General features: G+C 48.7%; 64 protein-coding genes, 3 tRNA genes, 1 pseudogene and 1 riboswitch. Of the genes and pseudogenes, 14 read left to right on the plus strand and 54 right to left on the minus strand.

From position 1 onward, the window contains the following. Window positions 1–120 precede the first annotated feature (120 nt). From IEW26_RS26640 to IEW26_RS26660, 5 genes are all read right to left on the minus strand, one after another. Complete coding sequence (locus IEW26_RS26640; RefSeq protein WP_308423574.1) at window positions 121–513, minus strand: MerR family transcriptional regulator; 393 nt, start codon at window positions 511–513, stop codon at window positions 121–123. A gap of 42 nt (window positions 514–555) precedes the next feature. Beyond that, window positions 556–2,043: an alpha/beta hydrolase family protein gene (locus tag IEW26_RS26645; RefSeq protein ID WP_188594595.1), complete on the minus strand. Its 1,488-nt coding sequence runs from the start codon at window positions 2,041–2,043 to the stop codon at window positions 556–558. 88 nt (window positions 2,044–2,131) lie between these two features. Next, complete coding sequence (locus IEW26_RS26650; protein WP_188594596.1) at window positions 2,132–2,581, minus strand: FixH family protein; 450 nt, start codon at window positions 2,579–2,581, stop codon at window positions 2,132–2,134. Between the two features lie 60 nt (window positions 2,582–2,641). Then, window positions 2,642–3,094, minus strand: coding sequence for a disulfide oxidoreductase (locus tag IEW26_RS26655; RefSeq protein ID WP_111272713.1), 453 nt, complete (start codon window positions 3,092–3,094; stop codon window positions 2,642–2,644). A 125-nt stretch (window positions 3,095–3,219) separates the two neighbouring features. Further along, on the minus strand, window positions 3,220–3,570 hold the full coding sequence (locus tag IEW26_RS26660) for a winged helix-turn-helix transcriptional regulator (RefSeq protein ID WP_188594597.1): 351 nt from the start codon (window positions 3,568–3,570) through the stop codon (window positions 3,220–3,222). Window positions 3,571–3,694: 124 nt separating this feature from the next. Here IEW26_RS26660 and IEW26_RS26665 point away from each other — a divergent pair, with 124 nt between their 5' ends. After that, window positions 3,695–4,324, plus strand: coding sequence for a nitroreductase family protein (locus IEW26_RS26665; protein ID WP_188594598.1), 630 nt, complete (start codon window positions 3,695–3,697; stop codon window positions 4,322–4,324). A 91-nt stretch (window positions 4,325–4,415) separates the two neighbouring features. On the opposite strand, the gene IEW26_RS26670 is transcribed toward IEW26_RS26665, so the two are convergent. Continuing rightward, window positions 4,416–6,056 (minus strand): copper amine oxidase N-terminal domain-containing protein, encoded by a 1,641-nt coding sequence (locus tag IEW26_RS26670; protein ID WP_188594636.1) that lies wholly within the window; start codon window positions 6,054–6,056, stop codon window positions 4,416–4,418. Window positions 6,057–6,465: 409 nt separating this feature from the next. Here IEW26_RS26670 and IEW26_RS26675 point away from each other — a divergent pair, with 409 nt between their 5' ends. Beyond that, the gene (locus IEW26_RS26675) at window positions 6,466–6,672 is read left to right on the plus strand and encodes a hypothetical protein (protein ID WP_145406641.1); all 207 of its coding nucleotides are present in this window, start codon (window positions 6,466–6,468) and stop codon (window positions 6,670–6,672) included. 17 nt (window positions 6,673–6,689) lie between these two features. On the opposite strand, the gene IEW26_RS26680 is transcribed toward IEW26_RS26675, so the two are convergent. Beyond that, window positions 6,690–7,562 carry a phosphotransferase gene (locus IEW26_RS26680; RefSeq protein WP_188594599.1) on the minus strand — a complete coding sequence of 291 codons (873 nt, stop codon included), beginning with the start codon at window positions 7,560–7,562 and terminating at the stop codon, window positions 6,690–6,692. 209 nt (window positions 7,563–7,771) lie between these two features. On the opposite strand from IEW26_RS26680, the gene IEW26_RS26685 reads away from it, so the two are divergent. Continuing rightward, the gene (locus tag IEW26_RS26685; RefSeq protein WP_188594600.1) at window positions 7,772–8,878 is read left to right on the plus strand and encodes a stalk domain-containing protein; all 1,107 of its coding nucleotides are present in this window, start codon (window positions 7,772–7,774) and stop codon (window positions 8,876–8,878) included. A 265-nt stretch (window positions 8,879–9,143) separates the two neighbouring features. Beyond that, entirely contained in the window at window positions 9,144–9,419 is a 276-nt protein-coding gene (locus IEW26_RS26690) for a WXG100 family type VII secretion target (protein WP_188594601.1), read from the plus strand. Between the two features lie 66 nt (window positions 9,420–9,485). On the opposite strand, the gene IEW26_RS26695 is transcribed toward IEW26_RS26690, so the two are convergent. From IEW26_RS26695 to IEW26_RS26720, 6 genes are all read right to left on the minus strand, one after another. After that, window positions 9,486–9,755, minus strand: coding sequence for a DUF4176 domain-containing protein (locus IEW26_RS26695; protein WP_229730058.1), 270 nt, complete (start codon window positions 9,753–9,755; stop codon window positions 9,486–9,488). Between the two features lie 55 nt (window positions 9,756–9,810). Next, window positions 9,811–10,536 carry a hypothetical protein gene (locus tag IEW26_RS26700; RefSeq protein WP_229730059.1) on the minus strand — a complete coding sequence of 242 codons (726 nt, stop codon included), beginning with the start codon at window positions 10,534–10,536 and terminating at the stop codon, window positions 9,811–9,813. Beyond that, a complete protein-coding gene (locus IEW26_RS30475; RefSeq protein ID WP_229730060.1) occupies window positions 10,537–11,499 on the minus strand; it encodes a hypothetical protein in 963 nt (320 codons plus the stop codon). A gap of 42 nt (window positions 11,500–11,541) precedes the next feature. Continuing rightward, window positions 11,542–12,432 carry a hypothetical protein gene (locus IEW26_RS26710; RefSeq protein ID WP_188594603.1) on the minus strand — a complete coding sequence of 297 codons (891 nt, stop codon included), beginning with the start codon at window positions 12,430–12,432 and terminating at the stop codon, window positions 11,542–11,544. 179 nt (window positions 12,433–12,611) lie between these two features. Continuing rightward, complete coding sequence (locus tag IEW26_RS26715) at window positions 12,612–13,619, minus strand: formylglycine-generating enzyme family protein (RefSeq protein WP_188594604.1); 1,008 nt, start codon at window positions 13,617–13,619, stop codon at window positions 12,612–12,614. Window positions 13,620–13,685: 66 nt separating this feature from the next. Further along, window positions 13,686–15,365, minus strand: coding sequence for a DUF6138 family protein (locus tag IEW26_RS26720; RefSeq protein WP_188594605.1), 1,680 nt, complete (start codon window positions 15,363–15,365; stop codon window positions 13,686–13,688). 475 nt (window positions 15,366–15,840) lie between these two features. On the opposite strand from IEW26_RS26720, the gene IEW26_RS26725 reads away from it, so the two are divergent. Further along, entirely contained in the window at window positions 15,841–16,122 is a 282-nt protein-coding gene (locus IEW26_RS26725) for a hypothetical protein (protein WP_229730061.1), read from the plus strand. On the opposite strand, the gene IEW26_RS26730 is transcribed toward IEW26_RS26725, so the two are convergent. The 6 genes from IEW26_RS26730 to IEW26_RS26750 form a co-directional block, all read right to left on the minus strand. Continuing rightward, window positions 16,094–16,285, minus strand: a complete 192-nt coding sequence (locus tag IEW26_RS26730) for a Spo0E family sporulation regulatory protein-aspartic acid phosphatase (RefSeq protein ID WP_373288584.1) — start codon at window positions 16,283–16,285, stop codon at window positions 16,094–16,096. The two genes, IEW26_RS26725 and IEW26_RS26730, sit on opposite strands and share 29 nt — an antisense overlap. 243 nt (window positions 16,286–16,528) lie before the next feature. Further along, entirely contained in the window at window positions 16,529–17,563 is a 1,035-nt protein-coding gene (locus tag IEW26_RS26735) for a hypothetical protein (protein WP_229730062.1), read from the minus strand. Window positions 17,564–17,630: 67 nt separating this feature from the next. Then, window positions 17,631–18,632, minus strand: coding sequence for a cysteine peptidase family C39 domain-containing protein (locus tag IEW26_RS26740; protein WP_229730063.1), 1,002 nt, complete (start codon window positions 18,630–18,632; stop codon window positions 17,631–17,633). Beyond that, window positions 18,622–19,536, minus strand: a complete 915-nt coding sequence (locus IEW26_RS26745; RefSeq protein WP_229730065.1) for a helix-turn-helix transcriptional regulator — start codon at window positions 19,534–19,536, stop codon at window positions 18,622–18,624. Before IEW26_RS26745 ends, IEW26_RS26740 begins: the two co-directional genes overlap by 11 nt. Window positions 19,537–19,673: 137 nt before the next feature. Further along, window positions 19,674–19,868 carry a hypothetical protein gene (locus tag IEW26_RS30480; RefSeq protein WP_111272697.1) on the minus strand — a complete coding sequence of 65 codons (195 nt, stop codon included), beginning with the start codon at window positions 19,866–19,868 and terminating at the stop codon, window positions 19,674–19,676. A gap of 179 nt (window positions 19,869–20,047) precedes the next feature. After that, window positions 20,048–20,374 carry an ArsR/SmtB family transcription factor gene (locus IEW26_RS26750; RefSeq protein WP_188594610.1) on the minus strand — a complete coding sequence of 109 codons (327 nt, stop codon included), beginning with the start codon at window positions 20,372–20,374 and terminating at the stop codon, window positions 20,048–20,050. Between the two features lie 203 nt (window positions 20,375–20,577). On the opposite strand from IEW26_RS26750, the gene IEW26_RS26755 reads away from it, so the two are divergent. Then, on the plus strand, window positions 20,578–21,948 hold the full coding sequence (locus IEW26_RS26755) for an MFS transporter (RefSeq protein ID WP_188594611.1): 1,371 nt from the start codon (window positions 20,578–20,580) through the stop codon (window positions 21,946–21,948). Window positions 21,949–22,407: 459 nt separating this feature from the next. Here the strand turns inward: IEW26_RS26755 and IEW26_RS26760 are convergent, their stop codons facing one another. The 4 genes from IEW26_RS26760 to IEW26_RS26775 form a co-directional block, all read right to left on the minus strand. After that, window positions 22,408–22,860, minus strand: a complete 453-nt coding sequence (locus tag IEW26_RS26760; protein WP_111272694.1) for a nuclear transport factor 2 family protein — start codon at window positions 22,858–22,860, stop codon at window positions 22,408–22,410. A 77-nt stretch (window positions 22,861–22,937) separates the two neighbouring features. Then, window positions 22,938–24,110, minus strand: a complete 1,173-nt coding sequence (locus IEW26_RS26765; protein WP_188594612.1) for an MFS transporter — start codon at window positions 24,108–24,110, stop codon at window positions 22,938–22,940. Between the two features lie 267 nt (window positions 24,111–24,377). Beyond that, window positions 24,378–24,785: an RrF2 family transcriptional regulator gene (locus IEW26_RS26770; protein WP_111272692.1), complete on the minus strand. Its 408-nt coding sequence runs from the start codon at window positions 24,783–24,785 to the stop codon at window positions 24,378–24,380. Window positions 24,786–24,991: 206 nt separating this feature from the next. Continuing rightward, window positions 24,992–25,831 (minus strand): AraC family transcriptional regulator, encoded by an 840-nt coding sequence (locus tag IEW26_RS26775; protein WP_188594613.1) that lies wholly within the window; start codon window positions 25,829–25,831, stop codon window positions 24,992–24,994. 117 nt (window positions 25,832–25,948) lie between these two features. Between IEW26_RS26775 and IEW26_RS26780 the strand changes: the two genes are divergently transcribed. Next, the gene (locus IEW26_RS26780) at window positions 25,949–26,953 is read left to right on the plus strand and encodes a Gfo/Idh/MocA family protein (protein ID WP_188594614.1); all 1,005 of its coding nucleotides are present in this window, start codon (window positions 25,949–25,951) and stop codon (window positions 26,951–26,953) included. Between the two features lie 69 nt (window positions 26,954–27,022). After that, a complete protein-coding gene (locus IEW26_RS26785; RefSeq protein WP_188594615.1) occupies window positions 27,023–27,973 on the plus strand; it encodes an aldo/keto reductase in 951 nt (316 codons plus the stop codon). An 80-nt stretch (window positions 27,974–28,053) separates the two neighbouring features. Here IEW26_RS26785 and IEW26_RS26790 read toward each other — a convergent pair whose 3' ends face one another. From IEW26_RS26790 to IEW26_RS26800, 3 genes are all read right to left on the minus strand, one after another. Further along, window positions 28,054–28,233 carry a hypothetical protein gene (locus IEW26_RS26790; protein ID WP_188594616.1) on the minus strand — a complete coding sequence of 60 codons (180 nt, stop codon included), beginning with the start codon at window positions 28,231–28,233 and terminating at the stop codon, window positions 28,054–28,056. Window positions 28,234–28,703: 470 nt separating this feature from the next. Next, window positions 28,704–29,726: a Gfo/Idh/MocA family protein gene (locus IEW26_RS26795; RefSeq protein WP_145406622.1), complete on the minus strand. Its 1,023-nt coding sequence runs from the start codon at window positions 29,724–29,726 to the stop codon at window positions 28,704–28,706. A gap of 97 nt (window positions 29,727–29,823) precedes the next feature. Then, window positions 29,824–30,600, minus strand: coding sequence for a sugar phosphate isomerase/epimerase family protein (locus IEW26_RS26800; protein WP_145334688.1), 777 nt, complete (start codon window positions 30,598–30,600; stop codon window positions 29,824–29,826). A gap of 225 nt (window positions 30,601–30,825) precedes the next feature. On the opposite strand from IEW26_RS26800, the gene IEW26_RS26805 reads away from it, so the two are divergent. Beyond that, on the plus strand, window positions 30,826–31,671 hold the full coding sequence (locus IEW26_RS26805) for an AraC family transcriptional regulator (RefSeq protein ID WP_268237081.1): 846 nt from the start codon (window positions 30,826–30,828) through the stop codon (window positions 31,669–31,671). Between the two features lie 108 nt (window positions 31,672–31,779). Here the strand turns inward: IEW26_RS26805 and IEW26_RS26810 are convergent, their stop codons facing one another. The 4 genes from IEW26_RS26810 to IEW26_RS26825 are packed head-to-tail and all read right to left on the minus strand — an operon-like array spanning window position 31,780 to window position 35,522. After that, a complete protein-coding gene (locus IEW26_RS26810; protein ID WP_188594617.1) occupies window positions 31,780–32,535 on the minus strand; it encodes an amino acid ABC transporter ATP-binding protein in 756 nt (251 codons plus the stop codon). Then, the gene (locus tag IEW26_RS26815; RefSeq protein ID WP_111272684.1) at window positions 32,535–33,290 is read right to left on the minus strand and encodes an amino acid ABC transporter permease; all 756 of its coding nucleotides are present in this window, start codon (window positions 33,288–33,290) and stop codon (window positions 32,535–32,537) included. The genes IEW26_RS26810 and IEW26_RS26815 overlap by 1 nt, the downstream gene beginning before the upstream one ends. 47 nt (window positions 33,291–33,337) lie before the next feature. After that, window positions 33,338–34,672: a CapA family protein gene (locus tag IEW26_RS26820; RefSeq protein WP_188594618.1), complete on the minus strand. Its 1,335-nt coding sequence runs from the start codon at window positions 34,670–34,672 to the stop codon at window positions 33,338–33,340. A 13-nt stretch (window positions 34,673–34,685) separates the two neighbouring features. After that, window positions 34,686–35,522, minus strand: a complete 837-nt coding sequence (locus IEW26_RS26825; RefSeq protein ID WP_111272682.1) for a transporter substrate-binding domain-containing protein — start codon at window positions 35,520–35,522, stop codon at window positions 34,686–34,688. A 519-nt stretch (window positions 35,523–36,041) separates the two neighbouring features. Between IEW26_RS26825 and IEW26_RS26830 the strand changes: the two genes are divergently transcribed. Genes IEW26_RS26830 through IEW26_RS26840 form a run of 3 tightly spaced genes read left to right on the plus strand, consistent with a single transcriptional unit; the run spans window position 36,042 to window position 38,752 of the window. After that, on the plus strand, window positions 36,042–36,296 hold the full coding sequence (locus tag IEW26_RS26830; RefSeq protein ID WP_188594619.1) for a hypothetical protein: 255 nt from the start codon (window positions 36,042–36,044) through the stop codon (window positions 36,294–36,296). Between the two features lie 36 nt (window positions 36,297–36,332). Then, window positions 36,333–37,538: a hypothetical protein gene (locus IEW26_RS26835; protein WP_188594620.1), complete on the plus strand. Its 1,206-nt coding sequence runs from the start codon at window positions 36,333–36,335 to the stop codon at window positions 37,536–37,538. Window positions 37,539–37,576: 38 nt separating this feature from the next. Further along, window positions 37,577–38,752, plus strand: a complete 1,176-nt coding sequence (locus IEW26_RS26840) for a PQQ-binding-like beta-propeller repeat protein (protein WP_188594621.1) — start codon at window positions 37,577–37,579, stop codon at window positions 38,750–38,752. A gap of 160 nt (window positions 38,753–38,912) precedes the next feature. On the opposite strand, the pseudogene mmuM reads toward IEW26_RS26840, so the two are convergent. The 7 genes and pseudogenes from mmuM to IEW26_RS26875 all read right to left on the minus strand — a co-directional run. Continuing rightward, window positions 38,913–39,965: pseudogene (gene mmuM / locus IEW26_RS26845) on the minus strand (homocysteine S-methyltransferase); the annotation flags it as partial. A gap of 31 nt (window positions 39,966–39,996) precedes the next feature. After that, the gene (mmuP, locus tag IEW26_RS26850) at window positions 39,997–41,382 is read right to left on the minus strand and encodes an S-methylmethionine permease (protein ID WP_188594622.1); all 1,386 of its coding nucleotides are present in this window, start codon (window positions 41,380–41,382) and stop codon (window positions 39,997–39,999) included. Between the two features lie 91 nt (window positions 41,383–41,473). Then, window positions 41,474–41,575: riboswitch (SAM riboswitch) on the minus strand. A gap of 108 nt (window positions 41,576–41,683) precedes the next feature. Beyond that, window positions 41,684–42,886: a Ger(x)C family spore germination protein gene (locus IEW26_RS26855; RefSeq protein ID WP_188594623.1), complete on the minus strand. Its 1,203-nt coding sequence runs from the start codon at window positions 42,884–42,886 to the stop codon at window positions 41,684–41,686. Then, complete coding sequence (locus tag IEW26_RS26860; protein WP_188594624.1) at window positions 42,883–43,983, minus strand: GerAB/ArcD/ProY family transporter; 1,101 nt, start codon at window positions 43,981–43,983, stop codon at window positions 42,883–42,885. The genes IEW26_RS26855 and IEW26_RS26860 overlap by 4 nt, the downstream gene beginning before the upstream one ends. Window positions 43,984–44,029: 46 nt before the next feature. Then, window positions 44,030–45,742: a spore germination protein gene (locus IEW26_RS26865; protein ID WP_188594625.1), complete on the minus strand. Its 1,713-nt coding sequence runs from the start codon at window positions 45,740–45,742 to the stop codon at window positions 44,030–44,032. Window positions 45,743–45,921: 179 nt separating this feature from the next. Next, on the minus strand, window positions 45,922–46,842 hold the full coding sequence (locus tag IEW26_RS26870; RefSeq protein ID WP_111272673.1) for a methyl-accepting chemotaxis protein: 921 nt from the start codon (window positions 46,840–46,842) through the stop codon (window positions 45,922–45,924). A gap of 394 nt (window positions 46,843–47,236) precedes the next feature. Beyond that, complete coding sequence (locus IEW26_RS26875) at window positions 47,237–47,680, minus strand: VOC family protein (RefSeq protein WP_188594626.1); 444 nt, start codon at window positions 47,678–47,680, stop codon at window positions 47,237–47,239. A gap of 96 nt (window positions 47,681–47,776) precedes the next feature. Between IEW26_RS26875 and IEW26_RS26880 the strand changes: the two genes are divergently transcribed. Continuing rightward, on the plus strand, window positions 47,777–48,712 hold the full coding sequence (locus IEW26_RS26880; protein ID WP_188594627.1) for a helix-turn-helix transcriptional regulator: 936 nt from the start codon (window positions 47,777–47,779) through the stop codon (window positions 48,710–48,712). Between the two features lie 132 nt (window positions 48,713–48,844). On the opposite strand, the gene IEW26_RS26885 is transcribed toward IEW26_RS26880, so the two are convergent. From IEW26_RS26885 to ppc, 14 genes are all read right to left on the minus strand, one after another. Further along, on the minus strand, window positions 48,845–67,807 hold the full coding sequence (locus IEW26_RS26885) for a non-ribosomal peptide synthetase (RefSeq protein WP_188594628.1): 18,963 nt from the start codon (window positions 67,805–67,807) through the stop codon (window positions 48,845–48,847). Window positions 67,808–67,899: 92 nt separating this feature from the next. Continuing rightward, window positions 67,900–69,633 carry an ABC transporter ATP-binding protein gene (locus tag IEW26_RS26890; RefSeq protein WP_188594629.1) on the minus strand — a complete coding sequence of 578 codons (1,734 nt, stop codon included), beginning with the start codon at window positions 69,631–69,633 and terminating at the stop codon, window positions 67,900–67,902. Next, window positions 69,630–71,456 carry an ABC transporter ATP-binding protein gene (locus IEW26_RS26895; protein WP_188594630.1) on the minus strand — a complete coding sequence of 609 codons (1,827 nt, stop codon included), beginning with the start codon at window positions 71,454–71,456 and terminating at the stop codon, window positions 69,630–69,632. Before IEW26_RS26895 ends, IEW26_RS26890 begins: the two co-directional genes overlap by 4 nt. Beyond that, a complete protein-coding gene (locus IEW26_RS26900; RefSeq protein ID WP_188594631.1) occupies window positions 71,446–74,757 on the minus strand; it encodes a non-ribosomal peptide synthetase in 3,312 nt (1,103 codons plus the stop codon). Before IEW26_RS26900 ends, IEW26_RS26895 begins: the two co-directional genes overlap by 11 nt. 174 nt (window positions 74,758–74,931) lie before the next feature. Next, entirely contained in the window at window positions 74,932–89,823 is a 14,892-nt protein-coding gene (locus IEW26_RS26905; RefSeq protein WP_188594632.1) for a non-ribosomal peptide synthetase, read from the minus strand. A gap of 496 nt (window positions 89,824–90,319) precedes the next feature. Then, window positions 90,320–91,603: a diaminobutyrate--2-oxoglutarate transaminase gene (gene ectB, locus IEW26_RS26910; protein WP_145406733.1), complete on the minus strand. Its 1,284-nt coding sequence runs from the start codon at window positions 91,601–91,603 to the stop codon at window positions 90,320–90,322. 406 nt (window positions 91,604–92,009) lie between these two features. Continuing rightward, window positions 92,010–93,842, minus strand: a complete 1,833-nt coding sequence (gene glmS / locus IEW26_RS26915) for a glutamine--fructose-6-phosphate transaminase (isomerizing) (RefSeq protein WP_111273609.1) — start codon at window positions 93,840–93,842, stop codon at window positions 92,010–92,012. 427 nt (window positions 93,843–94,269) lie between these two features. Continuing rightward, the gene (locus IEW26_RS26920) at window positions 94,270–94,422 is read right to left on the minus strand and encodes a hypothetical protein (RefSeq protein ID WP_186331813.1); all 153 of its coding nucleotides are present in this window, start codon (window positions 94,420–94,422) and stop codon (window positions 94,270–94,272) included. 179 nt (window positions 94,423–94,601) lie between these two features. Continuing rightward, window positions 94,602–95,942, minus strand: coding sequence for a phosphoglucosamine mutase (gene glmM, locus IEW26_RS26925; protein ID WP_188594633.1), 1,341 nt, complete (start codon window positions 95,940–95,942; stop codon window positions 94,602–94,604). A gap of 94 nt (window positions 95,943–96,036) precedes the next feature. After that, a complete protein-coding gene (locus IEW26_RS26930) occupies window positions 96,037–97,539 on the minus strand; it encodes a CdaR family protein (protein ID WP_188594634.1) in 1,503 nt (500 codons plus the stop codon). Continuing rightward, window positions 97,532–98,371 carry a diadenylate cyclase CdaA gene (gene cdaA, locus IEW26_RS26935; RefSeq protein WP_111273613.1) on the minus strand — a complete coding sequence of 280 codons (840 nt, stop codon included), beginning with the start codon at window positions 98,369–98,371 and terminating at the stop codon, window positions 97,532–97,534. The genes IEW26_RS26930 and cdaA overlap by 8 nt, the downstream gene beginning before the upstream one ends. A 291-nt stretch (window positions 98,372–98,662) precedes the next feature. Further along, entirely contained in the window at window positions 98,663–99,277 is a 615-nt protein-coding gene (locus IEW26_RS26940; RefSeq protein WP_111273614.1) for a zf-HC2 domain-containing protein, read from the minus strand. 136 nt (window positions 99,278–99,413) lie between these two features. Continuing rightward, window positions 99,414–99,980 carry an RNA polymerase sigma factor SigW gene (sigW, locus tag IEW26_RS26945; protein ID WP_110899668.1) on the minus strand — a complete coding sequence of 189 codons (567 nt, stop codon included), beginning with the start codon at window positions 99,978–99,980 and terminating at the stop codon, window positions 99,414–99,416. 247 nt (window positions 99,981–100,227) lie between these two features. Then, window positions 100,228–103,020, minus strand: a complete 2,793-nt coding sequence (gene ppc / locus IEW26_RS26950) for a phosphoenolpyruvate carboxylase (protein WP_188594635.1) — start codon at window positions 103,018–103,020, stop codon at window positions 100,228–100,230. Window positions 103,021–103,602: 582 nt separating this feature from the next. On the opposite strand from ppc, the gene IEW26_RS30485 reads away from it, so the two are divergent. Further along, a complete protein-coding gene (locus IEW26_RS30485) occupies window positions 103,603–103,962 on the plus strand; it encodes a WGxxGxxG family protein (protein WP_145406729.1) in 360 nt (119 codons plus the stop codon). Window positions 103,963–104,217: 255 nt separating this feature from the next. Here the strand turns inward: IEW26_RS30485 and IEW26_RS26960 are convergent. The 3 genes from IEW26_RS26960 to IEW26_RS26970 all read right to left on the minus strand — a co-directional run bounded on the left by IEW26_RS26960 (window position 104,218) and on the right by IEW26_RS26970 (window position 104,467). Continuing rightward, window positions 104,218–104,288 (minus strand) — tRNA-Gly (locus IEW26_RS26960). Between the two features lie 12 nt (window positions 104,289–104,300). Next, window positions 104,301–104,374 (minus strand) — tRNA-Pro (locus tag IEW26_RS26965). A gap of 16 nt (window positions 104,375–104,390) precedes the next feature. After that, window positions 104,391–104,467 (minus strand) — tRNA-Arg (locus IEW26_RS26970). Window positions 104,468–104,488 lie beyond the last annotated feature (21 nt).

Here is a 104,488-nt window from a genome sequence, read left to right on the forward strand (position 1 = left end):
GATTTCGCCATACGCAAGTATCCTAGCTACGCAGGGGCTTGGCCCCTCCTGCGACCGGACTTTCACCGGCTAGAAGATGCGTGCTTAGCTGGGCACGCTAAAATTGAAAAAGAGCCGTTATCACGGCTCTTTCCTGCTTACTCTGAACGATTGAATGTAACTGTCGATTTCCTCCTCGGGCGTATGCAGCAATGTGGCCAGATGCTGCTGCATCTCCTTCAGGTGGCCGATATGCTTCTCAATGTCGGCAATTCGTTCACGAACGAGTGCCTTGAGTGTTTCTTTCTCCATATGCTCATTGCTTAATAGCTCCAAGGTTTCCTGTATCTCTTTCAGTGAGTAGCCGAGCGTCTGTGCACCCTTGATAAATTTCACTTTAACCAGATAATCATCGGTGTACACCCGATAACCGTTAGCGGATCGATGCGGAGCGGGCAGTATGCCGCTGTCCTCATAATATCGAAGCGTTGCCATGCTTACCCCTGTTCTTTTGGCTAATTGGCCTCTTGTCATCGTGTCCACACCGATCTCCACCTTCCCGCAGACTTCATCTGCTTATTTGTTACGTATTTTCGTATACTCCTGATCATAAGCTGCTTCGGGAAATTTCTCTGAGCTTCCTTGCAGCAGTGGTTGTGCTTCCCCTTTCAGGTAACGGTCAAAAAAGGCGAGCGCGTAACTCCGCGTAATATCAATATTATGCTCCGCAGGCATGTTCTTGGCAAACAAACGCGGTGAGATCAAGGCGATATCGGTGAAGCTTTGATGGAAAAATCCGTCCACCGTCAGATAATAGGTATCATTCAGACTGCTCGTCATAACATGTTTCAGATCAGGCTCGAATTCGGGATAAAACACTTTATCTTTGGATGCAGCACTCGGATCGAAGCTTTTGGCCGTTTCACCAGACATAATATACATAAAAGGCTGTTTCAATGCTGTCTTGGAGACGGTGCCCCAGAATCCGCCTTCCAGACTGAGTCCGGCTTGCAAACGTTCATCCTGTGCGAGCGCTTCAGCTGTTGTTGCCCCGCCATAGGAATGGCCCATGATGCCTGTATGGTTCAGATCCAGCCTGCCCTCCAGCACATGATTAGGGTCCTTCACATTCCACTGTTCCAGAGTATCAAGCACAAAACGTGCATCCGCAGCACGAATACCCACGCCTTCCACGTTATACTGATACTGTTCCTCTGAAGTGGCAAATTCAGGTCCGGCCTCATAAGAAACCGCATGCCCGTCCGGGAAGGTTACACGAGCAGAGGTGTAAGGGTGATCCATGCCCACAACGATATAACCATGACTCACCAGCTCTTCAACCGCAGTCATGCTCTGGAAGCGGGCCGAACGCACACCGGGAGAGAACAAAACAACAGGATAAGAGCTTTGTGCATTGGACATCGCTGCCCCTTTCACCACATGTGTCGGAATCGTATCCAGGTAACTGAACACCTTGGGCGGGATGCCAAAAACGAGACTGATCGCTTCCCCCAGTTCAGCGGGGTAGGATTCGGGCTTTATGCCTTTTGCAGCTTCGGGATCGACAGGATACCATACGTTAATCATCAGCTCGCGCTTGTCTCCATTCTCAGGCGAGAGCGTCTCTTCACGAGATTCATCCACAAGCTGTTGTGAAAAGGTACCGATGGCGAATTGGCCCGTTGGCTCGGGCATTGTAAAAGCAGGAAAGTATCGGGTAAGCAGTCCTGAACCAACTCCCGAGAAGGCAGCTAGAATAAGGATTAATGCGCCGCGAAGCCACGTGCCTGCTCTTGATTTCTTCTTGTATGGTGCTGATGCTGTCCTTACGTTGCCGCGAACTGATTTCATCAGCTGAATGATTAACAGGATGAATAGTATGACCGCAACAATATAAGACGGCAGCAGCATCACCCGTAACGAATCACGGACAGCATGCAGCAAAAAAGCGATAATCAAAACGGAAAGCATACCTGTCGCCAGCTTCCGCCGTTTCGGATAGAACGGCAAGCCAAGAGCTGCGACTATCGTTACAAGCACGAAAACCCATTCGAATAATTTCATTATTTTTCCTCCAAACGTTGTTGATACAACAAGAATAAACCTTGAAGTATACTTCAAGGTCAAGGATTGAATTTAATCATTATAAATATTATTCGACGGTTACCTTCGCACGTGGCATGGTATGCATTGCACCTGAGGTTACATGTGCCTGAACAACATATTCCCCCGGCTCCTGAAACGTATATTTCACCTCGTACACACCATCGCCTATAGCACTCGCCTTCACCGCTCCGCGAGCTTCAAGCTCATCGGCATTCATCATACCTTGCTCAGCAGCAGGTGCTTCAGGCTCATTCTGTTCGTTCCATATCTGGAACTGTACCTGATCGGCATCATCTACAGGATTCTCTCCCTGAGTCAGCTTGATCTGTAAAGCAACTTCTTCATTTACCTTCACCTGATCCGGCATCAGGAGCTTTACTCGAATCATTTCCGGCATCTCTCCCGAAGCAGACTGCTCCGTGTAGGAGCACCCGGCCATGATAAACATCAGCACGAGTATGAGTAAAGGCGTAAACCAGCGAGCTTGTCCCTTCATCACCACAGTTCAGTTCCTTTCCGCGTATCCAGATTTAAGAAGAAGATTTCAACAGAAATTTTAAGCAGAACGTTTAGATGTTTTGCCAATCCCCCACAGCATTACAATAATGATAATAAATGCGATCAGAGCCAGCAGTGGAATGGTAATAAAACCAAACCAGTTCAAATAATCAGTGTAACAAGGTACCTTGCCGCAGGCCACCGCATTGCCTGTAGCCGAGAAAATACGCTGGATCGTTACATGATACAAGGATATACCCCCTCCGATAAAGCTGAGCGGAAGCACGTATTTGGCAATGCCCACGTCATCCTTGAAATACGCAATGCCGAGCAGGATCGTTAACGGATACATAAATATGCGCTGGAACCAGCACAAATCACATGGAAGAAAGCCTTTGATCTCACTTAAATAAAGACTTCCCAAGGTTGCAATTACAGACACGGCCCAGGCGATAAATAACCGGGTTTCTGCCCCTTTGGCGGGCTGCTCTGAATGGGATGCTGCACTCATGCCTCTGTCCTCCTCTTTCTTCGTTCATATTGGATTATCATACGTTATTCTGTGCATTCCACCTATGTATGCCCTCTATACGAGTCACTACACAGCAATTATATCAAATATTTGGAATTTGAGGATCACCCTTGATCACATTGGATACGTTTATCCCGTGGATTTCCGTTCATCTCTGCGTACCTGTTGCCCCAATCACACATCGTTTTTAATACGGGCACAAAGGACCGGCCCAGCTCTGTCAGGCTGTATTCGACTTTGGGAGGAATTTCGTTGAACACCTCTCTGGAAACCAATCCATCCTTCTCCAATTGCTTCAATTGCTCTGTCAGGACCTTCTGGGTAATGCCAGGTATTAATTCATAGAACTCTTTCGTTCTTACCGCGTTTTGACTCAGGAAGTACAAAATCAGGCACTTCCACTTCCCGCCAGCGATATCCATGAAAATATTAATTCCAGTATTATATTTCACCAACTTGCTTCTCCTCCTAATAGATACTTTCAGGTTGCTAGGCCACTTTAATGTGCGTTATTTTCTTCTCTGCTGCTGTCTACTATAATCCAAACAGACTCTAAATAACAACGATGGAGATGATCCCATGCATGTACAGGCCCTATTGGAAAAAAGACGTTCCGTTCGACATTTCGATCCAGATTACGCTTTGAACGAGGAGACGCTGAGTACACTGATCGCTTTGGCAAGTAAATCACCGAACGGGAATAATATTCAAGCCACTCGTTACCTTGTGATTGATGATCCCGAATTAAGAAATACATTGCTGCCTATCGCTTTTAATCAGCAGCAGGTTCTGGAGGCTTCTGCCTTAATCCTGATGCTGGGAGACTTCAAGGCGTTTGCAAAAAACAACATTACTTCTATTCTTCAAGAGGGCTTCCAGGCTGGCTTCTATGACGAATCAACCCGGGATTTTCTGACCGATGCCGCCATCCAGTATTATGCCTCCAAAACAGAGCAGGAGCTTGCGATTGAACTTACCCGTGATGTAAGTCTAGCAGCGATGTCATTTGTGCTGCTCGCCCAGGAGGCCGGATTACAAACCATTACGATGTCTGGGTATCATTCTGCAGAACTCAAATCGGCGTTGAATATTTCGGACAGGTATCTGGATGTCATGTTGATTGCGGTTGGCAAAGGCATCAAAGAGGGACATCAAACGGTACGTCATCCTGTTGAGAAGATTATGTATCACAATCATATCCCTGCCTGACTAACCTTGAAAAGAGCTGCCCCATGCGGGGCAGCTCTTTTCAAGGTTATTATTAAATATAAATATCGTTAAAAACGAGATTCTGCCCCGCTTACATGGCTTTGGTCAGCGTAATGGAACCATCCTTTTGAGACCATTTTACATTCCAGTCAAGCAGTTCAGCAATGAAACGCAGAGGAACCTGAGTACGTCCATCTTTGTTGACAAACACGGTGGAGCCTACGTTTTTCTTCATACCGTTCACTTCCATGACGGTGTTGTTCACCCAGAATACGAGGGTATCGTCACCAGCCATCACGGTAACCTGCTGTGCTTTTTTATCCCATTTCACCGTTGCACCAATGCCTTCGCTCAGGAAACGCAGCGGAATGTACGTTGTATTTTTCCACAGCACAGGTGTTGTATCCATGTTTGTTGTTTTATCATTAATTTTCAGCATTTTGCTGTTGAGCTTCATCCAAACGATAGTCATGTCTGGCGTTGGTGCTGGTGTAGGCGTTGTCGGTGCTGCTTCTTGGAACTTGTCATTAAACTGGGTCACGATGGCATTACCCAGCGCTTGACCTACACCAAACATCACTTTGAAGCCTTCACGATTCGTCGTGTAAGAAGCATCATAGTTGCCTGCCGCGTATTGATCCAGTACTTTTTGCACCTGGTTTTCATGTGTCGTCAGCGCCTGTTGTGCTGCTGTTTTAGGCAGGTTGCCTGCTGTTGCGGAATCCAGGAATGTTGCAAACTCCGTCGTAAATCCGTCGATCCGTTTTTGCACAGCTGCACGCGCGGTTGCGTCGTTATCTTTTACCGCTTTGACATAGTCACTTTGAGCGTTAACGTGGTTGGTCACCCAGATTTTTTCGAATGCATCTGCTCCTTCATTGCCGTAAATGGAAGCGATGGCTGCTTTGAAATCCGCTGTATTTCCGGCTTCTGCGGTAACAAGGGCATTCGATGCTGCTGTGTGTCCATCATACTGCTCCTGCATCTGCAACGCCGAAAGGGCAAAGTGCTCGGAAGCCAGATGGTTAAGTGCAGATCTCAGATCAGCTGCTTTCGTATCCGCTTTGGTGTTGTTGAATTTCTCAGGCATTTGTGTTGTGATTGCGGTGGAGAGGGCTTTACTTACGTCAAACATCTCCTTGAAGCCTTCACGATATGCCTTGTATGCATCGGTATAATCCCCGGCTACATACTCGTCAAATACTTTTTGTACCAGATCCTCATGCACTTTCAGTGCTTGTTTGGCTGCGTTTTTAGGTAATTTCCCCTCTGTAGCAGTGCTCAGAAACGTGGAGAATTCATCTACGAATCCGTTGATGTTATCCTGGGCCTGCTTGATGCCAGCCTGGTTGCCCATCTTGGTTGCTTTCACCAGATCATCAGTGTATTTGTTATGTGCACGGAAAATGCGTTCGAATTCTTTGGCACCTGCTTCACCATAGAGGGAAGCGATGGCTGGCTGCATATCCAGGGCATTTTGGTCGAGTGCTTTGTAAGCTGCATCTGCATCCTTTGCACCGTCATAAGCCTTTGCCATCGCAGTTACCGCAAGAGCAAAGTGCTCGGACAGCAAATGATCCAGGTTTGCTCTCAAGTCAGCGGCAGGTGTGTTCACGGATGCTTTCATCATCGTCATGGAAGTGGAGGTCTGAGGTGCAGCAGCAGCTCCCGCGATTCCCGGCATCAACAGGGACAAGCTAAGTACAGGTGCAATGAATGTTTTCATTTTCATCTTCATTGTGTTATTCACTCCTTGGGTTGGTTTTAAGTATTTTTTCCTTCCTTGTTGTTGTCTTCATGAGGTGTAACGCAGGGTTCGCGAATCTGGATCACTACGCAGGCAAAAAAAATTGCAGCTTCCCATAGCGAAAGCCGCAAACGCTTGATATATCTATGTTTTTAGCAGCAAGAAAAATTTAAAACAATAATCATCCGGAGGAAAAGAATTCAAAAAATCGGGGGTAACCGCTACTCTCCAGGTTATTCTGTCATCGGAGTGGACTGTGTAAAATCTTTAGTTCAACTTATATAGTTCAAGCAATGTAATTTCCTATATTTCTCAATAATAGCTTACATTGCGAGTAAACCTGAGATACAATAGAGGCAAACGCTTTCCATCGACTGGAAAAGGAGGTCAACTCATGACTTGGCTGCCTTATGCATTGATTATTGGCATCGCTTTATTTGGCGGAATTGCTACTCTGATCATCGGGAACTCCAAAGCCAATCGTGTCAGCAACCCTGAATATGATCGTCGCACACGGCAAAATCTCAGTAAACTTACATATGTATACGTCGGCGCCATCGTACTGGGCATAGGTGGATTTGTACTGTATTTGTACAATTGATCATGATTTACTGAATGCTAAAGTAATATCTCTTTGAATACGGCAACTCTTTGCATGCCTTGCTCAATGTGCTCCACCACCGGGGAGGTGACTCCCCTCTCCCTGATCCACGCCAGCCAGCCGCGCAGCATCCACAAGTGAATTTGTTCATACAGCCACTCGCTCATGAGTAGTCCTCCAGCCTCAGCATAACCTCTAATCACATCTTCCAACATTGATAAACAATCATTCTCCGTTGTCGTTGCAGGGATCATTGAGGTAAGCGCGGCAGCCATATCAAAATGCGGATCACCTCTTCTCACCTCTCCAAAATCGATTAAAAGTGTCTTTTGCTTCGTAAACAACATATTCCACACACCCAGATCACCATGAATCACGCCCTTATTTCTCACGGCGTACTCTGTACATTGCTGTACATGCCCCTCAAGTGAACAAATCATAGCTGACGAAGATCCCCTGACTTCATCACAGACTTGTGACCATAGAAGAGACAAAGCAAAACGATCCGGCTGGTCAACAATTTCAAGCTTGTGAGCAGCATGGTGGAAGCGAGCAAGCATTTTTCCAAATTCAACAAAATGGATCGTTGCCTGATCGTATGGTACCGTTTCTTCCACGTAGTACTGCAAGTTATATATTTCATCATTTAAATGAATATAGGACAACCCGTTCCGCGCAATCACCAATGCTGGAGAGATGTTTTGCAATGACATAACGTGATGAAGTCTCTCTTCGTTTACAGCCTGCTGCTCATTTCTTAGTTTACGCAAGACAAATCTACCTGCTGAGGACTCAACGCATTTTGCATCAGAGCTTGTCCCCTGTTTCATCACTACCAAGCGCTGTATTCTTCCGATATCATAAAACTCTTCAATAATGCGATACTCCATCTTATTTCCCTCCTTTTATTATGAGAATCAAACAAGATGCTTCTCCTGTAACCTTTACATAACAAATTTCCACCATCATGCAAAAATTGTTACACATGTTTACAAGTTGGAGATAATTCAGAATTATTCTGGATAAGTTCGAGGGGTAATATAAAGCCATAAGGAACAGTAAGACAATAAATAACCCCAACTTAAAGGAGAGATATAGGATGAAAAAAAACATGAAGAAATCCGTAGCTACAATGATGGTACTCGGTATGACCTTAACAGGAGCGGCTGGTGTGTTTGCTGGTACACAACTGGAGAAAATCTCGGCTTATCTCAATCATGGAATCAGCTTTAATGTAGATGGCACAGCCTACGCGCCGACTGACGGGAATGGTAAAAAACTTGCTCCTATTACGTACAATAACTCGACATATCTCCCGGTTCGAGCACTTGCTGATGCACTGCATGTGCCTGTAACGTACGATAGTGCCAATAAACAAGTTATTATTGGAGAAACGAACAGTAATCCAACTACGCTTACGAATATAACCTATACTACGGCGCAGAAGGAAGCGATTCAAAAGGCTTTTGCCCAATTCGATGGCTTTGAAACGGCTTATGCTCCGCAGCAGATGACCACAGGTGATACCTTCAAAAGCGCAGCCGCTGGCGGCGATGGTGTAAGCTTTATTTTCAACCATATGAAGGTCGATGTTACTCCAAGAGATTATTCGGACGGCTACACGGGCAAAGATATAAAACTGTCCAACGGCGTCAGCGCAAAATGGTATACACCAGGCGATACAGGCATGCTGACCTTCAAGCTGGATGATCGTTATGTTACTCTTAGCTCGCCAGATCATAAGCTGAGCCAAGCGCAGCTGCAGCAAGTGGCTGTCTCTGTGCAAAAAGTAAACAGCGGCAACGATCAAGGCATCACAGCCTACGAAAATGTAAACTACTCCAAACAGCAGCTGGACAATATCCGCAGCTCATTTGCCAAATTTGATGGCTTCACGACAGCTTATGCACCGCAGCATATGGTTGCCGGAGATGCATTCAAAGCTGTCGGAGCAGGCGGAGATGGTGTAAACTTTGTCTTTAACCGCATGAATGTTACTGTGTCTCCTAGAGACTACTCGTTCAGCTATGATGGCAAAACAGTAAAACTGCCTAACGGCGTATCTGCCAAATGGTACACGCCGGACAAAACCGACATGCTTACGTTCAAGCTGGATGATCGTTATGTCACGCTCAGCTCGCCAAATAACCAATTGACACATACCCAACTGGAGCAAATGGCAACTGCCGTGCAAAAAGTGAAATAATCATGATTTCTTCTGCATAAACTCATAAGCATCATCAGATCATAAACACCATAAGATCATAATTAGTAATAAAAACACATACAATTTCGGCTCTTCCGTTCTCCAGACTTGGAAGCCGATCTGGTATGTGTTTTGTCTTGTTTATAGGCCGTTTATGGTTCTTGAAAACGCGGCTTTAGTCCAGCTTCATTTTGCTTCAGAAGGGGTTATAATAGATGCAGTTATCCCGATCTTGCAAACTCGAACAGGAAGGAATGAGTTTACTATGAATCAGCGCATCGATCTGTCGCCGGAGGAGCTGCAGCAGCTTGCCGTTCAATTCAACAAAGCTTCGCAGAATGGACAAGACATCGTTAACCAACTCAAAACGATGATTGATCAATCCGAAGGTCAATGGGAAGGCACTCGGCAGCGTGATTTTCTGGAGCGCATGAATAACAGTATGACCACTGTGAGCAGTTATTTGCGAGGTTTAATGGAGACAGGCACGCAGCTGCAGCAGACTGCAACACGTTTCCGTGAAACGGATCAGTCACGTTAGTACTGATCCGTTTGTATCAAAAAATACCAGCAGCCGAGGCCAACTCAGAATTGACGTAATCGATTGTCACGCTCGCTCAAGTTCTGCTGCGAAAGCCTCTTCCTCTTCATCACTATACCCCTTGAAAATAACTTCCTCAATGTCTTCGTGGTTAAACACATAAGTGTAATCCGGATTAATGTATCCCTCCGGGTATGGACAGCCAATATAATCAAATTGCCGCGGAGGTTCTGTCATTAACATTTGCTTGCGTCCATAGATCACGAGCTTTTTGGTGCCCTCTTTTAAACGGATTACCGACCCGTTGGGCAGAAGTGCAGTTGTATTCTTTTGCAAACTGATCATCCTCCTTATATCTGGTGACCTGATGATAAAGTCTAATTATACTGTATTAAACCGACTCCAATTTGTTCATGGCTCGGCGAAGCCAGTAATATCGATGCAAATCCATAACAAAATGAAATACAACAAAAGCCAGCAGGATGTATACACACATCAGAACAACTGCCACGGTCTGCTGTGTAACAAAGGCAAGTGAAATGTTGGCCAGCAGGTATGCCCCTCCTGTAATCGCGGTTAAGGCAGCAACAGGCATACCGGTACTTTTGTCCCCTTTTTTACGCTGAGGCGGCTGCTTTAATTTTTGTAAACGAAACCTTACATATTGAGATAGGGCCAAGACATACGCTGCAAAAGATCCAATCGCATACCATGGCGTGGTCAGCTCCAGTGTCTCATAGGCGAACTTCTGTATAACCACCATAAAGGAAGCCGAGCACACAAGCCCGAATACACCTCTAAACAACACATAATTGAGCTGCAGCCTACGCGGGGCTGCAATCAGAGCAATGGCCCATAGATTCATAACTGCTAGCGGCGGCAGCAGCAGATATGCATAGAGAGGTTGAAACGGAACACTGAATATGGGAATCAGCAGAAATACATTGAGAAAAAACAGAACCAGCGTGCCTGCACTGAGTCTAATGCCATCGGCCGCATAGATCACAAGGTAATTTTCGAACGTTTCCCTTGGATACGACGTCCCATCATACATTACTGGACCAGCAGCCGTATTTCCCTTGTGCGCTGAAGGTTTGGATCGCTGTTTATTTGCCATCTACTTAAACCACCCCGCCACGGTAGACCAGGCTTTCTTCGCGCCATGTTTGATAACATCCTTCACCGAATCATCCTTTCCATCACCGTCCAGATCCATATCCAGCTTTATGCCTTCAGCAAGATATGTCAAGCCAACCGATACTCCAAAACCAACTGCACCGACAGCCAGCACAGGTGCTGCTGCCGGCATGAGAGCCGCAGTCAGAAGCGTCGCCCCTACAGTCGTTGCTCCGCCCACCACAACGTTTCCGATAATATCACCAGCAATCTTGTCCGTGCCTGCATTTTCACTGATATTTTCTTTGGTATCTGTAAACACATCAAGCCCCACACTGGCCCATCCCAGCTTGTCCTTCAACGCTGATTTGACTCCATAACCAGGCTTGAGCATGGCGGCAATTTCCTTCATCTGCGGAGTAGCTGTTCCGTTGGCAATTTTGGCCTCAATGTCACGTAAATAATGGATTTTATAGTCTCTTGGCCGGCCGTTCGGAGCCTTATTACCTCTGACTGCATCATGACTCTCACGAACCAGAACCCGAGGTGTGTTTCGATCCAGTTGAGCTTTGACCATATAACCGTTCTTCAATCGATATCCCAAACGAGCAACCGCCATAGCTGCGGTTAATGTACCTACTGTGCTGCCCAGTCCATCAAACGGAGCAAGAAAATTAATACCAGTCACCCCGAATTGACCACCAGTGTTATCCTCCTGCTCCATCGTCTGCCGGGTTGTTTTCACATAAGCTGCCAGCTGCTGCATACTTTGCCCTGCACTTTGAAAACGCTGCTGATGCGCCTGATACAGTCCAATGATCGTCTGCCTGTTACCCGATTGCCATGCGGCTCCTTGAAGCCCATGCTGCAGCATGCCATCAACCTGCTGCAGCTGTGCAGTGACTTGTTCAATCTGCTGGGCAAGTGAGTTCAGGTACTCTGCTTTCATAACAATCTTTGTCATATTCAATCCCCTTACCTTTTCGGACGTATATGTCTCTCCCGTTCAGCGCACATGGGGCAGAACGGATATGGAACGTGTAGTCAGCAGAAAGAGACTCTGAACCAGTTCTTCTTCTGTTACGATGAATGGGGTAAACAAGTTCTCTGTTTCCCCTTCAAGAAAGAGCCAGTTTCCACTCGCACTGCCGATAAAATAAATCACTTGTGATCTCTCATCTGTGCCCCGGGTATACACTTCAAATCTGCCGTGCCGCTCTAAAGCTGCTAAACTGCAGGACAAAGGCTGAACCCAGGTCTGATCCAAATGTTTATCTTCTTGAAGTATGAATTGCGTTTTTTCGGTTTTATCGGTCATTTCGTTTTTTTCAGTTACTCCGGCTGGTTCATTGCCAGTTTCCTCCGGGCTTATCTCCAATTCAAACAGACGGCGCAAGGTGTCGCCCCCGATGGACGTACGTGATCCCTCTTGTCCCGGATCAAGAACAGCTTCTTGAGGAGAATCATCAATATCCAGTCGGTTACCGAGAACTTGAAACATTTCCTGTATTGATAGAAAAGAAGTGAATACGGACTGATGATGCACAGGCTCCCATATCCATTCGACCAACTGATCACTTGATAAAAAACCATACGTTACGGATCTGCCCTGCTTCGTGTTGATTAACTCCAGACGCATTACTGCACTGCTCAGCTTGCATCCCATAAGAAGCCTATGTACTTGAGGTTCTATTGTAATTTCTTGATCGCTGACATCTACCACATGATCTTGAACAAGACCCTTGAGAAGCTGCGCGTACGAAGGTGCAGGCTCTCCATCCCGGCCTGCAGCATCATGCAGTTCTGAACGAAGTTGTCCTGCCTCTGGTATATTCAAAATTTCAAATAGAAACAACGTCTCCATACCGTTACACTGAAAGGATGTATATACTGACACGTGTATTCTCCTTTTTGAAAATGAAAGCCCATAGAAAGCACTCATTCTTTATTGTAAAAGGAACGAGGATGCTGCTCAATGTGTCCCCATTCCTGAAGTTAAGCCGCCAGGCCTGATTATATTTACCCAATTATAAATATAAAAGGCACAGCAAATATGCTGTCCCCTATTTTTTTGCTTTAGCCCACCATTACATCCGTCAAACGGATGACCCGGCGATAATAAAGGGCGTCCATCAGTTCCTCCCAGTCCAGCTCATCAACATTCTCGTCGCGAAAAAATACGGATGCTGCTGGCAAGAAGCCAAGCAAAGGACCTGTTCCACCGCAAACCAGCATGCCACCATCCCCGCCTTTTGGTATCACTTCACCCTCTGCATCCAGCGTAAGCTCATACTTATAGGGGTCTCCCTTAAACTGAATACCAAAAAAGTTAGGCAGCTCCAAGTCATATGAATTCGCTGCAGCAGGTTGGTCGTTGTGTTTGCCGAAATACCTCAATCTCATCGTATAATCAAAGCTGTCCCCCCAAGGGAATAACGTACGACAACCTCCTCCGTAGATATATTCCCACTCGTCTTCGGTCAGCAAACCAAACCCGGCCGCTGTTTCTTCCTTCACAACGTCCTCCAGCTCGATCCCTTCATTAAACCAAAAAATTTGGATATCTCCTTCACGATGTCGGACCAGCCGAAATTGCAAATGCAATTCATATTCATTCAACCCGGACTGCTTGAATTGCGCCAACGCCTCGGGGAAGTCATCATGCTCCTGAGCAAAAGCTTCTTCCTCGGTTACCTCAATCCAGCCTAGAGAGATCGTCTCACATTCTACAAGCATCGGCCCTATGGTGACTTCTCGCACGGGTGACATCTGGCTGGCCAGGAAGGCTTGCACGTCCTCTATCCCTTGGGTGTCGGCCGTTTCTTGAAAATCATCAGATGTTGCTTCATCCATTCCGTCCTGCCACTGTGCCCAGCCAAGGGTTACCCGATCACCCGGAACAAATACAAACCGCTCCTCTTCATGTGTAAACACCCCCGTCTCCGTCCGCTGTCCGAATCGTTCAAACGTCTCCAGTCCCTCATATTGCATCCCTTCAGGAAGCATAAGCTCAATACGTTTCATCCAATCCTGCTTATCCTGCGCGGACAGTCCTTGCCAGACGTTCCTCGTTAATGCTTCCATTCCAGCTCCACCTCTCCTTGTGACTCCATCTGGGTCCGTAAAACTTGCTCTAATTCAATTGAACGCTCACTTGCCCGCGGCCCGTGCCAACGCCAGCAGCAATTCCTTCCGTCTTCCGTCAGCCTTTCGAGCCAATGTGACCAGCTTCTCCAGCTTGCCAAAGATCGGATAAAGCACACGCTGTACTTCAAACGATTCCAGCTTCTGCACCTGCTCAAGCAGCAATGCCAGCTTCTCTTCGTGCTCGAACTCCGGCAGCACCTTCAGCTTCAAGCCATCGGTTGAACGGCGCAGACTATTGACCAGAACGGGCATGGAATGTGCGGTTACTCCGTATTTTTCAACAAACGCAGCGATAAACTTGTCCTGAATCATCTGATGCTCGTCATCCACCTGATCCATATAGTCGTTAATTAAAGGAAAATATTGCTCGTTCGAAAGCCCAAGTCCAAAGGCAGCATAACTACCAGGCATGCCGTTTTTCTCCCCTTCGGTGTCTGCATAGAACTCAAACTGCTGCATCGCTGCTCGTGTGTATGTTTCCAGAAGAGGATGCAGTTCAGGGTAGGTTAGAGCATTAGCGAAGAAACGATGTGTATCGGATTTGGCGAGCCCTTTGACTAGAAGATACTGTTTCGCCTTCGATTTCAGCTTAATATGATAGTTTTTTGGGAAACCCTGCTCCAGCAAACGAATAATAAAAACCAGTGCCTGCCGATATGCCTCAGGGCTCTCTTCACGAATCTGGATGGTGATCCGGGCAAAGACATCATTGGCCTGGCCCTCCACCTGCTTCGTCTGAACATAGGTATCTTCCGGTTGATATGCACCACTGCCTTCTGTTAACATGCGCTCCGCTCGTTCACTGCCCAGCTGCTTCGCCAGCTCCAGAAACTTGAGTCCCCGCGGCTTGCTGTAGCTGGGTTCAAAACGCAGAATCAGCACTGCGGCATATAACAGCAGTTCGATGGAATTCCGAGCTTCATCCTGAGCTGTATTCAGTCCGTGCAGCTGCTCTGCTCGCTTCAAAGTATATTCATTCTCGCGGTATGCCGAAGTCTGTACGTCGAAATACTGCGGCAGAAACTGCCGCTCTGCCCATAATGTCAAAGCATAAATGATCGTATGGCGGTGTTCTGCGAGTGCTTCCTTTCGTTCCCGGTTTAAAGTTTGAATCCGTTCATACTGTCTAATGATCCATGCCGCATCCAAAGCAGGATACAGCACTGGATCAAGCAGATGACTTGCCAAAAAGTGTGTTTCCAGAGGTTTGGTTGGATGAACGCCATTTTCCAGCTTTTGCTCTGTATACGTATGAATCCGATCCAGCAGCAGCTGTCTTTTCTCTTGATTGACATATTCCAGCAGTGTCAGCTTCAGCATGCCATCACTCGCAGGGAACTTGCCCCGAAAGATAAAGCGATAATCAATCAGCGGAGTATCCACCCATTCGGCCATTCTTTCCTGAACCACCTCAACCAGCCGCGGTTGAATTTCAGTGCGAACCATTTCCTCTGTAAAGCGAATGTTCTGCGTCAAAAAGGAGCCCTCGTCCCATCCCATATCCAGACTGTCCACAACGGTTCTTCCGGGCTTATATAAAAGAAAGATGTCATCGAATATGCCCATCTGCAGTGTCGTTCGTTTCAAGGTCTGTTGCAAATCTGTACGTTTTGCCTGTTCATCAAACCATTCATGAACTGCCTCAATCATCTCTTCCAGCGCTTGCTCCACCTTTGTCGTCATCTGTTCTCCTGCCTTTCCGTATGATGTACTGTATGTATTTTGTGCCGAGACACTACGATCGTTCTTCCTATATTCAAGCAAGTCTACATCTGACTATGTACAGATAAAATTATGCAGTAATGTTACATATCAACTCTTATTTTACATGCTTAAATACACATGCAACAATAAGTCTTACGCACGGTTGTTCCCTATCTTATTCTGGATTCTTATCTGTTCTTCTGGCGTAAAACCTCGGATGAATACAAAAAAACACCAAATTCGGCCGCTTACAGCCCCGTTTCGGTGTAAATATGAAACTCATATTGAACTTGTCCGACTTTCGTATGATTACATTCATACCAGGAGCCTTCTCTTTGAAAAAATTCATTCATACTATAAATTATTCAGCGTATATAATATACAACTCTTTCCAGTTGCCTTCTGTGGATATATACTAGGGATAAATGTAACATCGCAAGTAAAGGAGGATACAATGATGAAGTTGACAGAACTAGGTGTGTTAGTGCTTGAAGAAAAGGATATTGACTATATGTACTGCTACCGGGATCGAGATGGAATAAGGTTTGATGACTCATTTCTCTCTTTCTTAGAGTCTCAAAAAATAACACTGTCTGAAGGCGATGTCCGAACGATTCACTTTCAGTTTGACAAAGAAGAGATGCCGCTCTACGAAGAACGCGAACGACTTATCTCGGAGGTTCAGTCAGCCGTTCGTACACTTGACCCTAAATATGATGGTTCCTTTGTGAAATGAAGCCTCTGGCATCGTTATATTCATTAATTAGTTCATCCAGCACCATCGACTGACGGATGACTTCCGGATGCTGCAGATTCGTATATTGGTTTGCCATCTGGTAAAGTCTCTGCCTTGCGTTTTCGATACATTCCTGAAGGGTTTCCGGGTTCCGTACCATCATTCTGCCCCCATTCATTCCTTGAATTCACATCCAAAAAAGACCATCTATTATAATATTCGGAATGAATCAGGATTCAGATTACCTTTATTTCAAATTTTATATATTATTTTCATAAAAGCAACGTACCACAATACTGCGTTCGGAACATTGTGATACGCAAAAAGACACCAGATGGGCACATAGCCTTTCTGGTGTTTAACATGTCATTAAATGTACAGCTCTTCTGATGGAGTGTGCGTCGTTTTATCTGAGCCCAATATCCGTAAAACGGTTGTTGATCGTTTCGGGAAAAGCATGTTTAATCGCATCAATGGCAGCCTGTTCCGTATCCCCTGCGCTTCGAATGAGTTCACTAACTCGCAGTATACTTTCCGGTTCCCTTGCATCCCACGCCGCGGAATTATCCAGTACTTCAACAATAGATACATAGAGATCCGCAAGCCGTATGTATTGTACAATCACTTGATCCATATGCGGCGATAAATGTTCAAGCGCTCTGACATATGAGGAGATCTCCCCTCTTGTATAAGCATAATAGCGAAGCACCGCTGCCGCCTGATTGCTCTCATAGTTTCCAGACTGCAGCACATCCGCAACCGCGGTGTATGCGGCAGAACCGCAAGCGTAATCCTGCGCTGGCAGCATATAGTCATGCGTTTCCCATTTGAATACAGCCTGTATTAACGACTCCTTGCACACTTCCCACATATCGATGGATTGGTGAGCTTCCAACACTTGAAAATACCAATACGGTGAGTTATTCCGGCCGACTAAGGAATAGGGTAAACGAAGCACGTCAGGATCATCTCCTGTGCAAAAAAATAGGACTTCCTCGTCATCGTCGTATCCGACAACCACCACAAATTGATCGTGCCACAGCACCGCCCCGGTTCCCCGACCGATCGAATTTTTGATATTCTGTAATGCATGCTTCTGATAAAGAGGAAACGTCGGTTCAAAGGAAAATCCGGCGGCCTGACTGGCTGTCACTCCGATGAAATCGGCAGCAACAAAATTTTCTGCCATCCAGTTATACGCCGAGATGGATTCTCTCGTCAGACGACGATCGACCACGAAACGAAAAAGACTGGCTGTCATGCCTGCAATCATATAACGTGGGAGCTGTGTCCACTTTTTGTGTAACAAAATAGGGTATAACGTATCTGTATAGGTGCCTGTTGCGTATCGCCATTTAACGGTATTAAGATTAAACGAGGTACCATGGGACGGTCGTTGAATCAAATCAGCCAAATCAGTCAACAATCTCATTCTCTTCATTTTATGAGCCCCATTCCTGCATCCATTCTGCCTTCCTTTTCTTCATCGTACATCCCCATCCCCAGTTCTACCGTGCGGAATGTGTGCCCCAGCGGGGTACCGTAGATCGTTTACGATCGGCATACTGCGCTGATATGGTACGAAAAGAATCCACCGCCTGTTCTTCGAGTAATTTCGCATATCCAAGCCACTTTGCAAGTTCCTCATTGGCATCCTCCCGCAGCACAAGTCCATTTCCTTCCCTTACCAGAAAGGTTCTCATCTGCTGGATCCGTTCAGCAATCCGGTTATAACACAGCAATGCCTGCTCCAGTTCAGTCCATAAGCCGCGAACATCATGTAAATACATTCGAATCTCGGTACGCGATTGGCAGTAGGAATCCAGAAGGTAGGCTGCTCCTGAACCATCGTAATCTCCAGAGCGAAGTCCTTCAATCCAAACGTCATATGCCAGCCGTCCAGAAGCTATATTCTGATCAGGCAGCAAACGGTACGGAATATCCCAATCCTCAATGGCCAGTCGTAAAGATTCGAGCACCATTTCCTGCTCTGTAAGCTGCACCTGATCACCAAAAATCTGACAGTACCAGAAACCGGTGAAATTCAGACCGAAATTGTCATACAGTACAATGTGCGGCTCCTTGCTCCAGCCATCCTGCACATAAAAGACCCGATCTGCATCATCATATCCATAAATAACACCAAACTCGGGCATCCAGTAGATGACGCCTTTGCCTTCATCCAGACTGCGTCTGACCCAATTCACCGCATCCTGCTGATAATAAGCAAATGTCGGATGACGACTGCGTCCACCATCATATATTGTAAATAGGCCAAGATTGTCGATCCCGCCTTGATGAGCAACTCCCCACTGTCCGTAAGCCGTTACCGACATCGGTAATAATCTCTTATGAACGGACAATTTAAAGGCCATGCCAGTGTACCCTGCAAGCATATATTTTTCTCCTTGGAATTGACCTGAATACGTTAAAATGGCATGCAGGCTGTCCACAAATGACTTCGACTCCCGTGTCATCACCAGATGCTCCAGCATGTTCTCAGCCATCATGTTCTCCCCCGTCCTGTCCCCTGCTCACCCGCTCTGTAATTTCTTCTGCCCGCTTTAGAAGCTTGCGTCTAAGCCATTCGGGGGAGAGTAATTCCTCCCACTCCGCAGCGTACAGATGCTGCATGAATACGTCCGCATCGTAAAATTCAATCAAGCAGACCTGACCCTTTTGCTCCCGAATCCGGTACCCTTGCCACCGCTCCGATCGTTGCATTTCACGGAAACGAATCTCGGCCACAAACGGTTTTCGCACAGGCAATGCATCCTCCAAGCCGCTGATCCATGTATCCTGGTTGCATTCAAAGCGTTCGTCAAGCAGCGTCAGCTGCACGATGCTTTCCAGCCGAATCGGTGTCTGCTGCATCGGGTCTGTCTCATAACCAGCCACATAGTCTGCATTAAACTGGGCAGTCAGCTTCACTGGACAGAAGATCATCTGATGTTCCCCCTCATGATCCTTATAGTAGATATACACTTTACGTGCATCCGCTATAGCATGAGTCAACAATTCAAACCATTGAAGGTGTTTGGGCGATGCTGCAAACACCGGATACGGCTCTTTAGGCAGGTGCTCATCCATCGTAAAACGTTCCAATAAGTGTGCCACCCGTTTCACCGTATCCGCATGCTCATAGTCGTAATGCCGATATCGATGAGCCAGATATTTGAGAACTCCCTGCTCCTCATCCGTCATATATAAATGCGGCAAACGAAAGGTCTGATCCTCGTAACAGTACCCTCGATACTTGGCCACATACACCAATGGGGCTCCGAGGGTATTTAGCATATATTCAATATCACGCTGCGCCTGACGCCGAGATATCTCGAATTGTTGGGCCAGGCCACCGCTGTTCGGAAAACGCCCGCTGCGAATCTGTTCATCAAACCAATGAATCCGATGCATACTACTCAAGCGATTTCCCCCCTCTAATCATTCGAACGTTTATTCCTGTATTATAACAAAAGGCTATAGCCTGTTCCGAAGAACAGGCCATGACAGGTTATCCATATACATTTCCTAACGTATTTTGTCTTTCAGCGCTACACATTTGCCTCTGCCAGATCTACTCTGGACTGCACGGCTTTAGAGCATTTTTTACAAACCTTCAGACTCGTACCATCTGTTTTCGTTTGCGTATACAACAATTTGATCCGGGTACTCCTGCATATTGGACATGTTCCCCGTCCTCTGGACGGAAGACTCCACAGAACGCGACCTCTTTTCGTTTTAGCCAATGATTGTGAACCTCTTTTCAATAGGGTTTATGTGTTTTTGTTCACCATCATTATAGAGGCAGTGGGACGACACAGAATGTCGCATCAGGAGCAATCTTTTTTCAAGTCAATATGGAGTCATACATGAGCATCTATCCAAAAATAAAAAATGCCCCTTCTTCGTATCGAAGAAAGGACAATTATTCTGGCGATTCTGTGCTTGTCTGTGCTGCAGCTTGGAGAAGAGGTTGAAGCAGCCCTGGAAATCGTTCTTCCAGATCCTCAGACCGCAGTGTAATAAAATGCTGTGTACCCTGTACTCGGACTCGAATGACCCCCGCCTCACGTAAGGTACGGATATGGTGCGACATCGTTGATTTCACAACACGGGCATGAAAATGACTACATGGCTGCTCCCCGCTTCTGGCGGCTTCGGCCACTATCCCCAGCCGGGTTGGGTCACTGAGCGCATAAAGCACAGAAGAAATCTCGATATCCGCTACTTGTGGATGATGTAAAATTTTCATAAGGCAGTCTCCTTTTTAAGACTATGCATTGTATTCTAACATACATCCATGATATATTTCTAATGTTCGATACCAATCGAACTTATAAATTTCGCAAGCATCCCTTGTTGTGAAACATAGGGTCTGACATTATACACCATTTTGCAAATGTTACACACCGTTTCTGAAATGTTGCGAAATACACATCATGATAGGAGGTTTTTATGAACAACACGGCTACGGCAACTCCGATGGAACGGACTAGCATACAAGAAGGATTAATTGTGGCATTACTTGGTTTTACCGTAGTGCTCGTCGTAATGAACACGATGATGTTTAATCTGGCTCTGCCCAAAATTGCGGCTGACTTCAAGCTGACCTCTGTCGCTTCTTCCTGGATTGTTACGGGTTATTCCATCGTATTTGCGATTTCCTCGATTACGTTCTCCCGTTTATCCGATTTTGTGCCGATACGCACCCTGTTTATCACCGGGCTTACACTGCTCGGAGCCGCATCTGTCCTGGGTTTCTTCAGTGACCACTTCATTATTCTGCTCATTGCCCGTCTCGTTCAAGCCGCAGGCGCAGCATCTGTTCCGGGACTTGCGATTGTGCTGATTACCCGTTACATTCCGAATGACCGCCGGGGTAAATCAATGGCTGTTATCATGTCCGCCAGTTCGCTGGGTCTGGGACTAGGCCCGGTGCTTGGCGGCAGCATTACTCAGTTTCTGGGATGGCATGATCTGTTTATCGTCACTGGCTTAGCGCTATTTTTGATTCCTGTTTTTTATAAACTGTTACCGCGAGAGACGCCGCAAAAAGGGTCCTTTGACCTGCTTGGCGCAATTTTGCTGGCTATCGGTACAACCGGGATTTTGTTATTCCTGACTTCGCGTCAGGTCATCACACTCATTATTGGGGTAACCGCACTGCTGCTGTTCTGGTTCCGCATTCGCCGCGCAGCTGATCCGTTTGTGCAACCTGCACTCTTCAAAGACAAGAAATATATGATCCTCAGCTCGCTCGGTATTGTATCTTACATCAATAACTTCGCCACATTGTTCCTACTGCCGCAGGTTTTGGCGCATCTTTACGGACTGACACCCGCACAATCAGGACTTGTGATTTTCCCGGGGGCGCTCGTGTCGATGCTGCTGTCCAACCGCATCGGGCGCATGATTGACCGTCACGGCAACACGTTGCTGTTGAAATTCGCCCCTTGGCTGCTTCTTGCTGCTGCCGGACTGTTCGCTCTGTTTGCAGACCAAAGCATTTATGCCATCATGGCTGTATATATGCTGCTCAGCGTTGGTTTCTCTTCCTTGACGACCAGCGTATCCAACGAATTGTCAGGCAATCTGTCCATGGATCAGGTGGGCGCAGGTATGGGACTGTTCCAGCTCAGTCAATTTTTCAGCGGCGCTTTCAGCGTAGCCGTAACCGGGGTTGCCTTGACCGCGATGCAGAACATGCAGCTATCTTCGGCGTATAGCTTTATTTTCTGGGGCATGACTGCGGTTGGTCTCGCATCGGTTATCTTTTCGCAAATTTATCTGAGAATGCAGTCACAGAAACAACAAGCAGCCCGGTAAAAGTCAAGATTTGCAGCTCCAAGCGCACGTTGCTTTGCTGTATGACGTTGAGGGTCGATAACTCTATCCTGTCTCGTTCGAACCAGAACGTGGGGTTGAGCGTAGCGCCAGATGTGGCGCCGAACACAACAGTGGACGTAGCGTCGGACGTGGGGTTATACGTAGTGTCAGACGCAGCGCCGGATTTCGCAGCGGATGCGGCATGTACACTTTTCACTTTTACATCGGCGCTAACGATCAGGAGAAGCCTTATTAGACTCATTTTCAGTGAATTTTAACTCTAACGATTCCCAGAAGCGCTATTTCGTCAGAAACAGGACTCCGGGGGCAAAATTGGCATTATTTCGCGAAATAACTTCTCCTGAAATCGTTAGATTTAAGTACAACTCCGAAAGTGGGAAATAAGGCTCCCTGAAATCGTTAGAATTTTGCAGCTGTAGAGCGTGCGATGTTATTCAACTATTCAAACAGATCCAAGCGCAGACGTTTCAGGCTGGTATGCTGGATGCACCATTGTCCGTCAATTTTGACAAACGTCTCGTGGTAATGCCCGAATCCATGGAAGGATTTATTCTCATTGCCTTCCGGAAACGTCACCCAGTCCTCCATAGGCGAGATAACCTTCGCTTCTGTGTCCGATACAAATTCAACCTCTGCACTATGCACATGATGTACCGTTACCGCCGGATCTACGAGATCACGGAACACCTGCACAATCGTGTCACGACCAGTCAAAACAGGAATTGGATTGCCTTCCGTACTGAAATCAGCAACGGCATCGGGAGCAAACACGTCACCGAGTTCATCCCAAGCTTTCGTATCAATATAACGGCAGTAGCGTGCCTTCGTATTTCGAATTTGCTCCAGAGCCAGCAATTGCTCCAGTTCGGTCATCGTTGTTGTTAGACTCATACATATTTCCCTCCAAAGATGTTAGATTGCGATCAAGTATGTAGATAAAGGACCTTCCTTATTGTAGCATTCTGTCTTCATAAAAAACTAGAGACTTGCCGCTCCTGTCTGTTCTGCTCTTTACCCGGGGGAATCAGATATAAACCTAATGGGAGAAGTAATAACATCATAACAGCAAACACAATATAAGGCACGTTGGAGCCAATCGTATCGAATATATATCCCCCGACTGCAGCACCAACCATGCCTCCCAAATTGTTACTGATCGAGAATTTACCGAATGCATCTCCAATATGAGCTTGTGATGTTCCTTTAATGAATGCACCATCCAATGCATACTCCTGAGCAGTAGAAAAGAAGTCCATTGCCGTGCAGATAATCGCAAACAAAAGTAAACTTGGTGAAAAGGCCAGACCGAGTGCACCCATGCTGCATACAGCGATGGACACAAGAATCGTTCTTCGATATCCTCTCTGATCTCCCACCCTTCCCAATTTTTTACTCACAAAAGGAAAAATAATCATAGGCACAAGGAATACAACAGTGATAAGTTCGATGCTGGCACCGTGCACCTTCTGCATATATGGAATGAAAATGATACCCGATATAGCGGATACCATACTAAGGCATAAATTAAAACACCAGATTTTACGCTGCTCAATGGATAATTTGACTTTCCCCTTCTTTTCACTTGTTATCTCTTTATTGGGGATTTCAGGCGATTTCAACGTATAAATAAACCCGAGCAAAGAGGCTGACCCACAAATCAGAAACAACACACTCCAGCCATGGACAAATTCGTAACTGCTTAATACAAGATAACAGATTCCTACTCCCGCCAGACGACCAATCTGCTGCTTACTGCTGAAGGCTCCCATTTGTTGGCCTAACTTTTGATTACTGTCCGAGATGAGTCCGATTAATGCCATCATCAGCAGAATTCCGGCTATTCCATTCATAATATTTGCCAAAATTATAATAGATAAGGTCGTTGCTCCTGCATAGATAAAGTAAGATACCGTGCAGCATAATAATGCGCACAGAAATATATGATGGCGGCTGTAGCGATCAGATACTCTACCCAGTACAAGCTTCAATATAATTTGTGTAAAAGATAGAATCGATACGGTTAATGAATATTGAAACGTGCTATAACCAAGCTCTCTGATATAAATCGGGAGTAAAACCCATAGAAATATTCCTGGCAGGGATATCAGCATCAACGGGATTGAAAGCTGTTTGTGTTTCATAAGCCACCCCTTTGCTCATTCATCATTTCAAAAACAAGCCTCTTCACTTGGTATATAAATACAAATGAAACTTATTATACCACAAAAACTCCGACGCAACTGTGAATTATTGTACTGCCATAACTGTCTGTTCTAAGTGTCAACACACCCTTTCACGTATAAAAAATCCCCCTCATCTCTGACGAGAATTGGGGGATTTCAAATCATAATTTGAATACAGAAGACCGTCATCCATCTGTTATAACTGGCTTGCCGGGACTAGGGACATTACAGCGAATGGGCATTTCTCATCTGAGAAGCCAGCTCGGACATCTTTTTACGATGCAGGAAACTTTCCATCTCTTCCTCCGCCTGAACCATCACCTGCTGAATCAAACATTCGGCATTATGGTTTTGCGAGCATTCGAACAAGGAGGCCCGGCCTTCGATCGCATGAATAATTTCCAGAAAAGAAGGATCAGGGTTCCTGCGGCTAAGACGATAACCGCCATTGGCACCAGATGTGGATTCAATCATACCCGCCTTTACCAGCTTGGTAAGAATTTTGGATAGGTACGTTGGAGAAACCTTCTGAAAATCAGCCAGCTGATGCACACTAACCAGCTGCTCAGGCGCTGTGCTGACGAGATACAGCATCGTATGCAGCGCATAATTTGTCGCTTTGGAATATTTCATGAGAGTACACCTCATTATATACGGATTTAATTTATCCATAATAGACCTGATTGGACGCCCTGTCAAACAAACCCACCAAGCAGTGCGCAGGGCAATAACTCGCTACGGCTGGATTACGAATTGAACCATTGCCACTGCTGTATGTGACTTGTTAGGAATTAAGCGTGGAAACCGTTTCATTTGTTAGATTGATTCATATGAACCGGCTAGTGGTGATACAGTCCCCGATAATCGGTTGGCGTCATGCCCTCATGTGCCATAAACTGGCGGTTAAAATAGCTGGCATTCGGGTACCCCGCTTCCTCCGCAATCTGCCCGATGTTGTCCGAAGGACGTTCAAGCAGCCACTGCTTCGCCATCTGCAGCCGGGAGCGCGTGATGAACTCCAGTGGAGTCATCTCCACAGCATTTTTAAATATTTTGCAAAAATAATACGTACTCACCCCTGCTCGATCTGCCCAGTCCTGTAACAAAAAAGGCTCACACGCTTCCTGCTGCATCTGCGGCAATAACGCCAGCACCCGGCTTTCCGTTTTGCTTGTTGCCCGTGTATTTTTGAGCGGAACGGCATGCTGCACAAATTCTGCAAGTAAAGCATACGTCAGTGTCGACAGCTGCGCTGGACGAAGCATCCTGTTCTGCTCGGCCTCGTCAAGCAGCGCCAGATGTGCCTCCTCCCAGGACGCACGCTGCCTTAGCGTCCATAACAGATTGCGATGCAGCCCGCGCTCCAGCATATAATCATGCAGACGTTCTCCGTAAAAATGCACCCACCGCACGTCCCAAGGCTCGTCTTTACTACTATAATAATGCTGCCGCTGATGCGGAAAATAGAGTACCGCCTGACCCGCCCTAAGCTCATGCACGACACCGTCTGCTTCCACATATCCTTTGCCGGCTGCAACATAATGAATATTGAAATTGTTCAGCACACCTGCCTCTCGCAATACGGAATGCTGTTCATGATCGGTATAATGTCCGACAGACTCCGGGTAACAGAAGTAGGGAATATCCTGCAGGGTCAGCAGCACCGTCTGTCTCATCATAGTGCTTCACTCCATTAAACAATATTGTGTTAACTAACTTCAATATATTATCATTTTAATTCATTCATCTATTCATTATAATCACAATATACATTCAATTACAGGAGGAAACAAGTTATGAATTCTGTTCAAAAGTTACGCTGGGGTATTCTTGGCAGCGCCAACATTGCGATAGGTTCTGTCATTCCTGGCTTACAGCAATCGGAGTTGAACGAGGTTACCGCCATCGCCAGCCGGGACCTTGATAAAGCACAGCAAACCGCTGATAAACTTGGTATTGAAAAGGCTTACGGGAGTTATGAGGCTATTTTGGAGGATGGCTCCATTGATGCCGTTTACATTCCGCTGCCGAATCATCTGCACCGGGAATGGACGATCCGCGCAGCACAGGCTGGCAAACATATTTTATGTGAAAAACCACTGGCTCTGACCGAAAAGGAAGCGCTCGAAATGGTTGAAGCTTGTGCAGATGCAGGCGTGCATCTGGCTGAAGCGTTTATGTACCGCCATCACCCGCGTTATGACCAGATTCGTGAAATCATTGCCAGCGGCGAGATCGGTGAGATCCGCGGTATTCACAGTACGTTTTCCTTTAACAATTCCGGTTCATCCGGCAACGTGCGTTTCCGTAAAGAATGGGGCGGCGGCGCGCTGTATGATATCGGTTGTTACTCCATCAGTGCGGCCCGGCTTCTGTTAGTGCAGGAACCCAAGGCAGTTACGGTCATTGGCATGTTCTCGCCGGAGCATGATCAGGTCGATATGATGGCGTCCGGTCTGCTTGAATTCGATAATCATGTCGGCGTTACCTTTGACAGCAGCATGTGGGCGGCCTTCCGCAATACGCTGGAGGTGCTTGGCTCCGACGGAATTATTGAAGTGCCTTCTGCTTATATCGCTCGTCAGGACAGCAGCTCCAACTTCTTTGTTACCTCAGGTGGAGAGCGGCGCGAGGTCGAAGTGCAGCAGGTCAACCACTACGCTTTACAGGGGGACGATATGGCACGTGCTGTGCTGCAAGGGAAAGAGCTTCGTTTCGCCCCTTCGGATGCGGCAGCCAATATGAAAGTGCTCGAAGCTTGTCTTCGCTCAGCGGAGGAACGTACAAGAATCACGCTGTGAGCCAGCAGCCTAAGGATGAATTAGCCCTATAAGACTAATTGTCTTTGATCAGAGAGGATGGATGAATCAATGGAATATATTGAAATCGCTGGTGCAGGCAAACCTGTCTCCCGATTAATCAAAGGAACAGACTATTTCGTGCATGACGCCTATGAGAAAGCCGCGACAAACCTGGATGCATTCCTGGCGATCGGTGGCAACACGGTGGATACAGCACATATCTATTGCGGTGGACAGAGCGAAGAGGTTCTTGGACGTTATATGAAGGAACGCGGCAATCGCGACCAGATGGTCATTCTGACTAAAGGAGCCCATCACAATCAGCACGGCCCTCGTGTGAACGCGGATGCCATTCGCAGTGATCTGACGGATAGTCTGGAGCGGCTGCAAACGGATCATGTCGAGCTGTATGCGCTCCATCGGGACGATCCCAACATTCCTGTCGCTGTAATCCTGGAAGCACTGAACGAACATATCGAATCTGGCAAAATCGGCGCCATCGGCGCCTCCAACTGGACCTGGCAGCGGCTGGAGGAAGCTAACGCTTATGCCGCATCCCATGGTCTCAAAGGCTTTACGTTCAGCAGCCCGAACCTCAGTCTCGCCAAGGCTAACGAGCCATTCTGGGCAGGCTGTGTATCCGCAGATGCCGAGACGCTCGCATGGCATGAGCAGACACAATTGCCGCTCCTGTCCTGGTCTTCTCAAGCTCGCGGCTTCTTCACTGGCCGATTTACGCCTGAAGTAAGAGATAATGCTGACCTGGTACGTGTATTCTACAGCGATGGCAACTGGGAACGGCTGCGCCGTGCCGGGGAATTGGCTGAATCGAAGAACACAACAGCGATTCAGATTGCTCTGGCTTACGTATTGAATCAGTCCTTCCCGACCTGCGCATTGATCGGCGCACAGAATCAGGCAGAGCTGCTCTCCTGCGACGAAGGCTCACGCATTACGCTCACCTTAGAAGAGATTGCCTGGATTGATCTGGCGAGTGAGGTTAAACCGGCAGGCCTGTAAGTTACCGCCTGAAGTTTTAAACTCGCTAAACGTAAAAACACAAGACGTTAAATAAGCTGATGCGACCAAACAATAAGGGATCAAGGCAAAGAATTCTTTGCCTTGATCCCTTTATTTGAATAGATCGATAATGTGCTGTCTGTGGAGTAACGCACACGCACACGCACACGCACACGCACACGCACACGCACACGCACACGCACACGCACACGCACACGTCGCAAAGTATACTTTTTTATCGCTCCACCGTAAATTCTCATTTGTACCTATCTGGAACCATCGGCTGCAGTCAACAAGCTGAGCTGGAACGCTAACGATTCCAGATGACACTATTTACCTCATTTTGGCCCACCCTCACATGTAACGATTCGTAGAAGCGCTATTTCCACATTTCACACTCAAATCTGCTCGTTTTGAGCTGTTTCTGAGGAAATAGCGTCGCTGGAGATCGTTACATTTCTCAGACTGCCAAAATCATGCAAATAAGCTCATCTGAGATCGTTAGCCCGACCTGACGTTTCGCTCACCTTTGCTTATTTGCTTCTCCTTCGATCACTCACATAAAAAAAGACATCCACCAGCATACTGCACACTGGAGAATGTCCTTTAGTTGAATTCATATTTTCATTCTACACCATAGGCACACAAGGAATCATCGCTTCATTTGCTTACGGTAGCAAATGCCACTACTGATTACGAACCAAAAGCAGATTCAAGCCTATCCGGCCCACTACAGCTTGATGATTTGACCTGTTTTCTGGGACTCGAACGCAGCCAGGATCACTTGCAGAGATCGCAGGCCCTCTTCACCAGAGATGGTTGGTGGCGTTTTGGTTACGATGGACTCAACAAATGCATCGATCACACCGCTTGGTACTTGCTTTTCATTTGTCGCCATAGCGCCCACTTTGTACGTCTCAACCGTACCATTGGTCAGCTCAACGATCACCTCGTCGCCATCCACAGTACCGATTTTCATCACGCCGTTCTCACACCATAGCACGGTGCTGTTGTCTCCGCCTCTGTATTGTGTCCAGCTGGCTACGAGCGTGCCAATTGCACCGCTCTTCATGCGAAGCAGACATGTAGCGTTGTCATCTACATCCGTGCCTTCTTTGTGCAGCGTGCTGATGAAACCAGCCACTTCGGATACTTCGTCGTTCAGCAAATAACGGATAAAGTCAGATTTGTGCACGCCCAGGTCGCCCATTGCGCCCATGATCGCTTCTTCTTTGCGGAAAAACCAGCTGCCTGCTCCATCCAGGCTCCAGCCTTCCGGGCCCGGGTGACCAAAGGATGTGCGGAAATTCAGCACTTTGCCCAGACGGCCGGAATCGAGAATTTCTTTTGCTTTCACGTGCGGCGGCATCAAACGTTGGTTGTGGCCTACCATCAGATATACGCCATTTTTCTTAGCGGCCTCAATCATTTGCTCGCCTTCTTCAGTAGAAACCGCCATCGGTTTCTCAACCAGCACATGCTTGCCCGCATTGGCAGCAGCAATCGCCATAGGTGCATGCAGATAGTTCGGTGTACATACGCTCACTGCATCTACTGTTGTTTCATTGGCAAGCAATTCCTCATAGCTGGAATACGCTTTACCGCCGTACAATTCAGCCATTTCCTGCGCACGCTCCACAACCGGATCAGCAAATGCAACAAGTTCTACGTTCTCATTGGCAGCGTACTCTGGAATATGTCTGCGCTGGGCAATCGCTCCGCAGCCGAATACAGCAACTTTAATTTTACTCATGTACAAAATTCTCCTTTGACAATTAGATTCATGTTTGACACGGTCAGATGTTACTTCTTAAACGAATGCAGGTTAACGCTCTTCAAATTTAGAGCAGTTAAAACTGGTTCAAATAGTTTTGCTTCAGCCAGTTGTGGCTGTTCTCTACGCTCTCGAGCGGCGGATTCTGGCATACGTCCTGTTCCACAATAAGCCACTCTACACCTGCATTTGTTGCGCTTTCAATTACAGCCGGCAGATCTACTTCGCCTTGTCCAAGCTCCAGTGTTTTCATCTGACCCTGCTCGTCTTTGCTGAAATCTTTCAAGTGAAGCAACGGCAAACGGCCCGCATATTTATTAATATACTCGATCGGATTTTGTCCGGCAAACTGCACCCAGCATACGTCCATTTCCACCTGCACCGCTTCCGGTGTCGTTTGAGCGAACATGGCATCAAAGGCATTCGCATCTCCAACCTGACCATGGAATTCAAAGTCATGATTGTGGTAACCAAAGATCAGGCCTTGCTTCGCCGCTTCGGCTCCATACTGCTGTAATTCTTCAAACAGCTTGGTCCAGCCTTCCGCATTGTCCGGGCGATCCTCCGGCATCAGATAAGGGCAGATCATATATTGTGCACCGATCGTTTTCAGGTAATCGATTTGTTTTTGCAAATCCTCGCGCATGGCATGCAGTGATACGTGACTGCTGAATCCTTTCAGACCGAGCTCGTCTAGTAGCGCTTTCATTTCCTCTGCTGGGATGTCGCCATATCCGGCAAACTCGACCCCTTCATAACCAAGGGCGGCTACTTTGCGCAGTGTACCACGAAAGTCTGCTGCAGTTTCATCACGAAGTGTAAAAAGTTGCAAACCAATGTTAAGTTTTTTCATGACAGATACTCCTCTGCTCTCGAAATTTGCTTGCATTGCTCTATCTGGTATCATCCTAACGCAAAACAGGCTAGAATGAACATATACAATATAGTCAGAACATGAACTATCTGCTCAAATTTTATTTCCATCCTGAAGTAGTCCAATCCTTTGGCTATATAACTTCACTCGAGCATCGCCAGACTCACGCATACAGCAGGATCGAATCAGGGGGAGGCGTACATCTTGAACACATTGCACACATCGGACACATCTACATCCGTACTGATCTGTGACTACTCCTATCATTACAAGGCATTCAGTCATAATATGAAAGGCGAGCTATCCACTTATCTGTTCCGCTTGCAGACGGAAGGCTCGTGTAAAGTATACGTGCAGGAGCAGGAATTCCGCATGACAAGCGGTGATTTGCTTTTACTCAAACCGGGAGATGATTACCGCCTTGTGGTGGCCGAGCCTCATAAGGAAGGGCGTTTGTCCAGCGGCGACTACTACCTGTTCTGTGAAGGCAGCTGGATTGAGAAGTGGTGGAAACGCCAGTCACGTCCTACCGTAAGCCGCATCGGACTGGATGACAAGCTGATCAGCCTGTGGCGCAACCTGCTGCTGGAGAAACGGCGCGGGCCGCTGGAGGAAGATGCCGAGCTCAAGGATGCATTGCTGCGCGGACTATGCCTGTACATTGACCGGGCTATTACGGAAAACATTCAGACCGATCGGGCCGTTTCCTCGGCTCTCAAGCTCAAGCGTTTTATCGAAGAACATGCTACCGTGACGTTCAAGCTGGATGAAGCGGCACGTTACGCCGGACTCAGCCTTTCTCGCGCCGTTCGTTTATTCAAGGAACATTACAACCAGACCATGATTCAGTATGCCATCGAAATCCGTCTGAATGCTGCCCTGGAGCGTATGAAATACAGTGAAATGACACTGGAGCACATTGCCGAATCCTGTGGTTTTGCAAGCTATTCCTATTTTCACCGGGTATTCCGTGCACACTTCGGCGTATCTCCGGCAGAATATCTTAAATCCAGGCAGCACGAACCGACGGATGATCTGGAACATGTGTAACATAGCTTCTCATAGCAAAATAAAAAACGCTTTGGGCTTCACACATACAGTTGTGTGTCACTCCCAAAGCGTTTTATATATGAACGATACGAGTTAACCTCGTATGCCCTATACCTGATGCTCACCTTTGTTGCGGAAATAATTGTGCAAAAACTCTTTGGCACGTTCCGATTTCGGGTGGTTAAACACTTCATCGGGTGTACCTTCTTCAACAATTTTACCTTTATCCAGAAACAACACCTTGGTTGCCACTTCATAAACAAAGCTCATTTCATGCGAAACGAGAAGCATCGTTTGTCCCGAAGCAGCTGTCTTTTTGATCGTCTGCAGCACTTCACCCACAAGCTCCGGGTCAAGCGCAGAAGTTGGCTCGTCCAGCAGCAGCAGCTTGGGCTTCATCGCAAGTGCACGTGCAATACCCACACGCTGCTGCTGACCACCAGACAGATGTTTCGGATAATAATGTGCACGTTCGGACAAGCCCACCTGCTCCAGCTGCAATTTAGCCAGTTCAGTCGCTTCTTTATCATTCATTTTTTTGACAACCTTCAAGCCTTCTTTTACATTATCCAGAGCCGTTCGGTGCTGGAACAGGTTGAAGTGCTGGAATACCATAGCCGTCTGCTTGCGCAGTTCGAGCCGCTGCTTGTTCGTAATTGTACTGAAATCAACTTTGAAGCCTTCCAGATCCAGCTGACCCTGATCGGCTGCTTCCAAACAGTTTAAAGCCCGTAGAAAAGTGGATTTCCCTGCACCCGAAGAGCCAATCAGCGCCACGACATCTCCCTTCTGAATATCGACCGAAAGATCATTCAGAATCAGATTGTTATGGAAGGATTTTGACAGATGACTTACCTTGATCATTAAATGCCCCTCCTTCCCCATGAAAACCAGCCGCGATTCATCGTTTGCTGCACTGGGTCAGGAATAGAGAAGCGTTTCTCCAGAAAACGAAGAATCTGTTCAATAATAATGGTCAATACCCAATAGATGAGGGCCAGAGCCAGATATACTTCGAAAAAGCGGAAGTTGCTGCCCGAAATAATTTTACCTTGTGCCGTCATCTCAATAACCCCTGCAACAAACGCGAGTGATGTGCCTTTTAACAGGCCTATAAGGGCATTGCCAAGAGGTGGAATCGCTACAACGAGTGCTTGGGGAACAATAACTCTCTTCAGCACTTGAAGATAGGTCATGCCAAGGGATTCCGCTGCTTCAATCTGCCCTTTGTTCACGGATTGCAGGGCTGCACGAATCGTCTCGGAATTGTAAGCTGCCTCATTGAATGCAAATGTCACCAGTACAAAAAGCATTGCGGGTACCGCATTAATGTTGTAATCGGTGCCGTATTGCTGATTGATAAACTTTAATAACAGCGGTATCCCGTTATACGTCAGATAGAGCTGTACGATGATCGGTGTTCCCCGGATGAATGAAATAAACAGCGTGACAAGCTGGCTGAGTACTGGTACTTTTTTCATGCGTATCACCGCAAACAGCAAAGCAAAGACCAGACCTACAACCATTGAAATCGCCGTAATCTGCAGACTCACAGGAAGAACCTCTAACAGACGAGGGATGGCTGAAAATACCGCGTTAATATCGAAAATTTCTCCCATGGTTTACATCCTTCCACCTTCATTTTCAAAAAAAAGCAAGAGCGGAATTACTTCCACTCTTTCACAGTTAAACGTTCGCCTTGGCGTATAATTTCAGTGTTGTAACGCTCTTTGCTCACATCATTAAGCCTTTCAACTAAAGAAGCCGTAGCCTCCTCCGAAGCAAGCACAGGCAAACCTCGTTTGGTCACGCGGGCATCGGTTAATCTGAGATCAATCGGAATTAACTCATACTCAAACTTCTGCTGATCTGCATTCAGGTCGAACGAAATCAGGAAGTTCTCCGAAAATTTCCGGTGACTATAGAAGCCCTGCCAGTTTCCATCGCTATCTTTGGTTCTGTTCTTGTGAAGCGTGGAGGGAGATTCATTTTCTGCATAACCGTAAGCAGTGAACATCTCAGGAGATATAATGGATTCCCCCGCCTCGAATTCCATAATCAAGCTGCCAATGTTATAGAAAATCGGCTGACCCTGATACAGCTCCACACCTCTTGTAAAATGCGCACCATGCCCGAATACACAATGAGCTCCTGCATCCACAGCACTTCTTGCGAAAGTCTCAATAAATTCCGCCGGATAATCCGAATACCAGTCCTCATTCTCTCCCTCATGCGTATGCAGATTCACGAAAACAAAATCACTGCGTTCCTTGGCATCACGGATCGTTTCCAGAATCTCCTGCTGATCCTGGGCATGTGCTGTTGTTTTAACGCGAGAGTTGTTGCCCTTTTCAAAGGTCAGATAACCCTCAAACAATGATCCAAACTCATAGTGATTTTCGGATTTGCTTTTGAATGTCTCAATCCGTTTACCTGTTTCCATACTTGCAGCAATGCCAATCCGTTCGCTAATGCCCTTCAGTGTCTCGAAATCCTGCTCATTAACCACATACGTACGTGACCAGCGGAGCGGGTTCAGACCCGGACGGGCGGGAACACCGTTCCCCGGATTGGAGGCAGCAAATACTTCACTGCGTGTTACACCAATCGTAATGATGGCAATTCGTCCATCAGCCGTATCGATAAATACCGGCTTACGAGCTTCGTGCAGACTCATTCCAACTCCGAGAGGAATCAGGCCGCGCTGTTCCGCTTCAGCAAGCGTATCCGTAAGTCCTTCGATGCCGTAATCTCCCGTGTGGTTGTTCGCAAAGCCGACATAGCGAATATTCAAACGTGCGAACTCGTCCAGCGTTTTGGGACGTACACTGGTCTGGTATCCCCGGCCTGCGGCCGGTACTGTATTTTTACGCGGGGTAACAAATTCAGCATTGGTGAAAACCTCATCAGCTTCCTTTAAAAGAGCCAGCAGGTTCGGGTCCATGGTTTTATCTACATGACTGCTGGAAAACAACGCGTCTCCTGTAACGATAAATTTCATGTGATCCCCTTCCCTACTCCATCAATTCTTTCTTAGGCAGATAGTCGCCGCCGAGCTGCTCTTCACTGATCTTGAGCAATGTACCGTCATTGTACATTTCTTTAATTCTTTTGTTCACCGCATCCAGCAATGCACTATCAGCCGACTTGGAGAACAGGATGTAGGAACCGGGGTCACTATTTTCCGTAGAGAATGGAACAACTTTCAGGTTAGTGAAGCCATGCTCCTTGATTGCTTTTTCCGCCGAAACACGAGAAATAATCCGAACGTCATATTTTCCGGCTTCAATGCCTTCAAATTGTTTAACAAAGTTTTCTTCGGTGTACATAATATCTGCTTTGGCATCCGGATGCTCTGTATTATAGTTCTCCAGCAGCGTTGCACCTGAGTTGCCTACTTCAGTTACTGCCTTGTATCCTTTCAAATCTTCAATCGATTTAAGGGTATTATCATCCTTGCGTACCACAAAAACGTTAGCATTTTCGATGATAGGCAAAGAGAAATTATATTTGCTGCGTCGTTCTGGATTGGAACTGAAGTTGTTGGCTCCTAATTGAAAACGTCCATTATCCAGACCTGTCAGAATGCCTTCAAACTCAATCGCTTGTACTTCAAGTTTATATTCAGGGAGCTTCTCGAAAATGGCTTTCATGACTTCAACATCATAACCGGTAAGTGTACCGTCTTTATCGTAGCTGAACGGGTTACTTACGCCGCTTGTTGCCGCAATAATCGTCTTCTGACCAGATTCCGCACCCGCACCTGAACTTGCTTCGTTTTTGTTGCCGCAACCGGCAATCATCAACCCAAGCACTAATAAAAGAATACCCGGCACAAACTTCTTCTTCATTGTTATATCCCCCTTGTTGTGTTATCTCTCTGTTATTCTAACCATGAATTATAATTCATAGTAAATTAGTATGAAATGTATTATGTCACGGTGTATATACTCTGTCAAGGTAATTCGACAAAGAAAACTACATATTACGACACCTTTCTACATCTTACGAACGACACTTTTCTACATGCTCCGCAATAAACTTTCCTGTGACTCTCCTCCGGCAAAATGTAAAAATATTCGTTCCTCCATTACGCTTGGAATCGCAACTTTATCACTGACGGGTTAATGCAAGGCGTTTGGGCATCCTTCTATTCGCCTGTTTGAGTATATTTGCAGCAGCGGCTGGTTGGCATCCCGAGAAATTCGCCAGACACCACGTATAATTAGTTATTGAGAATAGATGCAGAACACGCAATAAATGATAATAAACTTGACAGTATATGACTTATATCTACATTATTTAATACAAAACTCAAAAAGTAGTCCTATATACCTATGAAGTTAGATATGATAAACTGGTGGAATACTATGGAAAAGGAGTTAAATTCTTTGTACAACAAAAATAAAACCAGCAAGCTTATGAAATGGGTAGCTTGGATTAGCATACTGCTATCCATTATCTCCAGTATCATCGTTGGACAAAACAAGGTTATTGGATTCCAATGGTCCTTGGCTCTGCCAGTTATGGTAAATGGCATTGTAGCAGGACTACTGTTATTAGGTGTTGCAGAGATCATACGACTTGTACAGGATATTAAAAACGAAACAGTAGGACCAGATTAAGTTTGTTTGACCTTAGTCTTAGTTAAGGAGTTGTTTATGTTGCAATGGTCTTGTATTCGGTTTTGTTTGTTGACTAGCATCCTGAGTCTGGGATTGTTGTCAATAAACACATCATCGGTTTCGGCTAAAGCCACGGCTGTGCCACAGCTTGAGTGGATCAAGGAGGTTGATTCTGGCAGATGGGGGGATGGATTCACTCCGCATTACTTCAAACTTGATGCCTCTGGAAATCTAAACATTTTGGTGAAAAGGGTCGTGAACGAGAAACTTATATATGAGGAGAATATCAGTGGTGAAACCGGGGATATCCGATGGTCCAAACCAAAATTCGATTATGGGTTAACCAGGGATGGTTACATGTATAGTTTCAAGCACACTGAGACAGATGACTATAAAAAAAAATCTGATGATATCATTACGGTCTCCGATCTGACAACCGGCAAACCAAAATGGTCCTCCATATATCCTTATTTTCGTGAAGGTCAGTCTTTGAATTTCACCAAAAACGGAGCACTTTATGCTTTCACTTATCAAAAAAATAAGTATGTGACCCTGTATTATTATGACGAAAAGGGAAAACGAAGCAAAAAGTTTATTCTCCCCTATATGCAACACTATACGGTAGAAGGTAATTTTATTTTAGGGCAACCTGACAATAAAAGCTCGTATATTCACGTTTTTGATCTTTCTACAGGTAAGAAGCTGACGGTGCTGACCAATGAAACAACATTACCCTTCGGAAATAGTGTTACAGACGATGGGACCCTCATTACTCGGAAGTTCATCAATAACCGTGAGCTTGAATTGAGGGCTTACTCGCCTGCGGGAGCTTTGAAATGGAAGTATGACTTTTCTTTTAAAAAGGGGCCCCCAGAAATTTTTGTCATTCATGATCGTGTACTATATCTGGAACAAACTGCAGGCAATATTTTACTTCTGAATTCAGATGGAAAGTTGATTACAGGAGTCAATGAAGCCCCCTTTTACATGCAAGGTGACCCAAATAGCCCGCTAAAAGTGGCAGTTGATCTACAAAGTTTTATGTACATCCAGTATACAGAACAGGGAATAGAACTCGTCATTAGAGACTCAAATAATCTGAGAGAGCTTTATCGGGTATCACAGAACGATTTGAACGATGTTAGGTTTAATCGAGATGAATTGTTTATCAATGGCCAGAATGAATTGTTTTTCCTGCCTCCCGATGGGCAGACGATCAGAAAATACAGGTTAGCTCCATAATTCAATTAAAAGACTATTACATAAGGAGTTTACAAATCATGAAATTAAAGCAATTCAACTACTGGCTCATAGCCAGTCTATGCTTCTTTCTTGCCAGCCCATCCGAGCCAGCTCTGGCTAAAGATCTTATGCAATTCCAATGGGGTTATGATATTACGAACGGTGGACAGAGCCGCACAAGCTCACATTTAATAGAGAGTGTCACAGATGCGATGGGGAACCAGAGTTTAATTGTTACTAAAGAAGGTTATAATGATGCTTATATTGACATCTTAGATGCCAAAACAGGGGCGCTCCTTTGGTCCATTCCAATTTTCAACAGAGGCTATGTACTTTCTGATGATGGATATATGTTTATTTTTGATGAGAAAAAAGTGAGTGCTAGGCATGTATACTCAGGTCAAGTCATATGGACAGCCCCCTTGCCAAAGCTACCGCTAAAATTCTCGTACTACTACTGGCCTGAGTTGGCCTTTCCAAGAGAAAATGGAAGTTTGTATCTGGCTTTGGACTCAGAAGAGAAAAGTACACTCTACCATTACAATTCCAAAGGAAAGATAAGCCAAAAGTTCAAGCTCCCATACTTGATTGAACAGATTAAAGGGGATGTAATCATTTCCAAAAAATACAGTGATCATCCCGATGTCCACATTAACAGCCTCTCCACAGGTAAAAAAATAAAAACCATTGTTGGTACGAAAGGTTATAACCAATTCATCGCTCTATCAGATGGTACTCTGATGCAATATAATCTCCAAGAAAATACTATGATTTTAAAAGCTTACAACAGCGCAGGTCAAATAAAATGGACAAAACAACTTCCCTATAATACTCGTTTTGATAGTTCATCAGCAATTGTTGCGTTGAAGGATCGTTTTTTGTTTGTGGATGCTAAAAACAAAAGAATTAAGTTATATACATCAGCAGGAAAATTAATTGCTGAGAGTGCATATCTGCCACTGCGAAATAATTATAATGGCTACTGGGAACCTCTCAATGTGGCAATAGACGGTACAAGTTTTATGTTTTTGACTTCAAAGAATGGCAATGACGAACTTGTTATTATGGATACAAGTAACCTGAACGTTTTGTCCAGTTATAAGAAAAGCGAATTTGATCTGGATAAGGAATTTCTATTTCTCAATAACACAACGGGTCTTTACATCATAAGCGATGAAGGTCGGAATTTGGTTAGCATGCAGTTGAGTAAATAGTTTCTTTGTAAAGTACAAAAATAGCGCGCTCCTCACGTTAATAGTGAGGGCCAATTCATACTGGCGAAGCCCTCACTAATCCTGTAATGGATCGGTGAGGGCTTCTTTACAACCTAGACGTATCTTTAACTGTTCAGTGCATACCCCTACATCAAGTCTATTAATTCCGCCACTTCTTCGCCAGCTCGCTAATCTGATGCGGTGTTGTGCGGCAGCAGCCTCCAATAATCCGTGCGCCCGCAGCAACCCATTGCTCCGATGCGTCCTTCATACTGCCACAGGAGCCTTGGCCGCTCCATGTTTTGGTTTCCGCATCGTAAGTCTCGCCTGAATTGGGATATACGATAACCGGTTTATCACTGGCACGACGCAAGATACCGATCGCTTCCGTAACGACTTCCATTGGAGCGCAATTCAGACCAATCGCCGCAAGCTGCGGCTCGGAACCAAATGTCTGTGCACATACCTGAAGCGGTGTGCCTTCGCTGATGCTTGTCCCGTCTTTTAACGAGAACGAAAGCCAGGCACTTGTCTCCGGGAATTCCTTGAGCAATTCAACCAGCACCCGAGCCTCCTGCAATGATGGGATCGTCTCGAGTGCCAGCACATCTGCTCCCGCTTCAACCAGCGCTGCCATACGCGGACGATGGAATGCTGCCAATGTCTCATCCGATACGCCATAATGCCCCACATACTCTGAACCATCCGCCAGATAAGCACCGTATGGCCCAACAGAGCCAGCGACTATAGGGCGCGGACGACCCGGCTTCTCGCCACCCGTATGCTCACCTGTACGACTTTCACTCTGCTCGCTTCCCATATTCTTGGCACGTCCCGAAGCCACTTCTGCAAGTGGTCTCATTGAACTGCTGCCTTCTACTGTGACACCCTGCACTTCTGCCCACACATCATCTCTCGCCTTTGCAGCCAGCTCTACCGTCTTGCGAATCAGCTCCAGGGCAGCCTGCTCTCCAATGCCACGCTTGCGGAAACCTTCGACAGTGGCCTGATAGCTTGAAGTAATTGCACAATCTGCTCCTGCACGGAAATAATCCGCGTGTACCTGCACAATGACATCCGGGTTCTCCAGCAGCACACGTGCAGACCAGAGCGGATCATCCAGATCACAGCCATGCTGCTCAAGCTCCGTAGCCAGTGCACCATCCAGAATCAGGAGTGGATAGTCGTTCAGAATACGTTGAATTACATTCATATCATTCGTTTGCTCCATTTTAGTCATGGGGTCAGCCCTCTTTCTTCTTCGTACGATCTGTCAGGTAATATACGATATAACACAGAATAATGAATGGAATACCGCAGTATAAAGCAATTCGCTGTGTCGGATCAAAAGCAATGCCGATGCAGGAGGCCAGGCACAGCAAAAATGAAACGATAGGTACGATTGGATATAGCGGTGTCCGGTAAACGAGATCCTGCACTTTATTTCCTTCTCGCAGATACTGTCTACGGAACATATACTGAGACACGCTGATGCTCATCCATACCGCCACTACAGCAAGACCCGAGATAGAGACAAGTGTAATATACACGGTTCCAGGTGCAATGATGCTGGACAGCAATGCCAGCGCACCACCAGCCATGCTGAGCACCAGCGCGTTGAACGGCACACCGCGCTTGGTCAAGCGCGCAAACCATGGAGAGATGGTCTGTTTATCCGCCAATGACCATAACATACGTGAAGAAGCATATAATCCCGAGTTAGCTGCGGAAAGAATCGCCGTTAGAATAACAAAATTCATAATGTCTGCCGCATACGTAACACCAATCCGTTCCATCACGGCTACAAATGGACTTTCCAGCACGCTTGCGTCCGACATCGGCAGCAGCGCAGACAAAATAACAATTGTACCAATAAAGAAAATAATCAGACGCCATAATGTCGTATGAATGGCTTTTGGAATGTTTTTTTCCGGGTTTTCCGTCTCTCCGGCAGCAATACCAATCAGCTCTGTTCCCGAAAAGGCAAAGTTCACGGCCAGCATGGTCATTAATATGGCCGTGGCTCCATGCGGAAACCAGCCTGATGCTGTAATGTTGGTAAAGAATGGCGCCGGAGACGCATCTGCCATCGGAATAATCCCAAACATGGCAGCCCCGCCGATAATAATAAAGAGCACAATCGTCATCACCTTCACCAGGGAAAACCAAAATTCGGATTCGGCAAACAGTTTGACCGTGAACGCATTAAACAGAAAAATCATCAGAGCAAAGAGTGCACTCCAGATCCAGACATTTACGGACGGGAACCAGCGCTGCATCAGCAGCCCGGCTGCCGTAAATTCAGAGCCCAGTGCAACTGTCCAGGTCAGCCAGTACAGCCAGGCAACCGTATAACCTGTAGCTGGGCCGATATATTTGGCTGCGTAGCTGTGGAATGCACCCGTCTCTGGCATATATACTGATAATTCGCCCAGACAGAGCATAACCAGATACACGACAAGTGCCCCGATGAGATAGGATAAAATGGTACCGAGCGGTCCTGCCTGCTGAATCGTGTACCCCGAGCTAAGGAACAATCCTGTTCCGATGACGCCGCCAAGCGAAAGCATGACCACATGTCTCGTTTGCATCTTACGCTGAAAATGACCCTTATCGCTGTTATTCTCCATATGACATACTCCCTGCTTCTTCATCCAGAACAAACAAAAAAGACCCACTCTTCCCGAAGAGTGCGCCTCTACTGACAAATAAAAACAACTGCTCCTATCTATCAGGCTTTCACCCGCTGGAATTAGCACAGTATCCTTCAGATCTGTTGCTGAGGTTTCTAAGGGCCAGTCCCTCCACCTCTCTGGATAAGAAAATGATTTTTTATAACTATATCGACTGCCACCTGATGTGTCAACATTTAAATAGAATTACGCCTGCATCGTATTCCAACAACCTGCTCCTCTACAGTATTCCAACAAGCTACTCTGTAGAAGACCCCGGATTCACAATTCTGGTCTTGACCTCATATGTGATGGGTACCTTCGCAAATATTTCATCCCAGTGATCCTTCACCTTCTTCCATGTCTTCGGATATTTGATTCGAATTGTGTCCCGAAAATCGGCAACATCCACCTTATACGTATGCTGGAGTTTATACAGCATCTGCTTAATCTGCTGCTCAACCAATTTTGCAAAATCCTTTTCCAGTTCATCCTTATAAGCTCCCTTCTCCTCCTTCTCCGGGTTTCGCCAATCCTCCATCATCCATCCCTCGGATTCAGCTTTAACGTGGAATGAAATGTTGTCACCATCCACTTTCGGAATAATCTTTGTTCTTTTCTTTTTGATCTCATAGATCACCGTAAATCCTTCTCTGCTGTAGGTCTTGATAACTCCACCCTTTTGATTTGGTCTTAGCCAGGACAGAGCCTCCAGATCCGTTTGACTGAGCTCGCCGATAAATTTTTTGGTTTTGGCATCGAAGATGCTGCCGCCCGAGAACTTGTCCTCCCCGTTATAGTTCAGTACATTCTGCAATAGAAAACTCGACTCGGATTGCATCTGGGCATCAAGCTTCGCGAGCGATACAGGCTCCAGAATTTTATTGGAAATGTAAGAATTATTTGTAATCCCGGTGAGATAAAATGCAGGAATGCGTGACGGGTCATTAGATGTAAGCACATCTACCGCACGATGATGACTGATCAGCACCAGACAGTTCGGGCGAATATCGTTATCCCGCAGGACGAAATCCAACAGCTGGTCCAGCCCATACTTTTTGGCAATATCCTTGGAAATCACGATGACTTTAAGATGATGTCCAATGAGCGGACGATCACGCCGCAAGGCAAACTGACGGAAAATCTGCAGCAAGGAATCACCAGAAAGCCGTTCATTGGAATAAGACGTTTTACCGGATGCAGGTGAGCCTGACTGCTCACTTTTTTGGCTGCTGGAATACCCTGGGGCAATCTGAACGGTGGCTGTTATATTGTCCAGCTTGGGATAACGTCCCCCCTGCTCCGCAATATTTTTCTCAAACTCGGTTTCTTGACCCACATCAATACCAAGCGCAACATACAAGCTCAAGTCCTCAATCTCCCTGCTGCTCCAGCAGCCCGAGAGTAAACTCAGGATGGTCACAACGCAAGTGATCCGTCCCAGCAGGCGAAAGAAAATCATGCGTGCTTGCCTCCTTTTTTACGTATCATGCTTATGAGCAACAGGATCAAGGGCAAAATGGCGAACAGCAGAACCGAAGCGTTACCCAGCATATCGCCAAGTGCGAAAGTTTCATCTACATCTTTCGGCATCATCGCCGCTAGATATATAACAGGAAGCAGAACATACATAATCTTGCCCATTTTTTTGGCCTTGAATAAGTCACGAATGCCTACTGAAGCACAGTAATGGGTAATTGCAAACGTGGAAAAAATCTGCATAATCCAGATGACCAGCAGAAGCGATTCAAAGCGCTCAAAGATCAAACCTTGAATCTCGAAGCTGCGTACAAGATCCAGGGTTGGCCATGTCCTCGTTTTGATTCCGTCAAGTGAAAGGCTTCCTACAACCATGACAACTGTGATGAGGTAGACAGCAGTGGAGACAGCTATGCCCCATGTGATCGCTTTATTGCTTTGTTTCGGATTCTGCATATATGCCGTAATGACCAGCATGACCTCGTAACCTGTATAAGACAACAGGGATGGCTTCAAGCCCTTCATGACCGGCAAGAGTCCTTCACCCAAAACAGGCCTTAAATTGCTGATCTCGAACAATTGATTGCTAAGCAGTATTTCCATAACGAAGATGACCAGCGTAAGAGGCAGGATGATCTCAAACACGCGAAGAATCACCGATAGTCCACCAGAGATCAGATAGATACCAATCCACATGAACACCATCACAATGGCCCAAGTAGGTGTACGCTCAAGCAAATACATACCCGTTACATCTGCCATAACTCGAATCTCGAAAGCAGCAATAATCATAAAATACAGAATCATGGCACAACCCAGAATGTACGCGATCCAGCGCCCGGTAATTTCTCTTGTAAACTGAAACACTGTTTTTTCGGGAAATCTGCGGCATAAGGTCACAAGAATGATACCCACGCCTGTGATGATTAGCCCGGACAAAATGATGGAGATCCAGACGTCAGGTGTTCCCACCGCTTTGCTCGTCGTTCGTGGCAGCGTTAATATCCCTGCACCCAGCATATAATTGACGATAATCACAACCGCCTGTGTAGTACTTATTTTCCCCTGAGCATCCTTCAATGAAGTGCACCTCCAATCCTTCAGCCGAATTAATCACTGTTATGCCTCACTTCTTCCGATCCTCATCCACCGTGTTCATCATTTCGGGGCGCCTTCTCATCATGGACAGTGGCGCACGGATGATGAAATCCTTCCAGTCACTCAACCGATAAGGTACAGCTGGGGCTACGTATGGAACACCGAAGCTGGTCAGCCGCGCGAGATGTGTGCATATCAGCAGAAAGAACATAACTACCCCATACAATCCGAGCACTGCAGCACTGAACATGGCAGCGAACCGCAAAATCCTTAGTGTTAATCCTGCGCTGTACACCGGAATCGTAAAAGACGAGATTGCCGTAACGGCCACCACGATGACCAGGAACTGACTGATAATGCCTGCTTGTACCGCTGCTTGACCAATAATGAGACCCCCAACGATTCCCATCGCAGGTCCAATTGGCTTAGGTAGACGAATCCCCGCTTCCCTCAGAATTTCGATAGACAGCTCCATAATTAATACTTCAATAAGGGATGGGAAAGGTACTCCTGTCCTCGTCTCAATGATGGTCAACACTAGCTTGGTGGGAATCAGACCTGGATGAAATGAGATAAACGAGATATACAGAGCGGGCGCAAGTAAAGCCAGCATGGCAGATAGAAAGCGAAGCATACGTAGAAAAGTACCGGGAATCCAACGCTCATAATAATCCTCGGGAGATTGCAGCAGCATGCTGAAGGTCACCGGCACAACGAGTACAAATGGCGTCCCATCCAGTAAAATCGCCACCCTTCCTTCCAGCAGGGCACCGATTACCCGGTCAGGTCTCTCCGTATTCAATATTTGCTGGAACGGGCTCAGCGTATTGTCTTCAATCAATTGCTCGACATAACCCGATTCCAGGAAATTGTCCATATTCATCTCACGAATGCGCTTCTCGACTTCTGCCACCAGTTTCGGGTCAGCAATGTCCTGTATATAGGCAATGGCGAGGTCTTTTTTAATGCGCGAGCCTACCTCAATCTTTTCAATGAACAAGCTCTGATCGCTGCCATACCGACGCAGAATGCCTGTATTGTCACTCAGCTGCTCCGTAAATCCAATTCGCGGCCCCCGCAGTAATGCTTCGGATAACGGCTCATCAATGCTTCGTGTCTTGCCCTTCGAGGTGCCGATCAGCATACCGCCTGGCATACCGTCCACCAGCAATCCATTTTTCCCCACCAGTACACCGAGTGCAAACTCCTGCAGTGAACCTGTCTCCTGAATCTGGCTGACAGGCAGCAGTTGGTTCTGTAGATAGCTGGACAGCGCCTGACGATTCTCCGGATGCACAAAACCCTCCTGTTTCAGTTCAGGCACACCATCCGTCATTAAAGGTGTAATCAAATGCTCATCAACTAATTCCTGATCCACCAATCCTTCGGTATAGATCACAGCAGCTCTTGTGTTTGTACCTCTGATCGTAAACTCGCGAATATGTACATCTGCATTTTTGGCAAAAGTTTCTTTCACACTTGTCATATCTGTTGCATATTCGCCTGTTAATTTGATGTTTGCATAGTGCCCTGTCTCTATACCCGGTCCTGTGCCTGCCTCTGCGGGTGAAATGTCTCTGGAGGAGATGGGAGGCTTGGTGGAACGAGAAAAGCTGCCTCTCTGTACAGCTGTATTCAACCATCGCCAGATCAGCGTAATAATCACGGGGACAATGAATACCAGCATAGCCTGAGCCCATATCGGCCATTCAGGAATATACGATATAATTTTAGACCACATGTCCTCCGCCTCCCTTTCTGCAAAAATCAAGCTACAGGTATTCCCGAATTATTGTGTCCTGTTTACCCGCAAAAATTCCGTGTTTTTGCCAACATATCCAATAGAACGCTTTCTTCTTCTATTTTTTTGAACAACAAAAAAACGACCCTGCAAGGAGCAGAATCGTTCTGATATTTAACTTATACGATGCGAGTTACATGCTGTGCCTTGTCATCAAGCAGGCGGGCTGCGTCTGCGATTGTTTTGAAATCCTGTAACGCTATCTCAATTCTCTCATTGCTATGCTGCACATACTGCTCCACCTTTTTGGTGCCGTTAGTGATATTCGTGATTTCCTTGGTTATACCCGTGACACTGTCCCGAATCTCATTAATGGAATTTTCCACCATCGCGGACAGCTTGCGCACTTCCTTCGCTACAATATCGAAGCCTCTTCCAAACTCTCCAGCATGTGCAGCTTCAATAGCTGCATTCAGTGCCAGCAGTTGGGTCTGAGAAGATATTTCCCGAATCGTGCGTACCACACCTTGAATGGAGCCAGCCTGTTCCTGAAGATGAGTCAGTGTGGACTGGTTTGTTGCCGACACCTCCGAGATATAAGCGACGCTGGACAACAGCTCATGACTTCGACCGATACCCGCATCGGCCTGCTCGTTTAATTCCTGAGAGAGTGCCTTCAGCTCCTGCACAACCGTTGTGATATTATTCTGACGATTTGTAATATTCGTCGCCATCTTGCAGACTCCCAGAATTCTTTGATTAGACTCATCATATACCGGCATGTACGTAGCTTCGAGCCATACGGACTGCCCTCTGGCATCCATCCGCTCCACCTTGTCCTGAAAACTCTTCCCGTTTAAAATGCTTCTCCAAAACTCCTCATACGCCGGACTGTCTGTAAATTTACCGAAACATAATTGGCGATGATGCATGCCATACATCTCTTCTTTGGTATATCCCATTGTTGAAGCAAATACATCATTCACGTATGTAACCTTACGATTTACATCAAACCGTATAATAGCCAAGCTTTTTTCCAGCGCCTTGATCACCAGTGCGTCCGTAACCTCATCCTGCTGTACATTCCCCAATAAAGTCATCTAAATCCCCCACAATCCGTCCCGTAGTGAATAACGTCATATCTTGTAACTGCTTGCCTGATGCAGATGGATGACAAGTGCAAATCACTGTTTTCCCTTTAACGCACCTGCATTCCTGCATTTGATTCTAGGTATTGATACCCCAATTCGGGACTTTTGGATCACTAAATTGCATGAATCTTAAAATATATTTTTTTCACACATCTACAGTCTTCTACGTACTAAGCGTTACGGGCCGAATCATACAACAAATTGCATCTGTTTGCTAGGGCAGAATTCACGTTCCGCACCATAAATATTAATAAAAGAAGAGTAGCTGGAGATCCATATCTCCATTTACTCTTCTTTAGCAAAGATGCATCTGTAAACAGTTTTTAAGTGAAAATTATAGTGATCAAAAATCATGTACTGTAACACACAGCTGTATGACAACACCAAACGGATCACGAACGATGCCATAGCCGGGGCTGAATTCATTCCGTTCATATGGCACAAGCACCTTTACCCCTGGATACTGCGATAATTCCTCATATAATCGGTCGATCTGCTCTTGATCCTGAGACTGAATGCACATTGAAATACTATTCCCCGATTCCCAAGGCCTTTCCGCATCCATCGCTTCTTCGGCAATCATTACTTTGTTTACGCCAACCTGCAGTACGGAATGTGTGATGTATTCATCCTGACCAGCGGGATACGTGAACTCGGGACTCATCTCTTTCATTTCCTTGTAGTTCTTGCGAAAAAGCACCTTCGCCCCTAACGTTTTCTCATAAAATGCAATGGCCTCCGCCGCATCCCCGTTCATGGACAGGAATGGAATAACTTCATACTTCATCAGAATTGCCTCCTCTATTCATTTGCCTTACACTTAAGACTATAACGAATAAAGGTGCCAATTCACGGCACCATTGAAAGGACAGGGTGCAGCCTGGTGAAAAAAACAGAACGATTACATCACATGCTTCGCTTTATTAATCAAAAACAACACTTCACCCTGCCTGAGCTGATGCAGGAGTTCCACATCTCCAAACGTACGGCTCTGCGAGATATTGCGTCTTTGGAAGAGATGGGTGCGCCCATCTATGTTGAATATGGACGTTACGGCGGCTATCGGCTGCTCCAGCAGATGCAGCTGCCTCCGATCTCTTTTAACACCGATGAGCTTCATGCCCTGTATTTTGCCATGCAGGCACTGCGCAGCTTCTCCAGCCTGCCATTCCAGACGACATTTGATTCCGTTCATCAGAAGTTTATGGCGGCACTATCTGACAAGCAGCGGGACAATATTCACAATATGCAGCAGCGTGTCATCTTCAAACATACCGAACAAATCAAGGACAGCTCCCACCTGGAGCTTCTATTAATGGCAGCTGTGCAGCAGCAGGTCATTCAGATGACGTATTCGGATAACGGTCCCCGTATTATTCAGCCCATTGCACTGTACGCCAGTAAAGGCTACTGGTACTGTCAGGCGTATGACCTGAAAAAGAAAGCTTACCGTGTATTTCGCTGTGATCGCATTATAACGGCGTTCTTAACTGATATTGAGCCTGTTAAGCAGGTTGCCGATCTACATGCAGAGCATCTTCATGCCTTATGGAAACCGTCGGAGCAGGCGATTTCGTTTCAATGCAGGATTAATGAGACAGGAATGGAGTTATTTCGTCAGAACCACTTTCCATCTATGCACATTGAAGAACAGCACGGTATGCAAATGCTCGTCGGGACCTATGAACCCCATGAACTGGATTTCATCGTGAGCTATCTTGCAGGGTACGGCACTTCTATTCAGATAGTTGCACCTGACACGTTAAAGGAATCACTGAGACAGCATTATTTGCATTTGTTGAGTCATATAACTGAATGAGTCATTGTTGAATCCAAAGTGTTTAAATCTAGCCCTGCGGCCTTTATAGTTAATTCTTCTCTTCTAAACTTAAAACACCCGGCAGGATGCATACCGAGGAACATACGGTATACATCCAAGCCGGGTAAAGGATTAGAACATAATATCGATCGTCTCTAAGTCATCTTGCTCCTGTTCGGATGGCCCGATCAGGGAAACATCCTTGAGCAGCATTGAAGGCTGTTCGCCAATTTGTTCAATGATCACAAGCAGGTCCTGAGCAAAATTGTCGATCAGATTACGTGTAAACAACTTCGTGGCATATTCGAATTGCCCGTTCATGCCCTCATCCAGCATCGAAATGATCAAAGTCAGATCAAATTGGGAAACGGTATGTTTTTCCGGATAAGATTCGATCTGGATATCTCCAAAGCTTTGAACGTTATCTTCCTTCGTTTCCAGAGCAAACATGACATCAAACACTGGATTGCGGCTTTGATCGCGCGGTACTTGCAGCTTTGTCACAAGCTCCTCAAACGGATAATCCTGGTGGTCATAGGCGCCCAGCATCGTTTCTTTGACTTCGTTCAAGTAAGCAAGGAACGTCTTCTCACCTGAAGGATAATGGCGAATCGCCAATGTGTTAACAAACATTCCGATTAGCGGCTCCAGGTCGGCATGGGTGCGACCCGACACCGGCGTCCCTACAATGAAGTCTTCTTGTCCCGAATATTTGCTGAGCAGGACGGAATAGACAGCCGATAACACCATATACAGGGTAGCACCGTTCTCATCTGCAATGCGCTGCAAGCTTTCGGTCATCTGCTTGTTAATACTGAAAGGCAGCACATCTCCCTCAAAACTGCGAACAGCAGGTCTGGCAAAGTCCGTAGGCAGTTCAAGCGTTGGCAGATCACCATTCAGCATATCCAGCCAGTAGGCTTCCTGACGTTTCAACCGATCTTTAACATATTCAGATTGCTGCCAAGCGGCAAACTCCTTGTACTGAATCCGAAGTGGCTCCAACGTCTCACCGTTATACAGACGCAGCAGTTCTTCGACGAAGATGCCCATTGACATGCCATCCGTGACGATATGATGAATGTCCAGCATAAGCAGATGGCGCTCCGCTTCCCATTCAACCAAGCCCACGCGCAGCAGTGGTGGCAAATGCAAATCGAAGACACGTACAAAGGCATCTGCTATGCATTTCGTTTCACTTTCTGTTGCTTTTGTATACTCTACGGCAAACTCCAAGTCCGCATAAATGCGCTGCACCGGTTCCCCGTCAACCATGTCGAAGCCGGTTCGCAAGATTTCGTGACGCGCGATTAAGCCCTTGAGCGCTGCCTCAAATCGTTCCCGTTCCAAGCCCCCGACGAGCACCGTCATGCCAGACATGTTGTAACTCAGCTCGGCACCTTGCATCTGCTGCTGGATATAAAGCCGTTTTTGCACAGAGGAAAGTGGGTAGCGATCCTGCTTATTCAGCACCGGAATAGAGAGGAATTCCTGCTGCTCCAATCGACTGATTGCTTTAGCCATGGCTTCAACGGTCGAATGCTGGAACACATCGCGCAAAGGCAGATCTACGCTCAACGTTTTATGCACCTTGCTAACCAACGCTGTTGCTCGCAGGGAGTGACCGCCGAGATCGAAGAAGTTGTCGTGAACACCAATTTCCTTCGAAAGCCCCAACACATCCTGCCAGATTGCCGCCAGCTTTGTTTCCAACTCATTACGCGGTGCTACGTATTCACGGTCTGCACTTATTCCCTCTTCCGGCGTCGGCAGCGCCTTTCGGTCGATTTTTCCGTTTGGTGTCAGAGGTACTTGCTCGAGTTCGATAAAGTAAGACGGGATCATATAACCCGGCAACTCGCTGGAGATCGCCCGTTTTATGTCAATCGCCAGCAATCCGCTATCCGTTGTGTAATACGCGCACAGCGCCTTCTGTCCGTTCGCATCACTTCGAACCAGCACCACCGCTTCACGCACACCTGCCACCTGCAGCAGCTGCGACTCAATCTCACCCGTCTCGATCCGGTAACCCCGGATTTTCGCCTGGTTGTCGATTCGACCGATGAAGTCCACATTGCCGTCCTCCATCCACCGCGCTAAATCTCCTGTGCGATACAGCCGCTCCCCGGCGACGAATGGACTATCCACAAACTTCTCTGCCGTCAGCTCCGCACGGTTCAAGTAACCACGTGCCACACCGGTGCCGCCAATCACCAGCTCGCCCAGCACCCCAACGGGCACTGGATTCAGATGTGCATCCACAATGTAGAATTTCGCATTTAGCCACGCTTTGCCAATCGGCACATGGCCCGTCTGCGGCAGCTGGGTCAGCGGCTCGTCATAGAAGCTGGAGTCAATCGCCGCTTCGGTCACGCCGTAGGCGTTAATAATGCGGAACGATGAGCCGAACCGCTCCTGCAAGGTGCGATAATCTGCAACGCTGCAGCTATCCGAGCTTGTGATCAGCAGCTCCATCGAGCGGATATCCTGCTTCTGCTCGTACACGTACTGCATGAACGGCACAATCAATGCTGGTGTCGATTCGAAAATAGTCACCCGTTCCCGCTCCATCCAGTGGTGCAGACGGGATGGATCAATCCGGTCGTCCTTAGGCACAATCACCATCGTGCCCCCGTTATACAGCGTGCGTGCAATATCCCCCACAAACACGTCAAACGAGAAGCTCGCAAGCTGCATCAGCCGCACCGGGAACTGATCCAATCCGTATTCACGTCGGTAGCCTGCGGCTGTATTGACCAGGCTCCGATGCTCGATCATCACACCCTTCGGCTTGCCGGTGGTTCCCGACGTGTAGATCACATACGCCAAGTCCTCTGGACGAGCTTCATGGAAGCTGTCCATGCCAATAACATCAACATCATCCAGAACATTCAGATCACTCTTACTCCCGCCATTCACAGCCCCCGTTAACTTGCCAGAGACCAGGCTGGAGTCTTGGTTTGAGCCCAGCATCGGCGCATTCGTTCGTTCCTCGCTGTACGATGCTTCATCGTCGAGGTACAGCACGGTCGCCAGTGCCAGCTGCGCTTCATCCAGCCAGGCTTCCGCACGCTCGCGCAGTGCTGTTTGCGTCAGGAGCACCTTCGCCCCGCTGTCTTCCAGCATGAAGCGTATGCGGTCTGCCGGATAATCCGGGTCGAGTGGTACATACGCCCCTCCCGCTTTCCAGACAGCCAGCACCGCCACCAGCAGATCCACCGAGCGCTCGGCAAGAATGCCAACGATCGACTCCCGGCCGATACCGCTGGTGCGCAGTGTAGCCGCAAGACGGTTCGCCCGCACGTTCAGCTCCGCATAGGTCAGGCGGTCGTTCTCATACACAACAGCTTCTGCCTCCGGCGTGCGTTCCGCCTGTTTCTCAAACAGGCGGTGGAATGCTGCCACAGGAGCTGCTTCCGACTGCGCCGGGTTAAACGCGCTGATCATTTCTTCTTTTTCCTCCGCCGTCAACATATCCAGTTCAGCAATCGTTGCTGACGGGTTGTATAGAATGGATTCAAGCAGCTGCAAGTAGTGGGCAGCCAATTGCTCCACCGTTTTCGTTTTATATAAAGCCGTAGCGTATTCAAACAGAACTTCCAAGCCATCCTCAATCTCTGTGACATCCAGACTCAAGTCGAATTTGGAAACCGTTTCTTCGCTGGCATACGTCGATAAATGAAGTCCTGGAAGCTGGATCTCCACATTCTCTGTATTCTGCAAAGCAAACATCGTATCGAACAGCGGATGACGCCGTAAATCGCGAGCCACATTCACCTGATCCACCAGTTCTTCAAACGGATAATTCTGATGTTCAAAAGCACCCAGCGTTGTCTCTTTGATCTCTTGCAAGTAGTCAAGGAACGTCTTCCCGGCAGCCGGATAACTGCGAATCGCCAACGTATTAACGAACATCCCGATCAACGGCTGAACGTCGCTATGATTTCTGCCCGCAATCGGCGTACCCACTACCACGTCTTCTTGCCCTGAATATTTGTGTAAGAGTACGTTATATGCTGCAAGCAGAACCATATACAGCGTTGCTCCATTCTCGGCTGCAATTCGCTTCAGGCATTCCGTTTTCTCACGATTCATATACAGTTGCAACGAATGACCTTCGTAGCTCTGCATAGCCGGGCGTGGATAATCCGTTGGCATTTCCAGAACCGGAAGCTCTCCGCTGAACATATTAAGCCAGTAGGCTTCTTGCTTGGCAAGCTGCAATTTTTGCTCGTCCGATTGCTGCCATACGGCATAATCCTTGTACTGAATGCGGAGCGGCTCGAGCGACTGCCCACTGTATAAATGCACGAACTCCTCAATCATGACGTCCATTGAAACGCCATCAGATACGATATGATGTGTATCAAACATTAAAATGTGCCGATCCGGTGCCAGTTTGGCAAGGCCTACTCGCAGAAGTGGCGGCTTCGCCAGATCAAATGCGCGAACAAATTGACGCACCGTTTCTTCCGCCTGCTCTTCACTAATCTGCACATATTCAACCTGGAAGGCAGCATCTTCATATATCCGCTGAACGGCTTCACCATGTACCATTTCAAAACCCGTTCGCAGCGTTTCATGACGCGCTACAAGCCTGCGGAACGCTTCTTCAAACCGTTGAAGGTCAAGCTTTCCTTCAAGCACCATTGCTCCCGGGATATTGTAGCTCAGTTTGCCTCCTTCCAGTTGATTCAAAATATAAAGTCGCTTCTGGGCGGAAGAGAGCGGATAATATTCGGCAGTTTCCACAGCCGGAATAGAAGTAAACGAGCTGGACTCCAGCCGTTCCATCGCCGCGGCCATTTCCTCAACTGTCGAGTAGTGGAATACGTCGCGAAGCGGGAATTCAATACCCAGTTCTTTATGCATTTTGCTGACAAGGGTTGTCGCCCGCAGAGAGTGTCCCCCGAGGTCGAAGAAGTTGTCTGTTACGCCTACCAACTGCTCCTGAAGAAGCACCTCCTGCCAGATGGCAGCCAGCTTCTGCTCCAGTTCGGTGCGAGGCGCCACGTATTCGTGGCCGCCCCCTTTCGGTGCTGGTAGCGCCTTACGGTCGATTTTCCCATTCGGTGTTAGCGGTAATTGCTCCAGTTCAACGAAATATGACGGGATCATGTAACCCGGCAGTTCGCTGGAGATTATGCTTTTCAAATCTGACGCCGACAAAACTTCTTCCACCGTATAATAAGCACATAATGCCTTCTGCCCTTCCTGATCTTCCATCACAACAACGACGGCTTCCTTCACACCAGCTGCACTCAGCAGCTTCGCTTCGACTTCCCCCGTTTCAATCCGGTAGCCCCGGATTTTGGCCTGGTTGTCGATTCGACCGATGAAGTCTACATTGCCGTCCTCCATCCACCGCGCCAGATCTCCTGTGCGATACAGCCGCTCCCCGGCGACGAAGGGACTGTCCACAAACTTCTCTGCCGTCAGCTCCGCACGGTTCAAGTAACCGCGCGCCACACCAACACCGCCAATCACCAGCTCGCCCAGCACCCCAACGGGTACCGGATTCAAATGGGCATCCACGATGTAAAATGTCGCATTCAGCCAGGCCTTGCCAATCGGCACATGGCCCGTCTGCGGCAGCTGGCTCAGCGGCTCGTCATAGAAGCTGGAGTCAATCGCCGCTTCGGTCACGCCGTAGGCGTTAATAATGCGGAACGATGAGCCGAACCGCTCCTGCAAGGTGCGATAATCTGCAACGCTGCAGCTATCCGAGCTAGTGATGAGCAGCTCCATCGAGCGGATATCCAGCTTCTGCTCGTACACATACTGCATGAACGGAACGATTAATGCTGGTGTCGATTCGAAAATAGTTACCTGCTCCCGCTCCATCCAGTGGTGCAGACGGGATGGATCAATCCGGTCGTCCTTAGGCACAATTACCATCGTGCCGCCGTTGTACAGCGTGCGCGCAATATCGCCCACGAACACGTCAAACGAGAAGCTTGCAAGCTGCATCAGCCGCACCGGGAACTGATCCAATCGGTATTCCCGTCGATAGCCTGCCGCTGTATTGACCAGGCTCCGATGCTCGATCATCACACCCTTCGGCTTGCCGGTGGTTCCCGACGTGTAGATCACATACGCCAAGTCCTCTGGACGAGCTTCATGGAAGCTGTCCATGTCAGAGACTACGCCGGAAGTTATGCTTGCGTCTTGGTCTGAGCCCATCATCGGCGCATTCGTTTGCTGCTCGCTATACGCTGCTTCATCGTCGAGGTACAGCACTGTCGCCAGTGCCAGCTGCGCTGCGCTGAGCCAGGTTTCGGCACGCTCGCGCAGTGGCGTTTGCGTCAGCAGCACCTTCGCCCCGCTGTCCTCCAGCATGAAACGCACGCGGTCTGCCGGATAATCCGGGTCCAACGGAACATACGCCCCGCCTGCTTTCCAGACAGCCAGTACCGCTATTAGAAGATCCACCGAGCGCTCGGCAAGGATGCCAACGATCGACTCCCGACCGATGCCGCTGGTGCGCAGTGTCGCCGCCAGACGGTTCGCCCGTGCATTCAGTTCCGCATACGTCAGACGGTCGTTCTCATACACAACAGCTTCTGCCTCCGGCGTGCGTTCCGCCTGTTTCTCGAACAGCCTGTGGAATGCTGCCACAGGGGCTGCTTCCGGCTGCGCCGGGTTAAACGCGCTGATGATTTCTTCTTTTTCCGCTGCTGTCAGAAGCTGCAGCTCATTTATTCGCATATTCGGGTTGACCACAGCTTGCTCCAGTGCCCGAACAAAATGACCACAAAGCTGTCTGATGCCATCCGCTTCAAACGTCAATGCATTGTACGTAAACCGCAGCAAAATTTGCTCTTCTGGAATGACGGTAATGTCCAGATCGTAGTTCGTTTGCTCCGGCGACTGGATGTTGGCAATTGTCAACGCGTTCTGGTCACCCCCGACGACCTGCTCGATCTGTTCTTCCATCGGATAATTTTCAAAGACCATAATATGATTGATCAAGTCGCGTTTTTGCTCGCTCAGCGACTGAATTTCGAACAGTGGATACGTCTCGTATGCTCTCGATGCCAGTGCTTGATCCTGAGTTGTTCTCAGGATATCTGCTACTGTGTGCTCCGCTTTGCCTTGAATACGAACAGGAATCGTATTAATAAACAGACCAATCATGCTTTCGATGCCCGGAATTTCTGCTGGACGCCCGGATACAACGGAGCCGAATACGACATCCTCGCTGTTGTTGTATATCTGCAGCACCAGTCCCCATATGGTCTGCATGAACGTATTAAGTGTCACCTGCTGCTGGCGCGCTGCACGCTCAATTTGCCCAGTCAGTCCTTTACCAAGCTCCACATCCATTTCAGCCATCTCAAAAGCATGCTGTCTCAGTTGCGTTTTCTCCTGTGGCAGCCTGGTCTGCTGATCGTAACCTGCCAAATATTCAGACCAGTATAGTGAAGCTTTCGCAGCATCTTGAGCTTCAAGCCATTCGATATACTTGGAGTACGAGGTCACTGGAGGAAGCTCCGGTGCATGCTTTTCCTGAATTGCGAAATAGGTATCGAACACTTCCTTGATCATGAAAGACATACACCAGCCATCCATCAAAATATGATGGTGGCTCCAGATCACATGATAGGACTCTTCGCCTGTACGGAGGACAGTCACACGCATCAGAGAGCCTTGTGCCAGATCGAACTTGTTTGCTTTATCCTCGCTGACAAACTCGGCTATCGTCTTCTCCGGGTCTTTATGGTATGAAGGGCGAATATCTTCAAAATACACTTCACACTTCCGCTCGCGGAATACCACCTGAATCGGCTCGTCCCTCCAGCCCGTCACGAAATTGGTTCGCAGCGCTTCATTGCGCTGCACCAGCGTGTCCAGACCTTGAGTGAAGGCCTCGACATTCAGGCTTCCGTGCAGATCGAAGGTCACCTGTTCAAAATAGGCTTCCGAATCAGCATCCAGCAGGCTGTGGAACAACATCCCTTTTTGCAGCGGCGTCAGGGTATATACATTTTCCAGTTCGCCAAGCACCGCCGTATGTTCGGTAAGCTGCTCCAGCTCCTCCACCGTCATATCCTGAAGCAGTACATCGCTAGGCGTAAGCTCCGGCTTCTCTTTTGAAATACAATGGCTGATGATTTCACGCAAGCTCGATTGGAGCAGGGTGCCCAATCGCTCTACCGTTTCCCGTTTATACTGGGTTTTCCCGTATCGAATGTTGAGCTCCAGCACTCCCTCTGACACCATACCGTTAATATCGAGCACAAAATCCATCATTGCATTCGGGCTCGAATCAGAACCCGGACTGAACGGAGACGGCTGTGAGCCGCTACCATCGTAATCCTGATCGAACTGACCCAGATAGTTGAAGCTGATCTCAGGCGCTAAAACAAACCTCTCGTCACCACGTGTTTCTGCCAAATAACGCAGGATGCCGTAACCGATTCCTTTGTTCGGAATGCGGCGCAAGCCTTCTTTCACCCTTTTCACCTGATGACCAAGATTGTCTGCGTGACCTGGCTCCAGAACGACAGGAAATTGGCTTGTAAACCATCCTACCGTGCGTGTAATATCTACATTTTGAAAAAGTTCTTCACGACCGTGGCCCTCGAGATTCACCAGCACTCGTTCATGACCACTCCAGGCATGTACTGCAAGGCTTAGCGCGGCAAGCAAAAGATCATTCATCTCTGTATGATAGGCAAGGTGTGCCTGCTTCAGCAGCTGCTCCGTTTCCGCCGCCGTCCAACGCACAGACACAAGCCCGCTGTCCTTCAGCATGGAACGCTCTTGTTCAAAATCTCTCGAAAGCGGCTCATAGGTCAATTGCTCGATATTATGCCAATGCTCTCTTTCACTTTCGATTGCCGAACCATTGGCATAATCAGCGAGCTGTTTCGCCCACAGCTGGAAAGAATCCGTTTTGAGCGGCAGACGGATCGGCTGCCCTTGCCGTGCCTGATCATAACCGGTTGCTAAATCCTCAAGCAGAATTCGCCAGGACACACTGTCCACAACCAAATGATGGATCGCAATGAGCAGGTGGTCACCATCGTCGCAGCGGAACAAACCAAGCTTCACCAGTGGGCCATACTCCAGATCAATGCTTGCTTGGATCTCACTCGCCTTAGCCTCCACCGCATTCTTTACATCCAGCGTGCCCCTGAAATCAATAATCTCCAGGTCAAACAGTGCTTCGTTCTCTTCAGCGCCTCGATTCCAGGCTGCATAACCATGCTCGGTTGCACGGTAAACCGTACGGAGAGCATCGTGATGCACGATAAGCTGACGCACGGCCTGACACAGAGCTTCTTCATCAAACCCTTGCTTGGAAAACTGCATGAACGCCTGGTTGCTGTGATGTATATCGGCTGGATTTTGCTCAAAGAACCAGCTCTGAATCGGGGTCAAAACAACCTCTCCCGTCACTTCGGCCTGGCTTGCCGTTCTTTCCACCGTTTGCAGTCGCATACTCAGGGCGGAGATCGTCGGGTAATGGAACAAATCCTTCATGACCAGCTTGTAGCCCGTTTGCAAAAGGCGAGAAGATACCTGCAAAGCTTTAATGGAATCCCCGCCAAGGGCAAAGAAGTTATCCATAGTGCCAACCCGTTCCAAGCCTAAAACCGACTGCCAGACCGAAGCGAGTGCTTGCTCGCCCGGAGTACGCGGCGCCGTATATACAGCCTCGTAACGCATGCTTCCTTCTGGCACAGGCAGCGCTTTACGGTCGATCTTGCCGTTTGGCGTAAGTGGCATTTGATCCAGACGCATCATGCGCAAAGGCACCATATGTGAAGGCAACGCCGCTTCCAGATGAGTCACAAGCTGTTCCAGATCGAAGTCCGAATTTGCTACGACATAACCGCACAAATACTTCTGTCCCCGCTCGTCCATGCGGTCGATGACGAGTGCTTGTTCCACGTCAGCAACATTTTTCATGGCTGCTTCAATCTCACCCAGCTCGATCCGATAACCGCGAATTTTTACCTGATTGTCGATTCGCCCGATAAAATCCACGTTACCGTCCGGCATCCAGCGTGCCAGATCTCCCGTCCTGTAAAGCCGCTCTCCAGTAACAAACGGGCTATCTACGAACTTCTCCTCCGTCAAATCCGGGCGATTCAAATATCCGCGGGCGACGCCAGCTCCGCCGATAACCAGCTCGCCCAGTACCCCGATCGGCACCGGCTTCAGATGTGCATCCACAATATAGAACTTCGCATTTAGCCACGCTTTTCCGATTGGCACGCTTCCCGTCTTCGGCAGCTTACTCAGCGGCTCGTCATAAAAGCTAGAATCAATCGCTGCTTCTGTGACGCCATAGCTGTTAATGATACGGAACTGCGAGCCGAAACGCTCCTGCAAGGTGCGGTAGTCCGCCACATTGCAGGCATCCGAGCTTGTAATCAGCAGCTGCATGGAGCTGAGGTCCAATCCTTCTGCATATACATGCTCCATGAACGGTATGATCAACGCTGGAGTCGATTCAAACACCGTTATGGCGTAGTCGTGAATCCAGCCATAGAGACGGGTTGCATCAATCCGATCTTCCTTAGGCACGATAATCATCGTTCCTCCGTTGTACAGCGTCCGTGCAATGTCGCCGACAAACACATCAAACGAGAAGCTCGCAAGTTGTAACAGCCGGATCGGGAATTGATCCAGTCGATAGTCCCGCCGATAACCCGCGGCCGTGTTTACCAGACTGCGATGTTCCACCGCCACGCCCTTCGGTCGGCCCGTTGTACCGGAGGTATAGATGACGTAAGCCAAATCATGTGGTTTGTTCACATTCGCTGGATTGCATGCAGGAACTGCTGCTAGTCTGTGGATCTCTGCTTCTGCGGTGGCAGACGTTTCCGCAGCAGATGGTTCCGCTGGTGCCAAAACCTTCTCCTCGGAGCCTGACTGGCACAGCGTTTGCAAGCCCGCAGCGGTTTCTATCGCTTCAAGGCTGTATGTGGCAGCGTCGTCCAGTGCAAGCACCGTTTGCAGTACCAGAGCTCCGTTGCTTCGCCAAGTTTCTGCCTGTTCCAGCAGACAGGTCTGTGTAAGCAGCACGGCTGCCCCGCTGTCTGCCAGCATATATTCGATCCGTTCCACCGGATAATCCGGGTCGAGAGGCACATAAGCGCCACCCGCCTTCCATACAGCGAGTACGCCGATCAGCAGCTCCACCGAACGCCCGGCCAGAATGCCGACCACCTGCTCCGGTCTCACCCCGTGTGCCCGCAGTGCATACGCCAGACTATTCGCCCTGGAATTCAAATCTGCATATGTCAGCTTGTTGTCTTCACAGACTACGGCCAGCGCTTCTGGAGTACGCTCCGCCTGCTGCTCGAACAACTCGTGGAACGTACTCTCTCTCCACGACTCAGACAACTCATCCGCTTCCAAGCCTGCCCCCTCTGTGTTGTACCGGTTCGCAAGAGCCGGGCACGACACGTCAAACCGGACCAGTAAATCATGCATTTCGCTACTCGTTAAAATATTCAAATCCGCAATTTGTGCATCCGGGTCAGCCAGAATCGAGGACAAAAGCTGCTCGTAATGGTTGGCCAGCCGTACGATCGTCTCCGGTCTAAACAACGAGGTAGCATACTCGATCTTGCAGAGCAATTCGTTACCCGTCTCCACGATATCCAAGCTAAGATCAAACTTTGCCGTCTTTTCCTCAATGTCAAACAGCGACCAGTGTATTCCTTCCATGGTTAGATCCAGACTTTCGTGCTTTTGCAGAGAAAACATCGTATCAAACAGCGGGTTACGGCTTAAATCCCGGCTTACCTGAAGAGCTTCCACCAGCTCCTCAAACGGATAGTCCTGGTGTTCATAGGCCCCAAGTGTCGTCTCCTTCACTTCCTGCAAGTAATCGAGGAACGTCCGCTCTGCCGCTGGTCCCAAACGAAGGGCTAGCGTATTGACGAACATGCCGATAATCGGCTGCAAGTCGGCGTGAGAACGGGCAGCAATCGGCGTGCCGACCACAATATCCTCCTGCCCCGCGTATTTATGCAGCAATACAGAGTACGCAGCCAGCAGAAGCATGTACAGCGTTGCACCTGAGTCACCTGCCAGCCGTTTGAGCGCTTCACTTTTCTCCGCATCCAGCGCAAACGTGAGGGTCTGTCCGTCAAACTGCTGTATGAACGGACGAGGGAAATCAAGCGGCAGCTCAAGAACCGGAGGCTCAGAGCTGTATACCCCGCGCCAGTATTGCTCCTGCTGCTGGATGGATTGACGTTGCTCCTCCGATTGCTGCCATACAGCATAATCCTTGTATTGAATTCGTATCTCAGGCAAAGTCTCCCCGTTGTATAGCTGCACGAATTCGCGCAGCAGAATGTCCATGGAAAGGCCATCAGAACCAATATGATGCATATCCAGCACAAGCAGAAATTTTTCTTGTTCCAGCTCGATCAGCATAGCACGCAGTAAAGGCGGCCGAGTCAAGTCAAAAGGTTGAATGAAGCTTTCAAGCAGTGCCGCAATCTGATCTTCGCTTGCCTGAAGCTTCTCGATCTTGAACGCTACGAACGGATGAATGTGCTGAACCGGCTCTCCATTCACGATTTCAAAACCGGTGCGCAGCATATCATGCCGTGCCACTAAAGCAGCCAGCGCCGCTTCCACTCTGGTTTCGTTCAACGCCCCTTCCAGTTGCAAGGCACTTGGAAGATTGTAATTTAGCTCCAGCTCATCGAGCTGGTGCAGGACGAACAGCCTTTTTTGCGCGGAGGAAACCGGGTAGTAGACTCTCTCTTCTGCTTTTGGGATTGAACTTTGCAATGTTTTCTCCAAGCTGGAAATAGCCTCGGCCATAGATTCCACCGTTGTAAGGCGGAACACGTCACGCAAAGGAACCTCAACGTTCATTTCCTTCCTGATTTTGCTGACAAGGCTTGTCGCCCGCAAGGAGTGACCACCGAGCTCAAAGAAATTATCCAGAACTCCAATGCCGGAGTAACCCAGTACATCCTCCCAGATGTTCACAAGCTCGGACTCCGTTCGATTCCGCGGCGCTACGTATTCAACGCCCGTTTGCATGCTGCCTTGCGGCTCAGGCAGCGCTTTGCGGTCCACTTTTCCGTTAGACGTCAGCGGCATGCGCTCCAGCTGTACAAAGTACGACGGAATCATATACCCCGGCATTCCCTGGGCTAGAGTGGCTCTAATATCACTGACCGTCAACGTTCGCTCCGCGACAAAGTAGGCAACAAGCGCATTTTCACCTCCGTTGTCCTGACGGGCGAGCACCACGGCTTCTTCCACTCCCTGGACATTCAGCAGCTGCGTCTCGATCTCGTCCAGCTCAATTCGATATCCGCGAATTTTTACTTGGTGGTCGATTCGGCCCAGGTATTCGATATTGCCATCCGGCAGCCACGCCGCCAGGTCACCTGAACGGTACAGCTTGTCTCCCTCCGCAAACGGAGAATCCACAAACTTCTCCGCCGTCAGATCCGGGCGGTTCAGATATCCTCTCGCCAATCCTTCCCCGGCTACGTACATTTCTCCGGCTACACCGATCGGCACAGGACGGCGGTTTTCGTCCAGCACATACACACGCAGTGTCGGAATGGGCTTGCCTATGTTACTCTTCGCTGCTTCGATCTCGGTCCATGTAATTTCCTTATATGTCACGTGAACCGTCGTCTCCGTAATACCATACATATTGATCAGCTTTGTTTCCGGGTACTTCGTCTTGAATCCCTTGAGCAGCAGCGGACTCAGCGCTTCCCCCCCGAAGATGACATTGCGTATCCGCAAATTATACGGGTGCTCTGCCAGAACCTCACGTAATAGCTGATAGAAGTACGTTGGGGTCTGGTTCAAAATCGTGATCTGCTCCCGACTCAGCAGCGCCAGGAAATCGGCTGGATTTTTCGCTGTGAGCGGCGGTACGATCACCAGCTTGCCTCCGTACAGCAGTGCCCCGTACATTTCCCAGACGGAGAAATCAAAACAGAACGAGTGGAACAGCGTCCACGTATCGGACGGGCCGAAGTCAAACAGGTTTTTGTCATTGAATAGAAGACGCACGACATTTTTATGCTCAATTAACGTACCCTTCGGTTTGCCCGTGGTTCCCGACGTATAGATCACATAGGCCAGGTTGTCCGGCCCGGAAATCGGCTCCAGATTTGAAGCTTCCCTGGCATCTGCCGAGTGGTTCGTCCAGCTATCCTCCAGAACAAAATCATTTAATTCGAGACGCGGTCCTGCGAAGTCTGTTTTCTCGTGCAAATGCTTTTGAATGAGCAGCAGCGGTGCGCCCGAATCCTCGATCATGAAGCGGATACGCTCCTGCGGGTAATCAGGATCGACAGGCACGTAGGCACCGCCCGCTTTCAGAATTGCCAGAATGCCAACAACCATATCCAGCGAGCGCTCAGCGAGAATGGCTACTAATTGATCTGCTTCGACTCCCGTCTCGCGCAGCTTTCGTGCCAGACAATTGGAACGTTCGTTCAGTTCGCGGTAGGTCAGCTGCCGCTCATTCATGACCACGGCGACGTTGTTTGGATAATGCTCCGCTTGCTCTTCAAACAAACCGTGAATCGTCTGCTGCCGCGGGTATTCCGCCTCCAAATCGTTGAAATCATGCACCAACTCGTGGATTTCTTCCTGCGTGAGCATTCCAAGCGATGCAATATCCCCGTCCGGCGCCGTTGCGATGGTATGTAACAGTTTGTCATAATGTCTGGCAAACCGCTCAGCGGTCTCCTGTTTATACAAAGCTGTAGCATACTCCAATCGGCATTCGAGCTGACCATGCAGCTCCGAAATGTCCAGAAGCAGCTCGAACTTGGAGGTCAGGTTTTCCAACGGATAAAAGGATTGCTCCAGTCCCTCAATGACTATTTGCTCGTTCTCTGTATTTTGCAGAGAGAAGAACGTATCAAAGAGTGGATTCCGACCCGTTGCGCGAGGGATCTGCAGACTTTCCACCAAATCCTCAAACAAATAATTTTGGTGTTCAAATGCCCCTAGTGTAATGTTTTTGATTTCTTCCAAGTAAGAAAGATATGGCTTGGAACGCTCAGGACGACTGCGAATGGCCAGCGTATTGATAAACATGCCTACGATGGGCTGCACTTCCTCCTGCGTTCTTCCGGCAATCGGCGTTCCAATGATCAAATCCTCTTGGCCCGAATATTTGTGCATCAGGATGGAATAAGCCGACAAAAGCACCATGTACAGCGTTGTGCCTGTTCGTGCCGCCAGCTCTTTCAGCTTCTCTGTCCGCTCTTTCCCGATGTAAAACTTCACGGTACGTCCGTCAAAGTTCTGCACCGCTGGCCGCGGGAAATCGGCGGGCAGGTCCAGAATCGGCAGCTCGCCGGATAACTGCTCCAGCCAGTACGCCTTCTGCGGCTGAAGCAATTGATCATAAGCTTCGGAATGCTGCCAAACGGCATAATCTTTATATTGGATTTGCAGCGGAGCCAGCTGCTCTCCCCGATACAAGCGACTGAACTCGTCAAAGAGCAGTGCTGTCGAGATGCCATCCGAGACAATATGATGCATATCGAACAACAGAATGTGACGGTTTCCGGCAACTTTGATCAGACCAATCCGCAGAAGTGGTGGCTTTGTCAGATCAAACGGGCGATAATAAGCTTCTACCACTCGATGCACTTCCTGCCCACTCGCCTCATAATAATCGACTGCAAACTCCACCTCGTTATAGATACGCTGCACAAGCTCGCCTTGAACCTGCTCGATCCCGGTACGTAGCGTCTCATGACGCTGAATCAATTCCTGAAACGCGTGCTCGACACGCGTACGATCCAGCTTGCCTTCAAGATGAAGCGCAGCGGACATATTGTAGCTGCGGTCGGCTCCTTCAAGCTGGCTCAGGACATACAGACGCTTTTGCTCGGATGAAACCGGATAGTACTCAGCCTCAGCTGCCTTTGTTATCTCATACGTCTCCTGATGCTTTAAACCGCCGATTCTTAGAGCCAGCTGCTCGATCGTGGTATAGCGGAAAACATCACGGAGCGGAACCTCGACTTGCAGCTCTTTTCGAATTTTGGAAACGAGCGAAGAAGCGCGCAAGGAATGACCACCAAGGTCGAAGAAGTCATCCTGCACCCCTACCCTGGCTATACCCAGCACTTGCTGCCACATGAGAGCAAGTCTGGTTTCCAGTGTTGTGCGAGGGGCCACATACTCGCGGCCTGCTTCCATCTCTCCCGTCGGTTCAGGCAGGGCCTTGCGATCAATTTTGCCATTCGGGGTGAGAGGAAGCTGATCAAGAGATAACAGCCGGGCCGGGACCATATGTGCAGGCAGCTCTTGCTTTAATTGAAACAGCAGATCACTCAACTGCAAGGATGCATCCGCTACTACATAGCCGCACAAATACTTGTGCCCCTGATCATCCGTGCGGTCTATGACTACAGCATGTTTGACGTCCGGAAAACGCAACAGGGCCGTTTCTACTTCACCAAGTTCGATTCGGAACCCGCGAATTTTGACCTGATAGTCGATCCGGCCGATAAAATCAACGTTGCCATCCTCCAGCCAGCGGGCTACATCACCTGTCCGGTACAGACGTTCTCCAGGCACAAACGGGCTGTTCGCAAACTTCTCCGCAGTTAAGTCGGGACGATTCCAATACCCGCGTGCTACCCCGGGACCGCCGATAACAAGCTCACCCGGAACCCCTACAGGAACTGGATTCAATGCAGCATCGACAATATAAAATCGGGCGTTCAGCCAAGCCTTGCCAATCGGCACATGCCCCGATGATGGCAATCTCTCCAAGGGCTCATCGTAAAAGCTGCTATCAATCGCCGCTTCGGTAACGCCATAGCTGTTGATGATGCGGAATTGTTCGCCGAATCGTTCCTGCAGCCAACGGTAATCGGTAACACTGCAAGCATCCGAGCTGGTAATCAGCAGCTGCATCGAGCTAACGTGCAGCCCTTCTTCATCAATATGCTGCATGAACGGCAGAATGAGTGCAGGCGTCGATTCGAATACCGTAATGTTTTGCTCCCGAATCCAGCCGTATAAACGGTTCGGATCAATTCGGTCATCCTTGGGCACAATCACCATCGTACCGCCGTTATACAACGTACGCACAATGTCCCCGACGAACACGTCAAACGAGAAACTGGCCAGCTGCAGCAGCCGTACCGGGAACTGATCCAGACGGTACTCTCGCCGGTATGCGTCTGCCGTATTCATAAGACTGCCGTGTTCAATCATAACGCCTTTCGGTTGTCCCGTTGTACCTGAGGTGTAAATGACATAAGCCAGATCTTGAGGGGCGCTATGCGCAGATTCAAACTCCACGGCCAAGGCATCCCGCTTATACATCTGTTCATCGTCCAGCGCATAGACCGCTTGAAGCTTCAACTGCTCATCAGCCAACCAGCCTTCGGCACGCTCGAGCAGATGACGCTGTGTAAGCAGCACCGATGCTTCGCTATCGCTGAGCATATATTCAATTCTCTCCGCTGGATAATCGGGGTCCAGTGGAACATAAGCTCCGCCGGCTTTCCAGACGGCAAGCACACCGACCAGCAGCTCCACCGAACGCTCCGCCCAGATGCCTGTAATTGTCTCCCTTCCCACACCCTGTTCACGAAGGAGAGAAGCCAGGCAATCGGCACGTTCATTCAATTCGCCGTAGGTCAGCTGTTGATCCATGTAAACAACTGCCGGATGATCCGGGATGTCCCTGGCCAACCTTTCAACAACCCGATGAAACACTTCTCCCTCGCTCAGCCCTGCCACCGGCGGATTAAACACGTTAAGTATACGTCGTCTCTCCTCATCGCTCAGCAGAGAAATCTCCCGTATAGGCAGCTCGGGAAACTGAAGAAACTGATCCAGGACGGTTACATACTGCTCCATGATCCGATCAATCTCGGCCTTCTCGAACAAACCGGTACGGTAGGACGCATGAAGAGTAATATAGTCATCATTCAGCATATGGTCGAAGCGCAGCAGCAAGTCGTCCATCTCATGTCTGGCAAAGTGCGCCTCCAGGCGTACCTTGATTTCTTCGTATTCCTCAATTTTCAAAGGAAGATATTCCAGCGATGTGCGGAACAGCTCCGAAAGATCATTGCGTCCATGTTGCTCGCGTAAATACTGGATCAATTGATTATACGGATATTTCTGATACCGCAGATCGGCTGTATTTTCCTTGGAGACCGTTTGAAGCAAGGAAAGCACATGCTCGTCCGGATTCATCTGAATGCGCGTAGCTACGGTGCTGACAAACATGCCGATCGTTTCTTTTTCCTTCTTGCTGGTGCGATTGGCGAAAACTGTACCGACTGGAACATCGGTGTTATCGGTCAACTTGTATAACAAAACGTACATGGCAGACATAAATAACGTATATAAACTGACCTGATATTGTTCGCTGAAGGCCAGAATGCGTTCATAACGGGAACCCTCCAAAGTAATGAAACGTGTATTGGATTCACTGCCAATCGAGAATGGCGGAACCGATTTAATGCCGGTCGTTTCTGGCAATGTGCTGTATTTGTTCAGCCAGTATTGCCTGCCTTTTTGATAACGCGGCGACTGCTCATATTCTTGTTCTGCTGAAATATAGTCCTGATAGGAGGGGGCTTGATAACTTTCGGAAATGCCTTTTCCTTTGCGCAGTTCCAGATATTTTTCCATCACCGCATGAAGCAGCGCATTAACAGACAAGCCGTCAGCGATAATATGATTGATCGTCAAATTCAGCCATACCTGACCATTCGCAAAATGAATAATCGTAAATTGGTAGAGATGTTCATCGAACACGCTGGCCGGCTTTTCGCTTACTTCTTTAATCCAATCATCATATTGTTCAGCTGTGCCTACGACGAGACGACTTATCCTGGCTTGAACATTCTCCGGCTCCTCGAACCACTGCGTTGGATTCTGCACATCCCCGCTAATGCGGATTCGGAAAGCATCATATGTTTTGACAATTTCAGTCGCCGCACGCTCCAATAGCTGTGTGTCGATCTCGCCCGTAATCTGGTAGGTCGCGGAAAGTGTCGTAATAGACGTTCCCGGATTCATCATTTCCATGAACCATATTCGGCGCTGCGCTTGCGTCAATCCATATTGCGTCTTGCTCTTCTCTCTCACATCGACACACTCCCCGTTAATAGAGATTTATATAGATAGGTTTCGTCTTCGTACATAGAGATCAGCCGGAAGCTACCCGCCGTCAAGCCAGTTTAGCCATACAACCGAGCATAGTACCCCCCAAGCGCCAGCAAATCCTGATGAAGGCCACGCTCGACTACCTTGCCCTGATTCATAACAGTAATCCAATCCGCCTGTTCGACAGTGCTGAGGCGGTGAGCAATCAGAATTGTGGTGCGCCCCTTCATCAATCGGTTCAGGGCCTGCTGTACCCAATGCTGGGATTCGTTATCCAATGCAGAGGTTGCTTCGTCCAGCAGCAGAATCGGAGCATCCTTGAGTATCGCCCGGGCGATGGCAATTCGCTGCCTTTGTCCCCCTGATAATGAGGCTCCCCTCTCTCCCACTGGCGTTTTATACTGTTCAGGAAGCTCCTGGATAAAATGATGAGCATACGCCGCTTTGGCTGCTTCGATCACTTCTTCAGCCGTCGCTTCCGGCTTGCCGTAGCGAATATTTTCCTCAATCGTACCCGTAAACAAAAATGGCTCCTGCGGAACGTATGCAATCTGCTTGCGAATGTCATTCAACGTGTAATGGCCAAACGGTTTACCTTGGAGCAGAATTTCCCCGCTTTCTACAGGATAAAAGCCAAGCAGCAGCTTGATCAGCGTACTTTTGCCGCTGCCGCTGGCCCCCACAATCGCAGCAACCTGACCAGGAAACACCTTCATGGACAGGTCAACGAGCACCTTTTGGTTCGCCTGATAGGAAAATTGCACCTCACGAAACTCCACCGCAGCCTTCGACTCATGTTTGCTGTGAATGGAACCCAGACGCTCGGGCTCTTCTTCCTGTTCCAGTACTTCTTGTATCCGGTGAGCGCCAGCGAGCGAATTTTGGGTCATGGACAGCACCAGGCCCAGGTTCAACAAAGCATGCGTTAGATTCACTTGCAGCACTGCCAGCGCCGCGACACTTCCCATCCCCATGAGCCCGTAAGCATATAGAAGACTGCCGATGACAATGATTCCACAAAACGTGACGTAGCTTATAAAATGGTTCACTGCGGCTTGCAGACCATTCTTCTGCGCCGTTTTCCTTAGCGTCTGCGTCATCTGTTCGTTCAACGTCTCGTACTGGCTATATATCGTGCGTATGCGGAACAGCTTCACCAATTGAATGCCACCCATAAAATCCTTGAATTTCTCGGTCATTTTACCGAGCGTTTGCAAGCCTTGTTCAGACAAGGTACGAATATCCCGTGCAAATTTCAGGCTAACCGCAGAGGACAGCAGCAAAATGAGGAAGGACACCCCTGCAAACCGCCAATCAATTAACACCATGGAAACAATGGAGCCGATGCAAAAAACAATTTGAAGCAGCAAAACAAAGTAGACCTGCGAAAATGTAAACTCAACGGTAGTTACATCATTGTTCACTCGCGACAATAAGTCACCATGATGTGTCTGCTCCAAAAACCTCGGCCGCACCCGGCACAGCTTGTCATAAAGACGTTGACGAATGTGTAACACCGTTAGCTCAACACTGCGTTGATATAAGTAAATGAACCAGGGGGATATGATATTTTCCAGAAACAGGGCCACCCCCAAAATAACAAAGGCTTGCACCATGAGGGACGTATCACGGGATACGGCAAAATCAACCAGGTTATGTACGACCAGACTGAAGGCAATCAGGAACAAGGTCTGGGTGAGCGCCGTTACAGCCAAGCCAATGGCGTACTGGGTTTTGTGCTTGCGATTCATAAACGTCAACAAGTAGCCTAGTTCTTTCACTTGTGAAAGCCATCTGCCCTTTCTCATCTGTACGCCACCTCCCTGTGTTCGGCAGATTCGGTAAATTCCTGATAATAGGACTGGGCGTACAGTCCCTTCAGTTCCAGCAATTGTTCATGCGTTCCTTGTTCCACAATATGTCCTTGTTCCATCACCCAAATTTCGTCAGCATGCTGCACTGTAGAAAGCCGATGGGCAATAACCATGGTTGTTCTCTGTCTCATCAATACGTTAAGTGCCTTCTGAACTGCACTTTCCGATTCCGGATCAAGGGCCGATGTTGGCTCGTCCAGCAGCAGAACGGCTGCATCCTTCAGAAAAGCCCGAGCCATTGCTATACGCTGACGCTGCCCGCCGGATAAGAAACCTCCACGCTCTCCGACATACGTCTGATAGCCGTCCGCGAGCTGCATAATGAAGGAATGCGCCTGAGCTGCCTTCGCGGCTTCAATAATCTCGTTCATAGACGCTTCTTCCCGCCCATAGCCGATATTTTCGGCAATCGTACCGCTAAACAAATAGGAATCCTGGGTTACGACGGAAAAATGTGACCGCAGCTGTTCCGGATCAGCTCCTTCGATCAGGCTGCCAAACACGCGGATATTTCCCTGCCCCTTCGCAAGTGGATAAAAGCCGCATACAAGCTTAAACACCGTGCTCTTTCCCCCGCCGCTGGCTCCAACAAGCGCGATGGTCTTGCCTTCCGGCACCGAGAAGCTGACATTTCGCAGGATCGGGGAGCCCTCATCGTACCCGAAGGTTACATTCTGAAACTCGATTGGCGCAGCGTTTTCTTTCAAAAGCAAACGGCCATTCTCCGTTTCGGTTGGCTGCTCCACAATTTCGGATACCCTTCTCAGAGCACCCGCCATTTCGAACGTACGTGTGATCAGTTCCGGAATATGCTCCAGCGGCTCCAGACACAAATTCAGCAAATACAGAAAGGCGACCAGTTCTCCCGCGCCCAGCTGCCCCTGGTAGATCAAATAACTCCCGTAACTGACAGCAAAAATGATTGGACTGATCATCAGCGTGGAAAGCAGCGGGTTAACCCAGGCTTCCCGCTTTTTCACAGCCAGCTTTTTTTGAGCTGTCAATTGCAGCAGCACTTGGTAGGAACGAGATAAAATGCCTGATAACAGATAGCTTTTTACGATAGGCATTCCGCCAAGCGTATCCTGAAGATTGACATTCATTCTGCCCATATTTGCCTGTGCTTCCTCCGTCAAACGCTCCAGCTGCTTGCCGATCCATTGCGAGACCAGCAGTGCTAACGGAAATAACAGCAGGCTGTACAGCATCAGCTCCCACTGGAGATAGATCAAATAAGCGAAGCAGCCGATAAACAATAATGGATGATAGAACCACTGGGCGAGATCTCGAATCATAAACTGCTGGATGAGCTGCAGATCGTTGTTGATCCGGGACAACATGTCACCCGAGTGCTGCTTTTCCAAATAAGAGACCGGAAGCTTGCCGATGTGGCGCATGACATCGTTGCGGATATCCTGCACCGCCGAGGCACTGCTTCGCTCCACACCGAAGCTCATCAGAAACTTCGCAGGCACGCCGATCAGGATGACCACAAAAACCGTGTATACGATTTGCTGAACGACCGGACCCGCTCCCTTCTCGGCCTGGGTAGTCAGCTGCTCAATCAGACTTCCCGTCCATATCTCAATGATGGCCGCGGCAATTGCGGATAAAGTGCCAACGATCATCAAACCTTTGTGACGACCTACATAGGAAATTAGCCAGCGAAGCGCTTTCCAGGTAGCGTAAGCTGTTTGCCGCTTGGAGGGCGCTTCCGTCCCTTGCTCTTGAACAGACAGCTGCCGATCAGCTTCCATGCAGCACCCCGATAGCCGCCTCGTTCTGCTGCTTGATTCGCTGCAAAATGTCCCGGATGACCAGAACCGTTTCATCTACATGTGTGAGTTCAAGCAATGCCTCATGCGCACCCTCCAGCCGGTAATCGGTGTAAGCTTCTGTTGTAGCCCTCTGCCATGATGGCAGCTGGTGCTCCCGGCGGAACGCCTCACTGTCCTTTGCAATCAACTCGTAAATACGGGCTGTAATGGTCCCTGTATTCTTCAGCTGTGCTTCGTACGCCAAGGTTGCTCTGACCTTGCGGTGAACGCGTTCCCGTACAAGCGGGTTGCTCATCAATTCCTTCTCTTCTTCGTCGAAATCGGCCAGCATCTCTTCGAGCTCTTTCTTCGACGTTTCCGGAGGCGTCAGGGTGTCCTTAATCCATGAATCCACCATGATCACATCTGATACACAATACCCTCTCTCCTCCATCGTTTTGGCTACCTCAAACGTCAGGTTGCCTCCGAAGCAGTAGCCGAGCAGCACGTAGGGACCTACAGGCTGGATGCGAATCATTTCATCCACATAACGGTTCAGCATTGCCGTGTAATCGGTGGTATCGTCCATAAAATCAATGCCATAGAGCAAGAACTGTCCGTCGAGTCTGCTGGCGAGTTCTCGGTAACCGATACCAAAACCGCTGCCCGGAGGAAAACAGAACACGTTTAGATCCCCTGTTTTATTCAGCTTCATAAAAGAATCTCCACCCTTGCTCAGACCCAGATCCCCCTCTCCGTAGGCCATAGCTTCAACAGTTACATGATGGAGATGGCGGTTAAGCGGTATCTCCATGCCCGTTTCATCGTAAACGGCTTGAACAAGCCTCATCAGACTTATTGAGTTGCCACCTAGCTCAAAAAAATTATCCTTTACGCCGACCTGCGGGACGCCAAGGGTATCCTGCCAGATTCGGGCAATCTTCATTTCGAGCAGTGTTCTCGGTACAACATATTCTGTTCCTCCAGTCGCGGCTTCCTCGGGCGCAGGCAATGCTTGGCGGTCGATTTTCCCGTTCGGGGTCAGCGGCATTTCCAAAAGCTGAACAAAGTGGGAAGGAATCATATACCCGGGAAGCTTCCTGGCAAGCTGCTCCTTGAGTTCATGCGCCATCAGCCTTGTCTCCGCAACATAATAAGCAACAAGCTGTTTATGACCGTTCGTATCGTCACGATCGAGCACCTTCGCTTCCTGTACATTCGCAATTTTGAGCAGCTGCGTCTCGATCTCGTCCAGCTCAATTCGATATCCGCGAATTTTCACCTGATGGTCGATTCGGCCCAGGTATTCGATATTGCCATCCGGCAGCCACGCCGCCAGGTCACCTGAACGGTACAGCTTCTCCCCCTCTGCAAACGGGGAATCCACAAACTTCTCCGCCGTCAGATCCGGGCGGTTCAAATAACCTCTCGCCAGCCCTTCCCCGGCTATGTACATTTCTCCGGCTACGCCGATTGGCACAGGGCGGCGGTTATCATCCAGCACATACACACGCAGCGTTGGAATGGGCTTGCCGATATTACTCTTCGCTGCTTCGATCTCGGTCCATGTAATTTCCTTATACGTTACGTGAACCGTCGTCTCTGTAATGCCATACATATTGATCAGCTTGGTCTCCGGATACTTCGTCTTGAATCCCTTGAGCAGCAGCGGACTGAGTGCTTCCCCCCCGAAGATGACGCTCCGAATTGTCAGATTGTGCGGATGATCCACCAGAAGCTTACGGAGCAACTGATAGAAGTACGTGGGGGTCTGGTTCAAAATCGTGACCTGCTCCCGGCTCAGCAGCGCCAGGAAATCGGCTGGATTTTTCGCTGTGAGCGGCGGTACGATCACCAGCTTGCCTCCGTACAGCAGTGCCCCGTACATCTCCCAGACGGAGAAATCAAAACAGAACGAGTGGAACAACGTCCACGTATCGGACGGACCGAAGTCGAACAGGTTTTTGTCATTGAACAGAAGACGCACGACATTTTTATGCTCAATCAACGTACCCTTCGGTTTGCCCGTAGTTCCCGACGTGTAGATCACATAGGCCAGATTGCCCGGCCCGGAAATCGGCTCCAGATTTGAAGCTTCCCTGGCATCTGCCGAGTGGTTCGTCCAGCTATCCTCCCTAACAAAATCATTTAATTCGAGACGTGGTCCTGCGAAGTCTGTTTTCTCGTGCAAATGCTTTTGAATGAGCAGCAACGGTGCGCCCGAATCCTCGATCATGAAGCGGATACGCTCCTGCGGGTAGTCGGGATCAACAGGCACGTAGGCACCACCCGCTTTCAGAATTGCCAGAATGCCAACAACCATATCCAGTGAGCGCTCAGCGAGAATGGCTACCAGTTGATCCGCTTCGACTCCCGTCTCCCGCAGCTTCCGTGCCAACCGATTGGAACGTTCGTTCAGTTCTCGGTAGGTCAGCTGCCGCTCATTCATGACCACGGCGACGCTGTTTGGATAAAGCTCCGCTTGTTCTTCAAACAAACCGTGAATGGTTTGGCCCCGATCATACCCGGTTTCGGTATCATTAAAAATGTTGAGCAATGTCTGCATCTCTTCAGGGGAAAGTACATCGACTTGTCCAAGCTCCAGATCCGGCTGAGATAAAAGCATGGACAGGAGCCGAACTAAATGATCGGCCACCTGTTCTACAAATGCCCGCTCATAACGCTGCTCATTAAAGCTTATTCCCAACTCAATGGAGTCGTTTTGTCGGTTGAAGCGAAAAGCAGTATCAGCTGACACCCATTGATGGAACGAGTCGGAATGAATCGGGTCGAAGGATGCAAGCGTGTTAATCATTGGAAGACCTTCTTCGGTGTAATCCAGATGGAGCGGCTCCACCATTTTTCGAAAAGGCAGATGCTGATGCTCCAGCGCCTCACCGATGGAGGCTTTGATGCCACCCAGCAGCGTTTTCAGCGTCGTCTGGTGGCTCACGGACGTTTTGATGATCAGGATGTCATGCGGCGGTGCAGTCCCGTCGGAGTCCGGGCTATAAGAGGGCATGCCGACTAACAGCTGCTTCTGCCCGGTATATTTAAAAAGCAGACTTTTAACTCCTGCCAAAACAATCATGTACATCGCCATATCCGAACCGTTACCGAGGCGAATGATTCTCTCTGAGAGCTCACCCGGCAGAGTAAGGTGAAGCAAGGCTGGTTCAGTTGCTGCTTCAGCACCCGCGGATAGGTTGGAGGCGGGACTGTAGGGAAGAAAGCTCAGGCTGTCCTCAGCGTTGAATTTGCCACTCCAGTACTGTTCTTCCTTTTCAAATAAAGATTTCATTCGTACCTCCCCTAAAAATGAAGTGACCGCATGCCCTGACGCAGGTCCGAAGAAAATTGCCTTCGGCCTGCGCGTTTACGGGCCGGATTTACGGGCTTGCACGTGGTTTTCCGTTTTCCCTGAGAGACGCGCCGCCTTTGCTTGACACAGCAGAGCGCGCTTCCGCTGGAAACATTAGAAAGCAAATTCGATCGTGTCGACGACACGCTTTGCGCCTTCTGACGGTTTATGACATTCGATGCGGCTCAACTCAAGTTGTGGATTCTCCGCAATTTGAGTCAGAATTCGCAGGTAATCCTCGGTCAGGGTGCGAATCATCGTTTCTTTGAACAGCTTGGTGGCGTAGAAGAACCCCCCGCTTAATGACCCGTTATTTTCATAAATAAAGAGAGTCAGATCAAACTTCGCTTCTTCCAATTGGTCAAGCTCGTAATTTTTCAGACGGATTCCTTCCAGCTCGGCGTCTCGTTCTTCAATATTTTGCATGTCAAAAACAGCATCAAACAACGGGAAACGGCCAGGCTCTCGCTTCACATTCAAACGCTCCACAAGTTCCTCGAATGGATAATCCTGATTTTCGAAGGCTCCAAGTGCCGTTTCCTTGACTTCATCCAGGTAGGACAAGAACGTTTTGTTACCTGACGGACGATTGCGAAGTGCCAGCGTATTTACAAACATACCGATGATCGGCTCCAAGTCAGTATTGGTTCTTGCTGCCACCGGCGTGCCTACAATTAAGTCCTCATGACCGCTATATTTGGACAGCAGCACCGTATAAGCCGCAAGCAATACCATGAACAGCGTGCTTTCGCGCTGGGCCGCCAGTTCGCGCAGCCGTGCAGAGAGAGCAGCTTCGACGTCGAAATCCAGATGCGCGCCTTGGTAGCTACGAACTGCAGACCGTTCATAATCCGTCGGCAGGTCCGCCGTTGGCAGCTCACCTTCGAAGGTTTGCAGCCAGTACGCTTCCTGCTGCCCGATTCGCTCCAGATGAGCTTTTGACTGCTGCCAAACAGCATAGTCCTTGTATTGAATGCGCAGTGGTGGCAGCTCTTCTCCTGCATAAAAACTTGAGAATTCATCCATTACAATTGCCATGGATACTCCGTCGGACACGATATGGTGCATGTCGAAAAGGAGAATATGCAGGTCCGGCCCCAGTTCGATGACTCCGGTTCGCAGCAGTGGCGGCTTGTCGAGCTCAAACGGACGAACGAAGCTGCGAATGATCTGCTCAATCTGAGCCGCATCCTCTGGATCTGCCTGATGATGCTCGACAGCAAAATCCACCTGTGAATAAATCCGCTGAACCGCTTCACCCTTCACGATCTCAAAACCGGTGCGCAGCGACTCATGCCTTATGATCAATTTCCGCATCGCGGCTTCAAAGCGCTCTACATCAAAATGACCTTCCATCTGCACCAGCTCCGGCATGTTGTACAGCTGATCCGCTCCATCCAGCGTATGTTGAATGAACAGGCGTTTCTGCGCAGAGGACAGAGGGTAGCATTCTCTCTCCTCCGCTTGAGGTATGACCTCATGCTCCTGCCGCTCCATCCGGGCCATCACCTCCGCCATCGACGCAATCGTCGAATGACGGAATACATCACGCAGCGGCAGATTGACGTTGAATTCCTTAAATACCTTGCCTGCCAGCGTCGTCGCCCGCAGCGAATGCCCGCCAATGTCGAAGAAGTTGTCGTACACGCCGATCTGCTTCGCATGCCCCAGCACATCCTGCCAGATCGCAGCCAGCTTCGCTTCCAGCTTATTGCGCGGTGCAACGTACTCCGTTCCACTTCCTGCTTCTCCTTCCGTCGCTGGCAGTGCCTTTCGATCCACCTTTCCGTTTGGTGTCAAAGGCAGATGCTCCAGCTCCACGAAGTAGGACGGGATCATGTAACCTGGAAGCTCCTGTGCTAGCGCACTGCGCAGATCGTTCACTGCCAGTTCCGTTTCGGCATCCGGCGTATAATACGCGCACAGCGCCTTCTGCCCGTTCGCATCACTTCGAACCAGCACCACCGCTTCACGAACACCTGCCACCTGCAGCAGCTGCGACTCGATCTCACCCGTCTCAATCCGGTAGCCCCGGATTTTCGCCTGGTTGTCGATTCGACCGATGAAGTCCACATTGCCGTCCTCCATCCACCGCGCCAGGTCTCCTGTGCGGTACAGCCGCTCCCCGGCGAAGAAGGGACTATCCACAAACTTCTCTGCCGTCAGCTCCGCACGGTTCAAGTAACCGCGCGCCACACCAACACCGCCAATCACCAGCTCGCCCAGCACCCCAACGGGCACCGGATTCAGATGCGCATCCACGATGTAGAATCTCGCATTCAGCCAGGCCTTGCCAATCGGCACATGGCCCGTCTGCGGCAGCTGGCTCAGCGGCTCGTCATAGAAGCTAGAATCGATGGCGGCTTCCGTCACGCCGTAGGCATTGATGATACGGAATGTTGAGCCGAACCGCTCCTGCAAGGTGCGATAATCTGCAACGCTGCAGCTATCCGAGCTTGTGATCAGTAGCTCCATCGAGCAGATATCCAGCTTCTGCTCGTACACGTACTGCATGAACGGCACAATCAATGCAGGTGTCGATTCGAAAATAGTCACCTGCTCCCGCTCTATCCAGTGGTGCAGACGGGATGGATCAATCCGGTCGTCCTTAGGCACGATGACCATTGTGCCCCCGTTGTACAGCGATCGTGCAATATCACCCACGAATACGTCAAACGAGAAGCTCGCAAGCTGCATCAGCCGCACCGGGAACTGATCCAATCGGTACTCCCGTCGGTAGCCTGCCGCTGTATTGACCAGGCTCCGATGCTCGATCATCACACCCTTCGGCTTGCCAGTGGTTCCCGACGTGTAGATCACATACGCCAAGTCCCCTGGACGAGCTTCATGGAAGCTGTCCATGCCAGAAACCAGACGGGAGCTTTGGTCAAAGCCCAACACCGGCGCATTCGTTTGCTGCTCGCTGTACGCTGCTTCATCGTCGAGGTACAGCACGGTCGCCAGTGCCAGCTGCGCTTCACCCAGCCAGGCTTCGGCACGCTCGCGCAGTGGCGTTTGCGTCAGCAGCACCTTCGCCCCGCTGTCCTCCAGCATGAAACGCACGCGGTCTGCCGGATAATCCGGGTCCAGTGGAACATATGCCCCGCCTGCTTTCCAGACAGCCAGCACCGCTATTAGCAGATCCACCGAGCGCTCGGCAAGAATGCCAACGATCGACTCCCGGCCGATGCCGCTGGTGCGCAGTGTCGCCGCCAGACGGTTCGCCCGCACATTCAGCTCCGCATACGTCAGGCGGTCATTCTCATACACAACAGCTTCTGCCTCCGGCATGCGTTCCGCCTGTATCTCGAACAGCCTGTGGAATGCTGCCACAGGAGCTGCTTCCGCCTGCGCCGGGTTAAATGCGCTGATCATTTCTTCTTTTTCCTCCGCCGTCAGCAGGCTAAGCTCAGCAATTTTAGCATCTGGACGGCTTACGATCGTCACGAGCAACTGCTCATAATGTTTCGCCAGCCGTTCAATCGTCTCCCTTTTATATAGAGCCGTTGCATATTCGAAGCTGTAATCCAAACCGCCATTTTCCTCGCCCACATCCAGGCTGATATCAAATTTCGCTGTATCCAGCAGGCCCGGGTAAGGCGTCATGCGAAGCCCTTCCAGCTCAAATGCCTCGTTCTCTGTATTCTGCATCGTAAACATCGTATCGAAGAGTGGATTGCGGCTTAAATCACGGGTCACCTGCACCTTGTCCACCAATTGTTCAAACGGATAGTTCTGATGCTCGAAGGCATGCAGAGTTGTTTCCTTGACTTCGTTCAGGTAGGACAGAAAGGTCTTCACCGATGCCGGATAACTGCGGATTGCCAGTGTATTCAAGAACATTCCGATCAATGGCTGCACATCTTCATGGTTCCTTCCGGCAATCGGCGTACCCACGATTACATCCTCCTGACCGGAATATTTGTGCAGAAGAACGTTATACGCCGCAAGCAGCACCATAAACAGTGTCGTGCCTGTTTCCGAAGCCAGCTGCTTCAGACCTTCTGTTTTAGAAGCATCAAAGAAAAACTCCAGCGTCTGACCTTCATAGCTCTGAACAGCAGGACGCGGATAGTCGGTCGGCATTTCCAGCACTGGAAGCTCGCCTTCAAACCTGCTCAGCCAATACGTCTCCTGCTGCTGAAGCCGTTCCTGCTGCTTCGGCGAATGCTGCCAAACGGTATAGTCTTTATACTGAATGCGCAACGGCTCCAATGGCTCCCCACCATACAAACGAACGAATTCCTCGACGAAGATTTCCATCGAAACGCCATCGGAAATAATATGATGCATGTCATACATCAGAATATGGCGTTCCGGGGCAAGCTGGGCAAGACCCACCCTTAACAGCGGAGGCTTCGCCATGTCAAACGGACGAATGAAACCACGAACTGTCTCTTCGACCTCTTGCTCTTCGACTTGATAGAACTCCACCGCAAAATTCACGTTCTGGTAAACCCGTTGTGATGCTTCGCCATCCATCATTTCCAACCCGGTGCGCAAGATTTCATGCCGCGCCACAAGCTTACGGAACGTTTCTTCGAACCTTGATTTGTCCAAAGCACCCTCCAGCAGCATCGCCTCCGGCATGTTGTAGCTAAGCTCCGCACCCTCCAGCTGATTCAGGATAAAGAGACGTTTCTGGGCAAAAGATTGCGGGTACACCTCCCGGTCTTCTGCCACCGGAATCGAAACAAATTGCTGTTGATCCAGACGGGCAATGGCCGCCGCCATACTCTCGATCGTGGAATGGCGGAACACGTCACGCAGAGGTAAATCCACGTTTAACGTTTTATGAATCTTGCTGACCAGCGTCGTTGCCCGCAGGGAATGCCCGCCGATGTCGAAGAAGTTGTCGTACACCCCGATCTGCTTCACATGCCCCAGCACATCCTGCCAGATCGCAGCCAGCTTCGCTTCCAGCTTATTGCGCGGTGCAACGTACTCTGTTCCACTTCCTGCTTCTCCTTCCGGTGCTGGCAGTGCCTTTCGATCTACCTTTCCGTTCGGTGTCAAAGGCAAATGCTCAAGCTCCACGAAGTAGGACGGGATCATGTAACCGGGCAGCTCCTGTGCTAGCGCACTGCGCAGATCATTCACTGCCAATTCCGTTTCGGCATCCGGCGTGTAATATGCGCACAGCGTCTTCTGCCCGTTAGCATCACTTCGAACCAGCACCACTGCTTCACGCACACCTGCCACCTGCAGCAGCTTCGCTTCGACTTCCCCCGTTTCGATCCGGTAGCCCCGGATTTTCGCCTGGTTGTCGATTCGACCGATGAAGTCTACATTGCCGTCCTCCATCCACCGCGCTAAATCTCCTGTGCGATATAGCCGTTCCCCGGCGACGAATGGACTGTCCACAAACTTCTCTGCCGTCAGCTCCACACGGTTCAAGTAACCACGTGCCACACCGGCGCCGCCAATCACCAGCTCGCCCAGCACGCCAACAGGTACCGGATTCAGATGGGCATCCACGATGTAAAATCTCGCATTCAGCCACGCTTTGCCAATCGGCACATGGCCCGTCTGCGGCAGCTGGGTCAGCGGCTCGTCATAGAAGCTGGAGTCAATCGCCGCTTCGGTCACGCCGTAGGCGTTAATAATGCGGAACGATGAGCCGAACCGCTCCTGCAAGGTGCGATAATCTGCAACGCTGCAGCTATCCGAGCTTGTGATCAGCAGCTCCATCGAGCGGATATCCAGCTTCTGCTCGTACACATACTGCATGAACGGCACAATCAATGCTGGTGTCGATTCGAAAATAGTCACCTGCTCCCGCTCCATCCAGTGGTGCAGACGGGATGGATCAATCCGGTCGTCCTTAGGCACAATTACCATCGTGCCGCCGTTGTACAGCGTGCGTGCAATATCACCCACAAACACGTCAAATGAGAAGCTTGCGAGCTGCATCAACCGCACCGGGAACTGATCCAATCGGTATTCCCGTCGATAGCCTGCCGCTGTATTGACCAGGCTCCGATGCTCGATCATCACACCCTTCGGCTTGCCGGTGGTTCCCGACGTGTAGATCACATACGCCAAGTCCTCTGGACGAGCTTCATGGAAGCTGTCCATGCCAGAGACCAGGCTGGAGTCTTGGTCAAAGCCCAACATCGGCGCATTCGTTTGCTGCTCGCTGTACGCCGCTTCATCATCGAGGTACAGCACTGTCGCCAGTGCCAGCTGCTCTTCGCTGATCCAGGCTTCGGCACGCTCGCGCAGCAGTGTTTGCGTCAGCAGCACCTTCGCCCCGCTGTCCTCCAGCATGAAGCGTATGCGATCTGCCGGATAATCCGGGTCCAGTGGAACATATGCCCCGCCTGCTTTCCAGACAGCCAGCACCGCTATTAGCAGATCCACCGAGCGCTCGGCAAGAATGCCAACGATCGACTCCCGGCCGATGCCGCTGGTGCGCAGTGTCGCCGCAAGACGGTTCGCCCGCACATTCAGCTCCGCATACGTCAGGCGGTCATTCTCATACACAACAGCTTCTGCCTCCGGCGTGCGTTCCGCCTGTATCTCGAACAGCCTGTGGAATGCTGCCACAGGAGCTGCTTCCGCCTGCGCCGGGTTAAATGCGCTGATCACCTCTTCTTTTTCCGCTTCCGTCAGCAGGTTCAGCTCAGCAATTTTCTCACCGGGATGACTTACAATCGCTTTGAGCAATTGCCCAAAATGACTCGCCAGCCGCCGGATCGTACTTTCTTTATAAAGAGCTGTTGCATATTCAAAGCTGCACTCCAGGCCGCCATCTTCTTCCGCCACATCTATACTCAGGTCAAATTTTGCCATGCCGTATTCGCTAGGGTACGGGGACCATTTCAGCCCCTCCAGATCCAATGCTGTCTCCTCCAGATTCTGCAGGGAGAACATCGTGTCAAATAGCGGATTTCGGCTCAAATCCCGGCTAACCTGTACCTGATCAACAAGCTCTTCAAACGGATAATTCTGATGCTCATAGGCGCCTAAGGTTGTTTCCTTCACTTCTTCCAGATACGACAGGAACGTTTTCTCCGAAGAAAGGTTATTACGAAGCGCCAGCGTATTAACAAACATTCCGATTAAAGGCTGCGTTTCAACATGTGTTCTGCCCGCAATGGATGTGCCTACAATTAGATCATCCTGACCTGTGTATTTATGCAAAAGCACGGTATATGCGGCAAGCAGCACCATATACAGCGTTGTTCCTGTTTGATTCGCCAACTGCTTCAGTCCTTCATTCGTTGCTCCATCTACGAAGAACGTCAGCGTCTGTCCCTCAAAACTCTGCACGGCAGGACGTGAATAATCCGTAGGCATCTCCAGAACCGGAAGTTCACCCCGGTAACGGTCCAGCCAGTACGTTTCCTCGCGTTTCAACTGTGACTTCTGCTCATCCGACTGCTGCCACACCGCATAATCCTTGTATTGAATACGCAACGGTTCTAATAACTCCCCGCCGTATAGACGAACAAGTTCATTGACGAACACATCCATCGAAACCCCATCAGACACGATATGGTGCATGTCGAACATCAGCAAGTAACGTTCGGCTGCAAGCTCCACGAGCTCTGCACGCAAGAGCGGAGGCTTTGCCAAGTCGAAAGGCCGAATAAACGCTGCTATAATCTCAGACTCTTCTCCTTCGTTTGCATGACGGCACTCGATTGCAAAATCAACGTCTTCGTATATGCGCTGCATAGCCTCGCCTTGTACAATCTCAAAGCCCGTCCGCAGCGTTTCATGCCTTGAGATCAGTCCCCGGAAAGCATTTTCCAGTAAACTATGGTCAATCGTTCCTTCCAGCAGCAGCACACCCGGCATGTTATAGCTCTGATCGGCTCCTTCCAGCTGATTCAGAATAAACAGTCGCTTCTGCGCTGAAGAAAGCGGATAATGCTGCCTCTCACCTGCCAGCGGAATCGACGAGAAGGATTGCTTCCCGATCCGGGAGACAGCAATAGCCATATCTTCAATCGTAGAGTAGCGGAACACATCGCGCAGAGGCAGCTCAACATTCAATTCCTGATGCACCTTGCTCACCAGTGTCGTCGCCCTCAGAGAATGACCGCCCAGGTCAAAGAAGTTGTCATGAACGCCGATGTACTGCAATCCCAGCACACTTTTCCAAATCCCGACCAGAATTTCCTCCATTGCATTCCGAGGCAGCGTGCGCTCTTCACCCGGCTGTAAACTTTCCTCAGGTGCAGGAAGCGATTGCCGGTCAACCTTGCCGTTTGTCGTCAATGGGAGCCGATCTAACTGAATCAGGTATGTCGGGATCATATATGCTGGCAGTTCCTGAGAGAGCACACTCTTCAGCTCGGCTGCCGAAAGCTCAAGGTCTGCTTCATAATAAGCGCAAAGCTGCTTCTCACCAGAGGTATTTTCATGAGCGAATACTGTTGTTTTCCGAATTCCTTCCACTTTCTGCAGCTGAGCTTCTATCTCCCCCAGCTCAATGCGGAAGCCGCGAATTTTCACCTGGTCGTCCGTTCGTCCCACGTATTCAATCGTTCCGTCCGGCAGCCATTTCGCCAAGTCCCCTGTCCGGTACATGCGCTCTCCCGGCACAAATGGATTGTCGACAAATTTCTCCGCCGTCAGCTCCGGCCGGTTGTTGTAACCCTGCACCAGGCCTTCTCCTCCGACGCATAACTCCCCGGCCACACCGATCGGCAAAAGATGATTTTGGCTGTCGACGATATACACCGTCGTATTACTTATCGGCCGTCCGATAGGTACGGTAACCGCCGACTCGTCCACGAAGTCAACCGGAAAATACGTGGTATACACCGTGCTTTCCGATGGGCCGTACAGATGATTGAGCCTGCCCGGTCCGAGATGTGCAAGCGCTCTGCGCACATGACCAACCGACACGCGCTCCCCACCGAATAAAATCGCCCGGACATTCAGCAGGCAATCGACATTCACATCTACAAGCACGTTGAAAAAAGCCGTCGTGATCAGCATGACCGAGATGCTTTCACGTTTGATGAGATCCGCCAGCTGGCCGATTTCCAGCAACGTCTCCCGGGGGACCAGCACCAGCCTTGCCCCATTTGTCAAAGCGCCAAAAATATCGAAAATCGCTCCGTCGAATGAATAACTCGAAAGCTGGAGGACATGATCCCGCTCGGTAATGTCGATATAATTCGTATTTCTCACGATCCGCACGATGTTACGGTGCGAAACAAGGTTGCCTTTGGGCTTGCCGGTCGTGCCTGACGTATAGATGATACAAGCCAGGTCTGTCGCTTCAGTACCCGGACTTAAATCAGTACCGTCGTGGTGATAGAAGGAGGCGTCATCCACTAAAATCACCGAATGTAAGCCAGCACATGAATTCGCCAGCCGTTCACGCAGGTGGGTTTGTGTCAGCATGACCTGCGCCCCCGAATCTTCAATCAGGAAACGGATACGCTCTTCGGGATACTCAGGGTCAATCGGTACATAAGCCGCTCCAGCTTTGTGTATAGCCAGCATGCCAACCACCATTTCAATGGAACGTTCAGCCATAATGGCAACCAACTGACCTTTGCATATTCCATAGCCACGCAAAGTTCGTGCAAGGCTATTGACACGTTCGTTCAGTGCCCGGTAGCTCAGTTGCTGCTCATCCAAGGAAATGGCAGCTGCATTCGGAATTCGCCACGCCTGTTCTTCAAACAATTCAATAAGCGTCTTCCCGCGCGGAAATTCCGTAGTCGTATCGTTAAAACGTTCGAGAAGGTCCAGCTTTTCAACTTCGGTTACAAGTTCCAGCTCACCCACGGTGATTTCCGGGTTATTCGTCACCTGTTCCAGCAGATGCACAAAATGCCGTTTGAGCCGCTCAACGCTATCTTTATCAAACACTTCGGCATTAAAATCAAACCGAATTTCGATATCATCTCCCGGTACCACCGTCACGTTGAAGTTATAGTTGGTCTGCTCCTCCATCTGAACATCAGTAATCGTCAAATCGCCATGCTGCTGGTCACCCGCCTGCTCCATCTGCTCATCCACCGGGTAGTTCTCAAAAGCGAAGATATGATTGATCAGGTTCTGCTTTGGCATGCTGAGAGCTTGAATCTCATACAGCGGATAATAAGCATACTGTCCGAGCTCCAGCGACCGTTCCTGGAGCTTCGCCATCAGGTCGGCGAACACGGTATCCGCTGTGCTCGTGACGCGAACCGGGACCGTATTGATGAACAGCCCGATCATGGACTCAATACCCGGAATTTCCGCCGGCCTTCCGGCCACAACGCTGCCGAACACAGCATCGTTTGTTCCGTTATATTTTTGCAGCATCACACCCCAAACAGCTTGCAGCAGCGTATTGACCGTAACCAGACGCTCTTTTGCCACCCTGTCCATCCGTTCGCTCAATGCCTTGCCAAGCTCGGCGATGACGTGATCTGCCGTAAACCGGTCGTCCGGTGCCACTTCCCTTTGCCCCGGGAGTACCGTTTGCCCTTCATATCCTTCGAGAAATGCCGTCCAGTAGCTGGCTGCCGCCTGAGCGTCCTGCTTTTCCAACCATTCAATATAAGCACCATAATCCGAACCTTTGTCTCCAACTGGTTGCTTGCCGGAGGTCAAGGACGAGTATATCTCAAATAGCTCCTGTGTCAGTTGAGCCAGGCACCATCCATCCATCAAAATATGCTGGAAACTCCACAGCACATGGTAGCTTTGCTCATCGGTGCGCATAATCGTGAATCGTACGAGTGCGTCATGTTCCAGATCAAAGCCGCGAAGCTTGTCTTCCTCGGCCTTTTTATCCAAGTACGCCTGCTTTTCGTCCTCCTCCAGATGAAGCAGCTCCTCATATTCAAAGCCGGCTGGCTTATCCCGATATATGATTTGCAGCGGCTCACCCGCGGGTCCTTTCACATAATTTGCACGCAGCACCAGATGTCGTTTCGCAAGCTCCTTCCAGCTCTTCTCGAAAAGCTGTACGTCGAGCGCCCCCCGCATCGTAAACCGAGTCTGCTCAAAATAAGCTGCCGTTTGCCGGTCAAGTGCGCTGTGGAACCACATCCCCTTCTGCATAGGTGTAAGTGAGTAAATATTTTCGATCTCCCCCAGATGGCCCGAAAGATGTGCAATGCGCTCCAATTCGGCAATCGTCAAACCTTTATATTGCACGTCACTTGGTGTCAATTCCGTATTATCCTTGCTTGCACAGTGGGCGATAAGCTCTTGTAAACTTTGCTGAAGTCGCAAGGCGAAAGCTTCCATCGTTTCCTTACGATACTGCTTCCGGCTATAACTGAGATCAAGTGACAAAGCACCGTCCAGCACCATACCGTTAATATCCAGCACAAAGCTGCGGGCCTGTCGGTTGCTTACCGGGCTGCCACTGGAATAGGAAGATATACCAATTTCATCTTGGCTGAATTCATCTTCGAATTGACCAAGGTAGTTAAAATTAATTTCCGGCTCCGCACCCCAAACGAAACCATCCTCGGAATTAGATAGATAACGGCATACCCCGTACCCCAGCCCCTTGTTCGGAACACCGCGCAAGCTTTCCTTAACCTGTTTAATCTGCTGAGCCAAATCCCCGCAAATTTCTGGCTCCAGGACAACAGGAAACTTGGTCGTAAACCAGCCAACTGTACGCGTAATATCGATATCTGTTCCGATCGATTCACGTCCGTGCCCTTCAAGATTAATTCGCACCCTTTCGTGTCCAGTCCATTTGCGTATGGCTATACCAAGCGCCGTAACCAAAACATCGTTCATTTCGGTATTGTAGGCCCGGTGTACCCGTTTCAGCAGAAGTTCTGTTTCTTCGCAAGTCAAACAGATGAACAGGGATTCGCTATCCTGCTGCGTTGTAACTTCCGCTTCCATATCCTTAGGTATGTGGGGAACTTCGATGTTCTCCACCGCCTGCCAATAGTCGCGTTCCTTCTTCATCTCAGAACTTTGCGCATAAGCGGTCAGCTGCTCGGACCAGGTGTAGTACGCATCCGTCTTTGCTGGAAAACGAATCTCCTCTCCTTTTCCAGCTTGTTCATACCCCAGAGCGAAATCTTCCATTAAGATACGCCAGGACACACCGTCCACCACCGCATGATGAACCGCAAGCAGCAGATGATCGCCATCAGCACATCGGAACAATCCCGCTTTTACCAGAGGACCGCTCTCCAGATGAATGCCTGCCTGGATATGCGTTGCCTTCGTTTCCACAGCTTGCATCGGATTCTCTGCTTCCATGAAGTTGAACATGTCCAGCGTGAACAGACTGCCTTCCTGAATTGCACGAGTCCGCGCGCTGAATCCTTGTTCCGTTTGGCGGAATACCAATCGCAAGGCATCATGATGCTCGGTCAGCTTCTGCAGCACCTGACGCACTGCCTCTTCATCAAAGCCTTCCTTGCGGTAAAGCATTACCGATTGGTTAAAATGATGCGGGTCGGCAAACACGCTCTCGAAAAACCACCGCTGAATCGGAACCAGTGACATATCACCTGTGATTTCACCTTGATGGATCGTACGTCCGGTCGGTTTCACATGCAGACTAAGCTGTGCAATGGTCGGATATTTGAACAAATCCCTGATTTCCAGCTTGTATCCCGCCTGATGAAGCCGCGAAGATACTTGAATGGACTTGATCGAATCTCCGCCCAGTTCGAAGAAATGATCCGTTACTCCCACGCGATCGGCGTTTAATACCGCCTTCCACACATCAGCAAGTGTCTGCTCCGCTTCATTGCGGGGTGCCACGTAGGCATTGCCTGTCAACGCAATTCCTTCCGGGGCTGGTAATGCCTTGCGGTCGATTTTGCCGTTCGGCGTAAGTGGCATACGCGGAAGCTGAACAACATGTGCTGGAATCATATAATTCGGCAATGTTTGCGCCAGCGCACTTCTCAGCTCACCGAGCGCCAGCGGATGGCTTGCGACCAAGTAGGCACACAGCTCTTGCCCGCTTTTTCCTTCCCGTGCAAGTACAATTGTCTCCTGCACAGCTTCTATATTCAGAAGCTGCTCTTCAATCTCACCGATCTCGATTCGAAACCCGCGAATTTTTACCTGATGGTCAATTCGGCCCAGATACTCTATGTTTCCGTCCGGCAGCCAGCGGGCAAGGTCGCCTGTTCGGTAGAGGCGTTCTCCCGGCGCAAACGGATGCTCGACAAACTTCTCGGCTGTCAGCTCCGGTTGATTCAGATACCCTCTCGCAAGCCCTACGCCCGCCACGCAGAGCTCGCCTTCCACTCCTGGAGGCACAAGCTGAAGGTGAGCATTCAAAATAAAAATCCGGTGATTATCCAGTGGTCGCCCGATTGGAATGAATCTTCGCTCTGACTGATGCTCACTCGCATCCCAAAGTGTCGTAACAATTGAGGCTTCGGTTGGACCGTACGCATTAAAATAACGGACCTTCTCCTTCCATTGCTGCACAAATTCGGCCGATACCGCGGAGCCCCCCGTTACAAGCTTGTTTAAACTCGGAATTCTTTCCGGATTTAAATACGCACTGTAGGTCGGAGGCAAGATCGCAGCCGTAATTGCATGTTCGTTCATATAATTTTCGAACAGGTGGTTGTCAAGAATTGTCTCGGCATTCGGGATGTACAAAGTTGCGCCAAAATAGAGCGCTTTGAACATTTCCCAGCAGGAAGCATCAAACGACAGGCTCGCGAATTGAACGATTCGGTCATCCTGATTGATCCCCAGCCGGTCTGCAAACATCGATTTCAAACTGACCAAACCGCAATGCTCCAGCATAACTCCTTTCGGTTTGCCCGTTGTACCTGATGTATAAATAACATAAGCAAGATCATTCGGACCACTAACCGGCTTCAGATTGGAGCCATCTCCGCTATAGGCCTGCTCTTCATCCAGCGCCAGCACCTTACCTTCGAACGGCACCTGAGACAGCAGTTCTCTTTGAGTCAGCAGCAGCTGAGCATTTGAGTTCTCCAAAATGTAGCGGATGCGTTCCTCCGGGTATTCGGGATCGATCGGCACATAAGCCCCCCCGGCTTTCAGAACCGCTAGAATACCAACAACCATTTCCAGCGATCTTCTGACCATTAAGCCAACGAGCTGATTGTGCTGTACCCCGAGAGATCGCAGCGTGCACGCCAGCCGGTTAGCACGTTCGTTCAGCTCAGCGTAGGTAAGCCGCTTCCCCTCATAAACAACAGCCGTCGCTTCAGGTACACGCTCCACCTGTTCCTCTATGAGTTGATGAATGGTCTGATCATGGGCATACTCTTTGTCTGTATCGTTAAAAACTTGCAGCAATTGAAATTTCTCTTCCTTCGACAGCATATCTGCCCGCATAATCTCCAGATCCAACTCGTGGAGACCCACGGACAACAAGCGATCCAGATGACCAACAACCCGGTTCATAAAATCGGATTCATACAAGTGCTTGTTATATGACAGCGCCAGCTGAATGGTGCCAGCACTCAAGCTGAATTCAAAGAAACAATCCGTAACCACACTGTGCTCGGTTTCATACATATGCAGTTCCTTTAGCGAAACGAGTGTATGAATGACGGGTATCCCGTCAACGTATTGCAGGTCCAGATTCTCCGTCATTTTCAAGAATGGAATATGCTGATGTTTTATCGCTTCCGGCAAGGAATTTCTCAGCTCACCCAGAAGTGTTTTGAAAGTCGCACCAGCCGAAAGTGAGTTCTTCAAAATGACTGTATGATTAACAGGCCGCCGCGTCTCCTCCTTTTTCCGTACAACTGGCATGCCGACCAAAATATCAGAAGTGCCTGTATATTTATGTAGGAGCGATTGAACACCTGCGAGTAAAATCATAAACATGGCTAGTGGAGCACCTTTGCTCATCTGCTGTATACGCTGCGCCGTCTCCTTGGACAGTGAACCGCTGACGGTTGTCATCATGGGCACCAACGAGCTTGGAGCTTTGGTATAGGGCAGACGTGTCAAGGTATCACCGTTACCAACAAATTTATCGTTCCAAAACATCGTTTCTTTTTCAAAAGCCACCTGGATCGTTCCCCTCTCTTGATCGGTAAAAGCAATCCGGCGAAGCATAGCTCCCCGCCTTATCAAACATGTGACAAAAAAAGAACATCGTCCTGCGTGTGATATATGACTTCCCGCTCTTCTGTTTTAATGTACTTTCTACAGATGAGCTAACTTTAGAACCTGCGTAGATTTAATATTTTCTTTGGAAAAAGATGTAGGGGTAGACAAGGGAGGTTGCTCCCATCGTTGTAAGGCCTGCTGTAGGATTTCGGCCAGTTAACATGAAACTCGGCTGTCTCTCCGGATTTGACACCGGAGCAAACGTTGTAGAAGCCTGGAATTACGGGGTATGGATACACGCTATGTATATTTGCATATTCCCCCGCAGCACTGATATGGATCAATACAGATCCCGCTGCGGAGTAGTAAACCTTGTCTGACAAACAAGGATGTTATTTTTACAACGAGAACAAAAAGTGAATGAAAGCATCGGCTCCCAATGGCTCAATGAAGGCACTTCATTTCATATCTGTCGCCGAGGAGCCTACTGGTATCGTCAATTTTAGGTCGTCACCAGCAGATCCTGTGACTCCTGAGAGATCACCTGCTGTATGCTGGACTTGATAATCTCGCAGCCAGCAGCCAGATGCTCCATCGAAACGGTCAGTGGGGGCATGATCTTCAGCACGCAGTCTCCTCTTCCGGCTCTTTCAATGATCAGCCCGTTCTCGAAACAAATCTCTGTCATTCTCTTCGCCCCGGCCTCATCCATAAAGCCCGAAACGTCAATGCCCCAGATTAGTCCCAATCCGCGGACGGTAATAGACGGATGCAAAGACTTGATTCCGTTCTCAAGATAGGTGCGCACGAACTCTTCCTTCTGTTTCACCTGAGCCTCCAAAGCGACTCTATCCCGATATTCAAGTGCAGCCTTGGCAGCTACAAAGGCTAGCTGATTGCCACGAAAGGTACCATTGTGCTCTCCTGGCGTCCAGAGATCCAATTCAGGCTTTAACAGCAAGAGTGACATTGGCAGACCATAGCCGCTGATTGACTTCGACAAGGTAACGAGGTCCGGTTCAATTCCCGCACGCTCGAAGGAGAAAAACTGCCCTGTCCGACCGCAGCCAACCTGGATTTCATCGGTAATAAGCAAAATATCATGTCTGTGGCAAAGCTGCTGTAATCCGATCAGCCACTGCGTATCGACGACGTGTATTCCACCTTCAGCTTGTACCGTTTCAAGCAGGATAGCGGCTGGCTTATCGATCCCGGAGTGTGAATCCGTCAAAACATTGTCGATATAACCGAGTGTATCCATGTCTGCGAAAGAACCGCTCGGGTGTGGCATAAACGTAACTCCGTCCAGTGGAAGCCCGGCCCCTTCCCTCATCGACTTGGAGCTTGTGGCCGACAAACTGCCAAGTGACATGCCATGAAAGCCGCCCATAAAGGCGAATATCCCGGTTCTCTTCTTCACCTTGCGTGCAAGCTTCAAAGCCGCCTCCACCGCATTAGTCCCTGTCGGACCGCAGAATTGAATTTTATAGTCTAGCTTCTTCGGCTCCAGTATTCGCTCCGAGAAGCTCTGGATGAATTCGCGCTTGGCCATTGTATACATATCCAGACCATGCATTATCCGGTCGGAGGTCAGGTAATCAAGAATCCGGTCCTTGATATAATCGTTGTTATGACCATAATTCAGCGCTCCTGCTCCTGCAAAAAAATCAATATATGCTCTGCCATCCTCAGAATATATCAGGTCCTCCTTGGCCCGGTCGAATACCACCGGAAAGCTTCTGCAGTAAGATCGTACGTTGGATTCCAGTTTTTCAAAAATGCTCATGCGCTTCATCCTCCATCGGAATTGAAATAAGGTTGCCTTGATCCTGCGTGAACCTTTTGACGTCATGGAGCAATATATTCTAGATGTAATTTTATAGCATATTTGACAATGTAACCTAGGTAGAATTATAACAAACTTCCAAAGAATGTATAGTAAATTTTTGGTAAAAAAGCGCACATAATTGTAAAATGTTAATATTTTGACTAAAAATAGGATTTGATCGAAAAGCGGCTAAAGTTGCTCTTTTCATCATTCGAAAGATTTCGACGCATGTCGACATTAGGACTGGAAAAGATGGTGACGAATGTAATAAAAGAAAAAAGCCGCAATACGTTATATAACGTATTGCGGCTTTATATTATTAATTGCAACTTCTAAATATAGCTTTAACCCTTCACACTAACTCTTACTCAACTGTTACACTTTTCGCCAGGTTACGTGGTTTATCGACATCGTGACCCAGAGCCAGGGAAGCGTAGTAGGCCAGCAATTGCAAAGCTACAACAGACAGTGCCGGGCTCAAAAGTGGCAGCGTCTTAGGAATCGCAAACGCTTGGTCAACGGATTTCAACAATGGAGCTACATGCTCTTCATAAGTGATTGCCAATACGTCTGCACCGCGGGCTTTCACTTCTTTGATGTTGCTTACCGTTTTCTCCAATACGTTCTCCTGAGTTGCCAAGGCAATTACAGGAATGCCTTCCTCGATCAATGCGAGTGTACCATGTTTCAACTCACCTGCAGCATATGCTTCAGAGTGAATGTAAGAGATTTCTTTCAGCTTCAACGAGCCCTCCTGAGCTACCGCATAATCCAGACCGCGGCCGATGAAGAAGAGATGTTGATGCTTGGAGATTTGCTCTGCATATCCTTTGATCGCATCCGCTTGCTCCAGCATGGATTCCACTTGCTCAGGCAGTGCTTGCATTGCTGCCAGTGTGTGTGCAATCTCATCCGGTGTTTTCGTACCACGCACTTGTGCCAGGTACAAACCAAGCAAGTTAAAAGCAATCAACTGAGACGTATACGCTTTGGTGGAAGCTACAGCAATCTCTGGACCGGCAAGTGTAGCAATGACATCGTTCGCGTCACGTGCAATCGAGCTGCCTACTACGTTGGTAATGGCCAGTACATGAGCACCGTTTGATTGAGCTTCACGAAGTGCTGCCAGTGTATCTGCTGTTTCACCGGATTGGCTCACTACGATTACAAGTGTATCTTTATTTACGATTGGTGAACGGTAACGATACTCGGAAGCAACATCCGTTTCAACCGGAATACGCACCAATTGCTCAATCACAGTACGTCCAACCAGACCTGCATGGTACGCCGTACCACATGCAATAATCTGGATGTTCCGAATATTTTTAATTTGCTCTTCAGTCATTTTGAGCTCAGGAAGCTGAACTTTTTTGCCTTCATTGTCGATGCGACCAAGCATCGTATCCCGATATGCTTTTGGCTGCTCATGAATTTCTTTCAGCATGAAATGCTCGAATCCGCCTTTTTCTGCGGTTACTGCATCCCAATCGACATGAATCATTTCCCGAGAAATAAAATTACCCTCAATCGTCATCAATTCGACAGCATCATGTGTCAACACAGCCATCTCACCGTCATTTAGAATGTACACGTTGCGTGTATGCTCAAGAATGGCCGGAATATCCGACCCGATGAAGTTTTCACCTTCACCAATACCGATAATCAATGGGCTTGCTTGACGCACAGCTACGAGTTTCTCTGGCTCATACTCTGTCAATACACCCAGTGCAAACGCTCCACGCATAAGTGTAATTACTTTTTGCACAGCTTTAACAATATCGCCGTTGTATTCACGTGCAATGAGGTGAGAGATCACTTCAGTGTCCGTTTCCGAAGAAAACGTGTGACCTTCAGCAATTAGCTCATCCTTCAGCTCCAGATAGTTCTCGATAATACCGTTGTGCACGACAGAGAATTTCTGGCTCTCATCCGTATGGGGATGGGAGTTCTCATCCGATGGTTTACCATGTGTAGCCCAGCGAGTGTGTCCAATACCGGCATTACCAACCAGTGGAGCACCATCCAGCTTCGCTTCCAGGTTTGCCAAACGTCCGAGAGCTTTCGTAATTTGCAGACCTTGCGGTGTAAATACAGCGATACCTGCAGAATCATAACCACGATACTCGAGCTTTTTCAATCCTTCGATCAATACCGATTGAGTGTTCTTATTACCAATATATCCAACAATACCGCACATAGTTTAGTTCCTCCGTTTATATGAATACTGTGTCAGGAAGAGAAACAGGCAGACTGGATCTATCGGAAAATGATGGATTGCTAACGTATCATGAATATCATTTTCTATTCAATTATCAATGATCAGAACGGCCTGTTTGCCGTCCCGCTGTTATCATGCCCTATTACGAATGCAATCATGAATGTACATCATTTCCCGTCCGCGCACTGCTGTTACGCTCTTCACGCACATTCATTTGTTTGTATTTTTTTCTTGCACCTACCGGCGCGTTGTGTGGATAGTCACCCATCCATTTTCCGCAATCCGGTTTACGGCCTGGTGCATCACCGGGAGGTCCCCGCCGAACAATCCGAACACCTCCACCTCGTCAGCTTGATTGCCGTCCATGCTGCTGTGTTCCCTCTTCCACATTCGAAGAGAGTCACAATCAACATGCGTCCCGCGCAACTCCAAGCTCTGGCGCTTGTGTAACTGTAACCTTACAATCCTCACTTTCTGTGTCTGAATGACGACTCCACTCATTATATGCACCTGAAGTCCATTTTGCAATGGAGCAAAGTACCTGTAACCATTTCAGCATATTTACCCACGCTCCCGGCGAGATAATCAGACCTATGGTCTTATCTGGCCAGGAGGCAGGTTCAATGAGTTTAACCATTATTATTTGGCAAAATCAAACCTCTGTTTAGATATATGCCAAGAGATCCAATTTGTGAAAAACCGGTCTCAGATCGCATTATAACAGGCTTTTCATCAATCCTAAACCAGCTCTTTTTGCACTACATCAGCAATCTGGGACACAAACTGCTCCAGTTCCTGCTTATCTGGTCCTTCCGCCATAACACGGATCAGGGACTCTGTACCTGAAGCACGGACCAGCACACGCCCATTATCGCCAAGCTGCTGCTCAACCGCAGCAATGGCTTCACCGATTGCCGTATTGCCTTCATATTTGCTCTTGTCTTCAACTCGCACATTAACCAATACCTGCGGGTATTGCGTCATTACAGCTTTCAGTTCACTCAGCTTTTTACCCGAAGCCTTCAAGGTATCTACGAGTTGGATCGCTGTCAGCATGCCATCTCCGGTTGTATTGTAATCCAGGAAAATGACATGACCAGACTGCTCGCCACCCAGATTATATCCACCGCGACGCATTTCCTCCATGACATAACGATCACCTACAGCCGTTTTGGCTGTTTTCAACGCCAGCTTCTCAGTCGCCTTGTAGAAACCGATGTTGCTCATAACCGTGGACACTACAGTGCTATCCTTCAGTTTGCCCGCCCGATTCATTGCATCTCCGCAAATACACAGAATAAAGTCTCCATCTACTTCTGCACCTGTTTCATCAATGGCAATCAAGCGATCCGCATCACCATCAAAAGCAAGACCCAGATCAGCTTTATGCTTCAGCACTTCTTGTTTGAGATGCTCCGGGTGCGTCGAACCGCATTGCTCGTTAATGTTCAGGCCATTTGGCTCGGCACCAATAGCAATGACCTCTGCACCAAGCTCTGCAAACAATTTAGGCGCCAGCTCGTAAGCCGCACCGTTCGCACAGTCAAGTACAACTTTGAGGCCAGAGAACGACTCGGATACCGTTGTTTTCAAGTAGTCCAGATACAGATAACGAGATTGCTCATCCATCGTCACGGTGCCGAGACCGCCGCCAACCGGTCGTGGCAGTTCATCTTTTTCCGCATCCATCAGCTCTTCAATCCGGTTCTCCGTTTCATCCGATAGCTTAAAGCCATCTCCACCGAAAAACTTGATTCCATTGTCCTCTACCGGATTATGAGAAGCCGAGATCATTACACCCGCATCTGCTTTGAGCAGACGAGTAATGTAAGCTACTCCCGGTGTAGACACTACGCCCAGACGAATGACATCTGCACCAATAGATAGCAGACCTGCGACCAGCGCAGACTCAAGCATAAGTCCCGAAATCCGGGTGTCCATCCCGATGACCACCTTCGGTCTTTCCACCCCGCCAGCAAGCACATAGCCTCCACATCTTCCGATGCTGTAAGCCATTTCCGCCGTCAATTCTTTATTGGCAACCCCTCTGACACCGTCTGTACCAAAATATTTACCCATGATCTAACTCCTTCTATTTGCATCTTATACGCACCCGTGCGCATTATAATTTTTTTAATCTTGATAAGAAATACAATTGATTTAAAATTGCGTATTACGGATTCGAGCCCGATTTACTTTCGGTACTGCTGTTATTCGCATTATTATTTACATTTCCACGATTGGCAGCCGCATTTCCCTGCTGGCTTTGATCCTCATGTTCCGTATTCGATTCAGGTTCTTCATCTGCAGGATCCGTATTATTTTGCCCATTTTCTACTTCCGCTGGTGTCGGATCAGGTCCCGTCTGACTGCCCTCATTAGGATTTTGACCCGGAGAAGTGGTTGTATCCTGCGCCTTCTCACTAATCTTGACCGTTGCACTTAGATCATTGGCTGCAGCATCCAACTTCGCAAAGCGTGGCAAATCAGCTTCCAGCTTAATCTCGTGCGTGCCTATACCAAGACCGCTGAGGTCCCCGGTTAATTGAATGTCGTCTCCGCTTAAACCTTCAAGCATGCTTGGTGATCCGGTCAGCGTAATGTTCAGGCCTCCGCTTTTCGGAGAAACCAGCACACCCTCAAGACCATTTTCCACACCACTCAGCTTGATCGGTACATTGGGAAAAACCTTGGTCGTTGACTCGGCCTCATCGTAAGGAGACACCGTCACCTGGATCTGAATCGAACTAGGCTCGATTTTCTCAGAACCCGAAGGCGGCGTCAAGTCCACGTTAACTGTCGAGGTGCCTGACTGAGTAAACTGTGTCAGATCAAGAGTAGCTTGGTCGTAGGACTGTATACCTGCAAGAGCCTGCTCGCTCCCGTAAATCGAGACTTCTTTCACGTTTGGCTCAACCTTGGAGAGGACCAATCCATCTGGCAGCTGTCCTGAATATTTGATCCTTAAGGGAACTTTTGTATAGGGCTGATTAACCGGGACACGCACCTCTACCGTCTGCGGTGTAATGATGGCATTGTCAATGACCTTGCCCTCTGCATCGTATGCCTGGAGCTTCACTTTTTTCTGCACTACATCTTCCTTCGCATCCTTGACGCTAACACTGCCCTGCACCTTCGCTACTGCCTCCAGCTGCCCTTCCGGCAGTACAACCTTCACCGGAGACGAAGGCTCTACAACAGGCGCTCCAACGCTGTATCCAGCGGAAGGGGCTCCTTCGGGTACAATATTCACGTTAAACGCTTTGGTGCCCAGTTTCTCCACATTGACCGTGACCATAGAGGGCTCCATGCTGACCACTTCCACACCTGAAGGCAGGTCTGGAACAAGTGGCAGCGTATTTGAACCGTCTTTGACCTGGCTTAAATCGACCAGCACCTTATAATCATCATTGGTAAAAATAGAGGTCAGCATAGATCGCTGCCCTTTTATCTCAAGCCGCACCTCGTCGGTGCTTAGAGATGTAAGAACATAAGCATTGCTATCCAGCCCGTATGGCTGTACAGGCACGGTTCGCTCCACAATTTTGCTGGAAATGCCCGTTGAGATCGTTGGTGTTGTCGGCACTTCATCCAGATGGATCATAAACCACAACAGCAGGCTTACCGCCAATGCAAGGATTTTGGCGAACGTATTGTTGTTAAACCATTTATCCATGGTTACGTCCCCCCTTCCGCTTCCAGAAGGTTGACCATGCATTCTTTTTGCTCAGATTGGAGGTTGGGCGCAATTCTTCATATAACTTGGCAATGAGCGACTCCTCCTTAATATCACGAACGACTTGGCCGTTCATTGCCAATGATACTTGTCCCGTCTCCTCTGAAACGACCAGACAGATTGCATCGGCCACCTCCGTAATTCCGATTGCTGCACGGTGACGTGTGCCCAGCTCCTTGCTGATAAAAGGATTCTCGGATAGTGGCAAATAACAGGCTGCTGCAGATATCTGTTTCCCTTGTATAATTACGGCTCCATCATGGAGTGGCGTGTTCGGAATAAAAATGTTAATCATCAGCTCCGAGCTGACAAGTGACTCCATCTTGATGCCAGATTCGGTGTAATCGTTCAAACCCGTTTCCCGCTCAAAGACCACAAGGGCACCGATCTTCCGACGTGACAAATAATTAACGGACTTAATGATCTCGCCAATTAACACCGTTAATTCTTCATCACTGGCTGCGGCTGAACGGCCGAATATTTTGCCTCGACCCAATTGCTCCAGACCACGGCGCAGTTCCGGCTGAAAGATGATAAACACGGCAACGACACCAAACGTAAACATTTGGTTCATCAGCCATTTCAGTGTGTACAGGTTAAGCCAGGTACTTAAAGCCCAGATCAGCACAAGGAACAAAATGCCCTTCAGAAGCTGGACCGCACGTGTGCCCCGCACAAGCAAAATCAATTTGTACATAATATAGGTAACGATTAATATATCGATAACGTCCTTGATGGACTCTTTCCACGTTAAGTCAGCAAAGTAATTCATTAGCCAGCCCCCGCTATCCCCATTGATGAGTAAAACCCTGATCTCATATTAACCATTCGGGATTTTACATAATCCCTTCTTCGCATTTATTCAATGCTTATCTATATGTAGTATGTTCTCTTTACTATCTAGGTTATAACGTTACCGTTCAGGTTGCAAGTTACTCCGGTCACAAAGCACATATAAACTACTCTATTTTCCACTTTCTACTATAATAAAAATAAAAAAAGAGCACCCCACGCAATTCGGAGGTACCCTGCTTGGTATATACCCTTGAAGTTATACCCAATTCTAGCGGTATGCCACTTCATTTACCATATTGGTTATTTTGTACCAGAACCAGTCCAGCGCCTGATCAATGCTTTTTACCTGACCGGAAATATGAGCTGTAGACGCTTGAAACAGTTGCCCGTCGATCACCGTCAGATTGCCATTCACATCACCATAGACCTGAGCGGTTCCATTCTCTATCGTTAGATCGCCAGCAACTGACTTCCCTTCTGGAACGATAACCGTGTTGCCTTGAATCACGAGTTGATCCAGACTGTTCCCCTTAACGACCATTTCGTTGTTCTGATTCCAAAAATTGAAGGCGCTAAAGAGCATCACGACCAAAAAGAAGGCTGCCGCCGTCAGCGCGGGATGTCCTTTGACCCATTTGAGCCATACTTGCTGTCTCTTGGGCTGTGGCAGAGCATTCATAATTCGATTGGTCAGCTCATCCGAGGCAGACGGTGAATAATGTTTCATGGCAAAGAGCAGCATTTCCGTCTGTTCCAACTCTTTAAAGCGCATGCGACAATCCGGACAGATCAACAAATGGCTTTTCAATTCAGCCTTCTGTTCCGTGGACAACGACTCATCCAAACATTCATGCATTAAAGAGACGGCCGAGTTGCAATCCATATGAGAGCCAATCCTTTCCTTAGACACTTAGTCCATGCACCTGTAAAAAGGAAGCATAAGACTTGCATACATTACATACGTATCCGTTTCAGATATGTTTCAAATAATTTCGCCCAAAACAACAGGCAAATTTCAGCTATAGCTTATATTCCAATTTTTTGCGTAGGAAATCACGGCCACGGTGTACTCGTGTCTTGATGGTTGTTACGGGCATTCCTGTGACATCACTGATTTCCTGCAAAGACAAGTCCTGTAAATACCTTAAAACCATAACGGACTTATACTTTGCGGGCAAGCTGTCAATCGCCTCCCGAATGAGAGTCTGTGTCTCTGACAGCAGCGCCTCACTCTCCGGTGTACGATCATCACTCGGAAGCATGGCATATCCGTCTGATCCTTCCTGGTCATTCAGTTCAGCATCGAGCGAATACGATGGCTTCTTTCTGCGCAGTCGGTCAATACAAAGATTCGTTGCGATCCGGTAGATCCAGGTCGAAAATTTCTGATTCGGATCATACTTCTCCATATTTCGATACACACGCAAAAAAGTCTCCTGAACAACGTCCTCCGCTTCATGACGATTGCTCAGCATCCGGTATGCCAGATGAAACAGCTTGTCTTTATATAGTTCAACGATTTCTGCAAAGGCTCGCTGGTCACCCTTGAGTACCAGCTTCACAAGCCTGTTCTCTAAATTGTCCACCCTAATTCCCCCAGACATGCTGATGGGTCTTCCGTCTTCTCATACCCGTCCACACTTGTAATTCACCAATCAAATCGTAAATCAACTTTGGTCAAAAATCAAGACTGTATGACAAAAATCCTCCAAAAACAGTAAAAACGGGAACTCCCTCAGGAGTCCCGTCTAACCTTTCATCCCAAGGACAGAGATGAATTTATAATTAATTGCATAAACCATGAATCACATAAATAAATCTATGTTCGAAATATCAACCCGTATTGCGGAGTCCTGCAGCAATACCGTTAATCGTCAGCAGCACTTCTCTAAGCAGCTCTGCGTCATCTTCACCACGTTCACGCATGTCACGCAGCTCGCTCAGCAGTTGTACCTGCATGTAGGAGAGTGGGTCAACATACGGGTTACGCAGGCGAATTGATTCCTGAATTACCGGTACATCATCCAGAATTTCAGCCTCACCCGTAATTTTCAGGATCAGCTCTTTAGTCAGCTTGAATTCCGCTTCGATCTGACCATAGATGCGATCACGTGCCTCCTTATTGGAGGTCATCGCCGAGTATTCTTTGGCAATTACAAGATCTGCTTTGGCAACAGCCATCTGCACCGTATCAATCAATGTACGGAAGAACGGGAAGTTAGCATACATATCCTTCAGGACGTCCAGGTTCTCTGCTTTGTCCTGATAATAGCTTTGCAAACCGGTACCCGCTGCATACCAAGCAGGAAGCAGATAACGGCTTTGTGTCCAGGCAAATACCCATGGAATCGCCCGCAAGTCTTCAAACTTGTCACTGTTTTTCCGTTTGGATGGACGTGAGCCAATGTTAAGCTCACCAACCTCTGGCAGTGGTGTTGATTCCTTGAAGAAGGTGAAGAAGTCCGGGTCACGGAAAATGAGATCCTGGTACTTCGTCAGGGACACTTGCGAAATCTCTTTAATAATGGCATCCCACGCTTGCTCGGAAGCCGATTCTTGCGGCTCCAGTCCGTTCAGAGCAGCTGTAATCAGCGCTGAAGTGGCCTGTTCCAGACTGCGGTAGGCAATTCCCTGCAGGGAATAACGAGAAGAGATTACCTCGCCTTGCTCCGTAATCTTGATGCCGCCGCCAATCGTATGAGGCGGTTGGGCAAGAATACTGCGGTTCAGCGGCATACCGCCGCGTCCAAGTGCTCCGCCACGTCCGTGGAAGAACTTGAGCTTCACGCCATGCTCGTTACCAACAGCCGTAATGGCATTCATCGCTACACGCAGTTCCCAGTTCGCTGTAACAACGCCGCCATCCTTGTTGCTGTCAGAGTAGCCAAGCATGATTTCATGCAGCTCATTACGTCCTTTAACACTCGCCCGATATATAGGCAGGTTAAAAAGTCTTTGCATAATTTCAGATGCCGCATGAAGGTCGTCAATCGTTTCAAACAAAGGAACGGCTTGAAGTGTAGAGATAACCTCGCCATCTGCACCTTTGGAGAACAAGCCTACTTCTTTGGCAAACACCATAACCTCAAGCAGGTCACTAGCCCCTTGTGTCATACTAATCAGGTAACTTGTGATACATCCTGTACCAAACTCGTTCTGAGCACGCTTGATTGTACGGAATACGTCCAGACACTCCTTCGTTCCTTCTGTATACTCGTGGTAAGGAGATGTAAGCGGTCTTGGATCATCCAGCAAACGAGCAAGCAGATCAATTTTACCGTCTTCCGTAAGACGGGCATAATCGTCCACAATATTCATTTTTGCCAAAATCTCGGACATCGCATTTTCATGCTCCTTGCTGTGCTGTCGAACATCAAGCGCTGCTGTATGGAAACCAAACAGCTCTACCTGACGAATCATTTTGCGAACGGTTGTATCCGCTACATAGTCAGCAAAATGGTGACGCAGGCTGCGGTCGATAATTAACAGATCGTCAATCAGGTCCTGAGCAGTTTTATATCGATCCGGCTGACCCACCTTGTTCTCATCGAGAACATTGTTCAGCTTGGCAATCATATACGCCAATTTGATGCGATATGGCTCTTTTTCATTACGCCAGATGTCTACTTTTTTCAAAGTAACACAGCTGCGGTCCTGCTCAATCGACTCCGCCAGTTCATCCGAAATATGAATGATGTTGGTGCTGAAGCTGAGATGGCCCATAAGTTCGATCATAATACGCTGATATTCACGCAGTGCCAGCTTGCGCTGCATGAGCAGCGTCTGCCATGTTACATCTGAAGTTACCGATGGATTTCCATCCCGGTCTCCACCAATCCAGGAACCGAAACGCAAATACGTCGGCACATGCCAGTCATGGTCTGGATAAAATTTGTTCAGGCAGCGTTCCAGCTCCTGATATACATCCGGAAGTACATGGAATAACGTCTCATGAAAGTAATACATCCCGTTCCGTACTTCATCCAGTACAGTCGGTTTGCGATCGCGAAGTTCATCCGTTTGCCAGAGGGTGATAACCTCATTCAGCAATTTCTCACGCAATTGTTCACGTTCACGCAACGTTAGCGTAGGATTATCGAGCAGCATTACATCTTCCGAAATCCGTTTATGGATGTCCAGAATTACCCGGCGCATCGCTTCGGTCGGGTGAGCTGTCATGACGAGTTCCAGCGACAAATCCTCCAGAATCTCTTCTACCTCGGTATGAGACAATCCACGTTCCTTCAGATCCTGTACGGCCTTTTCAATTGAACCTGGCTGTACCGTATCTCCGGCAGAACGCTCATAGTCCCGTTTACGCCGAATCCGATGGTTTTGTTCAGCAATATTAACTAATTGAAAATAAATAGCGAACGCCCGAATAACCTGATGACGATTGTCCGAGTCTAATTCCTGGATCATCGTTTTAAACTCTTCATACAGTTCCGGCAAAAACTCTGCACGCAACGATTTGCTCGTTTCCCGAATTTTCTCGACGATATCGAGAAGCTCCGTGCCGCCTTGATGGACAAGAACTTCTCCGAGTATATTGCCCAGGAACCGCACGTCTCGCCGAAGCAGGTTGTTGGATTGGCTTTTGCTGGCGGTTACCATAGTTTCAGTCATGCTTATCCTCCCATCTGATCGTTCCATTCGTACACGTAAATTTGACACCTTCATAACATCATACAATAAATTGGTACGAAAATCTTTATTTTTCTACTAGAAAAAATGGGGAATATCCCCGAATTACAGCACAAAAACACGCTTTTTTATTCATTTTCTTATTCTGCTTCAATGAATGAACATCTGCTGTTGCATGATACCTTTTTCACGTACTTTGAATAACTTCAACACCTCATACCTATTCTAAAAAATTAATAATTATACAGTTTACTTTGATAGGTCTGAACATGCGTAAGTGAAGAGGAATTTCCTTGTTTACCATTCATTAATCACAGAGTGTTCCAAAGAAACATGACCGGCAAAGCAAGCTTTTGTATACTTTACCACAGTGACGTAATAAATTAAAGATGTAATTTCGTTTTTTCTGACACTTACCGTCTGCTTTTGCAGCTTTTCTTATGTATTTTGTCGATTCATTTTATCTCCGAAGCCATATGTTAACACCTCGCCCGCTACATAATGCTCCTGTGGATTTGGGCAGATTATAAGATAGCTCGTACAAAACAAAGGAGGAGTTACAACATGAAAAAAAGCACAACCATTATCGCTTCCCTGCTTGTTGTTGCCGCTATGGCGGGTCCTGCGGGAGCTGAAGGTCATATGACCAAAGGCGTAGATACGAACGGAACACGTGTCCAGTCTTATCAGAACCACAATTACATGGACCGTACAAACAGCAACTTGAACATGAACATGGATGGAAACTATCGTACAAATAGTGATTATCGCAACAATGGAGATTACCGCACAAATAGCCTGCGTACCAATGCAGCTACAACAACAGACCGTGACAGAGGCATGAATTGGGGATGGCTTGGTTTGCTCGGTCTCTTTGGACTTGCCGGCATGCGTAAGCGTGCAACAGACCATCACGAGCGTTAATTCCTTGATTTTTTCGTTGTAAAAAGAAAACCTCCGCTTCTGGCCAAGTCATTCCCGGCCATAGCGCAAAGCACCCCTGAAAAGAGCCAAGACCACTTGTATTCCTCATTACGGTGGTCTTGGCTCTTTTAATACATACGAGACGATCTGTGCCTCAGATCGCCTCCCAGCCCCGGATTTCATGTTCAGTTTTCATTACAGCTTATACAACAAAAAAAGACTCTGCACCATTTCAGGCAAAGTCTTTAACATTTAAGCGGGTGATGGGAATCGAACCCACGCTATTAGCTTGGAAGGCTAAAGTTCTACCATTGAACTACACCCGCAAATAACAAAAATCGGGATGACACGATTTGAACATGCGACCCCCTGGTCCCAAACCAGGTGCTCTACCAAGCTGAGCTACATCCCGATATGAAAGGAAATAATGGCGCGCCCTGAGAGATTCGAACTCCCGGCCTTTTGATTCGTAGTCAAACGCTCTATCCAGCTGAGCTAAGGGCGCAAAATTTGGAGCGGAAGACGG

Source organism: Paenibacillus silvae (assembly GCF_014639235.1).
GTDB classification, from domain to species: domain Bacteria; phylum Bacillota; class Bacilli; order Paenibacillales; family Paenibacillaceae; genus Paenibacillus; species Paenibacillus silvae.

What these genes read in the sequence shown, in the direction of transcription:
- IEW26_RS26865 (WP_188594625.1), bottom strand. Translation starts at nt 45,742, where the DNA reads ATGTGGTCTAAAATTATATCGTATATTCCTGAATGGCCGATATGGGCT.
- IEW26_RS26900 (WP_188594631.1), bottom strand. Translation starts at nt 74,757, where the DNA reads ATGAAATCTTTATTTGAAAAGGAAGAACAGTACTGGAGTGGCAAATTC.
- IEW26_RS26815 (WP_111272684.1), bottom strand. Translation starts at nt 33,290, where the DNA reads ATGGGAGAAATTTTCGATATTAACGCGGTATTTTCAGCCATCCCTCGT.
- IEW26_RS26725 (WP_229730061.1), top strand. Translation starts at nt 15,841, where the DNA reads ATGATGAAGTTGACAGAACTAGGTGTGTTAGTGCTTGAAGAAAAGGAT.
- IEW26_RS30485 (WP_145406729.1), top strand. Translation starts at nt 103,603, where the DNA reads ATGAAAAAAAGCACAACCATTATCGCTTCCCTGCTTGTTGTTGCCGCT.
- IEW26_RS26890 (WP_188594629.1), bottom strand. Translation starts at nt 69,633, where the DNA reads ATGAGAAAGGGCAGATGGCTTTCACAAGTGAAAGAACTAGGCTACTTG.
- IEW26_RS26715 (WP_188594604.1), bottom strand. Translation starts at nt 13,619, where the DNA reads ATGGAAGCATTAACGAGGAACGTCTGGCAAGGACTGTCCGCGCAGGAT.
- IEW26_RS26720 (WP_188594605.1), bottom strand. Translation starts at nt 15,365, where the DNA reads ATGACGACAAAGGTGGAGCAAGCGCTGGAAGAGATGATTGAGGCAGTT.
- IEW26_RS26685 (WP_188594600.1), top strand. Translation starts at nt 7,772, where the DNA reads ATGAAAAAAAACATGAAGAAATCCGTAGCTACAATGATGGTACTCGGT.
- IEW26_RS26810 (WP_188594617.1), bottom strand. Translation starts at nt 32,535, where the DNA reads ATGATCAAGGTAAGTCATCTGTCAAAATCCTTCCATAACAATCTGATT.
- IEW26_RS26680 (WP_188594599.1), bottom strand. Translation starts at nt 7,562, where the DNA reads ATGGAGTATCGCATTATTGAAGAGTTTTATGATATCGGAAGAATACAG.
- IEW26_RS26930 (WP_188594634.1), bottom strand. Translation starts at nt 97,539, where the DNA reads ATGGATAAATGGTTTAACAACAATACGTTCGCCAAAATCCTTGCATTG.
- IEW26_RS26750 (WP_188594610.1), bottom strand. Translation starts at nt 20,374, where the DNA reads ATGAAAATTTTACATCATCCACAAGTAGCGGATATCGAGATTTCTTCT.
- mmuP (WP_188594622.1), bottom strand. Translation starts at nt 41,382, where the DNA reads ATGGAGAATAACAGCGATAAGGGTCATTTTCAGCGTAAGATGCAAACG.
- IEW26_RS26670 (WP_188594636.1), bottom strand. Translation starts at nt 6,056, where the DNA reads ATGAAAATGAAAACATTCATTGCACCTGTACTTAGCTTGTCCCTGTTG.
- IEW26_RS26700 (WP_229730059.1), bottom strand. Translation starts at nt 10,536, where the DNA reads ATGGCAAATAAACAGCGATCCAAACCTTCAGCGCACAAGGGAAATACG.
- IEW26_RS26675 (WP_145406641.1), top strand. Translation starts at nt 6,466, where the DNA reads ATGACTTGGCTGCCTTATGCATTGATTATTGGCATCGCTTTATTTGGC.
- IEW26_RS26905 (WP_188594632.1), bottom strand. Translation starts at nt 89,823, where the DNA reads ATGCTTCGCCGGATTGCTTTTACCGATCAAGAGAGGGGAACGATCCAG.
- IEW26_RS26920 (WP_186331813.1), bottom strand. Translation starts at nt 94,422, where the DNA reads ATGCTGAAATGGTTACAGGTACTTTGCTCCATTGCAAAATGGACTTCA.
- IEW26_RS26690 (WP_188594601.1), top strand. Translation starts at nt 9,144, where the DNA reads ATGAATCAGCGCATCGATCTGTCGCCGGAGGAGCTGCAGCAGCTTGCC.
- IEW26_RS26665 (WP_188594598.1), top strand. Translation starts at nt 3,695, where the DNA reads ATGCATGTACAGGCCCTATTGGAAAAAAGACGTTCCGTTCGACATTTC.
- IEW26_RS26800 (WP_145334688.1), bottom strand. Translation starts at nt 30,600, where the DNA reads ATGAAAAAACTTAACATTGGTTTGCAACTTTTTACACTTCGTGATGAA.
- IEW26_RS26840 (WP_188594621.1), top strand. Translation starts at nt 37,577, where the DNA reads ATGAAATTAAAGCAATTCAACTACTGGCTCATAGCCAGTCTATGCTTC.
- IEW26_RS26765 (WP_188594612.1), bottom strand. Translation starts at nt 24,110, where the DNA reads ATGAAACACAAACAGCTTTCAATCCCGTTGATGCTGATATCCCTGCCA.
- IEW26_RS26855 (WP_188594623.1), bottom strand. Translation starts at nt 42,886, where the DNA reads ATGATTTTCTTTCGCCTGCTGGGACGGATCACTTGCGTTGTGACCATC.
- IEW26_RS26875 (WP_188594626.1), bottom strand. Translation starts at nt 47,680, where the DNA reads ATGAAGTATGAAGTTATTCCATTCCTGTCCATGAACGGGGATGCGGCG.
- IEW26_RS26650 (WP_188594596.1), bottom strand. Translation starts at nt 2,581, where the DNA reads ATGAAGGGACAAGCTCGCTGGTTTACGCCTTTACTCATACTCGTGCTG.
- IEW26_RS26820 (WP_188594618.1), bottom strand. Translation starts at nt 34,672, where the DNA reads ATGAAATTTATCGTTACAGGAGACGCGTTGTTTTCCAGCAGTCATGTA.
- IEW26_RS26645 (WP_188594595.1), bottom strand. Translation starts at nt 2,043, where the DNA reads ATGAAATTATTCGAATGGGTTTTCGTGCTTGTAACGATAGTCGCAGCT.
- IEW26_RS26755 (WP_188594611.1), top strand. Translation starts at nt 20,578, where the DNA reads ATGAACAACACGGCTACGGCAACTCCGATGGAACGGACTAGCATACAA.
- IEW26_RS26785 (WP_188594615.1), top strand. Translation starts at nt 27,023, where the DNA reads ATGGAATATATTGAAATCGCTGGTGCAGGCAAACCTGTCTCCCGATTA.
- IEW26_RS26780 (WP_188594614.1), top strand. Translation starts at nt 25,949, where the DNA reads ATGAATTCTGTTCAAAAGTTACGCTGGGGTATTCTTGGCAGCGCCAAC.
- glmM (WP_188594633.1), bottom strand. Translation starts at nt 95,942, where the DNA reads ATGGGTAAATATTTTGGTACAGACGGTGTCAGAGGGGTTGCCAATAAA.
- IEW26_RS26760 (WP_111272694.1), bottom strand. Translation starts at nt 22,860, where the DNA reads ATGAGTCTAACAACAACGATGACCGAACTGGAGCAATTGCTGGCTCTG.
- IEW26_RS26775 (WP_188594613.1), bottom strand. Translation starts at nt 25,831, where the DNA reads ATGATGAGACAGACGGTGCTGCTGACCCTGCAGGATATTCCCTACTTC.
- IEW26_RS26830 (WP_188594619.1), top strand. Translation starts at nt 36,042, where the DNA reads ATGGAAAAGGAGTTAAATTCTTTGTACAACAAAAATAAAACCAGCAAG.
- IEW26_RS26730 (WP_373288584.1), bottom strand. Translation starts at nt 16,285, where the DNA reads ATGATGGTACGGAACCCGGAAACCCTTCAGGAATGTATCGAAAACGCA.
- IEW26_RS26740 (WP_229730063.1), bottom strand. Translation starts at nt 18,632, where the DNA reads ATGATGGCTGAGAACATGCTGGAGCATCTGGTGATGACACGGGAGTCG.
- ectB (WP_145406733.1), bottom strand. Translation starts at nt 91,603, where the DNA reads ATGAGCATTTTTGAAAAACTGGAATCCAACGTACGATCTTACTGCAGA.
- IEW26_RS26825 (WP_111272682.1), bottom strand. Translation starts at nt 35,522, where the DNA reads ATGAAGAAGAAGTTTGTGCCGGGTATTCTTTTATTAGTGCTTGGGTTG.
- IEW26_RS26835 (WP_188594620.1), top strand. Translation starts at nt 36,333, where the DNA reads ATGTTGCAATGGTCTTGTATTCGGTTTTGTTTGTTGACTAGCATCCTG.
- IEW26_RS26795 (WP_145406622.1), bottom strand. Translation starts at nt 29,726, where the DNA reads ATGAGTAAAATTAAAGTTGCTGTATTCGGCTGCGGAGCGATTGCCCAG.
- IEW26_RS26770 (WP_111272692.1), bottom strand. Translation starts at nt 24,785, where the DNA reads ATGAAATATTCCAAAGCGACAAATTATGCGCTGCATACGATGCTGTAT.
- glmS (WP_111273609.1), bottom strand. Translation starts at nt 93,842, where the DNA reads ATGTGCGGTATTGTTGGATATATTGGTAATAAGAACACTCAATCGGTA.
- cdaA (WP_111273613.1), bottom strand. Translation starts at nt 98,371, where the DNA reads ATGAATTACTTTGCTGACTTAACGTGGAAAGAGTCCATCAAGGACGTT.
- ppc (WP_188594635.1), bottom strand. Translation starts at nt 103,020, where the DNA reads ATGACTGAAACTATGGTAACCGCCAGCAAAAGCCAATCCAACAACCTG.
- IEW26_RS26895 (WP_188594630.1), bottom strand. Translation starts at nt 71,456, where the DNA reads ATGGAAGCTGATCGGCAGCTGTCTGTTCAAGAGCAAGGGACGGAAGCG.
- IEW26_RS26735 (WP_229730062.1), bottom strand. Translation starts at nt 17,563, where the DNA reads ATGAAGAGAATGAGATTGTTGACTGATTTGGCTGATTTGATTCAACGA.
- IEW26_RS26870 (WP_111272673.1), bottom strand. Translation starts at nt 46,842, where the DNA reads ATGACTTTATTGGGGAATGTACAGCAGGATGAGGTTACGGACGCACTG.
- IEW26_RS26790 (WP_188594616.1), bottom strand. Translation starts at nt 28,233, where the DNA reads ATGAGAATTTACGGTGGAGCGATAAAAAAGTATACTTTGCGACGTGTG.
- IEW26_RS30475 (WP_229730060.1), bottom strand. Translation starts at nt 11,499, where the DNA reads ATGACAAAGATTGTTATGAAAGCAGAGTACCTGAACTCACTTGCCCAG.
- IEW26_RS26940 (WP_111273614.1), bottom strand. Translation starts at nt 99,277, where the DNA reads ATGGATTGCAACTCGGCCGTCTCTTTAATGCATGAATGTTTGGATGAG.
- IEW26_RS26640 (WP_308423574.1), bottom strand. Translation starts at nt 513, where the DNA reads ATGACAAGAGGCCAATTAGCCAAAAGAACAGGGGTAAGCATGGCAACG.
- IEW26_RS26745 (WP_229730065.1), bottom strand. Translation starts at nt 19,536, where the DNA reads ATGCATCGGATTCATTGGTTTGATGAACAGATTCGCAGCGGGCGTTTT.
- IEW26_RS26655 (WP_111272713.1), bottom strand. Translation starts at nt 3,094, where the DNA reads ATGAGTGCAGCATCCCATTCAGAGCAGCCCGCCAAAGGGGCAGAAACC.